This window comes from Arthrobacter sp. GW460-12-1-14-TSB2 (assembly GCF_059423525.1).
Map to the genome: position 1 here is coordinate 38791 of NZ_JBWKYC010000005.1, position 115343 is coordinate 154133.

General features: G+C 66.6%; 99 protein-coding genes and 1 pseudogene (1 of these 100 running past the window's edge). 61 read left to right on the plus strand and 39 right to left on the minus strand.

Going from position 1 to position 115343, the window contains the following annotated elements:
- Nucleotides 1-66: 66 nt before the first annotated feature.
- The 3 genes from AC07YR_RS08965 to AC07YR_RS08975 form a co-directional block, all read right to left on the minus strand.
- Complete coding sequence (locus AC07YR_RS08965; protein ID WP_436058563.1) at nt 67-1407, minus strand: ABC transporter substrate-binding protein; 1341 nt, start codon at nt 1405-1407, stop codon at nt 67-69.
- Nucleotides 1408-1470: 63 nt separating this feature from the next.
- A complete protein-coding gene (locus tag AC07YR_RS08970; RefSeq protein WP_055804993.1) occupies nt 1471-2400 on the minus strand; it encodes a carbohydrate ABC transporter permease in 930 nt (309 codons plus the stop codon).
- 12 nt (nt 2401-2412) lie between these two features.
- Nucleotides 2413-3369 carry a carbohydrate ABC transporter permease gene (locus tag AC07YR_RS08975; RefSeq protein ID WP_494733836.1) on the minus strand — a complete coding sequence of 319 codons (957 nt, stop codon included), beginning with the start codon at nt 3367-3369 and terminating at the stop codon, nt 2413-2415.
- A 215-nt stretch (nt 3370-3584) separates the two neighbouring features.
- Here AC07YR_RS08975 and AC07YR_RS08980 point away from each other — a divergent pair, with 215 nt between their 5' ends.
- Together AC07YR_RS08980 and AC07YR_RS08985 are read left to right on the plus strand one after the other, a co-directional pair.
- Complete coding sequence (locus AC07YR_RS08980) at nt 3585-4787, plus strand: Gfo/Idh/MocA family protein (RefSeq protein ID WP_494733750.1); 1203 nt, start codon at nt 3585-3587, stop codon at nt 4785-4787.
- A gap of 14 nt (nt 4788-4801) precedes the next feature.
- Nucleotides 4802-5821, plus strand: a complete 1020-nt coding sequence (locus tag AC07YR_RS08985) for a LacI family DNA-binding transcriptional regulator (protein WP_494733751.1) — start codon at nt 4802-4804, stop codon at nt 5819-5821.
- Between the two features lie 18 nt (nt 5822-5839).
- Here the strand turns inward: AC07YR_RS08985 and AC07YR_RS08990 are convergent, their stop codons facing one another.
- The 5 genes from AC07YR_RS08990 to acs form a co-directional block, all read right to left on the minus strand.
- A complete protein-coding gene (locus tag AC07YR_RS08990; RefSeq protein WP_494733752.1) occupies nt 5840-6631 on the minus strand; it encodes a DeoR/GlpR family DNA-binding transcription regulator in 792 nt (263 codons plus the stop codon).
- Nucleotides 6632-6689: 58 nt separating this feature from the next.
- Nucleotides 6690-7604, minus strand: a complete 915-nt coding sequence (locus AC07YR_RS08995) for a carbohydrate ABC transporter permease (protein ID WP_436058559.1) — start codon at nt 7602-7604, stop codon at nt 6690-6692.
- Nucleotides 7601-8578: a carbohydrate ABC transporter permease gene (locus AC07YR_RS09000; protein ID WP_055804983.1), complete on the minus strand. Its 978-nt coding sequence runs from the start codon at nt 8576-8578 to the stop codon at nt 7601-7603. The genes AC07YR_RS08995 and AC07YR_RS09000 overlap by 4 nt, the downstream gene beginning before the upstream one ends.
- Nucleotides 8579-8593: 15 nt before the next feature.
- Entirely contained in the window at nt 8594-9904 is a 1311-nt protein-coding gene (locus AC07YR_RS09005) for an ABC transporter substrate-binding protein (RefSeq protein WP_436058558.1), read from the minus strand.
- 221 nt (nt 9905-10125) lie between these two features.
- On the minus strand, nt 10126-12246 hold the full coding sequence (gene acs, locus AC07YR_RS09010; RefSeq protein ID WP_494733837.1) for an acetate--CoA ligase: 2121 nt from the start codon (nt 12244-12246) through the stop codon (nt 10126-10128).
- Between the two features lie 491 nt (nt 12247-12737).
- Between acs and AC07YR_RS09015 the strand changes: the two genes are divergently transcribed.
- Genes AC07YR_RS09015 through AC07YR_RS09025 form a run of 3 tightly spaced genes read left to right on the plus strand, consistent with a single transcriptional unit; the run spans nt 12738 to nt 15799 of the window.
- The gene (locus AC07YR_RS09015) at nt 12738-14282 is read left to right on the plus strand and encodes a hypothetical protein (protein ID WP_494733753.1); all 1545 of its coding nucleotides are present in this window, start codon (nt 12738-12740) and stop codon (nt 14280-14282) included.
- 9 nt (nt 14283-14291) lie between these two features.
- Nucleotides 14292-15125: an endonuclease III gene (gene nth, locus AC07YR_RS09020; RefSeq protein WP_494733754.1), complete on the plus strand. Its 834-nt coding sequence runs from the start codon at nt 14292-14294 to the stop codon at nt 15123-15125.
- Entirely contained in the window at nt 15122-15799 is a 678-nt protein-coding gene (locus AC07YR_RS09025) for an NUDIX hydrolase (RefSeq protein ID WP_494733755.1), read from the plus strand. The genes nth and AC07YR_RS09025 overlap by 4 nt, the downstream gene beginning before the upstream one ends.
- A 67-nt stretch (nt 15800-15866) precedes the next feature.
- Here the strand turns inward: AC07YR_RS09025 and AC07YR_RS09030 are convergent, their stop codons facing one another.
- Both AC07YR_RS09030 and AC07YR_RS09035 read right to left on the minus strand, forming a co-directional pair.
- A complete protein-coding gene (locus AC07YR_RS09030) occupies nt 15867-16067 on the minus strand; it encodes a YegP family protein (protein ID WP_494733756.1) in 201 nt (66 codons plus the stop codon).
- A 161-nt stretch (nt 16068-16228) separates the two neighbouring features.
- A complete protein-coding gene (locus AC07YR_RS09035; protein WP_494733757.1) occupies nt 16229-17935 on the minus strand; it encodes a bifunctional 3'-5' exonuclease/DNA polymerase in 1707 nt (568 codons plus the stop codon).
- Between the two features lie 536 nt (nt 17936-18471).
- Between AC07YR_RS09035 and ssd the strand changes: the two genes are divergently transcribed.
- The 7 genes from ssd to AC07YR_RS09070 all read left to right on the plus strand — a co-directional run bounded on the left by ssd (nt 18472) and on the right by AC07YR_RS09070 (nt 23572).
- Complete coding sequence (gene ssd, locus AC07YR_RS09040; RefSeq protein ID WP_055805139.1) at nt 18472-19491, plus strand: septum site-determining protein Ssd; 1020 nt, start codon at nt 18472-18474, stop codon at nt 19489-19491.
- Nucleotides 19488-20768, plus strand: coding sequence for a TadA family conjugal transfer-associated ATPase (locus AC07YR_RS09045; RefSeq protein ID WP_494733758.1), 1281 nt, complete (start codon nt 19488-19490; stop codon nt 20766-20768). Before ssd ends, AC07YR_RS09045 begins: the two co-directional genes overlap by 4 nt.
- Nucleotides 20765-21598 carry a type II secretion system F family protein gene (locus AC07YR_RS09050; RefSeq protein WP_494733759.1) on the plus strand — a complete coding sequence of 278 codons (834 nt, stop codon included), beginning with the start codon at nt 20765-20767 and terminating at the stop codon, nt 21596-21598. The genes AC07YR_RS09045 and AC07YR_RS09050 overlap by 4 nt, the downstream gene beginning before the upstream one ends.
- Nucleotides 21595-22212: a type II secretion system F family protein gene (locus tag AC07YR_RS09055; RefSeq protein WP_494733760.1), complete on the plus strand. Its 618-nt coding sequence runs from the start codon at nt 21595-21597 to the stop codon at nt 22210-22212. The genes AC07YR_RS09050 and AC07YR_RS09055 overlap by 4 nt, the downstream gene beginning before the upstream one ends.
- Before the next feature lie 165 nt (nt 22213-22377).
- On the plus strand, nt 22378-22671 hold the full coding sequence (locus tag AC07YR_RS09060) for a DUF4244 domain-containing protein (protein ID WP_055804956.1): 294 nt from the start codon (nt 22378-22380) through the stop codon (nt 22669-22671).
- Nucleotides 22668-23150 carry a TadE family type IV pilus minor pilin gene (locus AC07YR_RS09065; RefSeq protein WP_494733761.1) on the plus strand — a complete coding sequence of 161 codons (483 nt, stop codon included), beginning with the start codon at nt 22668-22670 and terminating at the stop codon, nt 23148-23150. Before AC07YR_RS09060 ends, AC07YR_RS09065 begins: the two co-directional genes overlap by 4 nt.
- Nucleotides 23151-23209: 59 nt before the next feature.
- Complete coding sequence (locus AC07YR_RS09070; RefSeq protein ID WP_494733838.1) at nt 23210-23572, plus strand: Rv3654c family TadE-like protein; 363 nt, start codon at nt 23210-23212, stop codon at nt 23570-23572.
- 7 nt (nt 23573-23579) lie between these two features.
- On the opposite strand, the gene AC07YR_RS09075 is transcribed toward AC07YR_RS09070, so the two are convergent.
- Nucleotides 23580-26006 (minus strand): DEAD/DEAH box helicase, encoded by a 2427-nt coding sequence (locus tag AC07YR_RS09075; protein ID WP_436058550.1) that lies wholly within the window; start codon nt 26004-26006, stop codon nt 23580-23582.
- A gap of 115 nt (nt 26007-26121) precedes the next feature.
- The gene (locus AC07YR_RS09080; RefSeq protein WP_494733762.1) at nt 26122-26814 is read right to left on the minus strand and encodes a GNAT family N-acetyltransferase; all 693 of its coding nucleotides are present in this window, start codon (nt 26812-26814) and stop codon (nt 26122-26124) included.
- Between the two features lie 144 nt (nt 26815-26958).
- On the opposite strand from AC07YR_RS09080, the gene trhO reads away from it, so the two are divergent.
- Nucleotides 26959-27852, plus strand: a complete 894-nt coding sequence (trhO, locus tag AC07YR_RS09085; protein ID WP_494733763.1) for an oxygen-dependent tRNA uridine(34) hydroxylase TrhO — start codon at nt 26959-26961, stop codon at nt 27850-27852.
- 8 nt (nt 27853-27860) lie between these two features.
- Here trhO and AC07YR_RS09090 read toward each other — a convergent pair whose 3' ends face one another.
- The 5 genes from AC07YR_RS09090 to AC07YR_RS09110 all read right to left on the minus strand — a co-directional run bounded on the left by AC07YR_RS09090 (nt 27861) and on the right by AC07YR_RS09110 (nt 32206).
- Nucleotides 27861-28400 carry a DUF6023 family protein gene (locus AC07YR_RS09090; RefSeq protein ID WP_494733764.1) on the minus strand — a complete coding sequence of 180 codons (540 nt, stop codon included), beginning with the start codon at nt 28398-28400 and terminating at the stop codon, nt 27861-27863.
- A 72-nt stretch (nt 28401-28472) separates the two neighbouring features.
- A complete protein-coding gene (locus AC07YR_RS09095; RefSeq protein WP_494733765.1) occupies nt 28473-29072 on the minus strand; it encodes a hypothetical protein in 600 nt (199 codons plus the stop codon).
- A 44-nt stretch (nt 29073-29116) separates the two neighbouring features.
- Nucleotides 29117-29578, minus strand: a complete 462-nt coding sequence (locus AC07YR_RS09100) for a DUF6023 family protein (RefSeq protein ID WP_494733766.1) — start codon at nt 29576-29578, stop codon at nt 29117-29119.
- A gap of 71 nt (nt 29579-29649) precedes the next feature.
- Complete coding sequence (gene srmL, locus AC07YR_RS09105) at nt 29650-30807, minus strand: PheS-related mystery ligase SrmL (RefSeq protein ID WP_494733767.1); 1158 nt, start codon at nt 30805-30807, stop codon at nt 29650-29652.
- Nucleotides 30808-31039: 232 nt separating this feature from the next.
- A complete protein-coding gene (locus AC07YR_RS09110) occupies nt 31040-32206 on the minus strand; it encodes an NYN domain-containing protein (RefSeq protein ID WP_494733768.1) in 1167 nt (388 codons plus the stop codon).
- Between the two features lie 154 nt (nt 32207-32360).
- Here AC07YR_RS09110 and AC07YR_RS09115 point away from each other — a divergent pair, with 154 nt between their 5' ends.
- The gene (locus AC07YR_RS09115) at nt 32361-34037 is read left to right on the plus strand and encodes a DUF7059 domain-containing protein (RefSeq protein WP_494733839.1); all 1677 of its coding nucleotides are present in this window, start codon (nt 32361-32363) and stop codon (nt 34035-34037) included.
- Nucleotides 34038-34187: 150 nt separating this feature from the next.
- On the opposite strand, the pseudogene AC07YR_RS09120 reads toward AC07YR_RS09115, so the two are convergent.
- A pseudogene (locus AC07YR_RS09120) lies at nt 34188-35426 on the minus strand (MFS transporter); the annotation flags it as partial.
- Nucleotides 35427-35505: 79 nt separating this feature from the next.
- On the opposite strand from AC07YR_RS09120, the gene AC07YR_RS09125 reads away from it, so the two are divergent.
- The 8 genes from AC07YR_RS09125 to proC all read left to right on the plus strand — a co-directional run bounded on the left by AC07YR_RS09125 (nt 35506) and on the right by proC (nt 44721).
- Nucleotides 35506-36141: an ArsR/SmtB family transcription factor gene (locus tag AC07YR_RS09125; RefSeq protein WP_436058543.1), complete on the plus strand. Its 636-nt coding sequence runs from the start codon at nt 35506-35508 to the stop codon at nt 36139-36141.
- Between the two features lie 107 nt (nt 36142-36248).
- Entirely contained in the window at nt 36249-38978 is a 2730-nt protein-coding gene (gene topA, locus AC07YR_RS09130) for a type I DNA topoisomerase (RefSeq protein WP_055804920.1), read from the plus strand.
- Between the two features lie 124 nt (nt 38979-39102).
- Nucleotides 39103-39552 (plus strand): SseB family protein, encoded by a 450-nt coding sequence (locus tag AC07YR_RS09135; RefSeq protein WP_494733769.1) that lies wholly within the window; start codon nt 39103-39105, stop codon nt 39550-39552.
- 82 nt (nt 39553-39634) lie between these two features.
- Entirely contained in the window at nt 39635-40744 is a 1110-nt protein-coding gene (locus AC07YR_RS09140) for a Ppx/GppA phosphatase family protein (RefSeq protein ID WP_494733770.1), read from the plus strand.
- A 1-nt stretch (nt 40745) separates the two neighbouring features.
- Nucleotides 40746-41582 (plus strand): sugar phosphate isomerase/epimerase family protein, encoded by an 837-nt coding sequence (locus AC07YR_RS09145; RefSeq protein ID WP_055804912.1) that lies wholly within the window; start codon nt 40746-40748, stop codon nt 41580-41582.
- A gap of 121 nt (nt 41583-41703) precedes the next feature.
- A complete protein-coding gene (locus tag AC07YR_RS09150; RefSeq protein ID WP_494733771.1) occupies nt 41704-42045 on the plus strand; it encodes a YciI family protein in 342 nt (113 codons plus the stop codon).
- Nucleotides 42046-42140: 95 nt separating this feature from the next.
- Nucleotides 42141-43397, plus strand: a complete 1257-nt coding sequence (locus AC07YR_RS09155; protein WP_494733840.1) for an RNA polymerase sigma factor — start codon at nt 42141-42143, stop codon at nt 43395-43397.
- 490 nt (nt 43398-43887) lie between these two features.
- Nucleotides 43888-44721 carry a pyrroline-5-carboxylate reductase gene (gene proC / locus AC07YR_RS09160; RefSeq protein WP_436058537.1) on the plus strand — a complete coding sequence of 278 codons (834 nt, stop codon included), beginning with the start codon at nt 43888-43890 and terminating at the stop codon, nt 44719-44721.
- Between the two features lie 54 nt (nt 44722-44775).
- Here proC and AC07YR_RS09165 read toward each other — a convergent pair whose 3' ends face one another.
- A complete protein-coding gene (locus tag AC07YR_RS09165) occupies nt 44776-45462 on the minus strand; it encodes a potassium channel family protein (RefSeq protein ID WP_043437835.1) in 687 nt (228 codons plus the stop codon).
- Nucleotides 45455-46888, minus strand: a complete 1434-nt coding sequence (locus AC07YR_RS09170) for a TrkH family potassium uptake protein (protein ID WP_436058536.1) — start codon at nt 46886-46888, stop codon at nt 45455-45457. The genes AC07YR_RS09165 and AC07YR_RS09170 overlap by 8 nt, the downstream gene beginning before the upstream one ends.
- 104 nt (nt 46889-46992) lie before the next feature.
- Here AC07YR_RS09170 and AC07YR_RS09175 point away from each other — a divergent pair, with 104 nt between their 5' ends.
- Nucleotides 46993-48216, plus strand: coding sequence for an acetoin utilization protein AcuC (locus AC07YR_RS09175; RefSeq protein ID WP_494733772.1), 1224 nt, complete (start codon nt 46993-46995; stop codon nt 48214-48216).
- Nucleotides 48217-48232: 16 nt separating this feature from the next.
- Here AC07YR_RS09175 and AC07YR_RS09180 read toward each other — a convergent pair whose 3' ends face one another.
- Nucleotides 48233-48724 (minus strand): hypothetical protein, encoded by a 492-nt coding sequence (locus AC07YR_RS09180; RefSeq protein WP_436059359.1) that lies wholly within the window; start codon nt 48722-48724, stop codon nt 48233-48235.
- Between the two features lie 155 nt (nt 48725-48879).
- Here AC07YR_RS09180 and AC07YR_RS09185 point away from each other — a divergent pair, with 155 nt between their 5' ends.
- Nucleotides 48880-49440 (plus strand): ArsR/SmtB family transcription factor, encoded by a 561-nt coding sequence (locus AC07YR_RS09185; protein WP_436058534.1) that lies wholly within the window; start codon nt 48880-48882, stop codon nt 49438-49440.
- A 101-nt stretch (nt 49441-49541) separates the two neighbouring features.
- On the opposite strand, the gene AC07YR_RS09190 is transcribed toward AC07YR_RS09185, so the two are convergent.
- Complete coding sequence (locus tag AC07YR_RS09190; protein ID WP_436058533.1) at nt 49542-50918, minus strand: alpha-hydroxy acid oxidase; 1377 nt, start codon at nt 50916-50918, stop codon at nt 49542-49544.
- A gap of 93 nt (nt 50919-51011) precedes the next feature.
- Here AC07YR_RS09190 and AC07YR_RS09195 point away from each other — a divergent pair, with 93 nt between their 5' ends.
- Nucleotides 51012-51719, plus strand: a complete 708-nt coding sequence (locus AC07YR_RS09195; protein ID WP_494733773.1) for a FadR/GntR family transcriptional regulator — start codon at nt 51012-51014, stop codon at nt 51717-51719.
- Nucleotides 51720-51733: 14 nt separating this feature from the next.
- Here the strand turns inward: AC07YR_RS09195 and AC07YR_RS09200 are convergent, their stop codons facing one another.
- Complete coding sequence (locus AC07YR_RS09200; protein WP_494733774.1) at nt 51734-54232, minus strand: beta-glucosidase family protein; 2499 nt, start codon at nt 54230-54232, stop codon at nt 51734-51736.
- Nucleotides 54233-55570, minus strand: a complete 1338-nt coding sequence (locus tag AC07YR_RS09205; protein WP_235506077.1) for an MFS transporter — start codon at nt 55568-55570, stop codon at nt 54233-54235.
- A gap of 109 nt (nt 55571-55679) precedes the next feature.
- Here AC07YR_RS09205 and AC07YR_RS09210 point away from each other — a divergent pair, with 109 nt between their 5' ends.
- Nucleotides 55680-56270: a TetR/AcrR family transcriptional regulator gene (locus tag AC07YR_RS09210; RefSeq protein WP_055804879.1), complete on the plus strand. Its 591-nt coding sequence runs from the start codon at nt 55680-55682 to the stop codon at nt 56268-56270.
- Between the two features lie 79 nt (nt 56271-56349).
- Here AC07YR_RS09210 and AC07YR_RS09215 read toward each other — a convergent pair whose 3' ends face one another.
- Complete coding sequence (locus AC07YR_RS09215; RefSeq protein ID WP_494733775.1) at nt 56350-57378, minus strand: LacI family DNA-binding transcriptional regulator; 1029 nt, start codon at nt 57376-57378, stop codon at nt 56350-56352.
- Nucleotides 57379-57584: 206 nt separating this feature from the next.
- On the opposite strand from AC07YR_RS09215, the gene AC07YR_RS09220 reads away from it, so the two are divergent.
- The 6 genes from AC07YR_RS09220 to AC07YR_RS09245 all read left to right on the plus strand — a co-directional run bounded on the left by AC07YR_RS09220 (nt 57585) and on the right by AC07YR_RS09245 (nt 64116).
- On the plus strand, nt 57585-59054 hold the full coding sequence (locus tag AC07YR_RS09220; protein WP_494733776.1) for a Gfo/Idh/MocA family protein: 1470 nt from the start codon (nt 57585-57587) through the stop codon (nt 59052-59054).
- Nucleotides 59055-59084: 30 nt separating this feature from the next.
- Nucleotides 59085-60053 (plus strand): NAD-dependent epimerase/dehydratase family protein, encoded by a 969-nt coding sequence (locus tag AC07YR_RS09225; protein ID WP_436058527.1) that lies wholly within the window; start codon nt 59085-59087, stop codon nt 60051-60053.
- The gene (locus AC07YR_RS09230; protein WP_494733777.1) at nt 60050-60955 is read left to right on the plus strand and encodes a 5-dehydro-4-deoxyglucarate dehydratase; all 906 of its coding nucleotides are present in this window, start codon (nt 60050-60052) and stop codon (nt 60953-60955) included. Before AC07YR_RS09225 ends, AC07YR_RS09230 begins: the two co-directional genes overlap by 4 nt.
- Complete coding sequence (locus tag AC07YR_RS09235; RefSeq protein WP_494733778.1) at nt 60955-62097, plus strand: mandelate racemase/muconate lactonizing enzyme family protein; 1143 nt, start codon at nt 60955-60957, stop codon at nt 62095-62097. Before AC07YR_RS09230 ends, AC07YR_RS09235 begins: the two co-directional genes overlap by 1 nt.
- Nucleotides 62094-63563, plus strand: a complete 1470-nt coding sequence (locus AC07YR_RS09240) for an aldehyde dehydrogenase (NADP(+)) (protein ID WP_436058524.1) — start codon at nt 62094-62096, stop codon at nt 63561-63563. Before AC07YR_RS09235 ends, AC07YR_RS09240 begins: the two co-directional genes overlap by 4 nt.
- Nucleotides 63564-63777: 214 nt before the next feature.
- On the plus strand, nt 63778-64116 hold the full coding sequence (locus tag AC07YR_RS09245; RefSeq protein WP_494733779.1) for a hypothetical protein: 339 nt from the start codon (nt 63778-63780) through the stop codon (nt 64114-64116).
- Between the two features lie 10 nt (nt 64117-64126).
- On the opposite strand, the gene AC07YR_RS09250 is transcribed toward AC07YR_RS09245, so the two are convergent.
- The 4 genes from AC07YR_RS09250 to AC07YR_RS09265 all read right to left on the minus strand — a co-directional run bounded on the left by AC07YR_RS09250 (nt 64127) and on the right by AC07YR_RS09265 (nt 71237).
- Nucleotides 64127-66538 carry a SulP family inorganic anion transporter gene (locus AC07YR_RS09250; protein WP_436058522.1) on the minus strand — a complete coding sequence of 804 codons (2412 nt, stop codon included), beginning with the start codon at nt 66536-66538 and terminating at the stop codon, nt 64127-64129.
- A gap of 324 nt (nt 66539-66862) precedes the next feature.
- Nucleotides 66863-67999, minus strand: a complete 1137-nt coding sequence (locus tag AC07YR_RS09255) for a M24 family metallopeptidase (RefSeq protein ID WP_494733780.1) — start codon at nt 67997-67999, stop codon at nt 66863-66865.
- Complete coding sequence (locus tag AC07YR_RS09260; protein WP_494733781.1) at nt 67996-70071, minus strand: DUF6807 family protein; 2076 nt, start codon at nt 70069-70071, stop codon at nt 67996-67998. The genes AC07YR_RS09255 and AC07YR_RS09260 overlap by 4 nt, the downstream gene beginning before the upstream one ends.
- Nucleotides 70068-71237, minus strand: coding sequence for an acetylesterase (locus tag AC07YR_RS09265; protein WP_494733782.1), 1170 nt, complete (start codon nt 71235-71237; stop codon nt 70068-70070). The genes AC07YR_RS09260 and AC07YR_RS09265 overlap by 4 nt, the downstream gene beginning before the upstream one ends.
- Before the next feature lie 307 nt (nt 71238-71544).
- Here AC07YR_RS09265 and AC07YR_RS09270 point away from each other — a divergent pair, with 307 nt between their 5' ends.
- The 3 genes from AC07YR_RS09270 to AC07YR_RS09280 all read left to right on the plus strand — a co-directional run bounded on the left by AC07YR_RS09270 (nt 71545) and on the right by AC07YR_RS09280 (nt 75075).
- A complete protein-coding gene (locus AC07YR_RS09270) occupies nt 71545-72489 on the plus strand; it encodes a carbohydrate ABC transporter permease (RefSeq protein WP_028269956.1) in 945 nt (314 codons plus the stop codon).
- Nucleotides 72482-73435 carry a carbohydrate ABC transporter permease gene (locus tag AC07YR_RS09275; RefSeq protein ID WP_494733783.1) on the plus strand — a complete coding sequence of 318 codons (954 nt, stop codon included), beginning with the start codon at nt 72482-72484 and terminating at the stop codon, nt 73433-73435. Before AC07YR_RS09270 ends, AC07YR_RS09275 begins: the two co-directional genes overlap by 8 nt.
- A 281-nt stretch (nt 73436-73716) precedes the next feature.
- On the plus strand, nt 73717-75075 hold the full coding sequence (locus tag AC07YR_RS09280; RefSeq protein WP_436058517.1) for an ABC transporter substrate-binding protein: 1359 nt from the start codon (nt 73717-73719) through the stop codon (nt 75073-75075).
- A 78-nt stretch (nt 75076-75153) separates the two neighbouring features.
- Here the strand turns inward: AC07YR_RS09280 and AC07YR_RS09285 are convergent, their stop codons facing one another.
- Nucleotides 75154-77205, minus strand: a complete 2052-nt coding sequence (locus tag AC07YR_RS09285) for a beta-galactosidase (RefSeq protein ID WP_494733784.1) — start codon at nt 77203-77205, stop codon at nt 75154-75156.
- Nucleotides 77206-77386: 181 nt separating this feature from the next.
- Here AC07YR_RS09285 and AC07YR_RS09290 point away from each other — a divergent pair, with 181 nt between their 5' ends.
- The 6 genes from AC07YR_RS09290 (at nt 77387) to AC07YR_RS09315 (ending at nt 84026) form a co-directional block, all read left to right on the plus strand.
- On the plus strand, nt 77387-78670 hold the full coding sequence (locus tag AC07YR_RS09290) for an ABC transporter substrate-binding protein (protein ID WP_494733785.1): 1284 nt from the start codon (nt 77387-77389) through the stop codon (nt 78668-78670).
- A 29-nt stretch (nt 78671-78699) separates the two neighbouring features.
- A complete protein-coding gene (locus tag AC07YR_RS09295) occupies nt 78700-79653 on the plus strand; it encodes a carbohydrate ABC transporter permease (RefSeq protein ID WP_055804832.1) in 954 nt (317 codons plus the stop codon).
- Nucleotides 79650-80582, plus strand: coding sequence for a carbohydrate ABC transporter permease (locus tag AC07YR_RS09300; protein WP_494733786.1), 933 nt, complete (start codon nt 79650-79652; stop codon nt 80580-80582). The genes AC07YR_RS09295 and AC07YR_RS09300 overlap by 4 nt, the downstream gene beginning before the upstream one ends.
- Nucleotides 80583-80586: 4 nt before the next feature.
- The gene (locus AC07YR_RS09305; RefSeq protein WP_494733787.1) at nt 80587-81204 is read left to right on the plus strand and encodes a Poxvirus protein I5; all 618 of its coding nucleotides are present in this window, start codon (nt 80587-80589) and stop codon (nt 81202-81204) included.
- Nucleotides 81205-81252: 48 nt separating this feature from the next.
- Nucleotides 81253-82590: an MFS transporter gene (locus tag AC07YR_RS09310; RefSeq protein ID WP_494733788.1), complete on the plus strand. Its 1338-nt coding sequence runs from the start codon at nt 81253-81255 to the stop codon at nt 82588-82590.
- 146 nt (nt 82591-82736) lie between these two features.
- Nucleotides 82737-84026 carry an ABC transporter substrate-binding protein gene (locus AC07YR_RS09315; protein WP_494733789.1) on the plus strand — a complete coding sequence of 430 codons (1290 nt, stop codon included), beginning with the start codon at nt 82737-82739 and terminating at the stop codon, nt 84024-84026.
- Between the two features lie 9 nt (nt 84027-84035).
- On the opposite strand, the gene AC07YR_RS09320 is transcribed toward AC07YR_RS09315, so the two are convergent.
- On the minus strand, nt 84036-87353 hold the full coding sequence (locus AC07YR_RS09320; RefSeq protein WP_494733790.1) for a family 78 glycoside hydrolase catalytic domain: 3318 nt from the start codon (nt 87351-87353) through the stop codon (nt 84036-84038).
- On the minus strand, nt 87350-89410 hold the full coding sequence (locus AC07YR_RS09325; protein ID WP_494733791.1) for a DUF6807 family protein: 2061 nt from the start codon (nt 89408-89410) through the stop codon (nt 87350-87352). The genes AC07YR_RS09320 and AC07YR_RS09325 overlap by 4 nt, the downstream gene beginning before the upstream one ends.
- 259 nt (nt 89411-89669) lie before the next feature.
- Between AC07YR_RS09325 and AC07YR_RS09330 the strand changes: the two genes are divergently transcribed.
- The 6 genes from AC07YR_RS09330 to AC07YR_RS09355 all read left to right on the plus strand — a co-directional run bounded on the left by AC07YR_RS09330 (nt 89670) and on the right by AC07YR_RS09355 (nt 95437).
- Nucleotides 89670-90413, plus strand: coding sequence for a YesL family protein (locus AC07YR_RS09330; protein ID WP_494733792.1), 744 nt, complete (start codon nt 89670-89672; stop codon nt 90411-90413).
- A gap of 192 nt (nt 90414-90605) precedes the next feature.
- On the plus strand, nt 90606-92135 hold the full coding sequence (locus AC07YR_RS09335; protein ID WP_494733793.1) for an extracellular solute-binding protein: 1530 nt from the start codon (nt 90606-90608) through the stop codon (nt 92133-92135).
- On the plus strand, nt 92132-93106 hold the full coding sequence (locus AC07YR_RS09340; RefSeq protein WP_494733794.1) for an ABC transporter permease: 975 nt from the start codon (nt 92132-92134) through the stop codon (nt 93104-93106). The genes AC07YR_RS09335 and AC07YR_RS09340 overlap by 4 nt, the downstream gene beginning before the upstream one ends.
- Nucleotides 93106-93978: a carbohydrate ABC transporter permease gene (locus AC07YR_RS09345; protein ID WP_494733795.1), complete on the plus strand. Its 873-nt coding sequence runs from the start codon at nt 93106-93108 to the stop codon at nt 93976-93978. Before AC07YR_RS09340 ends, AC07YR_RS09345 begins: the two co-directional genes overlap by 1 nt.
- A gap of 37 nt (nt 93979-94015) precedes the next feature.
- Nucleotides 94016-94735, plus strand: coding sequence for a rhamnogalacturonan acetylesterase (locus AC07YR_RS09350; protein WP_494733796.1), 720 nt, complete (start codon nt 94016-94018; stop codon nt 94733-94735).
- Nucleotides 94736-95437, plus strand: coding sequence for a DUF1961 family protein (locus AC07YR_RS09355; RefSeq protein ID WP_494733797.1), 702 nt, complete (start codon nt 94736-94738; stop codon nt 95435-95437).
- Here AC07YR_RS09355 and AC07YR_RS09360 read toward each other — a convergent pair.
- The 3 genes from AC07YR_RS09360 to AC07YR_RS09370 form a co-directional block, all read right to left on the minus strand.
- Nucleotides 95434-96264, minus strand: a complete 831-nt coding sequence (locus AC07YR_RS09360) for an oxidoreductase (protein ID WP_494733798.1) — start codon at nt 96262-96264, stop codon at nt 95434-95436. The two genes, AC07YR_RS09355 and AC07YR_RS09360, sit on opposite strands and share 4 nt — an antisense overlap.
- A gap of 127 nt (nt 96265-96391) precedes the next feature.
- On the minus strand, nt 96392-97297 hold the full coding sequence (locus AC07YR_RS09365; protein WP_494733799.1) for an alpha/beta fold hydrolase: 906 nt from the start codon (nt 97295-97297) through the stop codon (nt 96392-96394).
- Nucleotides 97298-97482: 185 nt separating this feature from the next.
- Nucleotides 97483-98523, minus strand: coding sequence for a LacI family DNA-binding transcriptional regulator (locus tag AC07YR_RS09370; protein ID WP_494733800.1), 1041 nt, complete (start codon nt 98521-98523; stop codon nt 97483-97485).
- Nucleotides 98524-98748: 225 nt separating this feature from the next.
- Between AC07YR_RS09370 and AC07YR_RS09375 the strand changes: the two genes are divergently transcribed.
- The 8 genes from AC07YR_RS09375 (at nt 98749) to AC07YR_RS09410 (ending at nt 107178) form a co-directional block, all read left to right on the plus strand.
- Nucleotides 98749-99105 carry an L-rhamnose mutarotase gene (locus AC07YR_RS09375; protein ID WP_494733801.1) on the plus strand — a complete coding sequence of 119 codons (357 nt, stop codon included), beginning with the start codon at nt 98749-98751 and terminating at the stop codon, nt 99103-99105.
- A 78-nt stretch (nt 99106-99183) separates the two neighbouring features.
- Entirely contained in the window at nt 99184-100350 is a 1167-nt protein-coding gene (gene rhaI / locus AC07YR_RS09380; protein ID WP_494733802.1) for an L-rhamnose isomerase, read from the plus strand.
- A 4-nt stretch (nt 100351-100354) separates the two neighbouring features.
- Nucleotides 100355-102391, plus strand: coding sequence for a bifunctional aldolase/short-chain dehydrogenase (locus AC07YR_RS09385; protein WP_494733803.1), 2037 nt, complete (start codon nt 100355-100357; stop codon nt 102389-102391).
- Nucleotides 102388-103884 carry a rhamnulokinase gene (locus AC07YR_RS09390; protein ID WP_494733804.1) on the plus strand — a complete coding sequence of 499 codons (1497 nt, stop codon included), beginning with the start codon at nt 102388-102390 and terminating at the stop codon, nt 103882-103884. Before AC07YR_RS09385 ends, AC07YR_RS09390 begins: the two co-directional genes overlap by 4 nt.
- A gap of 148 nt (nt 103885-104032) precedes the next feature.
- Nucleotides 104033-105043, plus strand: coding sequence for an acetylxylan esterase (locus tag AC07YR_RS09395; protein WP_494733805.1), 1011 nt, complete (start codon nt 104033-104035; stop codon nt 105041-105043).
- Nucleotides 105044-105388: 345 nt separating this feature from the next.
- Nucleotides 105389-106513 carry a 3-deoxy-7-phosphoheptulonate synthase gene (locus AC07YR_RS09400; protein WP_494733806.1) on the plus strand — a complete coding sequence of 375 codons (1125 nt, stop codon included), beginning with the start codon at nt 105389-105391 and terminating at the stop codon, nt 106511-106513.
- Between the two features lie 168 nt (nt 106514-106681).
- Entirely contained in the window at nt 106682-106894 is a 213-nt protein-coding gene (locus tag AC07YR_RS09405; RefSeq protein ID WP_055804781.1) for a helix-turn-helix domain-containing protein, read from the plus strand.
- A gap of 185 nt (nt 106895-107079) precedes the next feature.
- Nucleotides 107080-107178, plus strand: a complete 99-nt coding sequence (locus AC07YR_RS09410; RefSeq protein WP_003792170.1) for a 30S ribosomal protein bS22 — start codon at nt 107080-107082, stop codon at nt 107176-107178.
- 122 nt (nt 107179-107300) lie between these two features.
- On the opposite strand, the gene AC07YR_RS09415 is transcribed toward AC07YR_RS09410, so the two are convergent.
- A complete protein-coding gene (locus AC07YR_RS09415) occupies nt 107301-108119 on the minus strand; it encodes an HAD family hydrolase (protein ID WP_055804779.1) in 819 nt (272 codons plus the stop codon).
- Between the two features lie 97 nt (nt 108120-108216).
- Between AC07YR_RS09415 and AC07YR_RS09420 the strand changes: the two genes are divergently transcribed.
- Complete coding sequence (locus AC07YR_RS09420) at nt 108217-108471, plus strand: glutaredoxin family protein (RefSeq protein ID WP_043483637.1); 255 nt, start codon at nt 108217-108219, stop codon at nt 108469-108471.
- Between the two features lie 78 nt (nt 108472-108549).
- Entirely contained in the window at nt 108550-109245 is a 696-nt protein-coding gene (locus AC07YR_RS09425) for a redox-sensing transcriptional repressor Rex (protein ID WP_055804776.1), read from the plus strand.
- 70 nt (nt 109246-109315) lie between these two features.
- On the opposite strand, the gene AC07YR_RS09430 is transcribed toward AC07YR_RS09425, so the two are convergent.
- The 3 genes from AC07YR_RS09430 to AC07YR_RS09440 all read right to left on the minus strand — a co-directional run bounded on the left by AC07YR_RS09430 (nt 109316) and on the right by AC07YR_RS09440 (nt 111943).
- The gene (locus tag AC07YR_RS09430) at nt 109316-110074 is read right to left on the minus strand and encodes a hypothetical protein (protein WP_494733807.1); all 759 of its coding nucleotides are present in this window, start codon (nt 110072-110074) and stop codon (nt 109316-109318) included.
- Between the two features lie 265 nt (nt 110075-110339).
- Entirely contained in the window at nt 110340-111164 is an 825-nt protein-coding gene (locus AC07YR_RS09435) for an MFS transporter (protein ID WP_436058494.1), read from the minus strand.
- Between the two features lie 230 nt (nt 111165-111394).
- On the minus strand, nt 111395-111943 hold the full coding sequence (locus AC07YR_RS09440; protein WP_055804769.1) for a YceI family protein: 549 nt from the start codon (nt 111941-111943) through the stop codon (nt 111395-111397).
- A gap of 221 nt (nt 111944-112164) precedes the next feature.
- On the opposite strand from AC07YR_RS09440, the gene AC07YR_RS09445 reads away from it, so the two are divergent.
- The 4 genes in view from AC07YR_RS09445 to resB are tightly spaced (at most 15 nt apart) and all read left to right on the plus strand, a layout consistent with a single transcriptional unit that may run on beyond the window.
- On the plus strand, nt 112165-112830 hold the full coding sequence (locus AC07YR_RS09445; protein WP_436058493.1) for a histidine phosphatase family protein: 666 nt from the start codon (nt 112165-112167) through the stop codon (nt 112828-112830).
- A 2-nt stretch (nt 112831-112832) separates the two neighbouring features.
- Entirely contained in the window at nt 112833-113480 is a 648-nt protein-coding gene (locus tag AC07YR_RS09450) for a TlpA family protein disulfide reductase (protein WP_494733808.1), read from the plus strand.
- 15 nt (nt 113481-113495) lie between these two features.
- Complete coding sequence (locus AC07YR_RS09455) at nt 113496-114251, plus strand: cytochrome c biogenesis CcdA family protein (RefSeq protein WP_494733809.1); 756 nt, start codon at nt 113496-113498, stop codon at nt 114249-114251.
- On the plus strand, nt 114251-115343 hold the 5' portion of the coding sequence (resB, locus tag AC07YR_RS09460; protein WP_494733810.1) for a cytochrome c biogenesis protein ResB. 698 nt of this gene lie beyond the right edge of the window; the window shows 1093 of its 1791 coding nt (coding positions 1-1093); it begins with the start codon at nt 114251-114253; its stop codon lies beyond the right edge, outside the window. Before AC07YR_RS09455 ends, resB begins: the two co-directional genes overlap by 1 nt.

A 115343-nucleotide genomic window follows, 5' to 3' on the forward strand; every position in this document is an offset into this window, starting at 1 on the left:
GGGTGGATGAAGCGGCGGCACCTGGGGCCGTGGCTGCGACCACTACGCAGCCACTACAGGTGAGGTCTACTTGAAGAGATCGTTCACCTGGTTGTTGGCTTCGGTCAAGGAGCTGGCAGGCTTCTTGCCGGAGAGCACGGCGTCCATTGCGGGCTTCATGATGCCGTCAACTTTGGCCGCTTTGTCCGCGATGGGGAAGAGGAACGTGGTGCCGTCCTCGACGTGGGTGGTAAAGGCCGAGACGTCGGTGCCCTTGGCCTTGAACGCTTCGGCTGCCTTTTCGGAGGAGCTGGTGATGGCGGGGAAGACGACGGCCTTGGAAGCCACAACGTCCTGGCAGGCGGTGGAGCCGAGGTATTCAACCCACTTGACGGATGCTGCCGGGTTCTTAGTGCCCGCCCAGACCGAGTCGGCCAGGCCGTTGAACATGCTGGCACGCTTGCCGTCGGGACCCTTGGGGGTGGGGGCGAACGCCGTCTCCACGCCCTTGTAGGTCTTGTACTGGCCGATCAGCCAGTCACCCGTGGTGTTGATGGCCGCCTTGCCGGCACCGAAGTTGTCCGCCAGGCTGGCGCCAACGGTGGTTTCCAGCTTGGGCATGTAGCCCTTCTCGATCAGGCCGGCCCACCACGCGATGGTCTCCTGGAATTTGGGATCATCGTAGTTGAACTTGGTCCCCCAGGGATTCTTGTCAGTGGCGGTCCAACCCGTGGTGGCGCTGAGGAAGCTCCATTCGGTCTGGCCCTGGCCGGAGCCGCTGCCTGCCAGGCCCAGGCCGTAGACGGCCACGTTGTTCTTGTCGAAGCCGGCCTCGTCGCCGCGCTTGCCGCTCTTGTCCACGGTGAGGTGGGCGATGGCCTTCTCGTAGCTGCCGCCGTCCTTCGGGTTCCAGTCGAGGTTGGCCATCTGCTCGGCGGTCAGGCCGGCCGAGTCGGCCATGGCCTTGTTGTAGAACAGGCCAACGGTGTCCCAGTCCTTGGGCAGGCCGTAGCGCTTGCCGTCCTGGCCGACCCACAGCTCCGGCAGGCCCTTGGTGTAGCTGTCCAGCTTGATGCCGTCCTTGGCCACGGCGTCATCGAGGGAGAGCAGCTGCTTCTTGGCGGCGTACTCAGGGTACTTCGAGAGGTGGTTCGTGAAGACGTCCGGGGCGGTGCCGGCGACGAAGCCGTTGGTCAGGGTGGTCCAGTAGTCATCCCACCCGCGCTGGGTGATTTTGACCTTGATGTCCGGGTTGGCCTTGGTGAAATCGTCAGCGCACTGCTGGTAGGCAGGAAGCTGGTTGGCGTCCCACAGCCAGTAGTTGATTTCGCCCTTGGCCTCGGTGGAGGCGGTGCTGCCTCCGCCGCAGGCGGAGAGGGACAGTGCGATTGCCGCGGCGGCAGCTGCGACGCCGATGGTTTTCTTCATGATGGACCTTTCGAGGGTGTTTCTGGAAACGAACGTGTTTCTGGGGAAAGTGAACTGGGGGTGTTACTTGATTCCGGAGAAGCCGATGGAGTTGACCACCTTCTTGCCGAAGGCAATGAACAGCAGGAGCACCGGGAGTGCGGCCACGAGCGTTGCGGCCATCAGGCCGGTCCAGTCGGGGGCGCCCTGCGGCGACTGGGACTTGAAGACGCCCAGGCCCACCGTGAGCACCCGGACGTTTTCGTCCTGGCCCACCAGGAGCGGCCAGAAGTATTCGTTCCACTGGCCGATGAAAGTGAGGAGGGCCAGTGTGGCCAGCGGCGCCGCTGCGTTGGGCAGGACGATCTGGAAGAAGATCCGTAGGTGCTTGGCGCCGTCGAGCATGGCGGCTTCTTCCACTTCCCGGGACATGCTGAGGAAGAACTGGCGCAGGAAGAAGATGGCGAACGGGGTCATGAACAGGAAGGGCAGCGTCATGCCGGCAAAGGTGTTGAGCAGGCCCAGGTTCTTGATCATCAGGAAGTTGGGCAGCGCTGTGAAGATCGGCGGGACCATCATGGTGGCCAGGAACAGACCGAATACGGCGTTCCGTCCGGGCCAGCGGAGCCGGGAGAACGCGTAGGCTGCCATGGCGCTGAAGAAGACCTGCCCTGCCGTGGTGACGCTGGCGAAGATGATCGAGTTCCGCAGGTAGAGCCAGAAGTTGATCGCAGCTCCCGAGCCTCCCTCGGCGATGGCCTCCTCGGGACTCTGCATTCCGAGGACCCGTTTGAAGGCCCCGAGGTTGAAGTCGGCGGGAAGGAGGTTGCCGGCGTTGGAGGCCAACGAGGCATTTGTGGACAGTGCCGTGCGGAGCATCCACAGGAAGGGTGCCACGGTGACGGCGACTGCGACGGCCACGAGGGCCCAGGCTCCGACGCGCCGCCAGTTGACGGGCTTCTTGTTGACGGGAACTTTGTTGACGGACTTGCGGGTGAGTGTGGAGGTGCTCATGGCTGGGGTTCCTTAGTCCAGATCCGATTCGTTGCCCTTGAGGAACTTCATTTGCACGAAGGCCACCAGGGCAAGAATGAGGAAGAGAATGACGGACAGGGCCGATGCGTAGCCGAAGTCCGATTCGCCAAAGGCCTTTTGGTAGATGTACATCTGGATGACGCGGGAGGCGTTGATGGGCCCACCGCCGGTGGTCACTGCCACGGTGTCGAACACCTGGAACGAACCGACGACGGTTACGACGAGCACCAGCACCAACACGGGACGCAGGAGCGGCATGGTGATGCTCCAGAAGGTCCGGGTGGGGGACGCCCCGTCCAGCGAAGCAACCTCGTAGACGTGGTTGGGAATCGACTGCAGCCCGGCGAAGAGCAGGAGGGCCGTGTAGCCCATGTGCCGCCAGACGTTGACGGCGGCGATGGTGGGGATGGCCCATTGCTCGCTGCCGAAGAAGGCGATGCGCGGCAGGCCCATCCAGTTGATGATTTCGTTGACGATGCCGATCTGGTAGTCGAGCATCCAGAACCACAGCAGGGCGACGATGACGTTGGCCACCAGGAAGGGAAGCAGCAACGCGCCGCGGATGAATGTGGACTTTGCCACCCGGTGCATCAGGAGGGCCAGTCCGAGGGCGATCACGGTCTGGAAGCCGATGTTCAGGCCGACGTACTGGACGGTAACCCCCATGGCGTTCCAGAACAGTTCATCGCCAAGCATGGCGGTGTAGTTCTTGATGCCGATCCACGTGGGGTCGCCCAGGATGCTGTACTCGGTGAAGCTGAGGTAGACGCCCCGGATGGTGGGCACCAGATAGAAGAGAACAAAGCCGATCATTGCCGGGAAGATGAAGAACAATGCCATCTTCAAGTCACCGAGCCGGCGGAAGCGGCCCTTACGGGCGGTCTTTCCTGCCTTGGGGAGTCCGGCCCGGGCTGCCGGGTCCTGTTGCTGCTTGGTAAGGGTGGTCATCATCGACCCTTTCCTGACTGTGATGTGGGTAACAACTGATGATGAATCTACACGAGTAGATTGGGAGTGGCAAGTATTTTTTCCTGCAAACAAAGAAAATTACGGCTGCGCTTGGTAATTCGTTGACTCGAGTAGATTCGGGTGGAAGACTTTGGCCCAGGCCCAACCTGGGCCTTCATGCCCGCAATCGCGGGCCAGCCAAGGGAAGGTAAACAATGGCGTTTTCAATAGGAGTCGTCGGTGTCGGACAGTTCGGCGGCCATTTCGCCCACCTCTTTAAGCTCCACCCGGGAGTCAGCGAGGTTTACGTCGTCGACGAACGGCCGGAACGCGCCGCGGCGGCGCAGGGGCGCTGGGGGCTCGACGGCACCAAGGCAAGCTTCGAGGAGCTGCTGGCGTCCGACGTCGACGCCGTCGCCATCTTCACGCAGCGCTGGACCCACGGTCCGCTGGTGGAGCAGGCCCTCCGCGCCGGCAAGCACGTCTACTCCGCAGTGCCGATGGCAGTTTCGGAAGAACAGATCGAGCGCATCATCGAGGCCGTGAAGGAAACCGGGCTGGTCTACGCCATGGGGGAGACCAGCTACTACAACCCCGCCACTGTCTACGCCCGCAACCAGCACGCCGCCGGCAAATTCGGCCGGATCTTCTACAGCGAAGGCGACTACGTCCACGACATGGACCTGGGCTTCTACGACGCCTACCAGTACAGCGGCGGAGACGCCTGGAAGTCGACGGCGAGCTACCCGCCCATGCTGTACCCCACCCACGCCATCGGCGGCGTCCTGGGCGCATTGCCGTCCCACGCGGTCAGCGTTAGCTGCATCGGCGTCAAGGACGACCGCAACGACGGCGTCTTCGACAAGGAAGTCAGCATGTTCGGCAACGACTTCTCGAACGCCACCGCGCTCTTTGAACTGAACGACGGCGGCGCGATGCGGACCAACGAGATGCGCCGGGTGGGGTACCCGTCGCACATCCGTGAATCCCGGTTCCGCTTCTTCGGCACCGAAGCCAGCTTCGAGCAGCTGGCCAAGGTCACGGTGTGGCAGGACAAGGAAAACGTCCACGACATCTCCGAACAGGTGGAAACCCGGCCCAGCATCCCGTTGGACGACCCCTCGCTGGCCGACGTCGCCCCGGAACTGCGCGACGCGTTCATCTCCGGCCTTGCCCCCGTGCATGACCGCAGCCGCCTGCCGGAGGAATTCCGCGGCGCACCGAACGGGCACGAGGGAAGCCACCAGTTCCTGGTGGACGACTTCGTGACCGCGGTCAATGAGGGAACGCTGCCGCCCGTCAATGCCTGGGTGGCCGCGCGGTTCACGCTTCCCGGAATCGTGGCGCATGCCTCGGCCCAGCAGAACGGCGAACGCTTGCCCATCCGCGATTTTGGCGACGCACCGCGGGACGCATAGCTAGCATGTACTCCATGACCATTCCCGCAACGCACCCGACCCGAGGTCCGGTAACCCGCAAGGATGTTGCCCGCTATGCGGGTGTGAGCACGGCGGTGGTCAGTTACGTTGTCAACGGCGGCCCAAAACGGGTGGCACCTGCCACGGAAGCGAAGGTCCAGGACGCGATCCGCGTCCTGGGCTACCGTCCCAACGCCGCCGCACGCGCGCTAAAACTCGGGTCCAGCGAGACCATCGGCCTGATCATTCCGGACAACAGCAACCCGTTCTTTTCGTTGCTGGCGCACGCGGTGGAAGACGCTGCCGGCGAGCTCGGCTACGCGTTGTTCCTGACCAACTCCGACGGCGACCTCGCTAAGGAACGCCGGCACATCCGGAACCTCGCCGCGCGCCAGGTGGACGGAGTGGTGCTCGCCAGTGTCCTGTCCGAACCGGACCTTGCGGACCTGGAAGCGGCGGAGATTTCATCGGTCCTGCTAAGCCACAGCGAGAGGCCCGCCGGCGTCACCAGCGTCGGCGTGGACCTCGCCGCAGGTGCCCGCACCGCCGTGGAACACCTGATCGGGCATGGCCACACCAACATCGGACTGGCCATGGGTACCACCACGGCCAATGAGGCCGATGACCGCGAACAAGGCTGGCTGCAGGCGCTTAAGGCCGCCGGCTTGCCTGAGGGCCCGATCGCGCGCAGCGCCTTCACCCGGGACGGAGGCTACGCCGCGGGAAAACGCCTGTTGGCGTCGGGGCACCGGCCCACCGCTGTTTTTGCGAGTTCGGACATGCAGGCAGTGGGCATCCTCCGTGCCCTGCACGAAGCGGGCCTCTCCGTTCCGGGCGACATCGCGCTGGCCGCCTTCGACGGCTCGGTGGAGGCTGAATATTCCTGGCCCCCGCTGACCACCGTGGAACAGCCGGTCCGCGCCATGGCGGACGCCGCAGTGCGCGCGCTGGTCGGTGCGGGCCGCGGCGAGCCGCCCCGCCACCACGTCTTTCCCACGAAGCTGCTGGTCAGGCAGTCCTGCGGCTGCCCGTAGAGTTTTCCGGCAACACCGCTAGCCGGCGTCGACGATCCGCAGCCGGCTGACGCTTTCCTGCAGGAACCGGCGCGCGTCCGCGCTGAGGCCGGCGTCGCTGATGACCTCATCGGCCTCCTCGAACCCCGCGATGGTGCTCATGCCCTGCGTGCCCCACTTGGTGTGGTCGGCCACCACCACCACCTTGCGCGAGGCCGCCACGAAGGCACGGTCGGTCTCGGCCTCCAGCATGTTCGGCGTGGTGAAGCCGGCATCGGGATCCATGCCGTGGACGCCCAGGAACAGCAGGTCCAGGTGCAGCTGCTTCAGCGCCGCCGTCGCAATCGGTCCAACCAGCGCGTCCGACGGCGTGCGTTCGCCGCCGATCAGGATCACCGTGGAACCGTACCGTCCGGCACCGGAGGATGAGCCGTGATGGAACACGTCGGCAATGCGGATGGAGTTGGTCACAACCGTGATCCGCGGTCCGTTGACAAGCTCCTTGGCCAGCGCCCACGTGGTGGTGCCGGCGCCCAGCCCCACCGCCATCCCTTCATGGACAAGCGACGCCGCTTCCAGGGCAATGGCCCGTTTCTCGGCTGTGAGTTGCGTGGATTTCTGCTCGAAGCCCGGTTCGTGCGTGCTGGCATCGCCGGGAAGCTTGGCGCCGCCGTGGATCCGCTCCACCCGGCCGCCTTCCTCGAGCAGCTCGATGTCCCGCCGAACGGTCATCAGCGACACACCAAGCTGCTGGGCCAGGTCCGAGACGCGGACCACCCTCTCGCGCTGGACGGCGTCCACGATTGCCTGGTGGCGTGCTGCGGGGAGCATGGAATTCCTTTCGGGCTGCGGGCGGGGGAGTGCTGCCCCCGTCAGGTTCCATCATGGTCTACCCCTTGGAAGAACCAAGAGTCAGCCCCGCAACAAACTGCCGCTGCAGGAGGAGGTAGATCACCAGCGTGGGGATGACCGTGATCACGGCGCCGGCCGCCAGCAGGTTGTAGTTGTTCAGGAACTGGCCCTGGAGGTTGTTGATGGCAGTGGTGATCGGGAGCCGGTTGCCGCTCTGGATGAACAGGAGCGGCCAGAAGTAGTCGTTGTAGATGAAGATGACCTGCAGGGTGCCGAGCGCAGCAAACGCCGGCCGGCACAGCGGCAGGATGATCTCGCGGTACTGCCGCCAGATGCCGGCGCCGTCCACCAACGCGGCTTCGGTCAGGTCGGCGGAGAGTGCCTTCATGTAGTTGGAGAGCACGAACGTGCAGAATCCCATTTGGAAGGCCGTGTTGACGGCGATGACGATGATGTATGTGTTCAGCATGTTGCCGGAATCGCTGAAGGAATAGGGCACTTCGAAGTGTTTGGCCATCTCGAACAACGGCGCGGCCAGGACCTGCGGCGGCAGCAGGTTGCCGGCGGTGAACATGATGAGCAGGGTGATGTTGAACTTCCAGCTCACCCGGCTCACGGCGAACGCCATCAGGGACGCCAGGAACAGGGTCACGAGCACGGCGGGAACCGTGATGATGACCGAGTTCCAGAAATAGGTGGCGAATCCGCCCTGCGTCCAGGCCTGGATGAAGTTGTCGAAATTGAATGCCCCGGCCAGGCTGAAATAGCCGTGCTCGTTGGTGGACGCCACCGGCCGGAGGGCAGTGAAGACGGACCAGCCCAACGGGATCAGCCACATGACGGCCATGACCGTCAGGAAAATGTGGGTCCCGTAGTGGCGCTTCGGCCGGCTGCCGGACCTGGGGGCGGGGGCGGTATCTTGTCCGCCGGCGCGGGCTGTGGTGGTGCTCATGCTTTGTTCTCCTTGCCGAACGTGCGGCTGAGGTAGAAGACGATGGGGACGAGGGAAATGACCAGCAACACCACCGCCAGGGCCGAGCCGACGCCGATCACCTGGCCTTCGCCCACGAGGTTCTGGATCACCAGGGCGCTGAGCATTTCCAGGCCGTTGGTGCCGCGGTTGATGACGTACACCACGTCAAAGGCCCGCAGCGACTCGATGATGGTGATGACCACGATCACGATGTTGATGGGGCGCATGGCCGGAAACACCACGCGGAAGAACGTCTGGTAGCCGTTGGCCCCGTCGATCGCGGCGGCCTCCTTGAGGCTGGGATCCACCCCCTTGAGCCCGGCCAGATACAGGAGCATGACGTAGCCGGCGTGCCGCCAGGTGGCCGCGATCATGGCTGCCCAGATATTCACCGAGGAGTCCCCGAACCAGTCCACGGCCTGCGGCGTCCCGGCCGTGCCCAGCAGGAAGTTCAGCAGCCCGTTATCGCGCTGGTAGAAGAGCTGCCAGATGATGCCGATGAGCGCCAGCGACAACATCACGGGGGCGAAGAAGATGCTCTGGTAGATCTTGCTGCCGCGGATGTTCTGGTCCAGCAGCACAGCCAGCAGCAGGCCCAGCGGCGTTGCGATGAGTGCCAGGAACAGGAGCCACAGCATGTTGTGCTGCACCGCCGGCCAGAACGGCGGGTAGTCCTGGGAGATGTACTGGTAGTTGTCCAGGCCGGCGGAGCGGATGTCGCCCAGGTCCAGGCCGTTCCACCGGGTGAAGCTCAGGCCCACCGACATCAGCATGGGCAGCCACACCAGGGTCAGTTCGATCAGGGTGGGGATGCCTACCATCAGGGACAGGACAAGCTTGTCCCGCCCGGACAGGCGGCGGACCCGCCCGCCCCTGGCCTTGCCGGTTCTCCCGGGAGCGCCTTCAGGCTCCCGGGATTCCGGCGGAATCAGTTCTCGTGCGGTGCTGCTCATGGAAGTCTTCCCTCGCTATTGGGCGGCGTACAGCGTCTTGGCCTGGGCTTCGAGGTTTTTGACGTCCATCTTGCCGTCCTTGATGAAGCTCTGCAGCGCAGGGATCATCACGTTGTTGGCCATCGCGGGAAGGGCATCCCGATCGAAGAACTGGCTGATGTATTTGGCGTTCGCGATGGTGTCCGCGCACGTCTTGTTGAGCGGCGTGAACTTGGACGTGTCCGTGCCCTTGGCCGTGGCAATGTTGGACGAATCCACCGCGGCGTACGCGTCCTGGGCCTCGGCAGAGCCCAGGAAGGCCATGAAGTCCCGGGCCGCCTTGTTTTCGCCGCCCTTCTTTGACAACAGGAGGCCGTCGATGGGGGCTTCGACGGCGTCGCGGCCTTCCATGGCGATCTCCGGGAAGGCGAAGAAGCCGATGTCCGCCAGGACGGCGGGATCAGTGAACTGCTGGGTCACGAAGGACCCGAGGAGGTACATGCCGGTCTTCTTGGCTTCCAGTGCCTTTGCCGCGTCCTGCCACGTCTGGCCCAGGGCTGCCGGGTCCTGGAACGGAAGGAGTTCGGCCCACGTGTCAAAAACGGCGCTGACCTTCTGCTGGTCCCAGGATTCCTTGTGGGCGCACAGATCCACGTGGAACTGGTAGCCGTTGAGCCGCATGTTGATGTAGTCGAAGGTGCCCATGGCCGGCCAGCCGTCCTTGTCGGCGAAGCCGATGGGGATGATGCCGTCAGCCTTCATCTTCGTGGCCAGGGCCTTGAGCGCGTCGAAAGTCTCCGGAACCTCGTAGCCCTTCTCCGCCCAGAGACTCTTCCGGTAGAAGAAACCCCACGGGTAGTTGTAGTTGGGGACGAAGTACATCTTGCCGTCAGGTCCGGTGGAAGCCTTCTTCAGCGCGTCGGAGTAGTTGGCGCCGATGCTCTCCCAGACGTCGTCGATGGGTGCCAGGAGTCCCTTGCCCGCGTAGTACTGCATGCGGTAACCGGCAAACCAGGTGAAGGTATCGTCCGGAGAGCCCTGCAGGTAGGAGTTGATCTTGTTCTGGAAATCGTTGTGCGGCACCACGTTGGTGGTGACTTTCTTGCCGGTCTTGGCGGTGAAGGCGTCCGTGACGGCCTGGTAGGCGCGCTTGGGAACATCATCCGAGGACCCGGAACCGAAGGTCAGGCCGGGCGAGTCGGAACCTGTGGCCGACGGACCGCTCCCGCCGGTACAGGCCGCGAGGAACGGAATCCCGGCCAGGCCTGCTGCGCCGACGCCGACGGTCTTGAGGATGGTCCGGCGGCTCGGAAAAGCGGTTGCCGACGCATCAAACTGTGCTGCCATGTTCTCTCCCTTGAAAAATAGCTGCATGTGAGACACCTCACATGCTCATGACTATAACGTCTCAAAAGGGAACAGGAAAGAACGGGAAAGAACATTTTGGCGGCAACCGTTATTTGAATCGTCACAAAGCACCGCGGCCCCGTTTTCCCCGCCGTGGCGAGGGAAAAGGGGGCCGGCTGGTGCCCGGAAAGCTTCCGGGGCTGTTACTTTCTGAGCGGCCGCTACTTTCGGAGCGAGTGGGCGATCTGCGCCATGACGGTGTTGTCGGCCAGTGTGGTGGCGTCGCCTACCTCGCGGCCTTCGGCGACGTCTTTGAGGAGGCGGCGCATGATTTTGCCGGAGCGGGTCTTGGGCAGTTCGGGCACCACCAGGATGGTCTTGGGCTTGGCGATCGGACCGATTTCCTTGCCCACGTGGTTGCGGAGTTCCTGGACGATCGCGTCGCCGGAGTCCACAGCATCTTCGCGGAGGATCACGAATGCGACGACGGCCTGTCCGGTGGTTTCGTCGGCGGCGCCCACGACTGCTGCCTCGGCAACGGCCGGGTGGCTGACCAGGGCGGATTCGATTTCCGCCGTGGAAAGGCGGTGGCCGGAGATGTTCATGACGTCATCCACGCGGCCCAGGAGCCAGACGTCGCCGTCGTCGTCCTTCTTGGCGCCGTCGCCCGCGAAGTACATGGTCTCGAAGCGAGACCAGTAAGTCTCCTTGAACCTTTCCGGGTCGCCCCAGATGCCGCGGAGCATGGCCGGCCACGGTTCGCGGATCACCAGGAAGCCGCCGTGTCCGTTCGGCACGGATTCGCCGAGCTCATCGACCACATCGACGGCGATGCCCGGCAACGGAACCTGGGCGGAGCCGGGCTTGGTGGCCGTGACGCCGGGCAGCGGGGCGATCATCTGGGCGCCGGTTTCGGTCTGCCACCAGGTGTCTACGATCGGTGCCGGGTTCTCCTTCTTCTCGCCGTTCTTGCCGGCGTTGGCGCCGATGACGTCGCGGTACCACATCCAGGCTTCGGGGTTGATGGGTTCGCCCACGGAGCCCAGGACGCGGATCGAGGAGAGATCGAACTTGGCCGGGATCTCCTTGCCCCACTTCATGAAGGTGCGGATGGCGGTGGGCGCGGTGTAGAGGATGGAGACCTTGTACTTCTCGATGATCTCCCACCAGCGGCCCTGGTGCGGGGAGTCCGGCGTGCCTTCGTACATTACCTGGGTGGCGCCGTTGATCAGCGGGGCGTAGGCGACGTAGGAGTGGCCGGTGATCCAGCCGACGTCGGCGGTGCACCAGTACACGTCGGTTTCCGGGTGCAGGTCGAAGACAGCCTTGTGGGTGTAGGCGCCCTGGGCAAGGTACCCGCCGGTGGTGTGCAGGATTCCCTTGGGCTTGCCGGTGGTGCCGGACGTGTAGAGGATAAACAGCGGGTGCTCGGAGTCATGGCCCACGGCCGTGTGGTCCGGGGAAGCAGTGCCAACCGTGTCGGCCCACCAGTGGTCCCGGCCCTCGTGCCAGTCCACGTCCTGGCCGTTGCGCTTGACGACGACGACGTTCTGCACGGTGTGCCCGCTGCCGTCCCCTTCGTGGGACAAGGCGTCGTCCACCGCGTGCTTCAGGGAGCTGGGCTTGCCGCGGCGGTAGGTGCCGTCGGCGGTGACGACGAGTTTGGCCCCGGCGTCGTCGATCCGGGAGCGCAGGGCCTCGGCGGAGAAGCCGCCGAACACCACCGAGTGGACGGCGCCGATCCGGGCGCAGGCCAGCAACGTGATGACGGCTTCGGGGATCATGGGCAGGTACACGGCCACGCGGTCGCCCTTGGCCACGCCGAGGGACTCGAACGCGTTCGCAGCCTTCTTCACCTCTTCGGTGAGCTGCGCATATGTGTAGGAGCGGGAATCGCCCGGTTCGCCTTCAAAGTAGATGGCCACCCGGTCCCCGAGCCCGTTCTCCACGTGCCGGTCCAGGGCGTTGTACGCGGCGTTGATTTCGCCGCCGACGAACCACTTCGCGAAAGGCGGGTTGGACCAGTCCAGGGTCTCGGTGAAGTCCTTGCTCCAGGTGAGCAGTTCGCGGGCCTGCTTCGCCCAAAAAGCCGGACGGCCGGCGTCGGCCTCAGCATAATCCGCAGCGGTGACCACCGCGTTGGCAGCGAACTCTTCTGACGGGGCGAACTTCCGGTTCTCCTGGGAGAGGTTTTCGAAGGCGTCGCCGTTCCCGCCCTGGGCTCCGTTGGCTGACGGGCTTGCGGCTACGGCGGAGACTGCAACGGCTCCGGCGGTGGACAAATTGGCCGGCACGTCGGTGTGTGCAGCGGTGGCCGTGGAGCTGGGTGTGTCCTGGGACATGGTGAACCTCATCATTCATCGATCTTTGCTGCGCGGGACGGGCCGCCACCGGGCCGCAGCCGGGCCGCATGCGCGGCATCGGGCATCGGCTGGTCGCGGCTGTACCGCAAAGAGCTGTTCCGAAATACACACTAACGCCTGCCCCGCACCAGACGTGTGCCTCGTCACATAGCGAACCGTGAGCGGTGTTTATTAAGCGCCGAATGGTTCCCGGGCGGCACGGGCCGTGCCCTCCCGTGCCGGAGCCGGAGCCTCCGCCGGCCTTCCCGGCCGCCCCGCGTTCACCCGGCAAACAGGCGGGTGTGCTAGGGAAATCCGCGGGTGTTTTGCCGGGCCCGCCTCCGGCCCGTCAGCTAGTGATCAGCCAACCACTTGGCTAGGCTGAGATGGAGTTGTGACATCCGATGGAGGCGACAGGACCGCTTGCGGTCCCGTTCCTGCCTGCCGTTAGGAGACGCTGTCCAGGGCGTCGCCGTGCTAAGGAGAACAGAATGAACCAGCAAAGCCATGGACAGCATAAGGCCGTCCATACGCATCCCGGTCAGGCGACCGGCCAAGCGACCGGCCCGGCGAATTCCGGTAAGCCGGCAGGCTCCGGCGAGCCAAAGTCTGCGGGAAGCAGGCTGACGGCCAAGAAGAACGAAACGGTGCTCGGCCCGTTTACCGTGCGGGACCTCACCGTCTTCACCTCAACGCTGATTCTGTTCGTCGCGTCGCTGATCCCGATGTTCGATTCCCGGTACAACCTGTGGAACCTGGGCAGCCTGTTCTTCCTGGGCCTGGGCATCATCCTGCCGCTGACCGTGACGGCCCTCTTCGTGGCGCGCCGGCTTAGCCCGGAGTCCAAGGTGAGGGTGGGATCGCTGTCAATTGACCAGTTCGCGTCCGTGGTGGCGTCGTTCTCCGCAGGGTTCTTCTTCCTGTCCGCCGCCGAAGCCTTCATTCCGGTGATGCTGGTGGGCCTGATCGGATCCGTCGGACTGTTTGCCGCCACGGTGCTGGCACGATTCATTCCCGTCCTTGCCGGTGACTTCCTGGACCGCGCGGAAGTTCCCGCACACGTTGTGGCCCGAGAGTCCGCCGCGCCGTTCCGCAAGCCCAGCGCCCCGAAGGAGCCCAAGGCCGCCAAGGAGCCGGGTTCCAGCACGCTGGCCGGCTGGTCGAAGCGACTGACCGCGGGTGCCGCGGGTGCAGCAGGCGGCGCAGCAGCAGGAAGCGCAACGGCCACCGGTGCGGCGAATGCCGACCGCCCGTACGCCGGAGCCGGCTCCGGTGAAGCCCCGCACGCAGCAACCTCATACGGAGAGACGCAGCATGCAGCAGCACAGCGGGGTAAGACGCGGAGCGCCGCGCCGCAGGCAGACTCAGTGCCGGCAGCGGCCGCCGCTGCCGTGTCTGGCAACGCAGCCGGCAACAACGCTGCTGCCGCTACTGCGGCAGCAGCAGTAGGTGCTGCGGCCGCCAGCCGCGGTACAGACGCTTCGCCCGCAACGCAGGCTGCCGACGTCGTTCCTTCCGCTGCAGAGCGGACGCAGGCCGCCGGCGTCGTTCCTTCTACTGCGGAGCGGACGCAGGCCGCCGCAGTTCCCGCGGCCGCAGGCCCCGAGTCAGCCACCGGTCCCGCCACGGGTGCTTGGCCCGCAACTTCGGCGCCCGCAGCCCCGGCGCCCGCTGCCTCGGAGCATGCAGCGTCGGCGCCCGCTGCCTCGGAGCATGCAGCGCCGGCTCCGGCAGCTTCGGCGCCAGCTGCGACGATGCTGAACCCGCAGGTGAAGTCGCAGGAGCCCATCGGCGCCACCGTAGACCCCTACAGCCGTCCGGAAGAACATGGCGAGCAGCCGGTCCACGAGGCGTTCTGGTTCGCCGTCGCCCAGCCCCGGACTGCAGTCGACGAGCGGACGGGCATGCCTGCGTTCGTGATCGAACCCGGCGGGTGGGTTCTGGCCCTGGAAGACCGCGGGCACGAATTTCTGGTGCAGCATACCGACGGCCGCGTCGGCGTGCTGCGGGACCTCAGCAACATCGAGCGCGGCTAGCCGGTCCTGATGGCCACCGTTTCCGGGACTCCGAATCCGGGCAGCATCACCCCCAGGGCGGCGGGCGAATCCCTGCTGGCGCTCAAGCGGCGCGCGCGCAGGATCAACCGGGCGCTCGAGGAGCTCTACCCTTACGCGCACGCCGAGCTGGATTTCCGCAGCCCCTTCGAGCTGCTGGTGGCCACGGTCCTGTCGGCCCAGACAACCGACGTCGTGGTCAACCAGGTCACGCCGCTCTTGTTCGAACGCTATCCGGACGCCCGGAGCATGGCAGAGGCGGACCCCGCCGAGCTTGAGGTGATCCTCAAGCCCACGGGGTTCTTCCGCGCGAAGGCGCGGAACGTCATGGCGCTCTGCAACCGGCTGGTGGACGAGTACGACGGCGAGGTGCCGCCCCGGCTGCAGGACCTGGTGACGCTGCCCGGAGTTGGCCGGAAAACCGCCAACGTGGTGCTGGGCAACGCTTTCGGCATTCCCGGAATCACCGTGGACACGCACTTTGGCCGGCTGGCCCGCCGGTTCGGCTGGACCGACTCGGATGATCCCGTGCGCGTCGAAGCCGACGTGGCCGAGCTGTTCGAGCCGAGGGACTGGACCATGCTGTCGCACCGGGTGGTCTTTCACGGGCGGCGCGTCTGCCATGCGCGCAAACCAGCCTGCGGTGCGTGCGCGGTGGCCACGTGGTGCCCCAGCTACGGAGCAGGGGAGACGGACCCGGTGAAAGCAGCCAAGCTGCTCAAATACGAGCTGGCCCCGGGGCAGGAAGCCCTTCTGGCCCAGCTCCTGGCGGAGACCCATCGGGCTGCCGAAATCCGGATGGAATCACAAAAGCGGGGGAAATGACTGCCCGCCAGGACCTCGTCGGCCTCATTGACGCCATCACCGCCGGGAACGGCCCGGAGCGCAATCCCTACTGGCGGAACCTGACCGTGGACGATTCCGTTGCCCGCAGGGCCGCCGTGCTGATGCTCTTCGGCGCCCTGGACAACGTGCCCGCCGTTTCCTCGAAACACCTGGCCCCGGCCGACCTTGATGTCCTGCTGCTGGAACGTGCCCACACCCTGGACGACCACCCCGGCCAGGTGGCGTTTCCGGGCGGCGGAATCGACCCGGGCGAAACACCCATTGAAGCTGCCCTCCGTGAAGCGGAGGAGGAGACCGGCCTCGATTCGGCCGGTGTGGAGGTTCTTGGCGCCATGCCGCAGCTGGCCTTGCCGCGCGGGAATTTCCTGGTGACGCCGGTGCTCGCCTGGTGGCACTCGCCGTCTCCGGTCCGGGTGGTGGACTACGGCGAATCGGCCCAGGTGTTCCGGATCCCGGTCCGCGACCTGCTGGACCCGGACAACAGGGTGATGGCAACCGTCAGCCGGGGCGGCCAGTCGTTCCTGAGCCCCGCCTTTGCAGTGAACAACGTAGTGGTCTGGGGTTTCACCGGGATGATCCTGAACGAATTGTTTGACCAGTTGGGCTGGGCCGTTCCGTGGGACCGGACCCGGCTGCACCAGATCGATATTTGACTTCCCGGACGGGTCTGCGGGCCGGACCGGCGTCCGCCTCAGGGCAGCCCGCCCCGTTGGGCCGGGTCTAACCGGTGGCCAGTTCCCGCCGGGCGCGGTTGACCACGAGTCCTGTGGCTGCGTTCTCGCGGACGGCATTGATGCCAGCGACCACGCCTTTGAGTGTCTTGAACCGCGGCGAAACCGCCACTACCGTGCCGTCGTCGGCTTTGAGCCGGAAGTAGAAAGCTTCTTCTTCAGCGTTGATGATTTCGAATGTGCCAGCCATTGTTTGGTGCCTCCCCAAATTTCCATGCGTCATTGCATCGGCCGGTTCTTTTTCGGTGCTGCACTGCCACTGCTGCAAACCGGCTAATTGAGCTTAACCGGGAGGTGAGACAGTTCACAAAGCTACCCGCGGGTACGTTACAGGCCGCGTCTTTCGGAGAGCTATTTGGCTTTGTCGTAGGAGTCCACAACGGCCACGCTCACCGGAAATTCCACCGGAATCCGGCCGAACAGCAGTTCCTTGGCCGCCGCGGCGGCCTCCTCGATGGCGCCAATGCAGGCATCCACTGAATCGTCAGGGCAGTGGACCATCACTTCGTCATGGAGGAAGAACACCAGTTCGCCGGCGGTGCCGCCGGCCGACCGCATTGCGCGGAGCCGCCGTCGTAATTCCGCCAGCCAGCAGGCTGCCCAGTCAGCGGCAGAGCCCTGGACCACGAAGTTGCGGGTGAACCGGCCGCGGGAGCGGGCGACTGCATCTGCGCGGCGCTGTTCCTCCGCCGTGGTGGACTGCTGGCTCTGCAGCCAGCGGTCCGACGGCGGCGGGCTGCTGCGGCCCAGCCTCGAGGTGACGGTTCCGCCCGCTTCGCCATCCCGGGCGGCCTGTTCCACGAAGCCGACGGCGCGCGGATAGGTGCGCGTCAGCTGCGGCATGAGCCGCCCGGATTCGCCCGTTGTGGCACCGTAGATGGCACCGAGCAGGGCCACCTTCGCCTTGGCGCGGTCACCGCCGAAACCCTGCGCAGCGATACCGGCATAGAGGTCCTTGTCCCGGGCTGCTTCGGCCATTTTGGAGTCCTGGGCCAGGGCAACCAGAACGCGCGGCTCAAGCTGGGAGGCGTCGGCCACGATGAGTTTGTGGCCGGGATCGGCGTGCACCGCGCCGCGGATCTGGCGCGGAATCTGCAGTGCACCGCCGCCGCGGGATGCCCACCGTCCGGAGACGACACCTCCCACCACATACTCGGGCTGGAAGCGGCCGTTGTTCACCCAGGCGTCCAGCCAGGCCCAGCCGTTGGCCGCATGCAGCCGGGACAGTTTCTTATAGGCAAGGAGCGGCTCGATGGCCGGATGGCTGGATTCCTTCAACTCCCATTGCCGGGTGGTCTTGACCTCGATGCCGTTCCGGTGCAGGGCGCGCATAAGGTCCTGCGGCGAATCCGGGTTCAGGCTGGGGGAATTCAGGAGCCTGCGGAGCTCGGTGTTCAACGCCTCGAGCTTGGCGGGCCGGTGGCCCAGCGGCGGGCGAGGGCCCAGATAGTCCGCCAGGATTTGCTCATGCAGTTCTTCCCGCCAGGGCACGCCGGTGTGCTGCATTTCCGCGGCGATCATGGCGCCGGCGGATTCCGCGGCGAGGAGCAGTTGCAGGCGCTGCCTTCGGTTAGCATCCGTGCCCGCCTGGCCCAGCGCTTCCTGCTGGGCTGCGAACTCGGTGCGCAGCTCTTCCGGCGAGTGCCTGGGCTGACGGCCGAGTCCGGAGTCTTCAAAGAGTGCCCCCTGGTGTGCCGGCTGGGGCGGCGGCTGGAGGGTGCGGGGCGGCTGCTGCGAGTCGTCGTCCTGCGTGAGCTTTTCGGCGTTGCGGGCGTAGTCCGTGTGGGCGGTGAACTCCGAATGGGCCAGGATGGCGCCGCAGAGCGTGAGGTCATGGCAGCGCTCCAGCTCAACCCCTGCCGCCAGTAGCGCCGGGTACCACTCCTGCGTCCGGTGCCAGATCCAGCGCGGGCGCCGCTTTTCGAGTTGACGTACGACGCCGGCCAGCTCACCGGCGCTGATCAGGCGCGGTTCGGGGCTGCCCGGGGCGGGGGAGCCGTCCGGTGTGAGCTCCTGGAGGGCTGCGCCGTCAGCGTGGGCGGACAGCAGCAGATACATAGCCTCAATTCTGCCTTGTGGAGCGGCATGGTCTGCGCCGCAGTTTCGGCGATCGCTGACAGCGTGCACTCCGGGTGCTTGTCCTGTGGGCTCACTACCCCTCCACAGGTGCTCGGTGCAGGGGGTTGTCCACATGGCTTGCCGTGGGGCTGTCCGGCGGCGCGGCTGCCCGGCACAGTGGCAGGATGAGCAGGCAGCATCTTCAGGAACCCACACCGGAGTTCACGCCGGAATTCACCGGTCCCGGCCACGTGACGGCCGCCGTCCCCGGTACGCAGGAGCCAACCGGCCGGCAGGCGAGGAATCGGCAAGCGCGGAGCCGGCAAGCGCGGAGTCAGCAAGCGCGGGGGCGGCAGCAGTTGGGGCGGCAGCAGTTGGGGCGGCAGCCTGACGGAGGCAGGCCGCCTGATCCGGCCGGCCTGGCCGGTCCGGCGGCCCGCGGTGTACCCGCGGCAGCTGCCTCGGGCAGGGGCGCGTCAGCGGGGGAGCGGGCTCCCGGCGCATGGCTTCCCGCCGAGTCCGCGGAAACGCTCCTGGTGACCGGCTTCGACTTTTTGCGCGGCGAGGTTGAGCGGATCGTAGCGGCTGCCGGCGGCCAGCTTCGCGTCGCCGCCGACGCCACCGAGGCGGCACCGTTCTGGGACACCGCGGCCGTGGTCCTCGTGGGCAGTGATATCCGCGAACTGCCGCCCCGCCGCCGCGCACCCGCTGTACTCGTCGGGCTCAGCGGCGAAGGCGACAGCCTCTGGCACCTCGCCGCGGTCCTGGGAGCCGAACGGGTGGCCGTGCTGCCGGACGCTGCCGCGTGGCTGGCAGAATACCTCAGCCGCTCGCGGTCGCCGGAAGCCGGCGGACTGGTCCTGGGGGTGACCGGGGGGTGCGGCGGAGCCGGTGCCACCACCGCTGCGATCTGGATCGCCCAGGCCGCGGCGGAGTGGGGAGCCCGGGTCCTGTTGATCGACGGCGATCCGTGGGGCGGTGGCCTGGAGCTTGCCTTGGCCGCGGAGGAAATACCGGGCCTTCGATGGACCGATCTTTCGGAAGCGAGCGGGAGCATCGATCCTGAACAGTTGTCCGACGCTCTTCCTGTGGCGGGCGGGTTCTCTTTCCTGTCCTGGCCGGGCAGCCGCGAACGCCAGCCCGGCGTGGAAGCCGCCACCGTGGGCGGCGTCCTCGACGCTGCGCGGCGGGGCTACGAACTGGTCCTGGTGGACATCGGCCGCGGAACGGAACCGTTGCGGACTTTCGCTTGGGACTGCGACCGCATTTTGGTAGTGGCGCCCGCGCAGCTGAAAGCCGCCGTTTCATCCGCCAGGCTGCTGCAGGAGCTTCCGCCGGTGGACACGGCCCTGGTGATCCGGGGCAAAGCGGGGGCCGTCCTCGACGGGCCGCTGATCGCCGAATCCGTGGGGCTGCCCCTGCAGGGACTCGTCCCGGAAGTGAAGGGCACGGCCAATGCCACGGAGCTTGGCCGCCTGCTGGAGATGGGCCGGCGGCGCACAGTGCGCCGGTTCGCCGCCTCGGTTTTGGATCTGCTGGGCGGCGGGTTGCCATGACCACGCCGTCGCAGTCGCCTGGGCTGCCCCGCTTTCCCGGTCCGGCCGGAGGCTTAAGGCGGCGGCAGAGCAGCGCCCTGGACGCCGGGTTGCTCGAATCGGTGAGGGAATCAGTGATGGCCGATTCCGGCCCGGTGACCCCGTCCCGCGTGGCCGCGGCGGTTCAGGCCACGGGCAGACTCCTGGGTACGGCCGGATCGCTGGCCGCCGTCGAGCGGATCAGTGCTGAGCTCAACGGTTTGGGGCCGCTGCAGGTATTGACGAGGGACCCGGCCGTGACCGACATTTTCGTCAACGCCCCGGACTCTGTCTGGCTGGACCGCGGAAACGGGCTGGAGCAGGCGCCGGTGTCGTTTTCCTCTGAAAATGAGGTCCGTTCCCTGGCGGCCCGCCTCGTGGCTGCGGGCGGGCGGCGCCTTGACGACGGGTCCCCTTGCGTGGACGTCAGGCTGGAGGCCGGATACCGCATCCACGCGGTCCTGCCGCCCATTTCGACCGCCGGGACACTCTTGAGCGTCCGAATACGCCGCCACGAGGTGTTCACGCTGGACGAACTCCGGGAGGGCGGCATGTTCGGTGCCCTGGTCCAGGACGTGCTGGAACGCATGGTTTCCCGGCGCCTGAGTTTCCTGGTCAGCGGTGCCACGGGATCAGGTAAAACCACCCTGCTTTCCACGCTCCTGGGGCTGAGCCATCCCGGCGAACGGCTGGTCCTGATCGAAGACGCCGCCGAACTTAATCCCGTCCATCCCCACGTGGTGTCGCTTGAATCGAGGCACGGAAACCTCGAAGGCGGCGGTGCAGTGGATCTGGCCGAACTGGTCCGGCAGGCTCTCCGGATGAGGCCCGACCGCCTGGTGGTAGGGGAATGCCGCGGGGCAGAGGTTCGCGAACTGCTGACAGCCATGAACACCGGACACACCGGCGGCGGCGGAACCATCCACGCCAACACAGCGGCGGCCGTGCCTGCCCGGCTCACGGCGCTCGGCGCCCTCGCCGGGATGGGCCAGGACGCCATGCGGCTGCAGGTTGCCAGTGCCCTGGACGTCGTCGTGCACGTCGAACGGTCCCGCGGCCTCCGTCACGTGGCGTGCATCGGTGTCGTTGAAGACGGCGCCCACGGACTGGAAGTCTCAGTGGCTGTTTCCGTGCGTGGTGGAACCATCAGCCCGGGTCCGTCGTGGCCGGGGCTGGCCCGGAGGCTGGACATTGACGAATCCCTGACCGGTGGCTGCGATGCGGTGCCGACGAAACCCGGGTCCGGGGCATACGGATGATGATTCTGTTGATCGCCGTGCTGGCATTGGCTGCGTGGCTGGTGGCCCGGCCTCCCGGCGGCCGATCAGGAAGAATCCGCACGGCGCTGCGTACCGGGCACCCCGAGTCGCGGGGCCGGACCGGCGGCCCAAGTGCCCGTAATGGCAGGGGGAGTGGCGCCTCGCGCGATACGGCAAAGGCCCGGCTCTCCGTCTTGCCCGGAAAGCCCCGTCAACGATCCCGCTGCGTGCCCCTGACGGTTGTGGTCCAACAGTTGGCAGCACTGCTCAAAGGCGGCCGAACACCGTCGCGGCTGTGGGACGAACTCTGGATGGTCTATGCCGCGGAGGAGCGTCCCGGGGCCGGACCGGACGACGTTCAGGGACTCTCTCCTGCGTCCTTGTCGATGGTGTCCGTGGCAAGGGCGGCCGCGATGCGGGGTTCCCCCGTGGCCGAGGCCATCCGGTCGGCGTCCGCTGTGGCCTTCCCCGGTAGCCAGAGCCGCGAACGACGAATCTGGGGTGAGCTCGCCGCGTGCTTCGACATTGCCGCAGCGAGCGGATGCCCGCTGGCGGACGTACTGACCCGCCTGGCGGCGCAGCTTGAAGTGGAGGACGACGCAGAAGCAGCCCGCCAGACCGCCTTGGCCGGGCCGAAAGCCACCGTTACCCTCCTGACCTGGCTTCCCGTCCTGGGTCTTGGGCTGGGCGTCGCCCTGGGTGTGGATCCGCTGTCCATCCTGCTCGGCACGCCGTTAGGGATTGCTGCGCTCGCTGCCGGCGTGGTGCTGACAGTGGCTGGCCGGATCTGGTCGGCCAGGCTTGTCCGCTCGGCCATTGGAACATCATGACGGCGGCATGGCTGCCGTCTGTGGCCGTGGCATTGATGCTGGCCGCCGCCGCGGCACTGGCTTTGACCGGGCGCGCCAGCACCCACAGGAGGCTCCTCCGGCAGCGCCAGGGGCGTCCCGGCGTCGGAATTAACGGCCAGGGTGGAACCACAACCGGGGCCACTCGGCCGGCCGGCGAGGGCCTGCGCGACACAGCAATGATGCTGGAGCTGATCGGAGCAATGCTGGACGCCGGGTCGGGGATCGGGCGTGCCTTGGAGCTCGTCGCGGACTCAGCCTCACCTGAGTATCACCGGTCGCTGCGGCCCGTGGTGTCCGCGCTGGCCATTGGTGCCGACTGGGAGACAGCGTGGCGCAGTTCCGAGGTCCGGACCCCTGAGCTGCTGGTCCTGCGGCAGGCCCTGGGTTTTGCGGCCCTGACGGGGGCGCCGTCGTCGGCCATTCTTTATGCTCAGGCCGCAAGGCTGCGGCGGGAGCGCTTCAGGGCAGCGGAAAAGCGCGCGGCCGCGCTCGGCGTGCGGCTGGTGGTCCCGCTCGGCCTCTGTTCGCTGCCCGCCTTTATCTGCCTTGGCGTGGTTCCGGTGTTGCTCGCGATGCTGCCGTCGGGAAGCTGACCCTTGCAGCCGGGCCTGGGGCGTCACGGCGCCCAAGTGTTCCTCCACAGCCGCGACTTTCCGGGCTTATCCACTTAGCCGGGCTTCCCCCTATCTCCGTCCGGCCCCAGCCGGGAGAGTCGAGTCAGCCGGCACATCAGCCGGAAACCAATGAGAGGAAATACCATGTCAATCACTTCCAACCACCGTCCCCAAGCTCAGCCTGAGCCCTCCGAAGCCGCTGGCCAGGCCGACGCGGAGGTGCACGAGATCTACCCCGGCGCCAGGGACGCGGCGCCCGTTACGGCCCCGGCCCGCGGCCGGCTCATGGGATCCGAGGTGGGAATGGCCACCGCGGAATACGCCATCGCCACACTGGCTGCCGTAGGTTTTGCGGGAATCCTGGTGTTCATCCTCCGAAGCGATGAAGTGCGGGGCTTCCTGTTGAACCTGATCCGGACGGCGCTGGCGTTGCCATGATGCCGGGCTTGCGCCGGCGTGCGCCAGCGATGAAGGCCTTCCGGGGTTCGGGGAAGGACCGCGGTGCGGTCACTGCCGAATTTGCGGTGGCACTGCCGGCCGTCCTCCTTCTCCTGGCACTGCTGCTTGCCGGGTCGGCGGCGGGGATTACCCAGCTTCGGCTGGAGGAGGCAGCCAGGGCAGGCGCGAGGGCCCTGGCGCGCGGGGAGGACGCGGGCGCGGTCGAGGGAATCGTGCGGCAGCTCGCCGGAACCTCGGCGTCATCATCGGTCGTGGCGGACGGTGAATGGCTCAGTGTCACGGTGTCCGGCAGGGTCTCCGGCCCCGTCGGGTCGATCGTGCCATGGACGTTGTCTGCCCGGGCGTTGGCACGCGGAGAAACGGCCGAGTCCGCACGCCTGCGTCCGCAGGAGGCGTGGCCCGTACGGGCGCCGACCGCACAGGGGAGGCTTCAGGATCTGGAAGCTGAGGCCTCGTGAGCGCGCCGGAAATTTCGCCGCGTGGAAACGTGGAAGCCGGGCTTCCGGACCCGCCGACTGTGGAAGATGGCCATCCGGGCCAGGCTCATGAGCGCGGGTCCGGGACGGTTCTTGCCGCAGGGCTCGGGATGGTGGTGATGTTGGCCATGGCGCTGATGCTGCTCCTGGCCCAGTCAGCCGTGATGGCGTCCAGGGCTGCAGCAGCCGCGGACCTCGCAGCGCTGGCGGCCGCGGACGCACTGCGCGGGATCAGCCAGGGTGTGCCGTGCACCGTTGCGGCCGACGTCGCAGGCCGGCACGGGGCGAAAATCACCAGCTGCACGGAAGGGGGAAGCAACACAGTGGAGGTCCGGACGGAGCCCCTGACCCGAAGCATGTTCGGCGCGGCCACCGGGCATGCCCGGGCAGGCCCGCCGCCATAGGCCGGTCTCAGAAGCGGGCCGCGCGCTCTTCCGCCCCTGCGGTATGCGGCCGGGGAGCTCCCGCTTGCCCGGCAGCCTGCCCGGCGGGCTGCTCGGTGGCGTCCTTAAGGAGGACGTCGATCAAGGTGATCGCCGCGGCCTTGTCCAGCGGGTTGTTCTTGTTGCCGCATTTGGGCGACTGCACACAGGACGGGCAGCCGGCGTCGCACTCGCAGGCCGCTATGGCGTCACGGGTCGCGGAAAGCCACACCTTGGCCTTGTCGAAGCCGCGTTCGGCAAAGCCTGCGCCGCCGGGGTGCCCGTCATACACGAAGATGGTGGGCACTCCGGTGTCGGCGTGAATGGCAGTGGACACCCCGCCGATGTCCCAGCGGTCGCTGGAAGCGACGAGCGGGAGCAGCCCGATGGCAGCATGTTCGGCGGCGTGCAGTGCGCCGGGGAACTGGGCTTCGATCAGCCCCGCCCCCGTCAGCGAACGGTTGTCCACCACAAACCAGACAGCCTTGGTGAACAGGTCCCGGGCGCCCAGCTCAAGCGGTTCCTCGCCCAGAATCTCATTCGAAATCAGTGCCTTGCGCTGGAAGGAGACCACCTGTGTTGTTACCTTCACATCGCCGAAGTGCACGGCGACGTCGCCCCACTGAGCTGTCCGCTGCGTCTCCAGGACCTCGATCTGGGTCACGTCGCGGGCCGTGGTGTAGTAGTCCGGGTTGGCGCGGCGCACCATCACGCAGTGGTCTCCCTCGTTCAGGTCCTCCACGACGTAGCTGTCGCCCTGATGCACGTACACGGCACCCGTGTGGGCCTGGTAATGCGTTTGCGGGGAGTCCATCGTGCCGAGCAGGGAACCTGTCTCGGCGTCGACGATGCTCACCGGACCGCCGCCGTCGGCCCGCAGATTCACCATGGCCGCCGCGCTCTGCGGATGCGTCCAGAACCAGCCTGCCGGCCGCTTCCGCAGGTAACCCTGGGACACCAGCTGGTCCAGCAGTTTCTCCGACGTGGGGCCGAACAGGTCAAGTTCTGCATAACCCAGCGGCAGTTCAGCTGCGGCGGCGCACAGGTGCGGCCCCAGCACGTACGGATTGGAGGGATCGAATACCGTCGCTTCAACCGAAACATCAAAGATGGCTTCGGGGTGGTTCACCAGGTAGGTGTCCAGGGGATCGTCGCTGGCCACAAAAGCGGCGATGGCGTCCTGGCCGGCCCGCCCCGCCCGGCCGATCTGCTGGAACAGGGAAGCCCTGGTGCCGGGCCAGCCGGCGACCAGGACGGCGTCGAGCCCGGAGATGTCGATGCCGAGTTCGAGCGCCGATGTACTGGAGACACCCAGGAGTTCCCCGGACCTCAGGGCCCTCTCCAGCGCCCGCCGTTCCTCCGGGAGGTAGCCGGAACGGTAGGCGGCAACGCGCTGGGGGAGGCTGGGATCCACCTCATCCAGGAGCCGCTTGGTGATTGCCGAGATGGTCTCCGCCCCGCGCCGGGACTTGATGAACGCAATCGTCCGGATGCGGGAGGACACCAGGTTGGCCAGCAGCTCGGCGGTTTCCGCCACGGCCGTCCGGCGTTCCTTCGCACCGTTCTCGCCGCGCAGCTCCGTCAGGGCCGGCTCCCAGAAGGCTACGGTGGTTGAGCCGTGCGGTGAGGAATCCTCGGACACAGCCCGGACGGGTGCCCCGATGAGCCGGCCGAAGGACGTTCCCGGCTCGGATGCCGTTGCCGAGGCCGCGATGAACACCGGGCCGGGCTGGGAGGCGCCGGCGCTGTAATAGGCACAGATTCGCCTCAGTCGTCGCATCAGGTTGGCCACATGGGAACCGAAGACACCCCGGTAGCTGTGGGCCTCGTCCACAATGACGTACTTGAGCCGACGGAAGAAGCTGGCCCACCAGGCATGGTTGGGCAGGATGCCGAAGTGCAGCATGTCGGGGTTGGCCAGAATTACGTTCGCGTGGTCCCGGATCCAGCGCCGCGACGCGGGGTCGGTGTCGCCGTCGTACGTTTCCGCCCTGACGGTCGGGAGCCTGAGAGAGCGGATGGCAGCGAGCTGGTCGGCGGCCAGTGCCTTGGTGGGGGAGAGGTATAAGGCGACGGCGCCGTCGTCGTGGATCTTTCCAGGTTCGGCAAGTACCCGCAGCTCCGAGCGGTGGATCGCGTCCAGCGCAGGCAGCTGATAGGCAAGCGATTTGCCGGACGCTGTGCCGGTGGCGATCACCACATGTTCCCCGCCGTGGGCAAGGTTTGCCGCCTGGATCTGGTGACGGTACGGCTCGTGGATACCCAGCGTGCCGTAGGCCTTGACGAGGTCGGGGTGGGCCCATTCCGGCCACGGTTCGTTCACCGCCTGCCGGGCGGGAATGGTGCGGACATGACGCAGCTGTTCCGGGTCCGGGCCACGGCCCAGCAGGGGAATCAGGGAGTCATGGGGGTTCACTTCAGTATTGTTTCATCCGGGCTCAAATCGCCCGGCACGAACAGCCGGAATTACGCCCGCCGCAAGGAGCCGGCTGGGACGACGAGCATCAACAAGCCTGCCGGCCCAGGCAGCGTCAGCCGACGGACAGGTCGGAGCCTTCGTCCGAGGCGGACAGCATCAGCACATGGCACAAGGTGGTCCAGCCCAGGTGCGAGTAAAGCTTCTGCCCGTCAAGGGAAGCCAGCAACAGGCCATTTTCCACGTCGTGCTCGAAGGCCTGCGCCGCCAGCGCCTTCATGATGAAACTTCCCAGCCCGCGCCGCTGGTAGGCCGGTTCCGTGACGATCTTGTCGAAGACGGCGGTGTGACCCACCACAAAAACGCGTCCGCTGGCGGCAACGGCTTCGCCGGCGCGCACCACGGCGTGGTGGACGTTGTCCTTCTTTGATGTGGTCAGCTTCAAGTCATCGTCGGAAAGCCAAGGATCTTCGGAGTCCTGGGTTTCCATGTCCACGATCATCATCGTCTGGGATGCAGAGGTGACGTTCAGCCCGTGTTGCTGCCCCAAATAGGTGTATCGAGCGACGTCGTTGGTCAGTATGGTGAGGATCCTGGCCGGAGCTTCGGCGGTCTTGGCGGCGAGCTCGGCGAATTCGGTGTCAGAGGGATCGTGGGCGAAGTACTCCCACTCCTTGGTGGTGTCCGCGCGCAGCGCGGCCGGGAAGCGGCCTTCCGTTCGCGTCTCGTAGCCTCGGCAACCGGCCCATCCGGTCACCCAGATTTCCACGAGGCGGGTGATGTCTTCAACCATGGCGTCTGGGCTCATGTGATGAGAGTATTCCAGCCCTGCCGCAAGCAACAGGGGGTATGGGCCGGGAAGCGGGCTTGCTTACTGAATTGTGACCGGAGCCGCCGGTAGAGGCAAAGGCCCCGTTTCAGCCGCTTTCAGTCAGCAAGTACCCTTAAACACGTGGCTTTAAACCGAATTGTGCTCTTTTACGGCTTTACTCCGATCGCGGACCCCGACGCCGTGCGCCTGTGGCAGCGCGCCCTCTGCGAAAAGCTGGGCCTGACCGGCCGCATCCTCATCTCCAAGGACGGCATCAACGCCACCGTGGGCGGCGAGCTGAACGCTGTCAAACAGTACGTGAAAACAACGCGCGAATACAAGGGCTTCCACGGCATCGACGTCAAATGGTCGGACGGTGGAGCGGCCGACTTCCCCCGCCTCAGCGTCAAGGTGCGGGATGAGATCGTGTCTTTCGGTGCCCCCGGCGAACTCAAGGTGGACGCCGACGGCGTGGTGGGTGGAGGCACGCATCTCAAGCCCGAGGAACTCCACCAGCTGGTGGACGCCAAGAAGGAAAGCGGCGAGGACGTGGTGTTCTTCGACGGCCGCAACGCGTTTGAAGCCCAGATCGGCAAGTTCAAGGACGCGATAGTTCCGGATGTGGCCACCACGCACGACTTCATCAAGGAACTCGAGTCCGGCAAGTACGACTCCCTCAAGGACAAACCTGTGGTCACCTACTGCACCGGCGGAATCCGCTGCGAGGTGCTCTCCAGCCTCATGGTGAACCGAGGCTTCAAGGAGGTCTACCAGCTCGACGGCGGCATTGTCCGCTACGGCGAAACCTTCAAGGACCAGGGCCTCTGGGAAGGGTCGCTCTACGTCTTCGACAAGCGCATGCACCTCGAATTCAGCGAGGACGCCAAAACGATCGGCGAGTGCGTTCGCTGTTCGGGCCCCACCAGCAAATTCGAGAACTGCTCCAACCCGAGCTGCCGCACCCTCACGCTGTACTGCGCGGAGTGCGCCTCCAGCCCGGAGACCCTCCGCTGCCCGGAAGGCTGCGCTGCCTAGTCCGGTGTTCAGAGCCGGCTGATCCGGTAGGCGAAGTTCGCTGCCGACTGTGCTGCCACTTCCACACTGAGCACGGCGTCATTCGCCACATGGATCACGTTCACCCTTGACGTTCCGCACCGCAGGCTTAGGTCCACGAGCGCGAGCTCCCCGTTGCGTACCGTGAACGACACCCGGCGGGGGCTCTTGCAGGCCAGCGTCAGCGAGTATGTCCCGCTTGGCAGGTGCCCGGTGCTTTCCTGGCGCGTGGTGCCCGCTTTGAGCAGCCCGAAGCCCGTATGGAAAACCTGCCCGGCCGTCTCCGGGAGGACCTGTTCCACCCATTGATCAAGTTCCGCGCCGGTCACCGGCAGGTTCCGGCGGGGGTCCTGCGGGAGTGCCGCATCCGTAAACGGCGGCGCCGTTGCGGTCGGCAGAGGCCCGCGGCCGTCGTCGTACACGTACTCGCAGCCGCCCAGCGCCGCTCCTGCGGCCACGACACCGGAAAGCACGACGGCGGCTGCCGCGGCCGTCCGCCGTGGCACCAGGGGTGCCTGCACGGTGTGCATACTCTGACTCTAGGCCCGCAGACAGGCCCGAACCAGAGGCGGCCGGATGCGGCCAACCGAGCCACGCGAACGTCAGAGCACGGGGTCGCCAGGCATGGGGTCGAAGATGCGTACAGCGCCCACTGCGGCTTTGTGGAGGCCGGCTTCGTCCGGACTCACGAGGTGGACGGTGACCGGCCCGGTTCCCAGCTCCACCCGCCATTTGACCAGCGTTCCGCACGGCACATCGTTGCTTTGCGAGCTGCTGACTGCTCCGCGTGAGGTGACCATCAGCTTCGCCTTGGCCGGGCCTACGCAGATGGCCGTGAGCGTATGTGTCCCCGCCTGTGTCAGGACGACGCTGAATGTGAGTCCGCCGCCTGCGCTGCTGTGCCCGCCGATACTCCCTGCGCCGCCGCTCGCCCCCGCGGGCAGGTCCGCCAGCTTCATTCCGACGGCGGCCATGTTTCGTTCCAGTTCAGCCTCGAGTGCGGGATCCATGCTAGCGAGCGGAACCGGTGGCGCGGCAACCGTGGCTGCCGGGCGGCCGGTCGGTCGGGACTGATCAGGATCGCCGTCGTCCGCGTACTGGTCCGTGCCGTATTCGCAACCGCCTAGCACCGCGGCGAGCAGGGCCAGAATAGGCACAACCACGGCAACGCTGACCATCCGCTTCCCCCAAAGAGCTGACATGCCCCTGAGCATACGCACCATCGCTGACGGTGCAAGTCACACAGCTAGCCCGCCGCCGCCAGATGGTAGGCGTAGATAAGCGGAGCGTCCACGCTGGAGGTACTGATCTGCACGGGCCCGGTGGCGGGGACAGTGACTTTGGCGCGCTCGCGGCTGCCGTTGCAGGCGGCCCCGGCTTCGGCGAGCTTCGTTCCTCCGGTACTGACCGTGAAGAAGGCCTTGCCCCCGCCGTCGCACGTCATCGTCAGCGTGTAGACCCCGGCCGGAACGTCGGCTGCGTCCTTGACCAGCGGCTGGCGGTTCAGGATCCTGCCGGCATCCTCCAGCACGGTTCCGCCGGCGGTTGGCAGGGCCGTGGCCTTCCAGGCCGGGACGTCCGCATTCTCGATGGACACGGCTGAGGAGCAGGCCGAAGCGGCCACCACGAGGCAGGCGCCGAGAGCCGCCATGCCGACGACGCGCCTCAGCGCAGACAGCCGCCAGGGCCCCATTGAACGTGAAAACATACCTCCAACTTACCTGTTGAAAAGGGCAGGTCCGGACCCCTGCCGGGGCCCTGACCCGCCCCGGGGAAAGCCTAGCCGGCGATCAACTCCTGCACCGTTCCCTGGTGCAGCGCAACGTACACCCGGTCCCGCAGCCGGTTCGCCTGCTCATCGGTCAGCGTCCGGTCGAGCGGCTGGAGCACCAGCCGGAGCAGGACATTGACGTCGCCCGGCCCCATGCGGAGGCGGTCGACGGCGGCCGGCGGCAACTCCGCCGTCGGTGTCACCGCTTTGATCTCCAAGGTGGCAAGGACATCCGCCTCCTTTCCAAGGGCGGACCGTGCGAGGTCGCCCAGCAGCTCGACGTCGGCCTCGGCCGGGCCCGTGAGCACCAGCGAGAGATCCCGGCGGACTGCCGGCATGAGTGAAACCGGACGGTAGGGCGCCAGGTCCAGCAGTTGCGCCTGGATCTCCGGATTTTCCGAGCGGAGCAGCCGGATGTCGTCCATGCCCTTTCGCAGCATGAGGGCCCTGTCCAGCCCCATGCCGAGGGCCAGGCCGGCCCACCTCCTGGGATCCAGCCCCGCGCTGCGCAGCACGGGCGCAGCCACCAGGCCGCACTCGGCGAGTTCCAGCCATCCGCTGCGGCCGTCCGGCAGGGTGACCAATACGTCCAGCTGCCGGCCAGCCGCCGTATAGCTGTGCGTGGCCGGGGTAGCCCGCCACTGCACGCCGGGGTGCTCAGCCGCCGGAAGAACGGCTTCAACAACTGCCGCCATCATCGCTTGCAGATCAGCCGGCCCCAGCAGGCCGCGCGCCTTGATGCGCCACAGATCAACCTGGTGCGGCGCACCCACATGCGTGCGGTCAATGGCGTCCCGGCGGTAGACCAGCCCGGGCAGCACATGCAGCCGGTCGTAGCGGCCCTGCTCGCCGCGGAGTGAGTCGAGGAGTGCCGGGATGCCCGCTGACGTGTGGCTCCGCAGCATCACGGTGGGGCTGACATGGCGCGAATACCGGGAGTCCCGGGTCACGTCCCCGGGCGCATAGCCCAGCCTGTCGTAGTTGTCCGCGGTGGCCACCAGCGGATTGAGCCGGTGGGTTTCGGTCGGGATATCCCAACACCGTTGCAGCGCGGTGACCACGTCCGCCAGCAGCCGCTGCATGGCGTGCGCTCCGGCGCCGGGGTCAGTCAGGTCGCGCAGGGCGAGTGCGGCATTGAGTTCTGTCAGGGAGAGATAGTTCTTCATGGGAGTCCTTTGGGGCAGCTTTGGGAAGGGAGGAATCACCCTCGGCCGCTGCACCGGACGGACCCCGGCGGCCGCAGATTATGCGCGCAACAAGAAGCCCGTGCGGCCGGGAAGCGGCCGAGGGCTGATAAATCGTTGCTGCAGATGCATAGGACCATGGTGCCCCGGAACAAGCCCGGGCCGCAACCAACTCATGCGCGGCCCGTCTCTGCGGGGCGTTGCCGTGGCGCTGTTACACCAGCTCGTCGAGGCGGCGCCAGAACGCAGCCCTGATGGCCTTCCGGATGTCCTGGAGGTCCGTCTTCGCTTCGCCGATCTTCGCGGCACAGTCCTTGATCAGGACCCGGTCAATCGTCGGCGGGAGCAGCGGACGCTCTGCGAGGAGTTCGTTGAGTTCCCGCTGGCTGACGCTGCCGTGCCAGTTGTCCGCCAGGCTGACTGCCACCGCCTCGGCGCTCTCCACCAGGTCGAACCACGGGCTCTGGGCAGCGGGGGCACCTGTTGCGGTGGAATACACCGGTTCGCGGCGCACCATACCGGCTGGCGGGACCGGCCGCAGGTCCTGCGGTGCCCGCCGTGGGCCCGGCGTCGGCACGGGCCGGCTGGGTGAGCCTGCCGGGCTGGCAGCAGCGGACACCGAGTCATCGGCGGACTCGGCGCCAGCGGGAGCGCAGGCAGCCTCGGGACCGGAGGGTGCGGCAGCGCCTGCTCCCGACTCCGCGGGACTGAAGGCCTGTAAAACACCGGGCCCCGGAACAGGCCTCGTGCCGGGAGCATGGCCCGCGCCGTTGCTCGAAACGCTCACGTCGGAGGGCGCAGCGGCCTGGACGGCAGCCTCCGCCACCGGCGCCGACTTCGCAAAGCAACGGTCCAAGAGTGACTGCGGCAGTGTGGCGATGTCGTCGACCTGCAGCGCCAGATGCTCGGCCACCGCTGTGACGCCGAGCCGGTGGCCCTGGTTCTCAATCCCCAGCAGCACCACTTTCATGCCGAGGTCCTGCGCTGCTTCCACCGCTTCGGCAAGGTCGTCGTCGCCGGACAACAGGTAGGCGACGTCGGCCGAACGGTTCCGCGCAACTCCCACGAGGTCCAGGCCGAGCTTGAGGTCCACGCCCTTCTGCTCGCCGTTGTAGGACATCCGCCCCAGCCGGACCTTGACTCCGGGCAGCAGGCCGATCCGCTTGTGTTCGTCGCTGAACACGCCATCCTTGGCGGCGTCATACCAGTACATCCTCAGCAGATCCCGGCTGTCGCGTTCGCTGACAAATTCCTGGATGCCGTCCACAAGGTTCTTGTACTGGACCGAAAATGCCGAGCGGAGGGAGTTCCCGGTGACCCGCAGCCCGCCCGTGGCCAGGAGGAAACCTGCGTCAACGAAGATCACACTTTTGCGGCTCATGCTCAGAAGCATAGGTGGTGCTGCTGACAATCCCGCCGTAGGCGGGACTATCCCGGTGAATCGGGCCGGGCGAACGAAGGCGAGCGTGCACCGGCGGACGAAGCCCAGCGGGCACGCCCCGGAACCCTAGACTTGCACCGTGACTGAAACAGCTATGCACTTCACGGCCGGCGACACCTCCGACGCCCCACGCAGCGACCTCCCGGAGCTGCTGTCCGCCCTCTCGGCGGACCTGCGGGCCATCGGATACACCGTGGACGGAGTCGCCGGGCTGCTCGGCGAATCCGCCTATTCCGCGCTCGGCCGCGACCAGCTCATCCCGTCGCTGATTGCCACCGCCGCCGCGCAAGGCGACCCTGGCGCAGCGGCGCTCGCCGCCGTCGTACGCCTGTGGCTCCTGGCCGTGCCACAGCACGCTGAAGTGCTCGACGCCGCCCTCCCGGGGATCCGCACGGACGGTCTCCTCGCGTTGGGGCTCGTCGAACCGTTCTCGGGGGAGGTCGGCACGGATCCTGCGTGGCGAACCGTCAGGGCGAAGGCCGATCTCCGGCCGTACGGCTGGCACGGCAACGCCGCGACAGGCGCCGACGAGGCAGACCCGGACGATAGGGGTACGGACAGTAGCGGCGGAGCCGACTTGTGGGTGGCCAGCGACCTCGCGGCGCATCAGCAGCCCGGCGTCCTGCGCCACGACCATGTGCTGGGGATCGGGCAGGCCTCCACCACGCTGGTGCAGACCACCATCCGCCGCCAGGTTTCCAAGGCCCTCGATCTGGGCACCGGCTGCGGGATCCAGACCTTCCATCTCCTGCACCACGCGGACCACGTGACAGCCACGGACATCTCTGCGCGGGCCCTTGCCTTCACCCGGTTCAACCTCCTGCTGAACGCCGAAGCCTTGCATATCGACCCGGCTAAGCCGGAGGACCGGGTGAGCCTGCGGCTGGGTTCGCTGCTGGAACCCGTGGCCGGCGAAACCTTTGACCTGGTGGTGTCCAATCCGCCGTTCGTGATCACGCCCCGGAGCCAGGGGGAGGCCGCCGCAGACCAGTTCACCTACCGCGACGGCGGGCTGCCCGGGGACGACATCGTCGCGTCGCTGGTCCGGCAACTGCCGTCCGTCCTGGCTCCGGCCGGAACAGCCCAGCTCTTGGGCAACTGGGAGGTCACCGCGGGGACCGCCTGGTACGAGCGGCCGCAAAGCTGGGCCGGACCGGACGTGGACGCCTGGTTCATCCAGCGCGAGCTCGTGGGGCCGGAACAGTACGCCGAAACGTGGCTGCGGGACGCTTCGGAATCCCGCGACCGGCAGCACTACCAGGACGCCTACGCCGCCTACCTGGACGACTTTGCCTCACGCAACGTGGCCGGGATCGGCTTCGGCATGATCTTCCTTCGGCGCCCCGCGCCGGGCGCCCGGCCGGTCATCAGCCGCTTCGAGGAAATCACTTATCCCGTCGAGCAGCCCATTGGCCCGTGCCTGGGCGCAGCGGTGGAGCGGGCCGACTGGGTGGCCGCGCACAATCTTGCCGCCACCCACCTGCTGGTGGCGGAGGACGTCACGGAGGAGCGCCACCAGCGGCCCGGTGCGGAACATCCCGGCGTGATCCTGTTGCGCCAGGGCTCCGGGCTTCGGCGCACCAACCTGCTGAGTACTGAGCTTGCCGGCTTCGTGTCAGCGTGCGACGGTGATCTGTCCGTCGGGCAGATCACCGGTGCCCTTGAAGCGCTGCTGGGCGGGGGCGACGGGTTCGACGGCGAAACGTTCCGGAACGGGCTCCTCGCCGAAGTCCGGAACCTGGTCCTCGACGGGTTCCTCCTGCCGGCCTGAACCGGACACGGCGGGCGCTTCCTCCGGGCCGTCCTGACCTGCCGGATCTGCGATGACGCCGGTCTGCCCGGCCCCGGCTTGGCCCGCTGCGGCGTGTCCGGCTTCGGCTTGTCCGGCCGGAGCCAGGTCGTCTGAACCGAAGCGCCACAGAACAGTTATGGCGATGGTCAACGACACCAGCGCGCCGATTCCGCCGACCAGCAGGAAGGCGGCCCGGACCGGCAGCAGGACGCCGAGGAGTCCCCCGAACGCCAACGCCACAACGGTGATGGCCCGGGTCAGGCCGCCGATCATGGACATCGCCTGGCCGCGGCCTTCCTCCGGCATCCGCAGGATCACGATCGCTCCGAAGCAGGCATTGAGGACACCGCAGAAGACCCCCATCCCGGTGTACGCGACGAACATCATCTCCACGGTGGGCACCAGCCCAATGACGGCGAGTACCGCGGACGTCAGCGCCATGGACCCCAAGAGGATGCGGAGCCGGACCGGGGCTGTTTTGATCCGGCCGGCGAGAACGGCCCCGGCGGCCATTCCCAGGGCAAAGGCGGCCACGAGCAGGCCGTATTGCGTTTCGGAAGCGCCCATCTCGCCCCGGACGAGGAACACCTCAAGGACGTTGGTTGCTTCCCCCACGGCAATGAAAAATAGTGCGCCGAGCACCAGTGCCCAAACCAGGCTGTCCCGCCGGATAAGCCCGAGCCCGTTCATTAGAGCGGGCAGCTTCCGCCCGGCACGGTCGGCGGACGTGCCCCTCCGGGTCCGGATCAGGAACGCGCCCACTCCCATCAGGACGTATAGGGCACTGGCCACGGAAAATACGAGCAGTGAACCGCCCCACCCGCTGAGCACTCCGCCTGCCGCAGGCCCTGCCATTCCAGCGATCATGATCGTTGCCTGCATGGTGCCCACGGCACTGGGTGTTCGATCTTCCCCGACAATCCGGGGCAACAGGGCCTGAAACGTCGGGCCGGCCACGGCCTGGCAGGCGTTCAGAAGGAATGTGAGGGCGAAGAGCACGGGAATGTAGTTTTCCAGATAGTGCATGCTCAGCCCCATGCCTGCAACCGCTGCGGCACTTCCTGCGGAAGCCGCCGTCGCGAGTGTCCGGGAATCCCTGGTGTCAGCGAGCCGTCCTGCCCACGGAGCAAGGACCACCAGCGGAAGGGCCGAACACAGCAGGTAGGTGGCTACGAGCCAGGAGCCCGCGAGCGGGACGGTGCCGGCCACGGTGACTGCCTGCAGATGCAGCATCACGCTGACCACAACGGCACCCATGCCGGCGGCAGCCATGAACCGGGCGCTGCTTGCCAGCAGGAAGTCCCGGTTTCGCCAAAGCGCTGGATTTACTTGTATTAAGGCAGGCGATCTCCCGGCCGTGTCCCCCATGTCCGCGAAACTACCCCCCGCCGCAAGGGAATGTCAAGCGTTTCTTTCAGAGTTGCCGGATCGCCGATAGAATGGAGGCGTGAATGCAGAAACTCCAGAAACGGAGCCGGCCGCACTAGAGGGTGCCAGGCGCAGGGCACGGCCGGAAAAGAAAGTGGAGATCACCGACCCCAAGGCCATCCGCGCGCTTGCCCACGCGGCACGGCTGGAAGTGATCTCGGAGCTGTATTCCACTCAGGTCAGCCGGACGGCCACGGAGCTTGCCGCGCAGACCGGCCTGACGCCGAGCGCCATGAGCTACCATCTGCGGGCCCTGCAGAAATGGGGAATCGTGGAGCCGGCCGCCACTGCCGGCGACGCACGGGAACGCCGGTGGCGGGCTGCCGGAACGGACTTCACCATCAATTCAGGCGGGGGAGTGGCCAGCCCCGAGTTTGCCGTCCTGGACCTGGAGCTGGACGCCTTCCGGCGCAGGGTCGATGCCTACGCCAAGGTCCGTGACGAACGCCGGAAAATCAGCGAATCCACGGAGGCGCCCGGTGTCGTGGTGCTCTCCACGCACCTGTTGTACCTGACAGCCGCGCAGCGCTCGGAGCTCACCGCGAAGGTGTTCGGGCTGCTTAAGGAATACGAGCTTGAGGACCCGGACCAGGTCCCCGAGGGCGCCGAGAGAATGGCGACAATGTGGTCCATGATTCCTGACGACCGCAAGTGATGCCCGGCACCCGTTTTCCACATGAATGCGCATCATCCTTCAAAATATGGTGAACTAGGCGAGTATGGGCTCATCTGCCCGAGCCAACCTTTTTCTGTAGGAGCACCGTGCCAAGCAAGGCCAAAACCGGCAAAAAACTCGTGATCGTGGAGTCTCCGGCCAAGAGCAAGACCATCGCCAAGTACCTGGGCGAGGGCTTCATCGTGGAGGCCTCCATCGGTCACATCCGTGATCTGCCGCAGCCTTCGGAGCTCCCCGCCGAACTCAAGAAGACCTCCATTGGCAAGTTCGCCGTCGACATCGAAAACGACTTCAAGCCGTACTACGTGGTGTCCGCGGACAAGAAGAAGAAGGTGTCTGAGCTCAAAGCAGCGCTCAAGGACGCCGACGAACTTTACCTCGCAACCGATGGGGACCGCGAGGGCGAGGCCATCGCGTGGCACCTGCTGGAAGTGCTCAAGCCCAAAGTGCCGGTGTACCGGATGACGTTCGGCGAAATCACCAAGGAAGCCATCCAGCGCGCCATGGGCAATCTGCGCGACGTCGACCAGGACCTCGTGGATGCGCAGGAAACACGCCGCGTGCTGGACCGCCTGTACGGCTACGAAATTTCCCCGGTGCTGTGGCGCAAGGTGGCCCGCGGCCTGTCAGCCGGCCGCGTCCAGTCCGTGGTCACCCGCATGGTGGTGGACCGTGAACGGGAACGCATGGCGTTCAAGGCAGCGTCCTACTGGGACCTCACGGGCCAGTTCGGCGCCGGCTCCGGTTCCTTCAAAGCAAAGCTGGCGGCCGTTGACGGCGCCAAGGTGGCCAGCGGCCGTGATTTTAACGACGACGGCGAACTCACCTCCCGCAACGTCGCGCACCTGAACGAGGAACTCGCCACGTCCCTCGCGGCGGGCCTGCAGACCGCCGAATTCCGTGTCCGCTCCGTCGACACCAAGCCGTACACCCGCCGTCCGGCCGCTCCCTTCACCACCTCCACGCTGCAGCAGGAAGCCGGGCGCAAGCTGCGGTTCTCCTCCAAGAGCACGATGCAGGTGGCCCAGCGCCTCTACGAAAACGGCTACATCACCTATATGCGTACGGACTCGTCCGCGCTGAGTGACGAAGCTGTGACGGCCGCCCGGCGCCAGGCTTCCGAACTCTACGGCCCGGAGTACGTGCCGCAGTCGCCCCGGGTCTACACCGGCAAGGCAGCCAACGCGCAGGAAGCCCACGAGGCTATCCGCCCCGCCGGTGACTCCTTCCGCACCCCGGCGCAGGTGGCCAAGCAGCTTTCGGGTGACGAATTCCGGCTCTACGAGCTCATCTGGAAGCGCACCGTCGCCTCCCAGATGGGCGACGCCAAGGGCTCCACGGCCACCATCCGCCTCGGCGCGGTGGCAGCGGACGGCCGGGATGCCGAGTTCTCCGCCTCCGGCACGGTCATCACGTTCCCCGGCTTCCTGGCAGCCTACGAGGAAGGCAAGGACGAAAGCCGCGGCGACGACGATTCCGAGGAAGCCCGCCGCCTGCCCAACGTGGCCAAGGATGATGCACTCACCGCCTCGGACATCGTTGCCGTTGGCCACGAGACCTCGCCGCCGCCGCGCTACACGGAAGCCTCCCTGACGGCAGAGCTGGAAAAGAAAGGCATCGGACGCCCGTCCACCTATGCCTCCACCATTTCCACCATCCAGGACCGCGGCTACGTGCGGAAGCAGGGCTCCGCGCTGGTCCCGAGCTGGATCGCCTTCTCCGTGATCCGGTTGCTCGAACAGCATTTCCATGACTACGTGGACTACGAGTTCACCGCGGACATGGAAGGCGACCTGGACAAGATCGCCAACGGCCAGGCCGTGGGCGCCGCCTGGCTCAAGCACTTCTACTACGGCGAAGACTCCGACCCCGGTCTGCTGAGCATCGTGAACAACCTGGGCGAAATCGACGCCAAGGAAATCAACTCCGTGCCGATCGCCGAGGGCATCACCCTTCGCGTGGGCAAGTTCGGCCCGTACCTGGAAAGCTCAATCCCCACGGTCGACCCAAAGACCGGCGAGGTGGTCGAGTCTGCCCGTGCCAACGTCCCCGAGGACCTGGCTCCGGATGAGCTGACGGCCGCCAAAGCCAAGGAATTGATGGAGACGGCCGCGCCGGAGGAACGTGTCCTGGGCGATGACCCGCACACCGGTCACACCGTGGTGGCCAAGAACGGCCGCTATGGCGCGTACGTTACGGAAGTCATTCCGGAAATGACGGACGAGCAACTGGCCAACCAGCCGGTGGAGTACTACAAGAACGGCAAGCCCAAGCCGCCGAAGAAGCCCGTCAAGGCCAAGCCGCGCACCGGTTCGCTGTTCGCCTCGATGAGCGTGGACACGGTCAGCCTGGAAGAGGCCCTGCAGCTCATGAGCCTGCCGCGCGTACTCGGCGAGGACGCCGAAGGCAACGTCATCACCGTGCAGAACGGCCGCTTCGGCCCGTACCTGAAGAAGGGCACGGACTCGCGGTCCATCGGCTCCGAAGAGGAAATCTTCACCATCACGCTGGAACAGGCGCTGGAGATCTACTCCCAGCCCAAGCAGAGGGGCGCCCGCGCCGCCGTGCCGCCGCTCGCCGAGTTCGGCCCGGACCCGGTGTCCGAGAAGAACATCGTGGTCAAGGAAGGCCGCTTCGGCCCGTACATCACCGATGGCATCACCAACATCACCGTTCCGCGTTCCACCTCGCTGGAGGAATTGACGCGCGAGCAGGCTGTGGAACTCCTGGCAGAGAAGCGCGCCAAGGGCCCGGCCAAGCGTCCCGCCGCCGCACGCAAGGCCCCGGCCAAGAAGAAGGCCGTCGCCAAGAAGTAGAGTGGCCCCGTGCTCGCTGAATTCGCCGGAAGCGTGCGAAATCGCCGGAATTTTCCGGCGATTTCGCAGCTGTCCGGCGAATTCGCGTTTGCGCCCCGCCCGGGAAACGTGGTCGAGTAGAGACATGACTGAACAGCCTGCACCCGCGGAAATCCAGCCCCTGAACGACCTTGAAGAGAAGCTCGCCACAGGTGACCACCCGGATGCCAACCCGGTGGACGTCATCCTGTCGTTCCTCAACAACGAGGTCTACATCATCAGCTCCGATGCGCTTGAAGGCGAAGACGCGCAGGTGGAACCACTGGTGCTGTCCAACGCCGAGGGAAAGCCCGTACTTGCCGTTTTCTCGCACCCGAGCCGGGTGGACCAGCAGTTCCTCGACGCGGCCCCCAACGTTCTTGGCACCCAGGGAGCCGCCATCATCGGCAACCTCGGCGATGAGCTCGGTATGGTGATCAATCCGGGCAGCGCCTTCGGCTTTGAAATCGACCCCGAGGGCGTCGCCAACATCCGCCGCGACTTCAAGCGGGCCGACCAGCCTTCAACGGAGTCCGCCGAAGCAGCAGCCGAGTAGCAGCCGCTTCTAATCCCGACGCAGACAGGCAAGCCGCCGACGCAGTTGCGCCGGCGGCTTGCTATCGGTGAATAATGGCAGAATGCGTCTTGGCGTCCTCGACATAGGATCAAACACCGTCCACCTGCTCCTGGTTGATGCGCATCCCGGTGCTCGACCGGTGCCCTTTGCCTCGCACAAACGCCCGCTGTCGCTCGTGCAGTTCCTCGACGCCGAGGGAAACATCAACGACGCCGGCCAGCACGAACTCATCGAATTCGTGCTGGAAGCGTGGGAGTTCGCTGCCAAGCACAAAGCCCAGGACCTGCTGGCATTCTGTACCTCGGCCATCCGCGAAGCCACCAACGGGCCGGGCGTGCTGGCCAGGGTCAAGCACGAAACCACCGTGACGCTCCAGGAACTCACCGGCAGCGAAGAAGCGTCCATGACGTTCTTTGCCGTCCGGCGCTGGTACGGCTGGGGCGCCGGACCCATCCTGAACCTCGACATCGGTGGCGGCTCCTTCGAAATGGCAATGGGCCAGGATGAGCTGCCGGAACTGGCCACGTCCGTGCCGCTGGGAGCGAGCCGCCTCACCCGCGACTGGCTGCACGAGGACCCGCCCACGGCGAAAAGCGTCAAGGAGCTCCGGCGCTACATCCGGGCCACCCTGAAACCCGCTGTAAAAAGCTTCAATGAGCTGGGCAGGGCCAACGTCGTGGCCGGGACATCCAAAACCTTCCGTTCCCTAGCGCGCATAGCCGGTGCGGCCCCGAGCGTCGCCGGACCGTACGTCAAGCGCGAACTGGGCGCCACGGACCTCGGCATCTGGGCACAGCGGATATCGGCCATGAAGACCGAGGACAGGCTGCACCTCCCCGGTGTGTCCGAAGCCCGCGCCAACCAGCTCTTGGCGGGAGCACTCGTGGCCGAGGCCGCCCTGGAACTCTTCGAATTCAAGAAGGTGAAGATCTGCCCGTGGGCGCTGCGTGAAGGACTGATCCTCCGCAGGCTGGACCAGCTGATTTTCGAGGGTCCCCTGGAACCCGCATCCCCCGTAGCGCTGCCGCCGGTAGCGGCAGCCCCGGGCCCGGCTGCCGCAACCGCCCCCATAACCGCCCTCGCCCCAATAACCGCCCCGGCCCCCGCCACTGTAGCCGCCGCGGCTGCCGCAGGGGCCCCGGCCGGCGCGGCCGGCGGTAGGGCCGACTGAGATGAGCGCCGGCGTCGAACGTTCCCCTGACGAAAAGCGTGTGATCCCGGTGGCGCTGTCCAGCGCGTCCGTCTACCCGCTCAGCGTGCACGACGCCTTCGCCGTGGCGCAGGACCTCGGCTTTGACGGCGTTGAAGTGATGGTCACCAACAACACGACCAGCCAAAGCCCGCACTCCCTCCTGGAGCTCAGCCACCGCTACCGGCAGCCGATCGTCTCCATCCATGCGCCCACGCTGCTGCTGACCCAGAAAGTCTGGGGTTCGGCGTGGAACAAGATCGAAATGTCCTGCCGGATGGCCCGCGAGGTGGGCTGCGGCACCGTGGTGGTTCATCCGCCGTTCCGCTGGCAAAACAACTACGCGGAGAATTTCCCGGCCGGCATCCGGCAGCTCGCCGACATGTACCAAGTACGGATCGCCGTCGAAAACATGTACCCGTGGCGCGTGCGCGGGCGGGAGACGGTCGCCTACCTGCCGCACTGGGACCCGTTGGGGCAGGATTACGACGACGTCACCTGGGACTTCTCGCACGCCGCCACCGCGGGGGCCAACAGCGTTGAGGCGATCAAAGCCCTCGGCAGCAAGCTCAGGCATATCCACCTCACGGACGGGTCCGGCTCCGGGCGGGACGAGCACCTCATTCCCGGGCGCGGCAACCAGGGCTGCGCCGAAGCGCTGCAGCACCTGGCAAGTAACGGATTCGACGGCGTGGTGGTGGCGGAAATCTCCACCCGACGGGCGAAGTTCGCGGGGGAGCGCGAAGAGTGGCTGAACGAAACCCTGACGTTCGCACGCCAGCATCTCAGCCACCCGCTGGTCGCTGCGCGGGAGGCCTAGCCGCACTTTCCACAGGTTTTCTCAAAAAGGAAGCGGGATGTGTCGATACGGGCGGCGGCCGTTCGTGTAGAGGGTGAGACGCCGGCACCAGGCCGGCCGGATCCGCAAGGAGGAAAACCAAATGTCACAGTACCTGCTCAGCATCTACCAGCCCGACGGTCCCGTGCCGGACGCGGAGATCCTGGAGCCCATCATGCGCGAGCTGGGGACCCTCAACGAGGAGATGAATGCGGCCGGCGCCTGGGTGTTCGCTGCCGGCCTGTATCCGGCGGACACCGCCACAGTCCTGCGACCGCAGGGGGACGACGTGCTCATCACCGACGGCCCCTTCACGGAAGGCAAGGAGCACCTGGGCGGCTTCACCGTCGTTGACGTGGACGACCTCGACGCTGCACTCGGCTGGGCCCGCAGGCTGGCAAAGATCGTGACCCTGCCGGTCGAAGTCCGCCCTTTCCAGCATTAGGCGTTCGGACGCTTCCGATGACGGGACACGATTCCGGGACCGGTGCGGGGGGTCCCGGTCCGGGGGATCCCGGCCTCGCGGATCCCGCCGTCGCGATGGCACGGATCTTCCGCCGGGAGTACGGCCGCGCCGTGGCAGTCCTGGTCCGGGTATTCGGCAACATTGACATCGCCGAGGACGCCGTCCAGGACGCGTTCACCGCGGCCGTGCAGCACTGGCCGTCCGCGGGCATCCCGCCCAGCCCGGCCGGGTGGATCATCACTACTGCCCGCAACAGGGCCATTGACCGGCTCCGGCGTGACGCCGCCCGCGACGACAAATACGCCCAGGCGGCGCTGCTTCACGCCCGGGGCGGGGGCGCCTCGGCAGCGGCGCCCGAAGACCTGCTGCTGGATGAACTGGGAGGGGAGGCCGGAGTGAACGACGACACGCTGCGGCTGATCTTCACCTGCTGCCACCCCGCCCTCGGAACGCCGGCACGCGTGGCATTGACGCTTCGCCTCTTGGGCGGGCTAAGCACCGCGGAGATTGCCCGCGCCTTCATGGTGCCGGAAACGACCATGGCCCAGCGGCTGGTCCGGGCCAAGGCCAAAATCCGTGACGCCCGGATTCCCTACCGCGTTCCCCGCGGCGCGGAACTGCCGGAGCGGCTGACGGCCGTGCTCGCCGTCGTCTACCTCATCTTCAACGAGGGTTACAGCGCCAGCTCCGGCGAGGCACTGGTCCGGGACGAGCTTTGCGCGGAGGCCGTCAGGCTGGCCCGGGTCCTGGTTTCACTGATGCCGGACGAACCCGAAGCACAGGGGCTGCTGGCGCTACTGCTGCTGATTGGATCGCGGCGCGCAGCCAGAATGACGCCCGACGGCGGCACAGTACTGTTGGCGGACCAGGACCGGGCGCTGTGGGATCAGGACCTGATCCTCGAAGGCCAGGCCATTGTGCGCCGGTGCCTCCGCCTGAACCGGCCGGGACCGTACCAGCTGCAGGCCGCCATCAACGCGGTCCACAGCGACTCCGCGTCGGCCGGTGCGACGGACTGGGACCAGATCCTGCGGCTGTACGATCAGCTGCTGCAGGCGTCGCCCGGTCCGGTGGTGGCCCTCAACCGGGCGGTGGCTGTTGCCGAAGTGCACGGCCCCGCCGCGGCCCTCGAGCTGGTTGATGGGCTGGACCTTGGAGGCTACGGCGTATTCCACTCGGTGCGTGCGGACCTCCTCCGGAGCCTGGGCACCTACTCCGAAGCCAGGCAGGAATACCAGAAGGCGCTTGCCCTGGCCGGAAACGCGGCGGAGCGCCGGTTCCTTGGCGGCCGGCTGCTTGAACTACCCGCGGCTGACCTGCCGTTGTCCTGAACGCGTCCGTTCCGGGCGCAAAGCACCGGTAAACGACAAAAGCCCCGGTTAAGAGAGAAAGCGCCGGACGGTCCTGCCGAAGGAATTGGGGGAACCCTTCCGCAGCCGCCCGGCGCCGCGCCGGTTCCGAAGAACCGGCTGTCATCACTCGCACCTGTGAGGCACTTTCCAAGCTAGCGACCCAGTTTGGGTGTTTCAGGAATTTTCCCTGTGCGTTGGCTGGCAATATGCACCGGCAGGGCCTGAGGGCCGGGCCGGGAGTCAGGACTTAAAAGAGAAGCACCGGCGGCCCTTGCAGGAAAATGGGGGAAACCTGCTGCAGACCACCGGTGCCAGGCAAACATCCCCATGCTTGCCTCATCACTCGCACCCTCAATGAGGTAATAACTACGTTATGGGTCCACTTTGTGAAGAAGCTGCGGCCATCATGTGAGCGAGCTGTGAATAGGGCCGGATGCGACAAAGCGCGGCGAACTGCCATGATGGACCAATGAGCAACCGAATCGCATTCCTTGGCTGTGGATCCATGAACGAGGCCGTCATGAGCGGCATGCTGGAGGCCGGAACGGATCCCGCGGATGTCGTGGCCACCGTCCGGCGCGCAGAGCGTGCCGCCGAACTTGCCCAGCGGCACCCCGGCATTACGGCCATAGCCGGCGAAGAGGAGCCGGAGAACAACATGCAGGCGGCCACCGGCTCCGACGTCGTAATCCTTGGCGTCAAGCCTGTGGGAATTGCCGACCTCGCGAGGGAAATCAGCGGTGCGTTGTCCCCGAAAACCATCGTGATCAGTGTGGCAGCCGCGGTGTCCATCGCGCAGCTCGAAGCTGCGCTGCCGGCCGGCCAGCCCGTGATCCGCACCATGCCGAACACGCCTGCCAAACTCGGGCGCGGTGTCGTGTCCGTCTCGCCCGGAACCAACTGCTCGGCCGAACAGCTGCAACTGGCCAAGGACATCCTCAAAGGTGCCGGGACCGTCGTGGAGGTGCCCGAAGAGCAGGTGGATGCACTGTCCGCCATCAGCGGTTCGGGGCCGGCCTACGTGTTCTACCTGGCCGAGGCGATGGCGGCGGCCGGCGTCGAACTGGGGCTGGATCCGGAGCTCTCACTCCTGCTGGCACGGGAAACGGTTGCGGGAGGCGGCCTGATGCTGGCTGAGCCCGGCGCGGATCCCACCGCACTGCGGAAGGCCGTGACCAGCCCGAACGGCACCACCGAGCGCGCCATTGCCACGTTCGACGAGCGCGGCCTGCCATCGATCATCGCCGACGGCGCCCGCGCCGCGGCCGCCCGGGCAGCCGAAATCACCCAGCAACTCGGTTAGCCGCCTCGGCCGGGGCCGCCGCACAAACCCTGCACCGGTTACGGGCGGGACCGCTTACGGGCGGGCGGCGAACCGTTCCAGCAGGTCCACGTGGCCGGACACGATCAGCATGTCCCGCGATGACACTTTGGTCTCCGGGCGGGCGTATGTGAAGTCCTCGCCCGGGGTCTTCACGCCCACAATGGTCACGCCGTACTTGGAACGGACCTTGGATTCCTCGAGGGTAAACCCGACAGTCTCCCGCGGCGGATACATCTTCACGATCGCGTAGTCGTCGTCGAACTCGATGAAGTCCAGCATCCGTCCGGACACCAGGTGCGCGGCACGGACGCCGGCGTCGGCCTCCGGGTAGATCACGTGGTTGGCGCCGATCCGGGTCAGGATCTTGCCATGGGACGGGGTGATCGCCTTGACCCAGAGGTGCTGGATCCCGAGGTCCACAAGGTTCACGGTGATCAGCACCGAGGACTCGATGGAGGTGCCCACCCCCACCACGGCGGAGCTGAACTCCTGCGCGCCGAGCTGCCGCAGGGCGTCGATGTTGGTGGCGTCGGCCTCGACGACGTGCGTGAGCACGGGGGCCCATTTCTGCACCAGGTTGCGGTCGCGTTCGATCGCCAGGACCTCGCGTCCCTGTTTGACCAGCTGTTCGGCGGTGGATGAGCCGAAGCGGCCCAGTCCAATCACCAGCACGGGGGCGTTGTGGGCGGGGCGATTTACGGCGCCTGAGGAATCAGCCAATGATGGGCCTCTCTTCCGGGTAGTGGTACAGCTGGCTGCGCTGGCGCAGGGCCAGCGCAGCGGCGAGGGTCACGGTGCCCACGCGTCCGGCAAACATCAGCGCGGACAGGACATAAACGCCCGACGGCGGCAGCTCGGCACTGAGGTTCGTGCTGAGGCCCACGGTGGCGAAGGCTGAGATGGTTTCGAAGAGCACCCGGTCCAGGGACGCCCCGCTGATGTGCAGCAGCATGAAGGCTGAGACGGAGACAAGCGTCGCGCCAGCGACGATCACCGAGATGGCCACCCGCATGGTTCCCTGCGGGATGGTGCGGCCGTAAACCTTCACGTCGGCGTCGCCGCGGGCCTCGGCCACGATGGCCAGGAACATGACGGCGATGGTGGTCACCTTGATGCCGCCGGCCGTTGAGGCCGAACCGCCGCCGGCGAACATCAGGGCATCGGTGAGGAGCATGGTGGTGGATTCCATGTGGTTCTGGTCCACCAGGTTGAAGCCGCCGGACCGGGTCATCACGGAGGCGAACAGCGAGTGGGTGATTTTGTCGCCGATGTCCATGGAACCGATGGTCCGCATGTTCTCCCACTCCATGAGCCCCCACAGCACCGTTCCGGCCGCCAGGAGGATGAACGACACCTGGATGGTCAGCTTGGTGTGCAGGTTCCATTTCTTCCAGTTCAGCCCGTTCTGCTGCAGCACCATCACCACGGGAAAACCCAGGCTGCCCAGGAAGACGCCGAGCATCAGCGGGACCAGGATCCAGAGATCGGTCTCGTACGGGACGATGCCATCCGAGTGCGGCGTGAAACCGGCGTTGTTGAAGGCTGAGATCGCATAGAAGACGCCATGCCACACCGACTGGCCGAAGCTCTCTCCCAGCGCCAGGAAGCGGGGGACCAGGGCAACGGCGAGGGCAGCCTCAATGACCACGGAGGTGGTGATGACGATCCGCAGCAGGGTGCCCACTTCGCCAAGGCGGCCGGCGTTGTTCATGGCTTCCTGGGCAATCAGCTTGCCTCGGACGCCTAGCTTCTTGCTGACCATCAGCGCCAGCAGCGAGGCCAGCGTCAGCGTGCCCAGGCCGCCGACGAAAATGCCGATCAGGATGACCAGCTGGCCAAAGAAGGACCAGTGCACCGCGGTGGAAACGACGGTCAGGCCGGTGACGCAGACCGCGGACACCGCGGTGAAGAGAGCCTGGTGCAGGGGAGTGAAATCGCCGGAGGCGGAGGACGCCGGCAGGGACAGAAGCCCTGTGAACAAGATGATGACGACACCGAACGCGGTCAGCGCCAGCCGTGCCGGCGACGTGTTGGCGATGTTGTCGATAAAGTCGCGGATACCCGTGAAAATCCACAGGCCCTCACGCTCCGGCATGCCGGGATGCCAGTTAGCCGGGCTCTGGGACCTCGGCTGGCTTTGCGTCATGTGCGGCTTTTCCTCGGTTGAATCGGCTTCCTTCAGTAGTAAACCACTATATTCCGCGCGATGACCGGGAAATCCGGGTGCCCGGCTCAGGTAGCCTGTCCTTGATGACATTCCTGCCCGGACTCACGCAGCCCGCACTGCCAACGATGGTGGTGTGGGACATGGCCATGACTGCCTACAACTTCGGCCACGGGCACCCGATGGCCCCCGAACGCATGGAGCTGACCGCCCGCCTGGCCCGCAGCCTGGGCCTGCTGGACCTGGGACACGTCACCGTGGCCGCCCCGGACGTGGCCGGCGACGACGAACTGTGCACCGTCCACAGTCCCGAATTCGTGGCTGCGGTCCGCCGCGTCAGCTCAAACCCGGAGGTCCCCGACCTTGAACGGGGCCTCGGGACGGAAGACGACCCCGCGTTTCCCGGCATGCACGAGGCCAGCGCGCGGCTTGCCGGCGGCTCACTGCTGGCTGCCCGTGCCATCCTGGACGGCAGCGCAGTCAGGGCCGTCAATTTCGGCGGCGGCATGCATCACGCCTCCCGTGAACGCGCCAGCGGTTTTTGCATCTATAACGATGCGGCCCTGGCGATCCAGAAACTGCTCGACGGCGGTGTGCAGCGCGTCGCATATATCGACGTCGACGCACACCACGGCGACGGGACACAGAGCATCTTCTGGGATGACCCCCGGGTCCTCACCATTTCACTGCACGAGACCGGCCTGACCCTGTTCCCCGGGACGGGCTTCGCGAACGAGATCGGCGGCCCCAACGCGGAAGGCAGCGCGGTGAACGTGGCCCTGCCAGCCGGCACCGGCGACGCCGGCTGGCTCCGGGCATTCCACGCGGTGGTGCCGCAACTGATCGGTGTCTTCGAGCCCGAGGTGATTGTGAGCCAGCACGGCTGCGACTCGCACCGGCTGGATCCACTGACGCACCTCAACATCAGCGTGGACGGCCAGCGTGAAGCGGCCACCGCCGTCGGGAATCTCGCTGCCCGCTACTGCGACAACCGGTGGATTGCCACCGGCGGGGGCGGCTACAACGTGATCACCGTGGTGCCGCGGTCCTGGAGCCACCTGATTGCCATCGCGGCCGGCCGTCCGGTGCCGCTCCGCACCCCCGTCCCGGCCGACTGGCGGCAGTACGTCCAGGAGAAGTACGGGGCCGTTTACGGCGTGCCGGCGCCCGAATTCATGGGCGACGACGTGGACGTGTGGTGGCGTTCGTGGGAGGTGGGCTTCGATCCCAACGACGAAGTGGACCGCACCGTGATGGCCACGCGCAAGGAAGTGTTCCCGCTGTACGGACTGGATCCCTGGTTCGACTAGCGCTGGCCTGTCTAGGCTAGGAAATCGGCTTCTCGGTCTGGAACACCACCCCGGCGGCCCCGATGAGCCAGCCCAGCAAGGACAGCGCGAAGGCGCCGATCAAGTCGGTGGACGCTGTTCCCTTCACCAGCCAGAGCAGCAACACCAGCAGCCCCACGGCCAGGTACACCACCACTGCGGCCACGATCCGGCCGGACAGGCGGGCAGTGACCTCGGCCGGGTTGAAGGAGACGGCATCCGCGTCGCCCGGCGCAAGGTCGCGGCGGACCTCTTCGTCGCGGCGCACCTCGGCGATGGTGAATCCGAGGGCCGACGCCGTCAGCGAGCTCAGCGAGGTGGCCAGCACGCCCGCCGCGGTGACCAGGGCACCGTTCAGTGGCGGCGCAACCGTCCTGCCGTCCGGCACCCAGAACCCGACGCGCAGCAGCACGGAGCCCCAGACCGCCACGAACAGGCCCAAAAACACGAACGCGATGATGTTGAACAGCTGCTGGCGGAGGAAATCCATTGCCACCCACCCCTCATGTTTGAGCGGCTGCAGCCGGACAGCCCCGGGCAGCCGTGAGTCCGTTCTAGCACCGGCGCCGGTACAGGGCAATGGCGGTCGTGCGCGGGACGAAATAGTGGATGCCATCCGGCGTATATGTCGCTAGGGTGGATCACATGGTGACAGACGACGTATTTGCCGTCATTGCTGAGGCAACCCGGCGTGACATTCTGGTCTCCCTCCGCTCGGGGGACAAAGCAGTGGGGGAACTGGTAGAGGAACTGGACGCCAGCCAGCCCACCATTTCCAAGCATTTGAAGGTACTCCGCGAGGCCGACCTCGTCAGCATGCGCGCCCAGGGCCAGAAGCGTTACTACGCGCTGAACCCCAAGCCCCTTGCCGGCGTCGCCGATTGGCTGGGGACGTTCGACGTCGGGCCGCGCGCCGCCGCCGTCGTCAGCTCCCCGGCCGCCCAGATCCTGGAGGTAAAGACGGAGCAGACCGCGGAAACCGCGGCGCCGGCGCCGGTGCCGGCTGCTGCTGGCACCGCCCGACCGGCCGCTGCGGCGGTGTCCGCGGCCTCGGAAGGCGGCCAGCTGAGCCCGGCCGTTGCGATCCCCGTGGCCACGGCCGGGGATGACACCGTCCCGCAGCAGATCGGCCGCACCGTGGGCCGGGCCGCCACGAAGGCCGCCGACCTCATCGCGAACCTGCCCAAGTTCGGCCGCAAGAAGTAGCCCGGCCCCACCCAACTGACTAGCAGTTAACGCTGTGAAAACGCGTTTTGGGAGCGTTAACTGCCAGTCAGTTGGGTGGGTTTCCGAAAACGGGACCCGGCCTACTTGCCGAGGATCCGCACGTGGTCCGGGGTCAGCTCGGAGAGCTTGCTGACGCCCAGCAGTGCCATGGTGCGGGTCATGTCCTTTTCCAGGATCTGGATGGCACGGTCCACGCCGGCCCGGCCGCCGGCCATGAGGCCGTACAGGTAGGCGCGGCCGATCAGCGTGAAGTCGGCGCCCAGTGCAAGCGCGGCAATTATGTCCGCGCCGCTCATGATGCCGGTGTCCAGGATGATTGCGGCGTCCGAGTTGTCCCTGGTGAACGCTTCCTTGACGTCCGGCAGCAGGTGGAACGGGATGGGCGCACGGTCCAGCTGGCGGCCGCCGTGATTGGAGAGCACGACGCCGTCGGCTCCGTGGTCCACCACCTTGCGGGCGTCCTCGACGGTCTGGATGCCCTTCACCACCAGCTTGCCCTTCCAGGTTTCGCGCAGCCAGTCCAGGTCCTCGAACGTCAGGGTGGGATCGAACATGGAGTTGATCAGGTCGGCCACCGTGCCGGTGTAGCGGGAGAGCGACGCGAAGGTCAGCGGCTCGTGGGTGAGGAAGTTGAACCACCAGGCCGGGCGGTAGGACGCATCCAGCACGGTCTTCAGCGTCAGCGCCGGCGGAATGGTCATGCCGTTGCGGACGTCGCGGAGGCGGGCGCCGGCGACGGCGGTATCCACGGTGACCATCAGGGTGTCGTTTCCTGCCTTGGCGGCGCGCTCGATGAGTTCGAGGGAGCGGTCGCGGTCCGTCCACAGGTACAGCTGGAACCAGTTCCGGCCGTTCGGCGCGGCCTCGGCAACGTCCTCGATGGACGCGGTGCCCATGGTGGAGAGCGTGTAGGGGATCCCGGCGGCCTCGGCGGCCTGGGACCCGGCGTATTCGCCTTCGGACTGCATCATCCGGGTGAAGCCCGTGGGCGCGATACCGACGGGCAGGCGCGACGGCTTGCCCAGGATGTCGGTGCTCAGGTCGATACTGGAGACATTCCGGAGGATGCCCGGCCGGAATTCAATGTCCAGGAAGGCCTCACGGGCACGGCGCAGGGTGATCTCGGCTTCGGCTGCGCCGTCGGTGTAGTCGAAGGGAGCCTGCGGGGTGCGGCGCTTGGCCATGTCCCGCAGTTCCCAGATGGTGCTGGCGCGCTGCAGCTTCGCGGCGCGGCTGAACTCCGGCTTCTTGAACTGCATCAGCGGCGCGAGGTCCGAGTATTTAGGCACGCGGCGCTTGAGGGCTGCCGGGACCGCGGCTGAGGCCTTGGCTACTGCGCCGTTCAATGCGCCGGACAGGGAGGTGCCCGCTGGCGCGGCGGCGCCAGCGGCCGGCGCATCCGATGTTTCGGGGGCCGGGGTGGTCTCGGGGTTGTTGGGCTGGATGGTGTGCGTCATTGCTGCCTCCGGGGCATCGGGCTGTGGTGGTGGCTCTGTGGTCTAACCACACTCTAAAGGATGTGGTCCAACCACATCAAGTACCATTGGCCCATGCGTACTCATCAATTGGTCCTGCAATGGATCGAGAACCAGCTTTCCAGCGGCGAACTGGCCCTGGGCGGCCGGCTGCCGGCGGAGCGGACGCTGGCCGAACAGCTGCAGGTCTCGCGCACCTCCGTCCGTGAAGCCATCCGCATTCTGGAAGCCATGGGGGTAGTCCGGGCAGGCGTGGGATCCGGTCCCGACGCCGGCACCGTGGTCATCGCGGACCCGACGGCGGCGCTCGGCTCGGCGCTGCGCCTCCATGTGGCCACCTCGCACCTGCCGGTCGCGGACATTGTGCAGACCCGCGTCCTGCTTGAGTCCTGGGCTGTTGCCCGGGCCCGTAGGGACTCTCCGGCCCTGGCGGAAGCCGCCTCACTGCTCGAAAAGATGGACGCCTGCCCGGACACCGATGAGTTCCTGGCCCTTGACGTCCGTTTCCACCTTGCCCTCGCTGAGGCCGCGGGCAACGCCGTGGTCAGCGCCATGATGGGCTCCCTCCGGGAAGCGATCCAAAGCTATGCCGGCAAACTCACAGCGAACCTTCCCGATTGGGACGCCACCGCCGCACGGCTCCGCGCCGAACACCGCGACATCCTCGCCGCCATTAACAACCACGACGGCGGCAGGGCGGCCGGGCTCGTGGCGGCCCATATCGAGGGGTATTACAAAGAAGCCGGGCTGGGCCCGAAGGATTCGGATCCAGCCCGGCTTTAGCCATGAGCGATGGCTTAGCGCAGTTCGATCTCCAGCGTCTGGAAGTCATCGGCAGAGTGCCGTCCCACCAGCAGGCGGAACGTGCCCCGCTCGAACTGCCAGCCGCCGTCGTAATGCCCGAAGGCCTTTGCCGGAATACGGACCTCAACGCTGTCCGTTCCCGCCGGCGCCAGGTGCGTTCCGGCGTAGCCGGCGAGCCAGCGGACCGGTCGCTCCACGGCAGACTCTGCACGGTCGAGGTACACCTGCACCACTTCGCGGCCGGTGCGTGTGCCGGTGTTCCGGACCGGGACGTGCAGCACAACGTCCTGGCCGGCGCTCACGTACTGGGGCGCGTGGGCGGTGCCCAGCTCAAAGGTGGTGTAGCCCAGGCCGAAGCCGAACGGCAGCGCCGGAGCGGCGCCACCCGCGGCTTCCTGCTTGAGCCACGCCCGGTATCCGATGTGGATCCCCTCGGAGTAGACCACCTTGCCGTCCACCGGCGTGGTGTTGAGGACGGGGACATCCGCCAGCGCGGCCGGCCAGGTGGTGGGCAGGCGGCCGCCCGGCTCCTCCGCACCCAGCAGGATGTCGGCGATGGCCGTGCCGAATTCCTGGCCGCCAAACCAGCCCAGCAGCACGGCGCCCACCTTGTCCAGCCACGGCATGAGCACGGGCGAACCGGAGTTCACCACCACCACCGTGCGCGGGTTCACGGCGGCCACGGCTTCCACCAGCTGGTTCTGCAGGCCGGGGAGGTCCAGGTCCTTGCGGTCGAAACCTTCGGATTCGATGGCCGCGTTGGTGCCAACCACCACAACGGCGACGTCGGCTGCCCGTGCGGCTTCCACGGCGGCGTCGATCTCCGACTGCGGGTCCGCCACCACGGTTTCCTCACCGAGCAGGATGGCGGTGAAGGGGATGACCTGCTGCGCGGGCAGCTGGTATTCGGCCTCGATCCGGACGCTCTGGCCGGCGGCTGTTTCGATGGCATGGACGGTCTTGGGCGGATCGAACAGGGCGGCGCCGAGGACGTCGGTGTCGTCTTCGAGCTCGCTGTTGAACACCTCGGCTCCGTCAAGCACGAGCCGGATCTGGCCCACGGTGCCGACGCCCAGGTGGTGGACGCCCGCCGTTTCGGCAGTCCAGTCGGCCTCCATCCGGATGGAGGCGGCGCCGTCGGGAATTCCGATGCCGAACCAGATCAGGTGCGAGGCGAGGCGGTCTTCGCCGGAGATCTCGGTGCCGTCAGGGGCAAGGAACGTCACGCGGATTCCGGGCACTCCGGACACGGGGTTGCGGAGCGAGGTGCGGGGGAAGGCCTGGAGGCCCTCGGCCACCTTGGCGCCGCGGACATAGCTGACCTTGACGTCGTCGGGCAGTGCCTTGCGGAGGCCCTGCAGGGGCGAGACGTTGTACTTGGGCATCACGGTGGCGCTGCCGCCGCCCTGCGTGCGTGCTTCTTCGGCGTTGTGGCCGATGACCGCCACGCTGCCGAGCTTCGTGGCGTCGAGCGGAAGGATTCCGCCTTCGTTGCGGACCAGCACTGCGCCGCGGACAGCCACTTCACGGGCGACGGCGGCGCCGTTCAGCTGGGCGGGGAGCTCGGTCACCGCAGGCGCGAATCCTTCGAGTGAGCCGACGCGCGCCGCCAGCCGCAGGATCCGGGTGACCTTTTCCACGATGGCGTCGCGGCTGACACGGCCGTCCTTGACGGCGGCCAGCAGCTTGGGGCCCCAGTGGCCCACGGGTCCCGGCATTTCCAGGTCCTGGTGGGCGTTGGCCGCATCCACCGAGCGGACTCCGGTCCAGTCCGAGACCACGACGCCGTTGAAACCCCATTCCGTGGACAGCGGGGTTTCGAGCAGCTTGTTTTCACTCGCCGTGGTGCCGTTGATGGAGTTGTAGGAGCTCATCACCAGCCATGCGCGGGCTTCTGTGATGGCGTCTTCGAAGGCCGCCAGGTAGAGCTCGCGCAGCGGACGTTCGTCAACTACCGAGTCGGCGGTGAAGCGGTCCGTCTCGGCCTCGTTGGCCAGGTAATGCTTGGGGGTGGCGCCTACACCCATGGACTGCACGCCGGCAACATACCCGGCGGCCATGGTTGCGGTCAGCCGCGGATCCTCGCTCATGCATTCGAAGTGCCGGCCGCCCAGCGGGGAGCGGTGCAGGTTGATGGTGGGTCCGAGGACGGCGTGCACGCCCTTGCGGCGCGCCTCCTGGCCGAGGACCTGGCCGTAGCGGCGCGCCGTTTCGACGCTCCAGGTGGCGGACAAAGCGGACGACGACGGCAGGGAGACGGAGTCGTGGCGCTCGTCGAAGTCTTCACCGCGGACGCCGGCGGGGCCGTCCGACATCACCACGCGGCTCAGGCCGATTTCCGGAATGGCGTGGGTGGACCAGACGTCCGCGCCGGTCAGTAGCTGTACCTGCTGTTCGAGGGTGAGGCTTTGGGCGAGTTCGCGGATCCGGGCCTCGGCGTCCGGGGAATCCGACGCCGGGGCGAGCACGGCCGGTGAAAGTGCGGGGTTCATTTACTTGACTCCTTTGATGCGGATGACGAGGACGGCGCCGATGATGCCGATGGCCGCACCGCCGAGGAACAGTGCGGGGTAGCCGCCGAAGGCAATGACAGGGAAGGCGACGGCGGGCACAAGGGACTGGGGGAGTGCCTGGGCGATGTTGAAGACACCGAAGGTCTTGGCGTTGTCGCCCTGGCTGCCGGGCAGGAGGTCGGTGATGAGGGCGACGTCCACGGCACTGAAGCAACCAAGGCCCAGTCCTGCGATCGCCTGGCCCACTAGGACCTGGCCGGTGGTGCTGCTGGTGGCAATGACAATCAGGCCCACCATCATGATCAGGGCGGAGATGATCACCATGCCTTTGCGCTTGCCGATGCGGTCGCTGATCCAGCCGCCGGCGAGGCTCGTGGCGACCGTGCCGGCGGAACTGACCAGGGTGGCCTGGAACACCAGGCTGGTGACCTGGGTTTCAGCCACGTGCAGGTGGTCCGTGAAGAAGTACGGCAGGTAGAGCAGGCCGGCGCAGTAGCCGATGTAGACCATGAACTTGGTGAGCCACGCCCAGCCCAGTCCTGGGTAGGTGCGGGGGTTGAAGTAGAACGAGCCCAGGATCTCCTTGAGGTTCAGCGGGGCGGGCTTTTCCGTCAGCACGCGGTCCTTGAAGGTGAATGCGAAAGCAATGGCCACTGCGGTGCCGACGATTCCGGGCACCACGGCCATCTGCAGCGCGTTATCGAACATTTGCGCGAAGAAGGCGGCGGCGACCAGGCCGATCGGAAGGGTCATGCCGATCAGGCCGGAGAGGCGCCCGCGTTCAGCCGGGGCTGCCTGGTCCGGAAGCGTGGCGACGAGTGCTGCGAGGGCGGCGTTGAAGCCGAGCTGGGCGATGACCCAGGCAACCAGCACGCCGGCAACACCCGTGGCTGAACCCAGCAGGAACAAGGAAGCGAGCCCCAGGAGGGAGCCGCCGACGATCCAGGGTTTGCGCATGCCGAACCGTGACGTGGTGCGGTCGCTCAGCCTGCCGAAGAACGGGTTGGCGAGCAGGGCAACCAGGGCGCCGACGCCGGCCACGAGGCTCAGTGCCCCGGCGCGGGTGTCCGGCGTGGTGATTTCCGAGACCTTGATGGCCAGGACTACCAGGGCCGGTGCCAGCACCGCCATCCAGAGCCCCGCGCTGGCGATGGGCATGCCGATGACGTAGGCGCGCGGGGCCTTGGTCTGTGCCGCTGCGGGCGCCGCGCCAGAGGCGGTGGTGCTCGAAGCGGCGGTGCTTGTTGAAGTACTGCTGATGGGTGTTCCGCCGGCCGGAGAAGCCTCGGAATCCTGGGGAATGGTCTTGACGGCCACATTGCCTCCTGACGAAAAGTGACCCTCCGTTGGGTCCTGAGAACGATGGTAGCGACAAAAACCAAGTGTGACTAGATTTTCAACGAAAAAAGTGAAATACACTGACTCAATGTCTACGTCGAAGCCACGCGGCCAGTACGCAAAGGGAGCGGAACGCCGCGAACAGATCATCCAGACGGCCACCGATGTTTTTGCCACCGAAGGCTTCGAAGGGACGGCGCTCAAGCGCGTAGCGGAGCTGGTGGGGGTCAAGGAGGCTACCCTGTTCCACTACTTCCGGGGCAAGCAGGAGCTGCTGACGGCGGTGCTGGCGGAGCGGGACCGGCGGAGCCTGGCCATCAGCGACCACGAGGAGGTGGGCTTGCGGCTGATGGCGCCGATCGCTGAGCGCAACCGCAAGGAGCCGGGACTCACCACGCTCTATGCCGTGGCTTCGGCGACGGCGAATGATCCGGGGCATGACTCGCACCCCTATTTCCAGGAACGCTATGCCCAGGTGGTGGCGGAGCTGGCCGAGGATATCGGCCGGCGCCAGGCCGCCGGTGAAGTGCGCGCGGACGTGTCCGCCACGATGCTGGCCCGGCTGGTGGTGGCAGCCTTCGACGGCCTCCAGCTGCAGTGGCTCTACGACAAGAGCGTGGACATGGCGGACGGCCTGACGCAGCTCGTCGACGTGCTGCTGGCACCGCCCGGAGCCTAGGTGCCCCCGCTGGCACCGCCCGGGCCGGCGCCTAGGCAAGCGGGTTAGGCGGAACTCGCCCGAGTCGGGGCTGGGCGGTTTAGGCGGTCCCGGGTGCGGCTCCCGAGCTGCTGCGGACCTCGAGCTTTGGCTCGAACACCGTGGGCCCCCCGGCGGCTTCGTCGGAGGATATGTTGCGGATCAGGTCCCGCATCCGGTGCCACGCCTGCTGGCCAAGCTCGGTGATGGGAACCGCCGCCGTCGTAAGCGTTGGGGTGGTGTAGCGGGCAAACGGAATGTCGTCGAAGCCGGTGACGGACATGTCTTCAGGGACCCGGATGCCGCGCTCGTGGAGTCCGCTCAGCAGACCCATGGCCACGAGGTCGTTGAAGGCCAGGATGCCCGTGGCGCCGCTTGCCAGGACGGCATCCACTGACTGGTGCCCCGCCTCAAAGGTGGAGCCGCCGTCGAGCATTTGCAGTTCAATCCCCGGGTGGGCCGCCGTGAACTTTGCCAGGCCCGCGAGGCGCAGGCCGTTCGACGCGCTTCGGGCCGGGCCGGCCAGGAAGGCGAGCCGGGTATGGCCCAGGCCCACGAGGTGCTCGGCCAGTTCCTGGATGCCCTGGCCGTAGTCCACCATGAGGCTCGGCGTATGGGTGTCCACCGTGGTGCGGTTGATCAGCACCATGGGCTGGAGCGACGGCGCCAGCTCTTCCAGTTCGGCGTCGGCCATGCGCGGTGCGCACAAGACCAGGCCGTCGCAGCGTCGGCGCGCCTCGCCGGCGAGGATGGCTTCCTCGCTGGACACTTCGGAGGAATCAGCGATCAGGACGCGGTAGCCATCCTGTGCGGCCGCCATGCTGAGGCCGCGGAGGATGGCCTGGAACGTGGGGTTGGAGAGGTCCGGCACCACGATCCCGATGGTGTCTGTCTTGCCCAGCGCCAGGCTGCGGCCCACCGGGTTTGGCTGGTAGTTCAGCTCGGTTGCGGCCGCCCGGACCCGCTCGGCGATGGTGGGGTCAACCGTGAAGTTGCCGTTCATGACACGCGACACGGTGGCGTGCGAAACGCCGGCCTTGAGGGCGACGTCGGCAATGCCGATTCGCCGGGTGGTGGCTCTCCTGCCCAATGCTGCCCCTTTCCGGGCTTCTCCGACTCCTGCCGGTTTTGTCTTCCCGTTCAGGCCTCCCCGTTCGGGGGATGGTTGACGGGACCGCCAGAGTCTTGATACAAAGCTTATAACGCTCCGAGAAAACGCTTTCTCATAATTCTCACCGCACCACTACCGGCCGTCAAGCGGCCAGCGTTCCTGCCTTCCGAAAGGGTTACACCGCAATGGGCAACACCGCCAACACCGTCACTCCGGGCAGCACCGTCGCAGCCGACGACACCACAGCCAGCGACACAACAGCCGACGCAGCCGCCGGCTACGGCTCCGCCAGCCCTGTCCGCAAAGCCCGCATCGCGCTGATCGGCACGGGCGGCCGGTCCGAAATGTACATCCGTGCCATCCTCGGCAAGCACTCGGACACCGCCGAACTGGTGGCCTTCTCCGACGTGAACCCCGGCCGCGTGGAGTTCTACCAGAAGCTCATCCAGGAACTCGGCGCTCCCGGTCCCGTCGCGGCTTTCGATCCCGCCGATCTGACCGCTTTCATCCGGGACAACGGCATTGACCGCGTCGTGGTGACCACGCCGGACTACACCCACGCCGACTACATCGTGGAAGGCCTCGAGGCCGGTGCCGACGTCGTCGTCGAAAAGCCCCTGACCATCGACGCCGAGGGCTGCCGCCGGATCACCAGGGCCGTGGAAGAGACTGGCCGCAACGTGGTGGTCACCTTCAACTACCGGTACTCGCCACGCAACAGCGCCCTGAAGGAAATCATCCAGAGCGGCGTGATCGGCAAGGTCACGTCCATCGACTTCAGCTGGGTCCTGGACACCGTGCACGGCGCGGACTATTTCCGCCGCTGGCACCGCGAAAAGAAGAACTCCGGGGGACTGCTGATCCACAAAGCCTCCCACCACTTCGATCTGGTCAACTGGTGGATCGACGACGTTCCCGAGCGCGTTTTCGCCTCGGGCGGACTGAAGTTTTACGGCGACAAGAACGCCGCCGAGCGCGGCCTGGGGCCCCGTCCGGAGCGTGGAACGCCCGACGCCGGCGGGCAGGCTTCCGCCAAGAAGGACCCCTTTGCGCTGGACCTGCGCGAAGACGAACGCCTCAAGGCACTGTTCCTGGACAACGAGCACTACGACGGCTACCGCCGCGACCAGGACGTCTTCACCGGCGGCATCACCATCGAAGACAACCTTGCCCTCGTCGTGGAGTACCAGGGCGGCCCGCGCCTGAGCTACTCCCTGAACGCACACAGCCCGTGGGAAGGCTACCGCGTGTCGGTCAACGGCACCGAGGGCCGGGCCGAACTCGAAGTGGTGGAACGCGCAGCAGTTGTGCACAGCACCGACAAGAAGACCGTGGTGGACCCCTCCGCGACGCCGGTCGAAGAGGACGACGCGGTCCGCCGCAACGGCGAACGACTCGTGGTCCAGCGGCACTGGGAGGCGGCCTATGAAGTGCCGATCGTCAACGGTGAAGGAGGCCACGGCGGCGGCGACGAACTCCTGCTCTCCGACCTCTTCAACGGCCCCGGCGAGGACCCGCTGGGCCGCCCATCCGGCTACCTCGACGGCCTCCGCTCCGTGTCCGTAGGCATTGCCGGCAATGCCTCCCTGGAATCCGGGCTGCCGGTCCGCACCGCGGACCTGGACCTCGGAGCCGACCTTCGCCGCGGCGCCTAGCCCGCGGCCTGAAATCCTAAAGGAACCACCATGAGCAGGATTTTTGTTACCGGCGGCTCCGGCCGGCTGGGGCGCAGCGTTGTTGCCGGCCTCGCCGCCGCAGGCCACCACGTCATCTCCGTGGACCGTGACGCCGTCCCCGCGGCCCAGCTGCCCGACGGCGTTGAGCAGCACACAGCCGACCTTCTGGCGCCGGGGGAGGCAGTGCGCCTCCTGCGCGAAACAGCGCCCGACGCCGTCGTCCACCTTGCGGCGATCGCCGTACCGTTCAGCGCGCCGGAAGACGTCATCTTCAGCACCAACACGAGGCTGGCATACGCCGTCGTGAGCGCGGCGACCGAACTGCGCATCGGCAAGATCGTCACGGCGAGCAGCCCCACCGTGCTGGGGTACGGTTCGCCGGCCGGCTGGCTGCCGGAGGGCTTCCCGGTGGATGAGCGCACCACCCCAAAACCCTGGAACGCCTACGCGCTGTCCAAGCTCATTGCCGAACAGACAGTGCAGATGTTCGCCGCTGCCCAGGGAGACGCCATCCGCTACGCGGCCTTCCGGCCCTGCTATGTGATCTCGCCCGAGGAATGGGAGGGGGCGCCCACCCAGCAGGGCCACACCGTTGCCGAGCGCCTCGCAGACCCCGCACTGTCCGCACCGGCGCTCTTCAATTACGTGGATGCGCGGGACGTGGCGGACTTCCTGGACCTGCTGCTGGCCAAGATGGACACCATCCCCAACGGCCAGACCTTCTTCGTGGGAGCCGCCGACGCGCTGGCCACCACACCGCTTGCCGAATTGATGCCGCAGTTCCTGCCCGGCAGTTCGGAGCTTGCGGGCGGACTCACCGGCACCAGCCCGGCCTTTTCGATCGACAAGGCCCGCGAGCTGCTCGGCTGGGAACCCAGGCGAAGCTGGCGGAGCGAGCTGAAGACTGACACCAACCTCAACGACGAGACCCCTGCCGTGCTGGTCGCGGCAGGCACAGGATCAAAGGAGACCCGATGAAATTCGACGGCGTACTGTTCTTTCCCGTCACGCCCTTCACACCGGAAGGGACCGTGGACGTGGACATCCTCAAGGAGCACATCACGTCCCGCCTGCCGCATGGACCGGGCGGCGTGTTTCCGGCCTGCGGCACCGGCGAGTTCCATGCGCTGAGCATTGACGAGGTGCGCACCGTGGTGACCGCCGCCGTCGAAGCCGTTGCGGGACAGGTGCCGGTGGTGGCCGGTGCCGGCGGGCCGCTGGGACACGCCCTCGCCGCCGCCCGCGTGGCCGAGGAAGCCGGGGCGGACGCCCTGCTGGTCCTCCCGCCGTACCTCGTGACCGGCCCCACCGAGGGCCTGGTGGCGTACATCGAGGCGGTGGCCGCGTCCAGCAGCCTGCCGGTGATCGTCTACCACCGCGGCAACGCCAAGTACACGGCCGCCGCCATGACCCGCCTGGCCGCCAACCCCAAGGTGATCGGCTTCAAGGACGGGCTGGGCGACGTTGGCCTTGCCCAGGAAATCGTCAGTGCCATCAACGCCACCGGCCGCGAGGACTTCCTGCTCTTCAATGGCCTGCTCACCGCGGAACTGACCCAGGGCGCCTACCGCGGCCTCGGCATCCCGCTGTACTCCTCGGCTGCGTTCGCCATGGCGCCGGAAATCGCCAAGGCCTACTACGATGCCTACATCTCCGGCGACGAGGACCGCCGGCACGCGTTGCTGGAGGGCTTCTACGCTCCGCTGGTCCGCCTCCGCGACCAGACCCCGGGTTTCGGTGTCTCCCTGATCAAGGCCGGGCTGCGCCTGGGCGGCCTGCCGGTCGGTCCGGTCCGCGCCCCGCTAGTTGATCCCACCGAGGACCAGCTCGTCCAGCTCAAGTCCATCCTGGCCAAGGGCTACGAGCTGGCCGGCCGCTAATGGGCTCGCCAGTTGCCGAAGCGCCAGTTGCCGAAGCGGTCCGGACCGCACCGCTCATTACGGGACTGTCCAGCCGCCTCCTGACGGTTCCGCTCCTGCGGAGCTGGGGTGCGGAGGCACCGGAAAACCATGTGATCGTCACCGAACTCCAAACGGACGACGGCGGCACTGGCCACGGCTTCTCCTGGACGCCCACCATCGGCCCGCAGGCGGTCAAAGCCCTCCTCGACTTCGACGTCGCGCCCTTCATCAAGGGGCTCGACGCGAATCCCGAAGGAGTGTGGGACCGGCTGTGGCAGCGGCTGCACGAAGCCGGCGGCGGGGGACTGACCACCATCGCCATGGCCGGTGTTGACCTTGCCTTGTGGGACCTGCAGGCACGCCGCGCCGGAACCTCTGTGACCGGGCTGCTGGGCCAGCGCCAGGATTCCGTGGAGGTGTACGGCTCCGGCGTGAACCTGCACTATTCACTCGGGGAGCTCGTGGCCCAGGTGGAACGCTGGGTGGCGGCCGGGCACAACGCCGTCAAGATCAAGGTGGGAAAGCCGGACATCCGGGAGGACGCCGAACGCGTGGCCGCCGTCCGCAAGGTCCTGGGCCCGGACCGCAAGCTCATGATCGACGCCAATCAGCGCTGGGACCTGCCCGCCACCTTCCGGGCCCTGGACGTGCTGGGGGAGTTCGGCCTCGAATGGCTGGAAGAACCGCTCCGCGCCGACGACCTCTGGGCCTACCGCAGGCTGCGCAAACACTCGCCCGTGCCCATCGCGCTGGGCGAGAACCTGCACACCATCTACCGCTTCCGCGACTTCATCGAGGCGGGAGCGGTGGACATCATCCAGCCCAACATCATCCGGGTCGGCGGTATCACCCCCTTCCGGCGCATCGTGGAACTCGCCCGCACGCACAGCATCAGGGTCATGCCGCACCTGCTGCCGGAGCTCTCCGGCCAGCTCGCGTTGACCATGGCCGAGCCCACGCTGGTGGAGGACGTCGAGGACGCCTCCTTCGAGCAGCTCGGCGTGCTGGACGCGCCCTCGCCCGTGCACGTCAGCAACAGCCGGCTCACGCTCGCCGGCCGGCCAGGGCTGGGGTTCGCCTTCTCGGACCTCTCCGACCATCAGGACAGGAACTCATTGTGACAACAGCAACCCTCGACCTCACCGCCCTGACGGCTGCCGCCACCCGGGCGGCCAAAGCGGCCGCGGCAGCGTCCGACGTCGAACGGGCCCGTTGGCTGAATGCCGTCGCCGACGCTCTGGACGCCAACGTAACGGAACTGGTGGCCATTGCCGATGCGGAAACCCGGCTGGGTACCGCACGGCTCACCGGGGAAGTGGCCCGCACCACCGGGCAGCTGCGGCTCTTCGCCGCGGTGATCACCGAAGGGTCCTACCTTGAAGCGGTGATCGACCATGCCGACCCTTCGGCCACGCCGCCCAAACCGGACCTGCGGCGGCTGTTGAAGCCGATCGGGCCGGTGGCCGTCTTCTCGGCGTCGAACTTCCCGTTCGCGTTCTCGGTGGCGGGCGGTGACACGGCGTCTGCGCTCGCCGTCGGCTGTTCCGTGATTGTGAAGGCGCACTCCGGCCACCTCAGGCTGTCCGAGCGGACAGCGGAAATCGTCACGGAGGCGCTGGCCGCAGCCGGTGCCCCGGACGGCTTCTTCGCGCTGATTAGCGGCCGGGAAGCCGGCACCGCGCTGGTGCAGGATCCGGCGATCAAGGCTGTGGGCTTCACCGGCTCCATTCCGGGCGGCCGGGCACTGTTTGACCTGGCCGTTTCCCGGCCCGAGCCCATTCCGTTTTACGGCGAACTGGGCAGCCTGAACCCGGTGGTCATCACCGCGGCAGCACTGCAGGAACGTGCCAGTGAACTGGCCGCAGGCCTCGCAGGGTCCTTCACCCTCGGCGCCGGGCAGTTCTGCACCAAGCCTGGGCTTGTGTTCATCCCGGCCGGCACCGACTTCCCGGCGCTGCTGGCGGAAGCTTCCACGGACAAGGGGGCGGCGCCCATGCTGACGGAGCGCATCGCCGAGGCCTACCCGGACGGGCTGCAGAGCGTCGCTTCCTTGACCGATGCAACAGGTGCGGCCGCGGTCGAGGTGGTCGTCGGGTCAGTCGACCAGGACGCTGCTGCAAACGGTGCCGCGCCGGTGGTCTTCCTGACTTCCGCGGCCAACGTGCGGGAGCGCCCGGAGGAACTGCTGGAGGAGTGCTTCGGACCCACCACGCTGCTGATCGAGTATTCGGGCCAGGACGAGTTGACCGAAGCGCTCGCCCTGGTGCCCGGCAGCCTGACCGCCACCGTCCACGCGCAGCCGGGCGAGGATGTGTCCGGCCTGGTGGAGCAGCTGTCCGGCCTCGCCGGCCGTGTGCTGTTTGACGGCTGGCCCACCGGCGTCGCCGTGAACTGGGCGCAGCAGCACGGCGGGCCCTACCCGGCCACCACCTCGCTGTTCACCTCGGTGGGCTCGACGGCGGTGCGCCGCTTCCAGCGTCCCGTTGCCTACCAGGATGCTCCCGAAGCGGTGCTCCATCCTGCCCTGCGTGAAGCCAACCCGCTGGGCATTCCGCGCCGTGTGGACGGTGTGCTGGTGCTTCCCTAGCTTCACGGGTCAGTTCACGGGCAGGCGACACAGGAAGATCACCGCCCGGAAACGTAGCCGCAATCTTGTTGGGGGAAGCTGATCCCAGGAGTATCGCCAGGGGAGGCACACAGTGGAAGCAAGCGGAAACTCAACCATCCGGACGTGTTCGGATTTGGCAGTCGGGGAAGAAATTGAGGCCTGGCACAAGGGCCGGTTGTTCCACCGGGGGAGCGTGACGGAGACAATTCCTTCCACGGACCTTTTCTGGATCGTGGATTCGCGAACGGGGGCGCGAAAGCTGCTGGACGTGGAGGCCTTGGAAATTGTCAGGGTCGAAAGGACGGTTCCTGTTGAGGAAGCCCGGGCTGAGCCTGTGACGGCTAAACCGACCAGGCCTGAACCCGCCAAGCCTGCGGCCGCGAGGTCTGAACCCGCCAAGCCTGCGGCCGCGAGGCGCGGATCTGCCCGCGTGGACTCTGCCCGAGTGGACAAGGTGGCCAGCGCGGAGCGGCTCGCCGCTCCGCGCGCGGCCCGGCGGGAACCGCACGTCGTGTGGTTCTCCAACGCCTGAGCAGGCCCGCTCAGCGGCTGCTTGCGGCGGGGTCCAGATGGTCGATGCCCTCGGGCGTGATCTGCAGGACCCTGGCCGTGGAGATGTCGTAGAACAGCCCGGCGACATGGATGCGTCCTGACGCAAGCGGTTCCTGCAGACCGGGGTGGCGCTGGAGCCTGTCGAGCTGGACCGCAACATTCACCATGGCCAGCTGGTCTACGGCACCGTAACCCGCCTCGGCTGCAGCTGCCTGTACGGGGTGCCCGTCGCGGAAAGCCGTCAGGCTTGGCCGGGCGTGGTCGAGCCAGACGTCGATGGCGCCTCGATCGCCCGCGCCTCGATCGCCAGCGCCCTCCGGATCAACCGTGCCCTCCGGGTCCGCCCACAGGGCGGTCATGGCACCGCAGCCTGAATGCCCGCAGACCACAATCGACTCCACGGAGAGTTCGTTGACGGCAAACTCCAGGGCTGCCTCGATGGAGGCGTCCCGGCCGTCGTCGCCCACCACATTGCCCACGTTCCGCACGGTGAAGAGATCACCCGGGCCGCTGCTGGTGATCAGGTTCGGCACGAGGCGCGAATCCGAGCAGGCCACGAACAGGGTGCCCGGATCCTGGTACGAGGACAGCTCCTGCACATGGGGACGCACCAGATGGGCGTTCCGGCGGTGGTAGTTGTCCACGCCGTCCAGCACCGAACGCAGCGGCCCCGGAACGTCAGGCCCTGAAACGTGTGCTCCAGCAACGTCCTGCCCTGCCTCGTCCTGCCCTGCCGCGTCCTGCTCCGCCGCGTCCTGTCCGGCAGCGGCGGGCCCGATGAGCCGCCGCTGCCAGCTGCGCCACGGGGCGAACCCGCTTCTCAGGGCGGAACGCGAACTGCCGCGGCTCGGCGGGCCCGCCTGGGCATCGTGCAGCGTGGCGGTGCCGCTTTCCTCGATGACTACCGTGCCGCCGTTGCCCACGTGGCGGCTGCGCCAGGCCTCAAGGGTGTCGTGCACGGGATGGTCGAGGAAGTCCACCTCCAGCTCGACCGTGACGTGGGTGCCGGCCGGAACAGACGCCAGGACAGTGCTCAGGCGCGGCAGCGAGAGGAAACTGCAGGACCCGTCGATCACCACCCGCCAGCGGTTGCCGTCGCCGGCGCCGGTCCGTTCCGCATGGATGCTGGCCCGCGCCACGCGCCAGAGAACCAGGGCGACGGCAAGGACCAATCCGGTCAACACGCCCACCAGGAGGTTGATGAACACGACGCTGAACAGGGTGACCCCGTAGACGGTGAGGTCACCGGTCCGCCGTGCTGTCCGGATGTCGGCCGCCCGGACCAGGCGGGAACCGATCACAATCAACAGGCCTGCGAGGACGGCCTGGGGAATCAGCTGGATGAGTCCTGCCAGCAGCAGCGAGAAGACCAGCACCCAGACGCCGTGGAGTATGGCCGACTTCCGCGTCCGGGCCCCGGCCTCGAGGTTGGTGGCGCTCCGCACGATCACTCCGGTGACGGGCAGCCCTCCCAGCATTCCGGAGGTCACGTTGGCGGCGCCCTGCCCCAGGAGTTCGCGGTTGAAGTCCGTGCGCGGTCCGTGGTGCATCTTGTCCACTGCCACGGCGGAGAGCAGGGATTCAACGCTGCCAATCAGTGCCACGGTCACGACGCCAATGACCACGGCGGTCCAGTTCCCGCCGGGCATCTCGGGCAGGGACAACGCGGCCAGCAGGGAACCGTCGAAAGTGATCCGGTCCACGTTGAAGGGCAGGGAGAGGGCGGTGGCCGCGATGACGGCGACCAGGGGACCCGGAACCCGGCGTACTGCCGCGGGAAGGTGTTTCCAGCCGAGCAGCAGGGCAATGACCACCGCGCCGAGGACTGCCGCAGCGAGGTCGGCGGCGAAAATGCTGCCAGGCATGGCCATGATGTTGTCCCACGCCTCGCTGGCGGACTCTGCGCCGAGCATCACGTGCAGCTGCTGCAGCACGATGGTGATGCCGATGCCGGCGAGCATGGCGTGGACCACCACCGGCGCGATGGCAAGCGCAACGCGGCCCACCCGTGCCAGGCCCAGCAGCGCCTGGAGCACGCCGGCCGCCGCGGTGATGGCGCAGGTGGCCGGCCAGCCGAATTGTTCGATCAGGCCGGCCACGATGACTGTCAGTCCGGCGGCGGGTCCGCTGACCTGCAGCGGTGAACCGCCCAGGCTTCCGGCGACGATCCCGCCGACGGCGGCTGCGATCAGGCCGGCCATGACCGGGGCGCCTGAGGCGGCCGCGATGCCCAGGGACAGCGGGACGGCCACGAGGAACACCACAAGGGATGCCGGCAGGTCCCAGCGGAGTCCGTCGGTCAGGAACGGGCGCCGGTTTGTCGGGCCCCGCTTGGCCGCCTTGTCCTCGGTCGGTGGTTTTGTCGGGGCGGGCGGGTCCGTCTTGGCGGGTGCTGATGGCATTGCAGTCCTTCGCTGGTGCGTCGCGGTCCCGTGCCACGCTATTGACGCTCCAGTCCGGCCCGCAAGGGAACCGATCGTGAGAAAGAACACGCCAAAAAACCCGCTGCCGGCCACGTAACGGAGGCTCAACAACCCCGCTGCCGCGGATCGTGCAGCCGCACGTTTCAGCGCTGCCGGGAGTCGCCGGGCCCCACCGAATCGCACTCGGTTTTCAAGTCAAATCCAATCGATGGGCCATTTAATCGCCGTCCGGCGCAGAAAAATCTCTGTGGTTTTCTCCCGATACCGCTTACCGGTCTATACCGGTGACTCCATGTTGCGTGCTTACGGCTCCAGCGTGAGAGGCCGCCGGACGCCGTTCACGACGGCGGCGGGCCAGCGCGGATCCACGCTGAGGACGGCGATCCCGGCCCCGGTGAGCTGCACCGTGTCCTCGATCTTCACTTCCGGACCGGACGGATTCCACGTGAAGGTCTGGTTGAGAACCACCGCGTCGTCGGTTGCGGGAGTCGCCCGGGGGTCGCGGCCTGCATATCCGGCCGGACCGCCCTGGTGGTGCAGGGTCCACTGGTCCGCGCCGAAGCCGTGCCGGACGTAGGCTTCCCGAATTTCCGCGAAGATGCCGTCAAGGCGTGCCCCGGGAACGGTGGCGTCAAAGATGTCCGCTTCCACCGCGGCAATCCGGGCTTCGGCATCGAGTTCGGCCGGCGTGCCGGCGTCGAACCGGACCCAGCGGGTCACGTTGGCCACCAGCCCGTTGCGCCGCGCGCACACCACCGCCATGGCCCGCCGCCCGATCGGTGCATGGGTGGGCAGCGGATGCCGGAACCCGCTGCGGCCGGCGCCGTTGCACAGGAGCACCAGCGGCTCGGCCCCCATCGCCACGATCCGTGCGGCCAGGGCGGAAGCCACGGCGAACTCGGTGGTTTCCGGGGTGACCCCGGCGAGGACGTCGGTCATGGCAGCAGCCACGTCGGCGCAGAGCCGGGCGTACCGGGCGCTTTCGCCGGGCAGGAACTGTTGGCGTGCCGTCCTCAGCTCGGCGGTGACGTCGGCCTCCGACAGCGGCTTCCCTCCCGGAGCCAGCATGGAAGCGGCGACGTGCAGCTGCCCGTGCCAGGGCACCGTGTGGAGGGCGACGCCGTCGGGCAGTTCCTCCGCCGAGATCCGGGCGGCCTCGTTGTTGAAGGTGACCAGATGGTCGCCGTCGCGGTCAACCAGCATGGCCGCGACGGGGTCGCCGGCGAGGCTGATGTGGACCCGGCTCCCGTCCAGGTACCAGGTCAGCGCCGTATTGGTGGTGAGCAGGAGTGAGTCCCGGCCCGAAGCGTCCAGGATGTCCAGGAGGCGCTGCCGTTTGACGGCCCGGTCGGCCGGGTTTCCCGGGGCCGCGGCGTTGACGGGTTTCGACGACTGCTGCGACTGCTGCGTCTGCTGCGTTTGCTGTGTAACGGTGTTCATGCGGTTTCCCCCAAGGTATTGATGAGCTGTTCGATATCGCTGGTGGACAGGAGCCCGTCGGCCACCAGCACGGTGACGGTCCGGTGGAGCGGGTTGGCGTGGCTGGCCACTGCCGGCTGCTCCCATGCCAGGGAGAGGCCGACGCCGGGATACCCCGCCACGCGGACAAACCAGGGGTCGCCGGGCTGCTCGGGCTCCAGCCGCGGCAGGAAGACCAGCGTGGCGGGACCGCCGTCGGGCTCTCCCTTCCGGAAGGCGCCTGACCACGCCAGCCACGGCGCCGCGGCGGAGGGGACCGCGCCGTGGAGGGATTCTTCCCCTTCCGCGGACGCTGTCCACACCCTTGACCCGTCGACGGCGGGAAGTCGCCAGAAGAAGCCCCCGTAGCCGCCCTGCGGCCGGCCGTTCGAGCCCGGACTGCCCAACGAGACCGGGTTCGGTCCGTTCGGCGTCAGCGTGAAGTCCAGCGTGAGCCGCCACGTGGAGGTGCCGACGGCGGCCCAGCTCCACGTCCGCTGTTCGCTCAGGAGGGGAGTGCCGTCCGGCCGGAGCCAACTCAGGGTTTCGGTCCGCGCATTCTCGTCAAGGTCAGCCGCGACTGTGACGATGCGGCCGTGGTCGTGACGCCAGACGTAGGCGCCGGCGTCGCGGGTATAGGTGCGGCCGCCCCAGAAATTCACGCCGTCCACGTCCTGGATGGCAACCCCCGCGCCAAGGTGCCACACATGGTCTTCGGGTAGATGGTCCGTCACTACGGTGCCCGCCACGGTGCTGATCGGGTGGAGGTACGGGCGGGGCGATGATGTGGGTGCTATCCGGCCGCCGTCGTTTCCGCGGGCCACTGCGCGGCCGTTCACCGTGAATGCGGGCTGATCACCGGGCAGCTCCCGGGCCCACGGTGCGGCGAGTTCGGCGAAAGTTGCCTGTGCCGCAGCGGCCCGGCGCACCAGCTGGCGGATTCCGCGGACCACCGGACGGGCGTCGTCGCCCTCGCCTTCCCACGTGACGTGCCCAGCGCCGATGGCACGGGGAGGCTCCGCCGTCCGGATGGCTTCCAGCACCGTCATGAAGGCGCCGTTCCGGGCCAGTGGGCTCAGCAGCTGGTGCGCACTGGCAGGGGACCGGCGGGCCGCCAGCAGGTTCTCCAGCAGATCGGTGCGGCCGAATGTTTCGGTGCGCTCGCCGTCGGCCGTTGTAACGGTCAGCCGGTCCTCGGTGTAGAAGAAATCGGCCCTGCCCAGGGTGCCGTGGACGGTGACGACCGGCGCGGTCTGTTCGTCGGCACAGAGGGTCAGCGCGCAGAGGAGAAGGCCGCCGCGGGCCGTGCGGACCCGGATCACCGAGGTGTCGTCGCTTTCGGTTGCGTGGGCACGGTAGAGGTCCGTCTCCACGGACAGGACATCGTCCGCCCATTCCGCGCCGGCGATCTTCAGCCCGGTGGCCACGGCATGCGCCAGTGCATTGGTGGCTACGCCGTCCACCACGTCCGTACCGTCCAGGCTGCGTTTGCCGGCCCAGCGTGAGCGTTTGAAATAGCCCTTGGTGCGCACCCACGTGCCGACGGCGCCTACTCCGCGGACCTCGCCGATTTCACCCGAGGCCACGAGCCGGTCCAGGGCCGGCAGGGCGTGGGAGCCGAGGCTTTGGAAGCCTACCTGGACCATTCGGCCGGCTCGCCGGGCCGCGGCGAGCACTTCATCGAACTGGGCCAGGGACGCCATGGGCGGCTTTTCCACGTAGACATCGGCACCGGCGGCGATCGCCGCCAGGGCAAGCGGCGCGTGGGTCTGGATGGGCGTGGCCAGAATTACGACGTCGGGCGCCGGCCCGGCTGCCAGCAGTTCCTCCAGCGACGCGAACGTGGCCACGCCGTCAGGAAGCGTGCCCTCGGCCGGCGGGCGGGGGTCCGCCACCGACACGAGCTGCACGAAGTTGAGCGCGCTGAGGCGGGCCAGATTGTCCAGGTGGCGGGCCCCGTAGCCGTGCGCGCCCACAAGGGCGACCCGCGGCACAGGGGCAGTGGCCTGCCGGCGTTGGCCGGTGGTGGCAGAACTGAAAGTATCGGCTGTCATGAGAGTCCGTTCTGGCGGGCTGTGGTGAGGGGAACCGGGGAAAGCTGCTGCAAGAGGAAGCCGGCGGCTTCCTCCTGCATGTCCGTGGTGAAGGCGTGTCCGCCCGGCCAGAAGCTGCCGGTGTAGCGGCCGGTGGGCCGGGCGCCCAGGACGGCGTCGGCGTCGCGCATTCCGTGCTCGGGGAACAGATCGTCGGCCAGCGCGTACTGCACCAGGAAGCTGTCCGCGGTGGAGCGTGACGCCAGTTCGGGATAATCGCCCAGCCGGGACAGGCCAGGGGTCTGGAGGAGCCAGGAATGGGCGTCCAGGTAGGCCGGGACCAGCGAGCGGTAGGTGGTCATCATGCAGGTGACGACGAAGCTTCGGACGAGCGGGCTGAGTGCGGCCAGCACGAGTGACCTGCCGCCGCCGCCGGAGAATCCGATGCTGCCCAGCCGGCCGGCGTCCACGCCCGGGAGGCCGGCAAGGACGTGCAGCGCAGCGAGGTCGTCGTGCGCCACCATCCCGGCGAAGCTCGTGCCCAGGAGTCCCGCCGCTTTCGCCACCGTGTCCTCATGGGCCGCCGCGGCGGCGTCGTACAGCTCCGTTTCGGAAGGCACGACGCCGGCCTCCCGCCAGAGCGACTTGCGGCCCTCCACGACGGCGGTAGTCCGCCGCGGGGGCGTGCCGAGGTTGAAGCGGCGGCTGCCCCACGAGAAGGTGTCGTGGGCCAGGACGGCGAAGCCCTGCATTGCGAGCCAGGTGGCAAAAGGGCGGCCGCCGTAAAGGCATTGTTGAAGGTCAGCGACCTGTGGATCCGCCAGGCGCCGATCAACCAGGCGGCCCGCGCCGACGGACTTGATGCCGGCGTGGCAGTGGAGCGCCAGGATTCCGGGCAAAGGCCCTGTTGCGCCGGCCGGACGCAGGAACCAGGCGCGGGTGCGGGGACCGAAGCCCAACTGCCAGCTGACCCGCGAAGTAGTGACGCCGTCGTGCGTTGCTTCCGACTCGATCACCGCCGCGCTCAGTGCGGCGGACTGCGGCGCCGCAGGAACACCGAGGGCGTCCGCCAGTTCCTGCCCCGCGGAAGTCTCCGCAATGTGCCGCGGATGGGTGCGCAGATAGGACGGCCAGTCCTCGTAGCCGCCGATGGCGCTGGGCCGCGGCGCGGTGCCGGGTGCAAACATCGTTGTCCTGCCTTTCGCTGTGCTCTGATCCGGAGGTGGCCGAAAGCCAGAAAACGCTTTCTCAAAAATTAGCAAAAGGCTGTACAGCGGTCAAGAAAGCGTTTACTTTGGTACAAAGCCGCTGTTGGCCCGGTCACTCCGGAAGCCACGCAGACGGGTAGTGTCGGAACGGTCCGCGCGGCCCGGGACGGCGAAAAGCACTTCACACCAGCCCGCCGTGGAAGGCCACGATGACCAAAGGAGACCACATGGCCGCACAGCATCACCCCGGGACGCCGGCAGGCGTCCGTCCACCGAGGGGGAGGCAATGAGCGCTATCAGCGAACTGTCCTCCATCAGCCGGCGCAAAGGGCCGGCCACGCCCGAGGAAAAACGCGCGAACCGCCGCGACAACAAGGCTGCCTACATCTTCCTGCTGCCGTGGCTGATCGGCCTCGTGGCCATCACTGTCGGCCCCATGATCATGTCCCTCTACCTTTCCTTTACGGACTACAACCTGCTGCAGCCGCCGGAATGGGTGGGGCTGGACAACTTCACCCGCATGCTTGGTGATGCGCGGCTCCACAATTCACTTCGCGTAACATTCACCTACGTCCTGGTCGGGGTTCCGCTCCAGCTGGCCGTTGCGCTGCTGATCGCACTGGTGCTGGATAAGGGACTGCGGGGACTGCCGTTCTACCGGTCCATTTTCTACTTGCCGTCCCTGCTCGGCGGCTCGGTGGCCGTAGCCATCCTCTGGAAGCAGATCTTCGGAACCTCCGGCCTGGTGAACCAGGTGCTGGCCATGTTCGGAATCACCGGGCCGGGCTGGATCTCGGACCCGTCCACCTCCCTTGGATCCATCATCTTGCTCCACGTGTGGACCTTCGGCAGCCCCATGATCATCTTCCTCGCCGGCCTCCGCCAGATTCCCAACATGTACTACGAGGCGGCCGAGGTTGACGGAGCCACCACGCTGCAGAAGTTCTGGCGGATCACGTTGCCCATGCTGAGCCCGATCATCTTCTTCAACCTGGTCCTGCAGATCATCGGCTCGTTCCAGTCCTTCACCCAGGCCTTCATCGTCTCGGGCGGCAACGGCGGACCGTCCGACTCCACCATGTTCTTCACGCTTTACCTCTACCAGAAGGGATTCGGCCAGTTCGACATGGGGTACGCCTCGGCGATGGCGTGGTTCCTGCTGGTAATCATCGGCGCTTTCACGGCCATCAACTTCATCGCTTCAAAGTATTGGGTGTTCTACGATGACTGAACTACAGACCAAGCCGGCTCCGGAGAAAGTGCCGTCAGCCGCAGAGAAAACGAAGGGCAAAGGCTCCAAGGGCGGCAGCCGGAAACGCGAATCCCGCGGATCCCTGGCCTTCAGCCGCAGCGCGCGCATCAAGGCCCTGGCCAAACATGCCGTCCTGATCCTCACCGGCGGCATCATGATCTACCCGCTGCTGTGGATGGTTGTCTCGTCGCTGCGGCCCAATGACCTGATCTTCCGCGAACCGGGCCTCTGGCTGAACAGCCTGGAGATGGGCAATTACGTCGACGGCTGGTCCGCGCTGACCCATCCCTTCGGCCACTACATGCTCAACTCGGCGGTGGTGGTGATCGGCTCCATCCTGGGAAACCTGATCTCCTGCTCCATGGCCGCCTACGCCTTCGCCAGGCTGCAGTTCAGCGGCAAGAAGCTGTTCTTCGGCGTCATGCTGCTGACCATCATGCTGCCGTTCCACGTGATCATCGTTCCGCAGTACATCCTGTTCTCGCAGATCGGCTGGGTCAACACCTTCTGGCCGCTGATTGTGCCCAAGCTCCTGGCCACGGACGCATTCTTCGTGTTCCTCATGGTGCAGTTCATCCGGGGCATTCCCAAGGAGCTGGACGAGGCTGCCCGCATCGACGGCGCCGGCCACCCGCGCATCTTCCTGCGGGTCATCCTGCCACTGATGGTTCCGGCGCTGGCCACCACCACCATCTTCACGTTCATTTGGACCTGGAACGACTTCTTCGGCGCGCTGATCTACCTGACCGATCCCGAGATGTTCACCGTGCCGGTTGCCCTGCGTGCCTTCGTGGACTCGCAGTCGGCCACCAGCTGGGGCTCGCTCTTCGCAATGTCCATCGTGTCCCTGCTGCCGGTGTTCCTGGTGTTCCTGTTCGGCCAGCGCTTCCTGATCAAGGGAATCGCGACGACGGGCATCAAGTAGGCCTGCCCGTGCACCAGCCGTGCTCTGTGCGTGGCCTTCCGGGCTGCTTGCGGTAGCTCCTGGCAGTTAGCTTTGCAGCAGTTCCCGGGGTGGGCGGATGTTCGTTGTCCGTCCACCCCGGCGCGTTAGGTGGCAGTTCAAATTGGCCCGCCGAAACACCTTGTATTACAAGTGTCTTGCTTGTATTCTCAGTTATGAGAAAGCGTTTTCTCACAGACTTTCCAGACCAATCAGTACCGAACCCCATCCGCTTTCAAGATCAAAGAAGATCGGAGACTCAAGTGCCGCTATTTTCCCGCCCCGCCTCAGCCGCCCGTCGTGGTGCAGCAGAGGCAACATCCGCCCCAGCCGGACGGAGGCTGCGCCGAACCGGCGCGGTCGCCGCAGCTGCCGCCGTCGTCCTGGCCCTCAGTGCCTGTGGCGGGGGAGCGGCGCCGCAGAGCGCCGATGGCAAAGTCGAACTCCGGTTCTCCTGGTGGGGAGGGGACAAGCGGGCGCAGCTGACGCAGGCCGCGATTGCCGCCTTCGAAGCCGAGAACCCGAACATCAAGATCAAGCCGGAGTTCGGCGACTGGAGCGGCTACTGGGACAAGCTCGCCACCCAGGTGGCGGCCAACGACGCCCCGGACATCATCCAGATGGACGAAAAATACATCACGGAGTACTCCAGCCGCGGCGCCCTCCTGGATCTGTCCAAGTACGACATTGACACCTCGAAGCTTGACGAAGCCGCCCTCAACGCCGGCAAGAATGAGGACGGCCTGACGGGCATTCCCGCGGGCATCAACGCAGCCACCATCCTGGCCAACCCTGCCGTGTTCAAGGCTGCCGGCGTTGAGTTGCCGGACGACAGCACCTGGACGTGGCAAGACTTCGAGCGCATTTCCGCCGAGGTCACCGCGAAGTCGCCGAAGGGCACCTACGGCGCCGCAGCCTACGGCACCGACGAAGCGTCGCTCGGCGTCTGGCTCCGGCAGAACGGAAAGTCGCTGTACACCAGCGACGGGAAGCTGGGCTTCGAGCCGGGCGACATCGCCGAGTGGTGGGCGTTCCTGAAGGAACTCAGCGAGAAGAAGGCTGTGCCCTCGGCATCCGAGGTGGTTGAGGCCGAAGCGGCGCCGCTGGACCAGAGTGGCCTGGCGACGGGCAAGAACGGGCTCGCCTTCTGGTGGTCCAACCAGCTGCCGGCCCTGGAGAAGGCTGCAGGCGGTGAGCTGCAGATCCTGCGGTTCCCGTCCAAGACCGGCACGTCCGCCGACGCCAAGCTTTGGTACAAGGCCTCCCAGTTCTGGTCCGCGTCGTCACGCACCAAGCACCCGGAAGAAACCGCCAAGTTCATCAACTTCCTGGCCAACAACACCAAAGCCGGCGAAACGCTCCTGGCCGACCGCGGCGTTTACCCCAACTCCGAAGTCCGGGCGGCAATCGCGGCCAAGCTGACCCCCGCCGACATCAAGGTGGTCAAGTTCATCGACCAGATCAAGGACGAGCTCGGTGAAGCCCCGGCCCCGCCGCCGAAGGGAGCCGGCGCCATCGCGGAGATCGTCAAGCGCTACACCTCGGAGGTTCTCTTCAACCGGCTGTCAACTGAGGAAGCCGGCAAGAAGGCTGTTGACGAAATGAAGTCGGCCATCAGCTAGCAGTTTCTGCCGAAAGTGCCCCCATCCGATCCTTGCGAATCGGGTGGGGGCACTTCTGCATGCCGTCTCGGTGCGGGGCTAGTCCTCCGCGACCACCTCCTCCGCGACCACCGCCACGCCGCCGGCAGGAACCGATCCCGTGAACCGTTCACCGGACAGCAAATCGGCCCCGGCCACCTCCACCCTGGCGTCCGCACGCGAATGGTTGATGGCGAACACGAAGCTGGTGCCGTCAGCATTGCGGCGCCGCGTCAACTCGACGCCCTGGTCCGCTTGGGCCACAGCGGAAACTCCGGACTCGGCGAGCAGACGGTCCACCAGCGCTTCGATGCCGTCCGGGTCCGGGAAAGTGGCCAGGTACCACGCTGATCCGGAACCCGCCGAGCGCCGTGTAAGTGCTGGAACGCCGTCGAGCGGGTACTCGGTGAACGTCGCGAGGACCTCTGTGCCGGCGTCACCGGCAGCCCCGCCCGCCGCGTGGACATGCTCGCTCCATACCGTCCCCACGCCGCCGTCGCTGAGCTTGACGGTGGACCCGGCCAGCAGCGGATGGAATTCCTCCACCCGGACACCCAGCAGGTCACGGAACGCGCCCGGGTACCCGCCGAGCCGGACGTGGTCCTGCTCGTCAACGATCCCGCTGAAGTAGCTGACCAGGACCGTGGCACCGCCTTCGGCAGCCAGCGCAATGTTGGCGCCGGCGGCGTCGGTGACGTTGTACAGGGTGCACACGAGCACCAGATCGTAACCATCGAGCGACGCGGAAGGGTGCACAAAATCCGTCGAAATCCCGCGCAGGAACAGGGACCGGTGGAAGGCGCGCATCAGGTCCAGGTACTTCACATCAATGCTGGGTTTGGAGTCAATTTCGCTGGCCCACCAGGCCTCGTAATCGAACACGATGGCCACCCGCGATTCCACGCGGGATCCGCGCACCGACGCCAGCTTCTGCAGTGCGGAGCCGAGCCCCACCACCTCCCGGAACACCCGGGTGTCCCGTCCGCCGTGGGGGACCATGGCGGAGTGGAACTTCTCCGAGCCGGCGAAGCTCTGCCGCCACTGGAAGAACATCACGGCGTCCGCGCCGCGGGCCACATGCGCCAGGGAATTGCGCAGCATTTCGCCTGGCATCTTGGGCTGGTTGCGCGGCTGCCAGTTCACTGCCGATGTCGAATGTTCCATCAGGATCCACGGGTCACCGCCCGCAACGCCGCGGGTGAGGTCTGCGCTGAACGCGAGTTCGATCTGCCGCTCAGGATCGGCGGCCACGAGGTAGTGGTCGTTGGCAATCACGTCCAGGTCCCCGGCCCAGTCGAAGTAGTCCATGGACCTCGTGGCGCTGGACACCATGAGGTTTGTGGTGGCGGGCACCTCCGGCGTCACGTCCCGCAGTACCCCCAGCAGGGTGCGGTAGTAGTCCATCAGGGCCCAGGAACTAAAGCGCTGGAAGTCCAGTTGCTGGCCGGGGTTGAGGGTGGACGGTGCCACGCCGGGCGGCAGGATCTCCTCGAACGAGGCGTAATGCTGGGACCAGAATGCCGTTCCCCATGAGGCGTTGAGCGCGTCAATGGTCCCGTAGCGCTGTTCAAGCCAGCGGCGGAAGGCGGCGGCGTCCTCCTCACCGTAAAACTCCGAAACATGGCAGCCGAGTTCGTTGTCCACATGCCACAGCGCCAGCGCCGGGTGGTCCTTGTAGCGTTCCGCCAGCACCCGGGTGATGCCGGTTGCGTACCGCCGGAAAGCGGCCGACGACGGCGTGTAGTGCCGCCGTGAGCCGGGACCCAGCACGGTGCCGTCAGCCGTGACCGGGAGGATTTCCGGGTGCTTGCGCACCAGCCAGGCCGGCGGAGCGGCCGTGGCGGTTGCGAGGGCCACCTTGATGCCGGCCGCGGCCAGGTTGTCCAGGACGTCGTCCAGCCAGCCGAAGTCATATTCGCCTTCGGAGGGCTCCAGTAGTGCCCAGGAGAAGATGCCGACGCTGAGGAAGGTGACTCCGGCTTCCTGCATCAGTTCCAGGTCCTCCAACCGGGTGCTGACCGGCCACTGCTCAGGGTTATAGTCGCCTCCGAAGGCAATGCCTTCGAGGCTGTTCCACACCGGTGGCGGAGTGGATTCTTGCTGGGATGACATGGGACTCCTTCGTCGATGCTGGTGCACGATCATGGCATGAAAGCAGATGTTTGGAAAACGCTTGCCCAAATGTGGGAATGAGGATATTGTATCGTTTCAGAAAGCGTGTAAGCCAGATCACTACTCTCGTTGTAGAGAATCACAGGGAATCGCGCTTACACAACCGAGCAAGGAGGCTCTTATGATCAACAGACGGAATTTCCTCACCACCGTGGCACTGGGCACCGCATCTGCCGCTGTCCTGGCGGCCTGCGGACAGCCCGCTCCGGCGCAGACTGGTTCCGCGTCGAACCCGGTCACCATCAACTACACCTGGTGGGGCAACGACGACCGCGCGGAGCGCACCCGCAAGGCGATTGCACTGTTCGAGTCGAAGAACCCGGACATCAAGGTCAACGGAAACTTCACCGACTTCGCCGGGTACTGGCAGAAGCGGGCCACCGAGGCCGCCGGCGGCGGCCTGCCGGACGTGATGCAGTGGGACCTTTCCTACCTGCGGGACTACGGCCAGCGCAACCAGCTCCTGGACCTCGGGACCGTCAAGATCAACACGGACGCCTTCGATAAGTCGCTGCTGCCCTCCGGCCAGATCCGCGGCAAGACCTACGGCATTCCCACCAGCACCAACGCCTTCGCCGTCTACTACGATCCGGCCAAGCTCGCGTCCCTGGGTATCGCGGAACCGGACGGCACCTGGACCTACGAGGAGTACAACGCCTTCCTGGCCGAGGTCGGGGCAAAAAGCAACGGCGCTCTCTTCGGCGGCACGGACTACACGGGCATCTGGTGGATGTTCAACATCTGGCTGCGCCAGAACAACATCGAAGCCTTCACCGAGGACGGCAAGCTCGGCTTCAGCAAGGACGACCTCAAGAAGTGGTGGAACCAGACAGCGGCTCTCCGCGGCACTCCTGCCATCGTTTCCGAGGAACGCGTCACCCAGCTCGCCCCGAAGTCGCCGTTCGGCTCCAACGTCTCCGCCACCGAATCCACCTGGGACAACTTCATGGCCGCCTACCTTGGAGACAGCGGCGCCAAGGAACTCAAGCTTGTCCCGGTTCCCTCCGATGACAAGGACAACCTGGGCCTCTTCCTCAAGCCCTCGATGCTGATGGTTGCCAGTGCCAAGACCAAGTACAAGGACGCCGCCGCGCGGTTCATCGACTTTATGGTCAACGACCCCGAGGTCGGCCAGATCTTCAAGACCTCCCGCGGCGTCCCGGCGTCGAAGACCCAGCGCGACGGAACCACCTTCGAGGGCACGGACAAGCTCGTTGTCGACTACGAGAAGTCCATCGAAAAGTACCTCAAGGACGCCCCTGAGCCGCCCATCGTCGGTTTCGGCACGCTGGAAACCTCCTTCAAGCGCATCAGCTCCGACCTGAACTTCGGCAAGGTGACCGTCGATGGTGCAGCCGATGCCTGGTTCAAGGAAGCCGAAGACCTCATCAAGCAGAATTCCTGATCCAGGCATTCGCAACTGACGGAATAGACATGACTCAAAGCCCAACCCTGAACAGGCGTTCGACGTCGTCCACGCCGCCGCTGCCGCGCAAATCGCGGCAGCGGGGTGCGGATGCCCGCGCCGGCTACACCTTCCTGCTGCCCTGGCTGCTGGGATTCATCGCCCTCACTGTCGGGCCCATGATTTCCTCGCTCTACCTCTCCTTCACCAACTACAACCTCTTCGACCCGCCCAAGTGGATCGGGCTGGACAACTACACCACCCTGTTCCAGGACGAACGGTTCCTGCAGTCCGTGGGCGTAACCCTGTCCTACGTCGTCTTCGGCACCCCGCTCAAGCTCGCGGCCGCACTCGCTGTCGCCATGCTCCTGAACAGCAAGCGCAAGGGACAGGGCTTCTACCGGTCAGCGTTCTACGCCCCGTCCCTGATCGGCGCTTCCGTTTCCATCGCGATCGTGTGGAAGGCGATGTTCGGCGATTCCGGACCGGTGGACCAGGGCCTGTCCTTCTTCGGCATCAACCTCGGCGGCTGGGTGGGCAACCCCTCCATGACCATGCCGATGATGATCCTGCTGACCGTCTGGCAGTTCGGCGCCCCGATGGTCATCTTCCTGGCCGGCCTCAAGCAGATCCCGGCAGACCTCTACGAAGCGGCGTCCATGGACGGAGCGGGTCCGGTCCGGAAGTTCTTCAACATCACCTGGCCCATGCTTTCCCCGGTGATCTTCTTCAACCTGCTGATGGAGACCATCCACGCTTTCCAGATCTTCGCCTCGGCCTACATCATCTCCAACGGTGAAGGCGGCCCGGCCGGCTCCACCCTCTTCTACACCCTCTACCTCTACCTGCGCGGTTTCAGCGACTTCCGGATGGGCTACGCCTCGGCGATGGCCTGGCTCCTGGTGATCGTCGTCGGCATCATCACGCTGATCTTCTTCAAAACCTCCAAATCCTGGGTCCACTACAGCGGTGATGCAAAATGACAACCATGGCAACCCCCACACAGCCGAAACCCATCAAGCCGGCAGCACAAGCCCCGGCGCCCGTGTACAACCCGAAGTCCGAGTCCGCGGGTGGCAAGCGCGCCAAGAGCGTCATCTTCCACATCCTCGCCCTCACCCTGACCGGTGTGGTGCTCTACCCCGCACTGTGGATGATCGCCTCCTCGTTCAAGCCGAACTCCGAGATCGGTGGCGCGAACACGTCGCTGTGGTCGGAAAACTTCAGCTTCGATAACTTCGTCACCGCCATGGACGGGATCGGCGGGGTCTCCACCCTGCAATTCTTTACCAACTCCCTGGTCCTGGCCATCGGCGCGGTGGTGGGAACCATCCTCTCGGCCAGCGTCTCGGCCTACGCGTTCGCGCGGATCAAGTTCCCGGGCCGCAGCGTGCTCTTCGGCATGATGATCGCCACCCTGCTCCTGCCGTTCCACGTCGTGATCATCCCGCAGTACATCGTGTTCCAGCAGCTGGGCCTCGTGGACACCTACATCCCGCTGCTGATCGGCAAGTTCCTCGCCGCCGACGCGTTCTTCGTCTTCCTCATGGTCCAGTTCATGCGGAACCTCCCGGCCGAACTCGATGAAGCGGCACGCATCGACGGCGCAGGCCACGTCCGGATCTTCACCTCCATCATGCTGCCCCTGATGAAACCGGCCCTGATCTCAACGTCGATCTTCTCCTTCATCTGGAGCTGGAACGACTTCCTGGGCCCGCTCCTCTACCTGAACACCCCGGAGAAGTACCCGCTGCCACTGGCCCTGCGCCTCTTCGTGGACCAGACCCAGAGCTCGGACTACGGAGCCATGATCGCCATGTCCGTCCTCGCCCTGCTGCCGGTGCTGATCTTCTTCCTCGTCTTCCAGCGCTACATCGTCGAAGGCGTCTCCACCCAGGGCCTTAAGGGCTGACGGCGTGGACAGCACCACACCCGCGTCCGGCCGCGAGGAACCGATCCCGGTCAACCGCTTCGCACTGTTTTCCGAGACCCTGCTGGCCGGAGTACTGGTGCTGGTGCTGTCCATTCCGCTGGTCACCATCCCGGCCGCCTACGCCGCGGGCATCGCCCACCTCGAACGGCACCTCTCCGGAAGGGATGACTCGCTCCGTTCCCTCTGGGGCACGTTCCGCTCGGCCCTGCCGGGCAGCTGGAAGCTGGGAATCACGACGGCGGCAGCCGCCGTCGTGATTGTCCTGAACCTCCTGCTCGCAATAGTCGGGCAGCTGCCGGGGAGTTCGGTGGTCCTGCCGGCCACGGTCATCCTGGCGGCCGCAGGAGCCATCCTGCTGCTGCGCACTGCCGCAGCGTGGTCAGACTTTGCGGGCGGCCCGGCGCCAGGCCGGGGCTGGCCGTCCGCCCTTGATGCCGCCAAAGCACTCTCGCTGCGGGACTGGAGCGGCTCCCTCCTGCTGGCCGCCGCCCTCTTTGCCGCGGTGGTGTTCGTCTGGATGCTGGCCGCCCTGTTTGTCGTGGTGCCGGGCACCCTTATCCTGGCCTCGGCCGCAGTCAAGATGCGCTCGGCGCGCGCATAGCACTATTTCGTCCCAGCAGGTCCACTTCACAACCGAGTTGAGCCAGACGTGACTTCCGAGCGCCACCCGTCCGAAGAGTCCCTCCAAGCCCCCGAACAGGCCTCTGCGCAAGCCCCCGAACAGGCCTCTGCGCAAGCCCCCGCGCCAGGCTCAGAACGGCCGCCGCGCTGGTACCACCCGCTGGCGCAGCGCAACTACCGCCTGTTCGTCGCCATTCAGCTCGCCGGCAGCACCGGCGTCTGGATGCAGCGCCTTGCCCAGGACTGGCTGGTGCTCCAGCTGACCGGAAGCCCCGCGGCCGTGGGCGTGGCGGTGGCGCTCCAGTTCCTGCCCATGCTGGTGGTGGGCCCCCTCAGCGGCGTCCTGGTCGACCTCTTCCCGAAGCGCCGCATCCTGCTGATCTGCCAGTCCGTCACCGCCGTCCTGGCCCTGGCCCTCGCCGTGCTGGATGCCGGCGGCGGGATCACCGTTTGGGCCGTCTATGCCTGCTGTGTGGCTTTGGGCATTACGTCCGCCGTTGATGGCCCTGCCCGTCAGGTGTTCGTCAACGAGGTGGTGGGGGATGCCGCGCTGCGTCCCGCGATCGGCCTGAACAACGCGATAGGCCAGCTCGGCGCGATGGTGGGCCCCGCCCTCGGCGGCCTGCTGATCGCCAAGGCGGGTTCGGCTGCCGCGTTCGCCGCGAACGCGCTGGTGTGCCTGGCGGTACTGGGCATGATCACTGCCACCCGTACCTCCCAGCTCCACCCCAGCGAGCCGCCCCTTCGCGGGCGCGGGCAGGTTCTGGCCGGCTTCCGCTACGTGCGCCACCGGCACTCCCTCCTGCTGGTGATGCTGCTGGCCGGACTCCTGGGCGCGTTCGGCATGAACGGACCCGTGGTGCTTGCGGCGTTCGCCAACGACGTCTGGCACAGCGGCGCCGCAGGCTTTGGCATGTTCAATACTTTCAGCGCCGGCGGTGCCCTGGCCGGCGCGTTGCTGGCGGCGCGGCTCCGCACCCTGGGGCGCCGCGGAATAGTGGTGAGCGCGGGGCTGTTCGGGCTGACCCAGATGGTGGCTGCCCTGATGCCGACGCAGGAGCTGTTTGTGGCCATGCTGGTGCTGGTGGGGGTGATGACGCTGCTCTTCCTGACCAGCGCGGCAACCACCGTCCAGCTGGAGGCCGGCGCGGACGTCCGGGGCCGCGTCCTTGCCCTGTACTTGCCGCTGCTGCTGGGCGGACACGCCCTCGGCGGGCTGCTGGCCGGTTGGCTGACGGAAGAGTTCGGCGTCAGGACCGGCCTGGTGGTGACCGGCGCCCTCGGGATGCTGTCCGCTGCAGTCATCGGGATGCTGCTGTGGCTCAATGCCCGACGGCGGTCCGGCGCCGGGTTTTTGTCCAGCTAACGCGGAGCTAACCATCCGCCGACGTCCCTTGAGCCGGACAGAAACTCGGCAGCGCATCCTTATTGACTGTGACCGGGAGCACATTTAGGGTAGATGAGAAAGCGCTTTCTCGCTCGTCCCACTCCACCCGTCGAAGAGGACATCGAATGATTTTTCGCGCCCTGAAATCCCGGACTCCCAAGATCGCGGCAGTGGCAGCCGCCCTCGCGCTGACCCTTTCCGGCTGCGGAGGTGGTGCCCAGTCCGATGCCGGCGGCCCCGTGACGCTGCGCTTCACCTGGTGGGGATCGGATGTCCGGCACAAAATGACCCAGAAGCTGATTGACGCGTTCGAGGCCGAGAACCCCAACATCAAGGTTGAAGGCGAATACGGGGACTGGTCCGGCTATTGGGACAAGCTGGCCACCCAGGTGGCTTCTCAGCAGGCTCCGGACGTCATCCAGATGGACCTCCAGTACCTGGGTGAATACGCCAAGCGCGGGGCGTTGCTGGACTTGAAGGAGGTGGACCTGTCCAAATTCGACAAGGCTGCGGCCGACGCGGGGAAGACACCGGACGGCCAGTTTGCCGTGACGGCGGGAATGAATGCACTGGTGGTGCTGGCCAACCCCTCGCTGGTCTCTGCCAGCGGCGTGCCGCTGCCGGACGACCAGTCCTGGACCTGGCGGGACTACGAGAAGACGGCTGCCGACATCACAGCCAAAGGCAAGACGGGCACTTTCGGGTCCGGGCCCATCACAGGAGACGCCTCATTCAACCTCTGGCTGCGGCAGCACGGAAAGTCCCTCTTCACCCCGGACGGGAAGCTGGGGTTCGAGGAGGCTGACGCCACGTCCTACTTCGAGTTCCAAGCCGGACTTCGCGACGCCAAGTCGGTACCGCCCGCGTCCGTCATGACTGAGGAGGCCAGCGCATCGCTGGACCAGACAGGCCTGGCTACCAACAAGTTCGCCATGGGCTGGCTGTGGTCCAACCAGCTGGGTGCCCTGACCAAGGCCTCCGGCCAGCCCCTGGAGATCAAGCGGCCGCCGAGCACGGCCGGCGACGCGAAGTCGGCACAGCAGTACTACAAAGCGTCCCAGCTCTGGTCGGCGAGCTCGCGCACCAAGCACCCGAAAGAGGCGCAACAGTTCATCGATTTCCTGGCGAACAGCGTTGAGGCGGGCGAGATTGCGCTGGCTGACCGCGGCATTCCCGGCAACTCTGAGGTGCGCGACGCCATTCAGTCGAAGCTAAGCCCGGCGGACGCCGCCACGGCTTCCTTCATCAACGATATTGCGGATGAAGTGGGCGACGCCCCCGTTGTCCCGCCGGCAGGGTCCAGCCCGGCCTCGGAAATCCTCACCCGCTTCGTCACCGAGGTCCACTTCGGCCGGCTGAGCCCGGAGGAAGCCGCGAAGAAGTCGATCGAGGAGATCAAGAGCGGACTCAGCTAGCGGGCAGGGCTAAAATCTGGCTGTTCCGGCTGGCTGTTCCGGCCGGAACAGCCAGGTCCCCGGATCGATCCGGAACGTGACGGGATCAGTTCCCGTGCAGGGCCCGACGACGGCGGCATCCGGCGTCGGGCCCTCCACCGCGTAACGGCCGGCCGGCAGCACAACGGCGGTGCGGACTCCGGCAGGCACCGTACAGCTCAGTTCCATTCCGGCGGCCCCGCGGCGCCAGCTGGCCGAAACCATTCCCCGCTGGAGCGGGACGCTCCCGCGGGCATGCTGCAGCCGGCAGGACGGCGGCTGGATGCAGACCTCAGTTCCGCCGTCTGCCACCCGGACGCCGAGCACGTGGCTAAGGATTTCCCGGATCACGGAAGCGGACCACGCGTGCGACTGGCTGTAATCCGTGGCCTCGTCCAGCTCCCAGGCTTCCCACGTGAAACTGGCGCCGGATTCCAGCAGCCGGGCCCAGCCGGGCTGCCCGGGGTTCGTCAGCAGGTCCAGCACCTCGTCCACCATCCCCGCCGCGAGCAGCGCCCGCACCAGCCGGTGCACAGTCATGGGACCCTGCCGCATTCCCATCCCGGCCAGCCGCCGGCCGTCCCGCTCCACCCAGATCTCCGGGGTGATGCCCAGCGACATCGGGAAGGACGTGGCGTGCTGGGAGGCATGGCCGCTTGGCGTGCCGTTGGCGTGCAGTCCGTCCACCATCGCGCCGTCCACGCGCAGGCGGATGTTGATGGCGGCGGACAGCTCGTCCGAGTGCGCGCGGTACTCAGCGGCCTCCCGGCGTCGACCGGTCAGTTCGCACAACCCGGCCACTGCATCCAGGACGGAGACAGCCTGGGCGTTAACCGTGGTTTTCGCGGCGCATTCCATGTCGTAGCCGAACCGCCCGGGCGCCGGCCAATCCACGATTCCGTGGAGGTAGGGGCCCGAGCCGCCGCCGAGGCAGGTAACGAGCCCCGCCGTCGGGCCTTCTGCCGGGATGTGGCGCAGGACGTAACCGGCGGTGGCGCGCAGGGCCGGCAGCAGCTCTTCCACCAGCGCGGTGTCGCCGCTGTTCCGGTGGTAGTCCTCCACCCATTCGGGCATCATCAGGGAGAAGTCAGGGATGTCGCGCTTGCCGTCGCCGTTGGGATACACAGCGTTGTAGCGGCCGTGCTCGCCGCCGTCGGACCAGTACCGCCCGGCCGATGCCGCAAACTCGCGCAAGGCCTGGGCCGTCAGGTTCCGTTCGCCGAAGAGCGCCATGGTGGCGTAGGAGATGTTGACGGCGTCGCCGAGGAACTGGCCCTTTTCGCGGGTGGGGGTATCCACGAACTGTTCCTGCACGCCGTACAGCGCGGAGTCCCGCAGCAGCGTGAACACGGCGTCAAGGGCCGGATCGGAACTGCTGAAGCTGCCCTCCCACTGACCGCTTCCGGGATGTTCGGAATGTACGACGACGCCGCTCACCGCGGCGATTTCCCCCGCCGGAATCCCGGGTACTTCGAGGTACCGGAACCCCAGATGCACGGCGGCTTCATAGCGCTGCGGCCCGGAAACCTGGGTGTAGGGGAAGGACATATCGGTGTTCTGGCTGGCGGACTTGCCGCGGTCAACCCGGCCGTCCGGACCCAGGGTGTAGCCGGCGCGGATCATCACGGTGCGGCCGGCCAGGCCGTCGGCGAAGTCCACCGTTGGCCGAGCGGGGAGTACGCGGCCGAAGTCCGCCACGACTGTACCGTCGTGCGCGGTCAGCAGCCTGGCCGCGCGGACGGGTGTCCGGGCCAGGAACGTGCGCCGGGGGAGTACGGCGGGAAAGTCGGTGACCGGGTGCCTGCCGAGCGACGTGGCTGGTTCCCAGACGGCCGGGGCGGTGGCGTGAGCGCCCGGGGCAGTGGCGTCCAGATGCTCCACCGGGTCGCCTTCATCGTTCCGGTAACCGGACTGCCGGTACGGACCTTCAGCCACCTGCCAGCCGGGACCTGTGCCGAACACCTCGCGGCGGCCGTCGTCATAGTCGACGTGGAGCTGGGCCAGGAACCCGGGAACTCCGGCAGCCCTGCCCTGACCCGGCCCGTACCAGTGCACCCGGGCTGAAAGGACCACATTGCGGACCCCGGTCTGCAGCAGGGCGGTGACGTCGGCGGCATCGTAATAGCCCTCACCCGGGTAGCCGAAGGACGACGTCTCCAGGACTGCCCTGCCGGAGAATGCCGTGCCGATGCTGAACACGGCCTGGTGGCTGGCGGCGGCGAACAGCCTGGCGCGCACCACCTTGCCGGAAAGCGGTACGTCCGCTCGGGCCAGCGTCCACTCGTCGGGCTGGCGGTGGGTTGTGGTGCGGGTCCACTCGGCGAGGCATGCACTTACGGGGTCAGCTCCGGCATCGAACCGGTGGTTAACAAGAAACTGGCCGGCCGGGCTGCCGGTGCAGCAGTTGAGCTCCGCCCCGGCACCGTCCGTGACCACGATCGAGCCGTATTCGGCCTGGCTCCGCGGGCCCTGGTGCAGGGCAAGGCTTCCCCGGAACCCGGCGGGGACGGGCTCGTCGACGCTGAGTAAGTGCGCGCCGTCGAGCGTCACCGTGATGGTGCGTCCGTCATCGGTGACTGTCAGGTCCTGCCATGTGCCGGGGACCAGGTCCTTGCCGGGCAGCCGTTCCTGGCTGATGTTCACGTCGCGTTCCTGGTGGGCGCTGGCCAGGATCCCGGTCGCGGGCACTGAAGCGGAGGGGATCTCCCACGGGGCCGCGCGCCGGAGAACCACGGTCCCGGCGGAATTCAGTTCCAGCAGCAGGCCGGTACCGGGGCCGGTGGTGCGCAGGAGCAGGCCCGCCCATCCCATCACCGGCCTCAGGCGCGCCTCCAGCCGGAGCTGGCGGACGGGCGTGCAGGGGAGCGGGAGGTAGGGCGAACCGGCAACCCGCAAGGCGCCGTCGAGCACTTCCAGTGGAGCGCGGCCGCCGGGCGCCCGGCGGATCCATTCGGCATTCCAGTCCGGAGTGTCGAGGCCCGTGCTGAAACCCTGCGGCGCGGACCAGGGCCCGGGGACGCCTGCGGCGTCGTGGACACGGACGGCCCAGCGGTAGTCGGCGTCCGGCGCGAGGTCCGGACCGCCGTAGGGAACGTAGTGCTGCTCGCCGGAGGCCACGGTGCCCGAGTCCCACAGCAGCGTACCGGCCGCGTCGGTGAGCCGGAGCTGGTAGGCGCCTTGATAGCAGGAGGCCGGATCGTTGCCTTTCCCGGCCTCGAGCGCCCAGCCGAAGTGAGGGCGCCTCGCTGCCGTCAGGCAGGTTTCAAGCCCGTCGGTGAGAAGGCCGACGGCGGCAAGAAGGCCCGTCACCTGTCAGCAGCCAATGCGGCAGCCTCGGCGGGGGTCAGCACGCCGTCGGCGATCCACACCGTGAAGGAGCGCCGGACGGATTCTCCCGCGCTGAGGATTACCGGACGGTCCCAGGCAAGGGCCGAACCCGCCCCCGGGTAGCCGTGCAGCCGGACGAACCAGGGATCGGGGGCCTCGGCCCGCGCGGCAAACACCAGGCTCGCCGCGCCCTCCGGGAACTCCGCGGTCCAGGCCAGCCAGGGCGAGACGGAGCCGTGGACGGCCGCCTCACCTTGCCGGTCCGCCGTGAAGACGTCCGCCGCGGAGCACGCGGGCAACCGCCAGAAGAACCCGCCGTAGCCGCTGCCCGCGGCACCGTTGGACCCGGGACCGCCCAGCGACGCATCGACGACGGCGGTCAGTTCAGTTGCCAGGTCCAGCCGCCAGGTGCGGTGGTCCACTCTGCCGGCGCGGGTGGTGCGGCGCTCGCGGAGGAGTTCGCTGCCGTCCGGTGCCTGCCAGCTCAGGTCCTGGTGGAGGGAGTCGCCGCCCGGTGATGGCGGTTCTGACCTTGCCGCGAGCAGCACAATCCGGCCGTGGTCCGGGCGTTCCTCGTACCGCCCGGCAGCGCGGGTGTAGGTCTTGCCGCCCCAGAAATTGATGCCGTTCACATCCTGCAGTGCGATGCCGGCGCCCAGGTGCCACGGGTGGTCCGCGGGCAGGTGGTCGGTGACAGTGACGCCGCCGAGCGACCGCACCGGATGCAGGTACGGGCGGGGCGAGAGACGGGCCGCGAGGGCGGAACCGGTTCGGGCAGTAACGAGCGGCACTGTGGAAAGTGACAATGTGTCCGCACCGTCGGCGGAAGGCCGCGCCCAGGGCAGGCCGAGTTCACTGAAGGTGGCGTGCGCCGCCGTCGCGCGTTCCAGCGCATCTTCGACGCCCGTGATCACGGCGTGGGCGGAGTCGCCCTGGCCTACCCAGTCGAGGTACCGGTCCGGGACCAGGGCAGGGGCCTCGGCGGTGCGGATAGCCTCCAGTACGCGCATGAATGCTCCGCTGTCCGCGAGGGAACTGATCAACTGCCCGCCCGTCGGCAGGTCCCGCAGGCGGCGGTGCCGCAAGTGCTCCAGCAGGTTCTCGGTGAGGTCGTCCCGGCCAAACACCTCGTGGCGCTCGCCGGCGGCGGTGCTGACGGTCACGCGGTCTTCGGTGTAGTGGAACACTGCCGTGCCTTCGCTGCCCTGCAGGGTGACGTACGGTTCCACGGACTCCGTGGCGCAGAGGGTCAGTGCGCAGGTGATCGGAAGGCCGGACGCGGTGCGGACCCGGATGACGGAGGTGTCGTCCGACTCGATGTCATTGGCGCGGTAGAGGTCCGTTTCCACCGAGGAGAGATCGTCCGCGGTCCGCGCGCCGGCTATCCGCAAGGCAGTGGCGATGGCGTGCGCCAGGGGGTTGGTAGCCACGCCGTCAACGACGTCGACACCGTCGAGGCTGCGCTTGCCCGCCCAGCGCGACCGCTTGTAGTACGCGCGGTCGCGCACCCAGCGGCCGGTGGCGGAGATTCCCAGGAGGGTGCCGATTTCCCCGGCCGCGAGCAGGTCTTCGATGGCCTGCAGGGCCTGCGAGCCCAGGCTCTGGAAGCCGATCTGGACACTCCGTCCGGCGGCTGCGGCGGCGTCCTGTAGCCGGGTGAAATCGGCCAGCGATGCTACCGGGGGTTTCTCCAGGTATACGTCGGCGTGGGGAAGGGCGGTGAGAGCCAGGGGTGCGTGCGTCTGGATGGGAGTGGCCACAATGACGAGGTCCAGCGCAGGGGTTGCTGCAAGGAGTTCGTCCAGGGTGCCGAACACCGCGGTCCCGGGAGGGAGCGCGCCGGCGGCCGGGGGATTCGGGTCGGCGACAGCCACGAGGGTGACGGCTCCGCCTTGCTGGAGCCTTTCAAGGTTGCGGAGGTGGTGGGTGCCGAAGCCGTGAACGCCGACGAGTGCCACCCTGGCCGAGGCGGAGGTGGTTTTGCGTTCTTCGGTGGGCATTTTGCGTTCTTCCGGGACGGGCTCGGACAGGGTGCCCATGGCTCTCCTCTTCTGTTCCCGGTATTTCCCTTTCCCAGGGCCGGGTCTGACGTCGGTGTCGATGCGGAATTCGCCGGGCGCAGGCCCGTGCCCGTCGCTTTCAGAGTAGGCCGTGGGTCCCACTCCAGCTGTTGGTAAGCGCTTTCCAACTTGTTGTCGCCACCAGTCTAACCCGGCACCGGTGAATATGTAACGATTCAAATTGTGCCTTGACCGCCGCTTCAAAAGCGTCTAGATTTTCGAGAAACCGCTTACTGACGTGACGTGGACCACTGTGGCCCCCGTTTCTGCAACGATGGAGATCCGAAGGGGGCTGGCTGTGCTGGCTGGAAGTTTTAATGCCAAGGCGTACTCATTTTTCGATACCCTGCTGTGGATTGCCTGCTTGAATCTGCTGTGGATGGTGTTCTCGCTCGCCGGGCTGGGCGTCCTCGGGGTAGGGCCTGCCACGGCAGCGGCGCAGATCCTGGTGCGCCGCAGGGTCAGGGGCGAGGCTGCTCCGCTGCTCCGCTCATTCGCCGGGGAGTTTGGACGCAACTTCGGCCGTGCCAATGGCCTGATGCTGCCGGTCCTGTTGGCCGGTGCGGCGCTGGCGCTGAACTGGAATTACTTCTCCCGCTCCGGTGACCTCCTGTCGCAGTTGATGGCGGCGGGTGCTTTCCTGGCCGCAATCTTCCTGGCGGCCGTCGCCTGCCACCTCTTTCCCATGTTTGCCCGCTACGAGCTGCCGCTTCCGCAGTACCTCCTGATGTCATCGCGGTTTGCCCTCCGGCACCTGGCAGGCACGGCAATCCTGCTGTTCGTGACTGCCGTCGCGCTATTCGCCAGCCAGGCCGTGCCGGGTCTCATTCCGTTCTTCAGTGTCGGAGCGTGGCTCTACGTGACCGGCTGGCTGTGCGACCGGTTTTTCACTGCGAACGACGAATCCGTCGCCGGCAATGTTGACGAGGCTGCCGCGGCCGCCAGGTTCCCGGCTGCAATGGCTGGAGCTCCCCTTGGCTGAGCCATCCGACGCCCGCATGAGCCGCCGGATCTGCCGCGTGGAGTCCTCCGCCTTTAGCGTTACTAACTTTTTCGGGCAACCAAATGAAACGTATCAAAAGTTGCCCCGGACTTCCCGAACACCCATCTGACTCCAGAATCAGCCCCAAAAACTGACCCAACCGACCCCGAAGAAGTGGAAAAGGAAAACATCATGACCCGTAGAAAAATCAGCCTGGCGGCCGCCGTCGTGACCGCCACCGCCTTGACCCTCACGGCTTGCAGCGGAGGTGAAGCGCCGGCTGCGGATTCCTCGAAGATCACCATCATGGCGCCGTTCCTGGAGGCGCAGCCGCCGTCCGCCGACGGCGCCGTGCAGCAGAAGCTGGAGGAGCTCACCGGCAAGGACGTGAGCATCACCTGGACGCCGAACGCGTCCTACGAAGACAAGATGAACATCACGCTCGCCTCCTCCGAGATCCCGCAGGTCATGGTGGTCCAGGGCAAGTCCCCGGGCTTCGTCAAGAACGCCGAGGCCGGGGCCTTCTGGGACCTCACGGACAAGCTGGAGGAGTACCCCAACCTGAAGACCACCTTCCCGGAGGTCGAGAAGAACGCCAGCGTCAACGGCAAGGTCTACGGCGTCTTCCGTGCCCGCAACCCCATCCGATCGGCCGTCATGTTCCGCCAGGACTGGCTGGACAAGCTCGGATTGAAGGCTCCCGAAACCACGGAGGACCTGTACAAGGTGGCCAAAGCGTTCACCGAACAGGACCCGGACGGCAACGGCCAGAACGACACGTGGGGCATCACCGTTCCCAAGTTTGGGGCATTGGGCACCAACAGTCCGTACGACATGATTGAAACCTGGTACGGCGCGGGCAACCGGTGGACCGAAAGGGACGGAAAACTGATCCCGAGCTTCGAGACCGAGGAGTTCCTGGAAGCCAACCGCTTCGTCAAGAAGATGGTGGACGAGAAGCTCATCAACCCGGACTTTGCCACCTTTGACGGCACCAAGTGGAACGAACCGTTCTTCAACGGCAAGGGCGGCATCATCGTCGACGTCGACTCCCGCGTCAGCGTCCTGATCAACCTGTTCAAGCAGGCCAACCCGAACGACTTCCAGAACAAGGTGGGCTTCGTCGGAGGGCTCCAAGGCCCGGACGGCGAACTGCATACGCATCCCACCGACGGCTACTCCGGCTTCCTGGCCGTGCCCAAGACCAGCGTCCGCACCGAGGCTGAACTGAAGAACGTTCTGCAGTTCCTCGACAAGATGAACTCCAAGGAAGTGGCCGCGCTCCTCAACAACGGCATCGAAGGCGTCAACTTCACTGTCGAGGACGGCAAGGCAGCCACCATCAAACCCGAAACCCCCGAAGGCAAGACCGTGGCCACGGACATCAAGAGCTACGCGCAGCTGGGCACCAACGTCACGGGCAACAACTTCTACCCCGTCAAGCAGGCCTCGGCCTACGAGCAGGAAGTCTTCGACAAGCGGGTCGAGGTCATGGCGGAGGACCTGAAGAGCGCCGTCTACAACCCGGCCGCGGCGTTCGTTTCGCCCACCTACGTTGCCAAGGGCGCGCAGCTGGACAACATCGTGGCTGACGCCCGGATCAAGTACCTGGCCGGCCAGACTGACGAACAGGGCCTGAAAGATGCCATCAAGCTGTGGAAGACCAGCGGCGGCGACAAGGTCCAGGAAGAGATCAACAAGCTCTGGCAGGAGAGCAAGTGACAACGTCCACCGTGGACGTCAAAGCCCCGGAGCAGGCGCCGCCACCAGCGCCTGCCCCGGGGCAGCGACGCCGCTTCGCCGTCCACTTCGCGCATTACAAGTGGCTGTACCTGCTCCTGTTGCCTGGCGTCATCTACTTTGCGGTGTTCCGGTACGCCCCGATGTACGGGGTGTCCATCGCGTTCAAGGACTACGTCCCGTTCCTGGGCGTCAACGCCAGCCCCTGGGTGGGCTTCCAGCACTTCCAGGATTTCTTCTCCAACCCGGACTTCGGCCGCCTGCTGGGCAACACGCTGATCCTGGCATTCCTGAACCTGGGCATCGCGTTCCCGCTGACCATCGTGCTGGCCCTGCTGCTGAACGAGGTCCGCCTCTCCATCCTCAAGCGCACGGTCCAGACCCTGGTGTACATCCCGCACTTCCTGTCCTGGACCATCGTTGCGTCGCTGAGCTTCCTGCTGTTCGCCCTGGACTTCGGGCCGCTGTTCCTGTTCATCAACTCAGTGCTTGGCACGGACATCGACTTCCTGTCCGACCCCGCCTGGTTCCGGCCGCTCATTGTGCTCCAGGAGATCTGGAAGAACACCGGCTGGGGGACCATCATCTTCCTGGCAGCCCTGGCAACCGTGGACCAGGACCAGTATGAGGCCGCGATCATCGACGGCGCCGGCAGGTTCCGCAGGGTCTGGCACATCACCCTGCCCGGGATCCGATCCACCATCATCGTGATGCTCATCCTGGCGATCGGGCAGATGCTAAACACCGGCTTCGAGCAGATCTACCTCATGACCAACGCCCTCAACCGCGACGTGGCCGACGTCTTCGACACCTACGTGTACTTCGTGGGCATCACCCAGGGCGCGTACTCCTATTCCACCGCGGTGGGCCTGTTCAAGTCCCTGGTGGGCATCGTGCTGATCTTCGGCACCAACGCCCTGGCCAAGCGGTTCAACCAGAGCGGACTGTTCTAATGAAGATTCACAACACCACCGGCGGCCGGATCTTCGACGCCGCCAACTACGTCTTCCTGGCCCTGATCGGCGTCCTGACACTGCTGCCGTTCGTCTACGTGTTCGCCGGCTCCTTTGCCACCGAAGCGGAAATCACCCGCCGGGCCTTCTTCGTCTGGCCGGAGCAGTTCAGCCTGGGAGCCTATGAGTACATCTTCTCCACGCCCGCGTTCATCCGGGCGCTTGTCACCACCGTGCTGGTCACGGCAGCGGGCACCGTGGTCCAGCTCATCCTCACGGTCACCATGGCCTACCCGCTGGCCAAGCGGAACCTCCGCGGCCGCCAGCTGATCCTGTCCCTGGTGGTCTTCGCCATGGTGTTCTCCGGCGGCATGATCCCCACCTTCCTGCTGATCAAGGACCTCGGCCTGCTCAACAGCTACTGGGCGCTGATCCTGCCGGCAGCCATCAACCCGTTCAGCCTGATCATCATCAAGAACTTTTTCCAGGAACTCCCCGCCGAGCTGGAAGAGTCCGCCAAGATGGACGGCGCCACGGAAATCGGAATCCTCTGGCGGATCCTGCTGCCGCTGTCCAAACCCGTGCTGGCCACGTTCGCGCTCTTCTACGCCGTGGGCATCTGGAACGACTTCATGTCGCCCCTGCTGTACCTGTCCGACAACTCCAAATGGACCCTGCAGATGTACCTGCGCCAGGTCACCGCCTCGTCCGACCTCCTGGGCGCCGGCAACGTGGACCCGAACTACATCCCGCCCGAACAGGGCATCAAATTCGCAGTGATCGTGGTGGCCACCCTGCCCATCCTGATCTTCTACCCCTTCCTACAGAAACACTTCGCCAAAGGCATGCTCATCGGCTCCGTCAAGGGCTGAGCGAGCACCTCCAGGACGCCCCAACAGAAAGAACAGCATGAAAATACTGCTCGCCGGTGATTCCACTGTGGCCAACTGTCCCACCCACGAGTACCCCATGAGCGGCTGGGGCGCGCAGCTGCCCCGGTACGTCCACCCCTGGGCTGCCGTGCACAACTTCGCGAAAGGCGGTGCCAGCACGGAGTCCTTCGTTGAAGAGGGGCTCTGGGGCCAGCTCCTGGACACAGCGGAGGAGGGCAGCCTGGTGCTCATCCAGTTCGGCCACAACGACCAGAAACGCCCCCATCTGGCCGCGAGGACGGGGTACGCGGCAAACCTGCGCCGGATGGTGGCGGAGGTGCAGGCGCTCGGGGCGGTGCCGGTGCTCTGCACGTCGGTGGAGCGCCGGCACTTCCTGGCGGACGGCACCCTGGAAGACAGCCTGGAGGACTATCCCGAAGTGGTCCGTGAGATCGCGCTCGAACTGCACCTCGCCGTCGTCGACCTCAACGCCTGGACCCGCGCGCTCTACCCGGGGCTGGGCGTCGAGGAATCGAAGTCGCTGTTCTGCCATTTCGGTCCCGGCGGGCACGCCCACTGGGCTGACGGACTGGCCGACAACACGCACTTCTCCGAGTACGGTGCCTCCCTGGTCGCCGGCGAAGTGGCCGGCCAGCTCGGGGTCCTCGGCTTCGGACCGGATGCCCTGCCGGGCTCGCAAACGAGCACGACGGCGGGACTCACGACGGCGGGACTCACGACGGCGGGACGGGGCTGAGTGGGCGCGCCGCGGCTCACGACGGGCCCGGTCAGGACGGACCCGGCCAGTACGGAACTGCTTTACGGCAACCCGCTTGCCGGTCCGGCGGACGTGTCCGGCTGGGTGGCCGAGGGGCCGCTCCGGCAGGGCAGCACGGGGAGTGCCCTGGAGCTTTCCGGCGCACTGGACGATCAAGAGTTCGGGGACCACGCGCACTGGACCTTCTGGTGTCCGGTGGAGTTCCCGGACGGCATCCGGATCAGCTGGGAGTTCCTGCCCCTGGCGGAGCCGGGGCTGGCCATGCTGTTCTTTTCGGCGACGGGTCACGGCGGGCAGGACCTGTTTTCGGCTGGACTCGCCCGGCGCACGGGCTTCTACCCGCAATACCACTCGGGTGACATCGATGCCCTCCATGTGTCCTACTTCCGGCACAAGTACGAGTCCGAGCGGGCCTTCCGGACCTGCAACCTGCGGAAAAGTGCCGGCTTCGAATTGGTGGCCCAGGGCGCGGACCCGCTGCCGCCGGCGGAGGACGCCCGGGATTTCTACCGCATGGAACTGTTGAAGGATGGCCCGCGCGTGGCGTTCTCCATCAACGGGCTGCCCCTCTTCGAATGGACCGATTCCTCGGACAAGGTGCTGGGCGGGGGCTATCTCGGGTTCCGGCAGATGGCGCCGCTACGTGCCGCCTACCGGAACCTCACGGTGGAGAAGCTCTAGCCTTCGATGCTCGTGTTGATGCTGAGATCCCGCCATTCGTCCAGTTCCGCGCGCTCTGCCTGGGCGACGGCGCCAAAGGCGTTGAACGCGTCCTGGCCGAGAACCAGGAGGGACGGCGGGGTCGCGCTTTCGGCGATCGCCATGATGGCCTCGGCGGCCTTCGCCGGGTCGCCGGGCTGGGTGCCGTGGACCGTGTCGTTCTCCTTGCGTCGCTTCCCGGCCGTCTCCGCATAGTCCGCGATGGCCGTCGCGGACTGGGTGAGGGAGCGGCCGGCGAAGTCAGTCCGGAACGCGCCGGGCTCGATGACGGTGACGTTGATGCCGAGCGGCTGCAGTTCCTTGTGGAGCGAACCGGACAGGCCCTCCAGGGCCGCCTTGGTGGCCGAATAGTATCCGGAGCCGGCCGGCTTGATCCGCGCTCCGATGGAGGAGATGTTCAGGATGTGCCCGGCCCTTTTGGCCCGCATGTCCGGGAGGACTGCCTTGATCATGTCGACGGCGCCGAAAACGTTGGTGTCGAACAATTCCCGGATGTCGGCGTCGTCCGCTTCCTCAACGGCGGCGCGGTAGCCGTAGCCGGCATTGTTGACCAGCACGTCGACGCCGCCGAACCGCGTCCGTGCCTGCTGCACCACTGAGCTGATCTGCGCTGTGTCGGTGACGTCAAGGGGGAGGGCCAGGGCTGTGTCGGGGTAAGCAGCCGCGATGTCCTGCAGCGTGGAGGCGTTGCGCGCGGTGACGACCGCGTTGTGGCCGCGGGCGAGCACGGACTGGGCGAGGGCGCGGCCGAGTCCGGTGGAGCATCCTGTGATGAGCCAGGTAGCCATGGGTGTTCCCTTTCGTTGTTTATGCCCATACAACAGGAAGTGGATCCCCGGCGGGAGGGCCTCTTGATACGGGTACTGGTAGCCCCTCCCGAACTGATGATCCGGCGCACGATTGGACCGCGGATGGTCAGGGAACGGTGCCGGCCGGTTTCAGGAATTCGGCTATTTTCGTCGCCATGGCCTTGGACTGCGTCCAGTGCAGGTAGTGGTTCCCGTCGAGGATGACCAGCTCGTGGCGCGCCACATTCTGCAGCTGGCGTTCGTGGGAGCCCAGCCATTCCGGCTGCTGGTCGATCGTTTCCCGGGACAGGAACTCAAGGACGGGAACGTGGCCTGGGTAGCTGAGCGTTCGGAGCTTCGCCGCGTTCTCGGCCACCCGGTTCGTTTCGTCGGTCAGCGCCCCGTTGCCGTAGTTCCAGCTGGCCAGCATGCGCATCTGCTCGCGTTCTTCCGGCGTGTAGTTGTCGCCTGCCGGGTCTGCCAGGCCCAACGCCGCGGCCCAGCGGACCAGGCCGGTGGTCGAAGGAAGCCGTTCCCAGAAGTTGCCTGCGGCCGGCGCATCGGTGTGGGCGGGATCTTGTTCGGAGGCCATGCCGGCGGGCACCGAGGGGTCGATGCCGATAACGGCAGACACTTCCGCAGGGTACTTGTTGGCGTAGTACAGGGTGGTAAAGCCTGCTATCGAATGCCCGGCAAGGATGTACGGGCGGTCGACGGCGAGAGTGGACAGCACGGTATGAAGTTCCTCGCTCATGTTCTCGATGGTCCGGGGCCGGGCGGTCATGTCGCTGTAGCCGTAGCCGAAACCCTCCACCGCCACCACCCGGAAACCTGTCAGTTCCCGCACCAGCGGAGCGAAGTCCAGCACCGGGGCGGGCGTGCCCAGCCCGCTGAGCAGCACGATCGTCGGACCGGTTTCCCCGGAACGGGAGACATTGATGGTGCCCTGGTCGATCCGGACTTTCTCCCCGTACGCCACGGCATTCGAGCGTTCAGTCCCTTCCAGGACGAGATTCGCCGCTGTGGAGGCCACCAGCAAACCCATGATCGTCAACACCGCCGCGACGGCGATCCGGAATGCCCGCCGTCGTCGATTTCCGTGGGGCAGCGTCCGGCCCGGCGCTGAACGGGTGCGGCGGAAAAAGGAGCGCAACGGCATAGTTCAAGATACCCCCAAGGGGTATCGTAGACAAGGGTCTGAGCGTCCTCCCGGCGCGCCTAGTCCGGGGTGGTGGCACCCGCCGTGCTTTGCCGCACCACCAGTTCAGGAGTGAAGATCACGGCACGGTGGTGGGGTCGGTCCGAGGCGGATCCCATGGCGTCCACTTCCTCGGCCAGCAGCTCGATGGCGGTCCGGCCGAGTGCGTCCGTGGGCTGGCGGATGGACGAGAGCGGCACCACGGCGGACACGGCGAAGTCGATGTCGTCGTAGCCGATCAGGGCGATGTCTTCCGGAATCCGCAGCGTGTGGAGCATGGTGAGTGACTGCATCACGCCGAGGGCGAGCAGGTCATTGGCGCAGAACACTCCGTCCGGAAGTTCGCCGGCGCTGCGGCGGACCAGTTGGTCGCCCACGCCGCGGCCCGCCAGGACCGTTTGCCCGGCGGAATCCAACACTTCCAAGGAAGCGTCCGGAACCTCGGCGACGGCGCGTTGCGCCCCCTGGAGGCGGTCCGCCACCTGGCGTATCGACGTCGGGCCTCCCACGAAAGCCAGCCGACGGCGGCCGATGTCCAGCAGGTGCCGCGCCGCAAGGTAGCCGCCGGCGTCGTCGTCAACGGAAACGGAACTGTACCTGGACTCGTCGGCCAGCCGGTCCACCAGGACGGTGGGCACGCCGCGTTCGCGCAACTGGTCGAGGCGGTCGGTGACATCGCCCACCGGCGAGATGAGCAGGCCCTGGACCCGCTGTTCCTGGAAGAGGTCGATGTAGTTCGACTCGCGGCTCGCATCATGCCCGCTGTCTCCGAGCAGGACGGCGCTTCCCTGCAGGGCGGCGGCATCCTCGGCGGCGCGGACCACGGAAGTGAAGAACGGGTTGCCGACGTCGAGCACGATCAGGCCGATGGTGCGGCTGTGCCCGGCCCGGAGCTGGCGGGCAGCGTCGTTGCGGACGAACCCGAGCTCGTCGATGGCCTGCAGAACCCGGTCCTTGGTCCGCTGTGACACCCGGTCCGGGTAGTTCAGGACATTGGAAACCGTGCCCACCGCTACGCGGGCATGGTTCGCAACATCCTTGATGCTGGCTGACCGTGACATGTTTCTCCAAGCTCTCTCGTGCGGGGCCGCGTGTGCAAACGCCCGGATCACACCCCTCGCGCCAATTGTCCTTGCCCGGTGCGGGTTCCCTTGCGAGCGAAACGGCATTCCCGGATAAACGGTTTTCATCCACTGACAATTGCTTGACACCTACTCGACTTCAAGAGTACTTTGAATCGTAACAATGAAACGATTCAAAGAATCCGAAATTCAGGAGAGTCGCAGATGAGGGTGTGTTTCCGCTCCTCCGTCCAACCGGGACTGATCGATGAGTACAGGCGCAGGCACGCGGCCGTCTGGCCGGAGATGCTGAGCGCGCTCAAGGATGCGGGCTGGCACAACTACTCGCTGTTCCTGGGCGCGGACGGGCTGCTGGTGGGCTACGTGGAATGCGACGACTTCGACGCCGTGAGGGCGCGGATGGCGCTCACGGAAGTCAACGCCCGCTGGCAGGCGGAGATGGCCTCTCTTTTTGACAATCCGGACACCACGGATCAAGCCCCCGACGAAGGGTTCCTGGTCCTCGAAGAAGTCTTCAATCTTGACGATCAGCTTGCGGCGGCGGAGGCCACAGCACGCTGAGTCACCCAGGCTCCAGCAGCGGGGCCGCAGCACCACCACCCCCATACCGCAGCAACACAAGAGACCGGAATAACCAACATGAATGACGTAGCAACGGCGCTGGGCAGGCTGGAAGAGCTTGCCATCGAAGTACCCTCCTGGGCCTATGGCAACTCGGGCACCCGCTTCAAGGTGTTCGGCACGCCGGGCACCCCGCGGACCGTGCAGGAGAAGATCGCCGACGCCGCGAAGGTGCACGAACTGACGGGCCTGGCTCCCACCGTTGCCCTGCACATTCCGTGGGACAAGGTGGATGACTACGCCGCCCTGCGCGAGTACGCGGCGGGCCTGGGCGTGGGGCTGGGCACCATTAACTCGAACACGTTCCAGGACGACGAGTACAAGTTCGGTTCCCTGACCTCCTCGAACGATTCAGTGCGCCGCCGGGCCATCGACCACCACCTCGAGTGCCTGGAGATCATGCACGCCACGGGCTCGAGCGATTTGAAGATCTGGCTGGCGGACGGCACCAACTACCCGGGCCAGGACGACATGCGCGGCCGGCAGGACCGCCTCGCCGAATCCCTGCAGGAGATCTACGCCGCCCTGGGCGATAACCAGCGCCTGGTGCTGGAGTACAAGTTCTTCGAGCCGGCTTTTTACCACACCGACGTTCCGGACTGGGGCACGTCCTACGCCCAGACCCTCGCTTTGGGCGAGAAGGCGTTCGTCTGCCTGGACACCGGCCACCACGCGCCGGGCACCAACATTGAGTTCATCGTCATGCAGCTGCTGCGCCTGGGCAGGCTCGGTTCCTTCGACTTCAACTCCCGCTTCTACGCCGATGATGACCTGATCGTCGGTGCGGCGGACCCGTTCCAGCTGTTCCGCATCATGCACGAGGTGATCCGCGGCGGCGGGTTCGGGAAGGACTCCGGTGTGGCCCTGATGCTGGATCAGTGCCACAACCTGGAAGAGAAGATCCCGGGCCAGATCCGCTCCGTCCTCAACGTCCAGGAAATGACCGCGCGGGCGCTGCTGATCGACACCGCCGCCCTGGGCGAAGCCCAGCGCGCCGGCGATGTCCTGGCCGCGAATGCCGTGTTCAACGATGCCTTCTCCACAGACGTCCGGCCCATCCTGGCCGACTGGCGCGAGTCCCGCGGCCTGCCCGCGGACCCGCTGGCGGCCTTCAAGGCCAGCGGCTACCAGAAACAGATCAACGAAGACCGCGTGGGCGGTCACCAGGCCGGATGGGGCGCATAAGAGCATGACTAACAAGACTGTTGAAGACCTGATTGCCCGTTCCAACCGCTTGGGCGCGGACAAGCGGAACACCAACTTCGCCGGCGGCAACACCTCGGCGAAGGGCACCGAGAAGGACCCGGTCACGGGCGAGGACGTCCAGCTGCTCTGGGTCAAGGGCTCCGGCGGGGACCTCGGCACCCTGAAAGCCGAAAACCTGGCAGTGCTCCGCCTGGACCGGCTGAACGCACTGAAGAATGTCTACCCCGGGGTGGACCGCGAAGACGAAATGGTGGCCGCTTTTGATTACTGCCTGCACGGCAAGGGCGGCGCTGCGCCGTCGATCGACACCGCGATGCACGGCCTGGTGGATGTGGCGCACGTGGACCACCTGCACCCGGACTCGGGCATCGCCATTGCCACCGCGGTGGACGGGGAGGCACTGACCACCAAGATCTTCGGTGACAAGGTGGTGTGGGTGCCGTGGCGCCGCCCCGGTTTCCAGCTTGGCCTGGACATCGCCGCGATCAAGGACGCCAACCCGCAGGCCGTCGGCACCATCCTGGGCGGCCACGGCATCACCGCCTGGGGCGCCACCAGCGGGGAAGCGGAAGCCAACTCGCTCTGGATCATCGACCAGGCCGAAAACTACATCGCCGAAAACGGCCGCCCGCAGCCGTTCGGCGCGAAGCTTCCCGGCTACGCCGCACTCCCCGAAGCAGAACGCCGGGCCAAGGCCGCCGCGCTGGCACCGGTGATCCGCGGGCTGGCGTCCACGGACAAACCGCAGCTGGGGCACTTCAGTGATGACGCCGTCGTGCTTGAGTTCCTGGAAGCCGCCGAACACCCGCGGCTCGGTGCCCTGGGCACATCCTGCCCTGACCACTTCCTGCGCACCAAGGTCAAGCCGCTGATCCTGGACCTGCCCGCCGACGCCTCGGTGGAGGACTCCATCGCCCGGCTGCATGAGCTGCACGCCGACTACCGCGAGGACTACCAGGCCTACTACGACCGGCACGCGACCCCGGATTCACCGGCGCTGCGCGGCGCGGACCCGGCCATCGTGCTGGTCCCGGGCGTGGGCATGTTTTCCTTCGGTGCGAACAAGCAGACCGCCCGCGTTGCCGGTGAGTTCTACCTCAACGCGATCAACGTGATGCGCGGCGCCGAGGCGGTCTCCACGTACGCCCCGATCGAGGAATCCGAGAAGTTCCGGATCGAGTACTGGTCGCTGGAGGAAGCCAAGCTGGCGCGCCTGCCCAAGCCGAAGTCGCACGCGACCCGCATCGCGCTGGTGACGGGTGCGGCCTCGGGCATCGGCAAGGCGATCGCCACCCGCCTCGCGGCTGAAGGCGCCTGCGTGGTGATTGCCGACCTGAATCTGGCGAACGCGCAGGCTGTCGCCGCCGAGCTCGGCGGCCCGGACGTCGCCATCGGCGTGCAGGCCGACGTCACCGACGAAGCCCAGATCGCCGCGGCCATCCAGGAAGCGGTGCTGGCCTTCGGCGGGCTGGACCTGGTGGTCAACAACGCCGGGCTGTCCATCTCCAAGCCGCTGCTGGAAACCACCGAGAAGGACTGGGACCTCCAGCACAACGTCATGGCCAAGGGTTCGTTCCTGGTGGCCAAGGCCGCGGCGAAGGTCATGATCGACCAGGACATGGGCGGGGACATCATCTACATCTCCTCGAAGAACTCCGTGTTCGCCGGCCCGAACAACATCGCCTACTCCGCCACCAAGGCCGACCAGGCCCACCAGGTCCGGCTGCTCGCGGCCGAACTGGGCGAATACGGCATCCGCGTCAACGGCATCAACCCCGACGGTGTGGTCCGCGGCTCCGGGATCTTCGCCGGCGGCTGGGGCGCAAAGCGCGCCGCGGTCTACGGCGTGGATGAGCAGGAACTGGGCAAGTACTACGCCCAGCGGACCCTGCTCAAGCGCGAGGTCCTGCCCGAGCACGTGGCCAACGCCGCCGCGGTCCTGACGAGTGCCGAACTGTCCCACACCACCGGCCTCCACATCCCCGTGGACGCCGGCGTCGCCGCCGCCTTCCTGCGATGAGTAACGTGCCATCAAGCGATATCGGCGGCGGTTTGTTCGCCGGCGGTGCCTTTGTCGCTATCGACATTGGCGCCTCCTCCGGCCGGGTCATCCTCGGCCGTGTTTCCGGCCGTGCCGGTTCGGATAGCGCCGGTTCTGAAGGCAAAGCGACGTTGGAAACGGTGCACCGTTTCCCGAACGGTGTGGTGGAGTCCGACGGCGGCCTGCGCTGGAATTTCGACGCCCTGTTCGCCGAGGTGCTGACCGGGCTCGCTGCCGCGGCCAGTGTCGCCGGGGAGCGCGGTGAAACGATCAGCAGCATCGGGATCGACACCTGGGCGGTGGACTACGGCCTGGTGAATGCGGCCGGGGACCTCATCGCCCAGCCCTTCAGCTACCGGGATGACCGGTCCCGTGCCGCCGTCGCCCGGGTCCACCAAAAACTGGACCCGGCCCGTCTCTACGCCACCACCGGCCTGCAGTTCCTGCAGTTCAACACCATCTACCAGCTGGCCACCGAGAAGGACCTGGACGGGCTGCAGGCCCTGCTCATCCCGGACCTGATCGCGTTCCTGCTCACCGGGCAGCGGCGTACGGAATCAACGAATGCCTCCACCACGGGCCTGTTTGACGCCGTCGCGGGGGAGTGGGCCACCGAGTTCCTGGCAGCCCTGGGCTTGCCCAAGAAGCTGTTCCCGCCGCTGATCCAGCCCGGCGAAACGGTCGGAACCCTGCTGCCCGGCATCGCCGCCCGCACCGGGCTGGCCGAGGCCACGAAAGTGGTGGCCGTCGGATCGCACGACACCGCGTCCGCCGTCGCCGCCGTCCCGGCCGAACATGGGAACTTCGCCTACATCTCGTCGGGAACATGGTCGCTCGTCGGGGTCGAGCTGAAGAAGCCCGTGCTCAGCGATGCGAGCCGGCAGGCGAACTTCACCAACGAACGCGGCGTGGACGGCACCATCCGGTACCTCCGCAACGTCGGTGGGCTCTGGCTGCTCAGCGAATGCCAGCGCACCTGGGCTCAGCAGGGTTACACGGCGACGCTGGATGAGCTGCTCACGGCCGCCGCCGCGCTGCCGTTCGGTGGACCCCAGGTCAACGCCGACGACCCCTACTTCATCGCCCCGGACAACATGCCTGAACGGATCCGCGCGGCCGTCCGCAACACCGGCGCGGTCCTCACCGACAACCCCGCCGCGATCACCCGCTGCATCCTGGACAGCCTCGCCGCGGGTTACGCCCGGACCATCGCCGACGCCGAACGCCTCGCCGATGTGCCCGTCGATGTTGTGCACATCGTGGGCGGCGGCTCCCAGAACCGGCTCCTGTGCCAGCTCACGGCCGACGCCACCGGAAAGCGCGTCATCGCCGGACCGGTCGAGGCCACCGCCCTCGGCAACGTGCTGGTCCAGGCCCGGGCGGCAGGCGTGGTGTCGGGAGGGCTTGGCGAGCTGCGGGCCCTGGTGCGCGGCTCGCAGGCGTTGGAAAGCTACCAGGCGGCGCTGGTCTGAGTGGTGGGGTAGCGCGTCCAAAAACGTCATCTGCAGTCGCGCTGGTACACGGTCCTCAACGTGGCGTCGTGACGGTTGAACCTGCCTTGCGCGCCTGAGAAGATACAACATCCTACCTATCGGCCCGCTTCACAGAACCGGAATACCCATGCCCCTCTTCGACCTACCGCTTGAGCAGCTCCGAAACTACACGTCCGGCGTCACCGCTCCGGCGGACCTTGATGCCTTCTGGGACCGCACTATCAGCGAGGCTCGGGAGTACCCGCTGGACGCCGTCTTCGAACCGGTGGACAACTACCTGACGGTGATTGATACCTTCGATGTCACGTTTGCGGGCTTCGGCGGTTCCCCGGTGAAAGGCTGGCTGCACCTGCCGGCGAACCGGCCGGCGGACGAGCCGCTTCCCGTCGTTGTGCAGTACGTGGGCTATTCCGGTGGGCGCGGGCTGTCCAACCAGGACACCAAGTGGGCGCAGGCCGGCTACGCGCACTTCATCATGGACACCCGCGGGCAGGGTTACGGCGGACTCCTGGGGCACACCGCCGACCCGCACCCCTCTGCCGGCGACGTGGCGCACGCAGGACTGATGACCCGCGGCGCCGGAAGCCGCGAGGACTACTACTACCGCCGCGTCTATGTGGATGCCTTCCGCGCGGTGGAGGCGGCGCAGGCGCATCCCGCCGTCGACGCCTCCAGGGTAGTGGTTGCCGGCGTCAGCCAGGGCGGCGGCATCACCGTTGCCGTGGCCGGGCTTGCGGCCGGAAGGCTCGACGGCGTGATCGCCGCGCTGCCGGACGTGCCGTTCCTGCAGGACTTCCCCCGCGCCATCGACATCACCCCGCGCGGGCCCTATCCGGAAATCGCGGCATTCCTCGCGCGCCACCGCGACCGTTATGAGTCGATCCTCGCCGTGCTGAACTACTTCGACGGCGTCAACCTGGGCCGGGCGGCCACGGCGCCGGCGCTTTTCTCGGCCGCGCAGGCGGACGACATCTGCCCGCCGTCGACCGTTTTTGCCAGCTTCAACGCCTACGGCGCGGGCGCTGGCAGCGGGGCGCCGGCCAAGGACATCGAGGTGTACCGGTTCAACAACCATGAGGGCGGCCAGGAACACCAGTGGAACCGCCAGCTCGAGTACCTGCGCAAGCTGCTCAGGTAATGCCTACGCCTCCCAACTGACTCGCACTTAACGCTCCGAAAACGCGATTTCGGAGCGTTAAGTGCGAGTCAGTTGGGAGGGCGGTGAGCCGGGGGAGGGCGTCGGTGGAGTTTTGTGACGCCTCCGGGTTTGCGGCGCATGGTTTCCGCGGTTATGGTCTTGGCTATGACTAACCGTTGGTATGCGTATTTTTCGTTGGCTCTGGAGGGGCCCGCGTCTAACTGACACGCATCCAACTTTCCTTCAGAGCCAACAGGGCAGAGATCATTCTCTGCCCTTCGCCATTTCTCCGGCGGGTTCTGATCTGGGCCCGCTCCGCACCTTCCGGAACAGGACCCCGCACCCATGAGCACCGCAGCAGCCACCGAAACACAGCCTTCCAAGTCCACCTCAAACCTGCGCGTCAGCGAATTCCAGGCACTGCCGTCACCCCAGGACATGATCGCGGAACTGCCGCTTGACGCCCGGGTGGCAGACGTCGTCGAACGCGGCAGGGACGAAGTCCGGGCCATCATGGACGGCGTGGACGACCGCCTGCTGGTGATCGTGGGCCCCTGCTCCATCCACGACCCCAAGGCCGGCCTGGAATACGCCCGCAGGCTGGTGAGCCAGGCCGAGAAGCACAAGGAAGACCTGCTGATCGTGATGCGGACGTACTTCGAGAAGCCCCGCACCACGGTGGGCTGGAAGGGCCTCATCAACGATCCCCACCTGGACGGCAGCCACGACATCGCCACCGGCCTGCGGGCAGCCCGCCGATTCCTGCAGCAGGTCACGTCGCTTGGACTTCCCACGGCCACGGAATTCCTGGAACCCATCAGCCCGCAGTACATGGCCGACCTCGTGTCCTGGGGCGCCATCGGTGCACGCACCACGGAAAGCCAGATCCACCGCCAGCTGGCGTCCGGGCTGTCCATGCCCATCGGGTTCAAGAACGGGACCGACGGCGACCTCCAGGTGGCAGTGGATGCCTGCAGTGCCGCAGCGGCCTCCCAGGCGTTCCTCGGGATCGACGGCGACGGCCGGGCCGCGCTGGTGGCCACGGCCGGCAACCCGGACACGCACGTGATCCTCCGCGGCGGACGCAAGGGACCCAACTACTCCGCGGCCGACGTCGAAGCCGCCTCCGCCAAGCTGGCGGCCAAGCAGCTCAACCCCAGGCTCATTGTGGACGCCAGCCACGCCAACAGTGGCAAGAGCCACCACCGCCAGGCCGAGGTGGCCCTTGAAATCGGCGCGCAACTGGAAGACGGCGGAGCGGCAGCCGCGGCGATTGCCGGCGTCATGCTGGAGAGCTTCCTGGTGGGCGGGGCGCAGGACCTCGACGTGGCCGAGCACGCCGCCGGTACGGACGAACTGGTCTACGGCCAGAGCGTGACGGATGCCTGCATGGAATGGGATGTCACGGCGTCGGTACTGGGCCAGCTGGCGTCGTCAGCCCGCAAGCGCCGGGGCGCCTGCCAGGGCTGAAAGTCCCTAGTGGTTCAGCGAAAGTGGTTACTGAAAATGACTTTCACAATGGCACCATCAGCCACTAGAGTAACTAGCACAGGGTAGGTTGATGGCTCAGCATCGGCACACCGCAATGGGGTTTCAATGGGGTTGCCTTTATCAGCTGTTAACAAAGGAATAAGGGAAATGTCCGCAGAGTCAAACTTCTCGAACGCTCAGTTCCTGACTGTGGCCGAAGTGGCCGAGCTCATGCGCGTTTCCAAAATGACCGTGTACCGCCTTGTCCATTCCGGAGAGATGCCGGCCGTCCGGTTCGGCCGCTCCTTCCGGGTACCCGAGTCCGCCGTCGAACAGTACGTCAAAGGTGCTGTTGTGGAAGGCCAGACGGACACCGCCTAACCTCCGCAGCGGCCGCAACCAAGGTGTGCGGTCAGACGGGCGGTCAGTGGGAGCGCCGGATAAGCGGTACCCTGTTAGGGAACGTTTTTCGTTATTGTAAGAATCTGTTTGTTGTTTAGTCTGTTGCCTAGTCCACGGACCTCTTCCATCAGACAGGTACTCCATCTAGTTTGTAAGGAACTTTCGTGGGTTCAGTTATTAAGAAGCGTCGCAAGCGTATGGCCAAGAAGAAGCACCGCAAGTTGCTTCGTAAGACCCGCCACCAGCGCCGTAACAAGAAGTAGAGATACTTCCTACAGCGTGAGATGCCCGTTGCCTTTGGCAGCGGGCATTTTTCTTTGGGCCGGACAGGTCCCGGCCGCAGTGCTGCGCCGGACGCGTCCGGGCAGGCCGCCGCGGCGGAGTCCTAAACCGTGGGGCCGCGGAAGCGGGTGAAGCCCCGCCACAGGCCGTAGGCGGCGCCGCCGACAGTGGCGGCCTTCAGCCCAAGCGTGGCCGCGCGGCGTCCGGAGCGGAAGTCGTACACCGGCCAGTTGTTGTCCCGGGCGTGGCGGCGGAGCCGGGCGTCGGGATTGATCGCCACGGGATGGCCCACCATGCTCAGCAGCGGAATGTCATTGTGTGAGTCGCTGTATGCCCAGCAGCGCTTGAGGTCCAGGTCCTCGGCGTCTGCGATGCCCTGGACAGCCACAGCCTTGGCCTGGCCGTGCAGGATGTCGCCCACCAGCCGGCCGGTATACGCCCCGTCCTTGACTTCGCCGACGGTGCCCAGGGCCCCGGTCAGGCCCAGCCGGGTGGAAATCACGGTGGCCACCTCGATGGGGGTCGCCGTCACCAGCCACACCATGCGCCCCACCCGGAGGTGCTGCTGGGCCAGTGCCTTGGTGCCGGGCCAGATCCTGGACTCGATCATTTCGTCGAAGACTTCTTCGCCAAGGGCTTTGATGTCCTCCACGGTGATGCCGGCCGCCAGCGTCAGGGCCGAGTCCCGGACCGCGTGGACGTCATCCATGTTCTCGCCGCGGAGAATGAACTTGAACTGCTTCCAGGCCATGCCTGCTGCCTGCGGCAGGGTGAACGCGCCGCGCTGATGCATTTTTCTGGCCACGTGAAAGAGGCTGGCGCCCTTCATGAGGGTGTTGTCGACGTCGAAGAAGGCGGCCTCGCCGTGCTGCAGCGCACCGGCCGGCTGCCGGATTACGGCGACGTACTTCTCCTCGGGCATGACTTGAGTCTAGTCAATGGTCGAGTCCACGCCGTCGAGTCCACGCTGTCGCGGGCTTGCCGTCGCAGCCGGGTGGCGGCCGGGCTACGGTTAAGGCATGGCAAAACCCGACGTCGTCCTGATCACCAAAGCTGACTGCCACCTCTGCGAGGCGGCGCGCGACGCCGTCGGACGGGTCACAGCGGCACTGGGACTCGAGTGGACGGAACAACTGGTGGACAACCAGCCGGAGCTGCGCGAGCGTTACGCCGAAGAGATCCCCGTTGTCCTGGTGGACGGCATCCAGCGGGACTTCTGGAAGATCGACGAAACCCGGCTGGAGCGGATCCTACGCCAGGCTGTGGCCAAATAGGCGCAGCGACTTCTGCTTTGTTGGCAGTGCGGAGGGGGCTCTAGAGTGGACTCACAACGCGACGCAATGGAGCAGATAGTGACTTCGCTGGATTCATCCCCCGAGGCTGTCCATGGGGATAGCGGAACTGCGGCCAAGCAGATTCCGCCCGCAGCCGTGGCCCGGCTGACCATCTATTTGCGCGCCCTCACCACAATGCTGGCCGAAGGCGTCGAACGCGTCTCGTCCGAGTCCCTCGCTGAAGCCTCCGGCGTCAGCTCGTCCACCCTCCGCAAAGACCTCTCGCACGTCGGGTCCTACGGCACCCGGGGCGTCGGCTACGAAGTGCAGTACCTCAGCCGCAACATCTCGGCCGCACTCGGGCTCACCCGGGACTGGAAAGTGGCAATCGTGGGCGCCGGTAACCTCGGCAAGGCCCTGGCACGGTACGGCGGTTTCGAATCGCGGGGCTTCGACGTGGTGGCGATTTTTGACGCCGACCAGATGGTGGTGGGCAACGAGGTGGGCTGGCTGCGCGTCAGCGACGTTGCGGACCTGGAGCCTGTCCTCCAGCGGACCGGTGCCAACATGGTGGTGCTCGCCCTGCCGGCCGCCGTGGCCCAGGGCGTGTGCGACCGCGTCATCGCGGCCGGCGTGCGAAGCATCCTCAGTTTTGCGCCCGTGATGCTCCAGGTGCCGCCGGGCGTGAACCTGCGCAAGGTGGACATGGCCACCGAGCTGCAGATCCTGGCCTACCACGCCCAGCGGATCCAGAACCCCGACGACGGCGAGTAATCCCCGCCGCCGGGTCTGCCGCCGTGGAATAGTCCCGCCGTCGGGTAATCCCGCCCTGGGAGTGCCGCCGCTAGCGGCCGTAGGGGTAGCCCGGCTGCCCGTAGGGGCCGGCATACGGCTGGTACTTCCGGAAATACGGCGCTGACCCGGGGAGGTACAGGAGTACGATCGCCGCGACGCCGGCCAGGATGGACGGCGTTCCGAGTCCCATCTGCAGAACGCCCAGCAGCGAGAACGCCGCGAAGATGGTGCCCAGGACACGGGCCCAGTTGCGGCCCTTCCGGATGTTGAACGCCACCAGCGCGTACAGCAGCACGCCGACGGCGGCAATCAGCACCACCATTCCCACAATGACGCCCTTCACGGCCTCGAAATCCACGTCGGCTCCGCTGGTGGCCAGCCTGGCATCGAACTGGCTCCGCATCGCGGGGTCGTCGATGGAACCTATTGACAGGAACACGGAGCCCACCCAGAGCGCGCACGCGACGATGAGCAGCCAGAACGAGAGGTTGACCAGCGGGGGAGCGGCGGTGCCCGAGTTTCCCTGCTGCGGCAGTTCCGAGGGGTAGGCGAAGTACTGGGGCTTCCCGGACTGCTGCGGCTGCGCATATTGAGCCTGCCCGTACTGCGCCTGCCCGAACTGCGCCTGCCCGAACTGCTGCGGGGGCTGGCCGTATTGCGGCGCGGGCTGGCTGTATGGGGGCGCCTGCGCATACTGCGGCGCCTGCGCAAAGGCGGACGGATCCTGCCCGTACTGCGGTGCCTGCTGGCCGTAGGAACCGCCGCTTGGATCGCTGGGATACGACGGCGGGACGGGCGGAGTGCTCATTAGTGATCCTTTGCGAGTCGGTTACTCAGTAATCGGCACCGGGATCAGCCACCTCACCTGCCCCCAGCGTGATTTTGGTAACACGGTACCGCGCGGAAGGGCATTCTGGGCATAGTTTGCGGCTCAATTTCCGCTCAAGAGGTTGCCGGCCAAACGCAGAGGGCGCGGACTCCGGAGGCTCGCGACTGATGCCGCGGGTGCCGTCCAGAGTCCACGCCCTCCGGGTGTGGAACAGTGGTGCTTCGGTGTGGTGCTTCGGTGTGAGTTAGCGGCCGTAGGGGTTGCCCGGCTGGGCGTACGGACCGCCGAACGGCTGCTGCTTCTGGAAGTACGGGGCCGATGCCGGGAGGTAGAGCATCACGATGGCTGCGATCCCGAGCAGTACGGCGATGGTGCCGATGCTGAGCGGAAGCAGGCTGAAGATCGAGAGGGCGGCAAAGACGGTGCCCAGGATGCGTGCCCAGTTCTTGCCCTTGCGCACGTTGAAGGCAACCAGTGCGTAGAGCCCGGCGCCGATCAGGCCCATCACAACCATGGTTCCGATGACAACGCCCTTGATCGATTCAAAATCGATGTCTGCACCGCCTGCCCGCATCTGTTCCTCGAACGTGCTCCGCATGGCGGGATCATCCAGCGCGGGAATGGCGACCAGAAGGGAGATGAGCCAGAGGGCGCCGGCAGCAATGATCATCCAGAAGGCATTGTTGACCATCTTCGGAACCCCGCCGGCTCCGGGACCCTGCGGCTGTTCGGACGGGTACTGGGCATAGGGGGACTGGCCGTACTGCTGCGGCGCCTGGCCGTAGGGCTGCTGGCCGTACTGGGGAGCAGCGGGAGGCTGCTGGCCGTACTGGGGTGCGTTCTGCCCGTACTGGGGAGCAGCGGGAGGCTGCTGCCCGTACTGCGGCGCGTTCTGCCCGTACTGGGGAGCGGCCGGCGGCGTGTTTTGGCCATACTGCGGCGTGGCCGGGGGCTGCTGGCCGTACTGGGGGGCGGCAGGTGACTGCGGCGCGTTCTGCCCGTACTGGGGAGCGTCGGGGCCAGGCTTGCCGTTCTCGGGTTCGTTCGGGGTGGCTGGAGGCGTGCTCATAGTTGGTCCTTCGCGGGTCGACTACTGACAAAACGGGTACCGGGATCAGTGACGGTTCCCCTGCCCCCAGCATGGTTTGGTTCCACCGTACCCCGCAGCGGTGGCCCGATGGATCATTCCGCAGAGGTATTCTCGCCGGTCAGGTTCAGCAGCCGGATTAAGCACAGCACCCCGCTCCGTCGCGGGGACGGAGCGGGGTGCTGTGGGGTGCAGAACTATAAGGCGAAGAACTAGGCCGCCGGAGCGATGAACGCGAGCTCGAGGTTGATGGCAACCTTGTCGCTGACCAGCACGCCGCCCGCTTCGAGGACGGCGTTCCAGGTCAGGCCGAAGTCCTTGCGGCTGATGGTGGTTTCGGCGGTGAGGCCGGCGCGGGTGTTGCCGAACGGATCGACAGCCACACCATGGAGCTCGGTCTCGAGCGCCACCGGGCGGGTGACGCCCTTGATGGTGAGATCGCCCTGGAGCTCGTAGGCGTCGCCCTTGGGAACGATCGCGTTGGAGACGAAGGAGATTTCCGGGAACGCCTCGACGTCGAAGAAATCTTCGCCGCGGACGTGGCCGTCGCGGTTGGCGTCGCCCGAGTCAAAGCTGGCGGTCTGAATGGTTGCGTTGACCTTGGAGTCGGCAACGTTCTGGGCGAGGTCCAGCGTGGCCACGGCATCGGTGAACTGGCCGCGGACCTTGCTGATGCCTGCGTGGCGCACCGTGAAGCCGATTTCGCTGTGCGAGTTGTCGAGGGTCCAGGTGCCGGTGGTGATGTTGGCGGGCAGTGCCATGGTGTTGCTCCTTGTGATCTGTGGTGGAAGTTCTCTTGCGGAAGGACATCTGATCGCCAGCCGAAACTTCTTTGCTTGAAGTCTCAACTAACTGCTTCACCCAGTATAAACATGCATATGCATCTTTTATTCCAACTCCGGGGAACATTTCTCCAAACTTCTCAGTTCTACTTCCTGTAGAAGATTTCAGATCACCCGACATCTTTGAGAAACTGGTAAACATGCCCCAAGCCACTGTTCATCTCCTTCGCCATGGCGAGGTCCACAATCCGGACGGAATCCTCTACGGACGGCTGCCGGAATTCCACCTCTCCGAACTCGGGCAGCAGATGGCCAAGACGCTCGCTGTGCACTTCAGCGACCGCGTTGCCGGCGGGGCGAACATTGTGCATCTCGTGGCCTCGCCGCTGACCCGCGCCCAGGAAACGGCCCTCCCCATCTCCGAAGCGCTGAACCTCGAAATCCACACCGAAGCGCGCATCATCGAGGCCGGCAACCACTTCGAAGGGCTCCGGGTCAACAAGGCCGAGCTCCTCAAGCCCAGGCACTGGCCACATCTGCGCAACCCGTTCACCCCGTCCTGGGGCGAGCCGTACAAAGCCCAGGCTGCACGCGTCATCGCCGCAGTCCAGGATGCACGCCTCCGGGCCATTGAGCTGGGCGGCGACCAGGCGGAAGCCATCCTGGTCAGCCACCAGCTCCCCATCTGGTCCACCCGCCTGAGCGCCGAGGGCAAGCCCCTCTGGCACGATCCGCGCAAGCGCGAATGCACCCTCACGTCCATCACGTCTTTGGTGTTCGACGACGACGGCACCCTCCTGCGCGTGGAATACAGCGAGCCTGCCGCCGCACTCCTGCCCGGCGCCTCGAACACCCCGGGGGCCTGAGCGTGGCCGGATTCAAGTTCAACAAGGCAGCCAGCGCACACGAAGCGACCAACGCCGCCTCCCGCCGCAGTGTCCTGGCCGCCGGCGGCCTGGGGCTGGCCGCGCTCACCCTGGGGCTTTCCGCATGCGCCCAGGAGGATGCCCTGGCCAAGCAGGCCAAGGCCGGGGACAACAAGAACTACGTGGCCGGTGACGGATCCGTGACCGAGTTCGCTGCTGCCGACCGCAAATCCGCCGTCAGCATCAAGGGGACGCTCTTCGACGGCACCACCGTGGAGCCGGCGGACTTCGTCGGAAAAGTCACCGTGCTCAACTTCTGGTTCGCAGCCTGTGCGCCGTGCCGCGTCGAAGCGCCCTCCCTCGAAGCCCTCCACCAGGAGTTCAAGCCCCAGGGAGTGCAGTTCTACGGCGTCAATCTCCGCGATGAAAAGGCCGCAGCCGAGGCGTTCGACAAGACGTTCAACCTGACCTACCCCAGCTTCCACGACAAGGACGGCGGCGTGCTCCTGGCCGTGTCCGGACTGGTTCCTCCTGGTGCCGTGCCCACAACGCTGGTGCTCGACAAGCAGGGCCGGGTGGCCTCCCGTGTGCTCGGGGAAATCCAAAAGGGCACGCTTAAGGCCCTGATCGCCGCCGCCGTGGCAGAGTAACGGCGGCGCTCCCAAGTGAACAGCCCCTTCGCCGAAGCCATCCTGAACGGTTCCCTGCTGCTTGCCATCCCGGTGGCACTACTCGCGGGATTCGTGTCCTTCCTCTCACCGTGCGTCCTGCCCCTGGTGCCGGGATACCTGGGCTATGTGACCGGACTGACCGGCGTGGACCTGGAGAAGCAGAAGCGCGGCCGCATGCTGGCCGGAATCGGCCTGTTCGTGCTCGGCTTCTCGGTGATATTCGTCCTGCTCGGCGGAGCCTTCGGCCAGCTGGGCTCGATGATCAGCGGCGGCCAGAATGCCTGGATCACCCAGGTGCTGGGCGTTCTGGTGATCATCATGGGCGTCGTGTTCATGGGCGGTTTCAGCTGGCTGCAGCGCGACGCCAAAATCCACGCTAGGCCGCCGGCCGGACTGTGGGGCGCGCCGTTGCTGGGGATCACCTTCGGCCTCGGATGGGCGCCGTGCATTGGGCCCACGTACTCCGCTGTCCAGCTCCTGAGCATGTCCGGAGGGTCCTCGGCCGCCAAGGGCGCGTTCCTGGCCTTCGTCTACAGCCTCGGGCTGGGCATCCCGTTCCTGCTGATTGCCCTGGCCGTGCGCCGGGGTGTGGGCGTGATGTCCTTCTTCCGCAAGCACCGGCTCGCCATCCAGCGGATCGGCGGGGGAATCCTGGTGGTCCTCGGCCTGCTGATGGCCAGCGGGGTATGGGGAGCCTGGGTGTCCGGGCTGCAGTACTGGTTCCAAACCGATGTGAAATTGCCGATCTGATGAGCGAGCGAGTGAACGAAAAGAAGAAGCCTGCACCCGCAGACAACGCTGCAGCGAACCCCGTGGCGAAGGCCAAGGCCGAAGCCGCCATGCCGGCGCTGGGGGTCAAGGGCATGCTGCGCTGGGCCTGGACCCAGCTGACCAGCATGCGCACCGCGTTGTTCCTGCTCCTGCTGCTGGCCGTTGCAGCCGTGCCCGGATCGCTGTTCCCACAGCGCCCTGCGAACCCCTCAATCGTCACCCAGTACATTGCGGACCACCCGGACTACGGCAAGATCCTTGACTCCCTCCAGCTCTACGACGTGTACTCCTCCGCGTGGTTCTCCGCCATCTACATCCTGCTGTTCATCTCGCTGATCGGCTGCGTGGTTCCCCGCGCGATCGCCCACTACAGGGCCATGCGCTCCCAGCCTCCGCGCACCCCGGCCAGGCTCTCCCGCCTGCCCGAGTACGGCACGCTGGTGATCCCCGCGGATGCCGGGATCCCGGCGTCGGACGCTATTGCGGACGCTGCCGCGAAGCTGAAGAAACGCGGTTACCGCGTTGATGTCAGGGACGACGACGGCGAGCGGCCCTCTTTGGGGGCCGAGCGCGGCTTCCTGAAGGAAGTGGGCAACCTCGTGTTCCACACGTCGCTGATCGGCGTGCTGGTCTCCGTGGCGGCCGGTGGCCTGTTCGGGTACAGCGGGCAGCGGATCCTGGTGGAGGGCGACACGTTCGTGAACACCTTGGTGGGCTACGACCAGTTCACCCCGGGCACCAACTTCCAGAGCAGCCAGCTCCAGCCCTACTCCATCCAGCTGGACAAGTTCCAGATCACCTTCGACCGTGAATCGAAGGGCAAGTTCGGCCAGCCCATCGACTTCAAGGCGGACGTGACCACCCGGGAAACCCCGGATGCGCCGGCCGAGAAGCAGGTGCTGAAGGTCAACGATCCCGTCAGCCTGGGTGGCACCAGCATCTACCTCACCGGCAACGGTTACGCCCCCGTGGTGACCATCCGCGACGGCGCCGGCAACGTCGCCATGCAGGGCCCGGTGGTGGCGAAGCTGCAGGGCGACAACTACTACTCCTCCGTGGTGATCAAGGTCC

Excerpts from the sequence above, each read along its gene's own strand:
- AC07YR_RS08965 (WP_436058563.1), bottom strand. The coding sequence starts at position 1,407 with ATGAAGAAAACCATCGGCGTCGCAGCTGCCGCCGCGGCAATCGCACTG.
- AC07YR_RS08970 (WP_055804993.1), bottom strand. The coding sequence starts at position 2,400 with ATGAGCACCTCCACACTCACCCGCAAGTCCGTCAACAAAGTTCCCGTC.
- AC07YR_RS08975 (WP_494733836.1), bottom strand. The coding sequence starts at position 3,369 with ATGACCACCCTTACCAAGCAGCAACAGGACCCGGCAGCCCGGGCCGGA.
- AC07YR_RS08980 (WP_494733750.1), top strand. The coding sequence starts at position 3,585 with ATGGCGTTTTCAATAGGAGTCGTCGGTGTCGGACAGTTCGGCGGCCAT.
- AC07YR_RS08985 (WP_494733751.1), top strand. The coding sequence starts at position 4,802 with ATGACCATTCCCGCAACGCACCCGACCCGAGGTCCGGTAACCCGCAAG.
- AC07YR_RS08990 (WP_494733752.1), bottom strand. The coding sequence starts at position 6,631 with ATGCTCCCCGCAGCACGCCACCAGGCAATCGTGGACGCCGTCCAGCGC.
- AC07YR_RS08995 (WP_436058559.1), bottom strand. The coding sequence starts at position 7,604 with ATGAGCACCACCACAGCCCGCGCCGGCGGACAAGATACCGCCCCCGCC.
- AC07YR_RS09000 (WP_055804983.1), bottom strand. The coding sequence starts at position 8,578 with ATGAGCAGCACCGCACGAGAACTGATTCCGCCGGAATCCCGGGAGCCT.
- AC07YR_RS09005 (WP_436058558.1), bottom strand. The coding sequence starts at position 9,904 with ATGGCAGCACAGTTTGATGCGTCGGCAACCGCTTTTCCGAGCCGCCGG.
- acs (WP_494733837.1), bottom strand. The coding sequence starts at position 12,246 with ATGTCCCAGGACACACCCAGCTCCACGGCCACCGCTGCACACACCGAC.
- AC07YR_RS09015 (WP_494733753.1), top strand. The coding sequence starts at position 12,738 with ATGAACCAGCAAAGCCATGGACAGCATAAGGCCGTCCATACGCATCCC.
- nth (WP_494733754.1), top strand. The coding sequence starts at position 14,292 with ATGGCCACCGTTTCCGGGACTCCGAATCCGGGCAGCATCACCCCCAGG.
- AC07YR_RS09025 (WP_494733755.1), top strand. The coding sequence starts at position 15,122 with ATGACTGCCCGCCAGGACCTCGTCGGCCTCATTGACGCCATCACCGCC.
- AC07YR_RS09030 (WP_494733756.1), bottom strand. The coding sequence starts at position 16,067 with ATGGCTGGCACATTCGAAATCATCAACGCTGAAGAAGAAGCTTTCTAC.
- AC07YR_RS09035 (WP_494733757.1), bottom strand. The coding sequence starts at position 17,935 with ATGTATCTGCTGCTGTCCGCCCACGCTGACGGCGCAGCCCTCCAGGAG.
- AC07YR_RS09045 (WP_494733758.1), top strand. The coding sequence starts at position 19,488 with ATGACCACGCCGTCGCAGTCGCCTGGGCTGCCCCGCTTTCCCGGTCCG.
- AC07YR_RS09050 (WP_494733759.1), top strand. The coding sequence starts at position 20,765 with ATGATGATTCTGTTGATCGCCGTGCTGGCATTGGCTGCGTGGCTGGTG.
- AC07YR_RS09055 (WP_494733760.1), top strand. The coding sequence starts at position 21,595 with ATGACGGCGGCATGGCTGCCGTCTGTGGCCGTGGCATTGATGCTGGCC.
- AC07YR_RS09060 (WP_055804956.1), top strand. The coding sequence starts at position 22,378 with ATGTCAATCACTTCCAACCACCGTCCCCAAGCTCAGCCTGAGCCCTCC.
- AC07YR_RS09065 (WP_494733761.1), top strand. The coding sequence starts at position 22,668 with ATGATGCCGGGCTTGCGCCGGCGTGCGCCAGCGATGAAGGCCTTCCGG.
- AC07YR_RS09080 (WP_494733762.1), bottom strand. The coding sequence starts at position 26,814 with ATGAGCCCAGACGCCATGGTTGAAGACATCACCCGCCTCGTGGAAATC.
- AC07YR_RS09090 (WP_494733764.1), bottom strand. The coding sequence starts at position 28,400 with ATGCACACCGTGCAGGCACCCCTGGTGCCACGGCGGACGGCCGCGGCA.
- AC07YR_RS09095 (WP_494733765.1), bottom strand. The coding sequence starts at position 29,072 with ATGTCAGCTCTTTGGGGGAAGCGGATGGTCAGCGTTGCCGTGGTTGTG.
- AC07YR_RS09100 (WP_494733766.1), bottom strand. The coding sequence starts at position 29,578 with ATGTTTTCACGTTCAATGGGGCCCTGGCGGCTGTCTGCGCTGAGGCGC.
- srmL (WP_494733767.1), bottom strand. The coding sequence starts at position 30,807 with ATGAAGAACTATCTCTCCCTGACAGAACTCAATGCCGCACTCGCCCTG.
- AC07YR_RS09110 (WP_494733768.1), bottom strand. The coding sequence starts at position 32,206 with ATGAGCCGCAAAAGTGTGATCTTCGTTGACGCAGGTTTCCTCCTGGCC.
- AC07YR_RS09115 (WP_494733839.1), top strand. The coding sequence starts at position 32,361 with ATGCACTTCACGGCCGGCGACACCTCCGACGCCCCACGCAGCGACCTC.
- AC07YR_RS09135 (WP_494733769.1), top strand. The coding sequence starts at position 39,103 with ATGACTGAACAGCCTGCACCCGCGGAAATCCAGCCCCTGAACGACCTT.
- AC07YR_RS09140 (WP_494733770.1), top strand. The coding sequence starts at position 39,635 with ATGCGTCTTGGCGTCCTCGACATAGGATCAAACACCGTCCACCTGCTC.
- AC07YR_RS09145 (WP_055804912.1), top strand. The coding sequence starts at position 40,746 with ATGAGCGCCGGCGTCGAACGTTCCCCTGACGAAAAGCGTGTGATCCCG.
- AC07YR_RS09150 (WP_494733771.1), top strand. The coding sequence starts at position 41,704 with ATGTCACAGTACCTGCTCAGCATCTACCAGCCCGACGGTCCCGTGCCG.
- AC07YR_RS09155 (WP_494733840.1), top strand. The coding sequence starts at position 42,141 with ATGGCACGGATCTTCCGCCGGGAGTACGGCCGCGCCGTGGCAGTCCTG.
- proC (WP_436058537.1), top strand. The coding sequence starts at position 43,888 with ATGAGCAACCGAATCGCATTCCTTGGCTGTGGATCCATGAACGAGGCC.
- AC07YR_RS09170 (WP_436058536.1), bottom strand. The coding sequence starts at position 46,888 with ATGACGCAAAGCCAGCCGAGGTCCCAGAGCCCGGCTAACTGGCATCCC.
- AC07YR_RS09175 (WP_494733772.1), top strand. The coding sequence starts at position 46,993 with ATGACATTCCTGCCCGGACTCACGCAGCCCGCACTGCCAACGATGGTG.
- AC07YR_RS09180 (WP_436059359.1), bottom strand. The coding sequence starts at position 48,724 with ATGGATTTCCTCCGCCAGCAGCTGTTCAACATCATCGCGTTCGTGTTT.
- AC07YR_RS09185 (WP_436058534.1), top strand. The coding sequence starts at position 48,880 with ATGGTGACAGACGACGTATTTGCCGTCATTGCTGAGGCAACCCGGCGT.
- AC07YR_RS09190 (WP_436058533.1), bottom strand. The coding sequence starts at position 50,918 with ATGACGCACACCATCCAGCCCAACAACCCCGAGACCACCCCGGCCCCC.
- AC07YR_RS09195 (WP_494733773.1), top strand. The coding sequence starts at position 51,012 with ATGCGTACTCATCAATTGGTCCTGCAATGGATCGAGAACCAGCTTTCC.
- AC07YR_RS09200 (WP_494733774.1), bottom strand. The coding sequence starts at position 54,232 with ATGAACCCCGCACTTTCACCGGCCGTGCTCGCCCCGGCGTCGGATTCC.
- AC07YR_RS09210 (WP_055804879.1), top strand. The coding sequence starts at position 55,680 with ATGTCTACGTCGAAGCCACGCGGCCAGTACGCAAAGGGAGCGGAACGC.
- AC07YR_RS09220 (WP_494733776.1), top strand. The coding sequence starts at position 57,585 with ATGGGCAACACCGCCAACACCGTCACTCCGGGCAGCACCGTCGCAGCC.
- AC07YR_RS09225 (WP_436058527.1), top strand. The coding sequence starts at position 59,085 with ATGAGCAGGATTTTTGTTACCGGCGGCTCCGGCCGGCTGGGGCGCAGC.
- AC07YR_RS09230 (WP_494733777.1), top strand. The coding sequence starts at position 60,050 with ATGAAATTCGACGGCGTACTGTTCTTTCCCGTCACGCCCTTCACACCG.
- AC07YR_RS09235 (WP_494733778.1), top strand. The coding sequence starts at position 60,955 with ATGGGCTCGCCAGTTGCCGAAGCGCCAGTTGCCGAAGCGGTCCGGACC.
- AC07YR_RS09250 (WP_436058522.1), bottom strand. The coding sequence starts at position 66,538 with ATGCCATCAGCACCCGCCAAGACGGACCCGCCCGCCCCGACAAAACCA.
- AC07YR_RS09255 (WP_494733780.1), bottom strand. The coding sequence starts at position 67,999 with ATGAACACCGTTACACAGCAAACGCAGCAGACGCAGCAGTCGCAGCAG.
- AC07YR_RS09260 (WP_494733781.1), bottom strand. The coding sequence starts at position 70,071 with ATGACAGCCGATACTTTCAGTTCTGCCACCACCGGCCAACGCCGGCAG.
- AC07YR_RS09265 (WP_494733782.1), bottom strand. The coding sequence starts at position 71,237 with ATGTTTGCACCCGGCACCGCGCCGCGGCCCAGCGCCATCGGCGGCTAC.
- AC07YR_RS09270 (WP_028269956.1), top strand. The coding sequence starts at position 71,545 with ATGAGCGCTATCAGCGAACTGTCCTCCATCAGCCGGCGCAAAGGGCCG.
- AC07YR_RS09275 (WP_494733783.1), top strand. The coding sequence starts at position 72,482 with ATGACTGAACTACAGACCAAGCCGGCTCCGGAGAAAGTGCCGTCAGCC.
- AC07YR_RS09285 (WP_494733784.1), bottom strand. The coding sequence starts at position 77,205 with ATGTCATCCCAGCAAGAATCCACTCCGCCACCGGTGTGGAACAGCCTC.
- AC07YR_RS09290 (WP_494733785.1), top strand. The coding sequence starts at position 77,387 with ATGATCAACAGACGGAATTTCCTCACCACCGTGGCACTGGGCACCGCA.
- AC07YR_RS09295 (WP_055804832.1), top strand. The coding sequence starts at position 78,700 with ATGACTCAAAGCCCAACCCTGAACAGGCGTTCGACGTCGTCCACGCCG.
- AC07YR_RS09300 (WP_494733786.1), top strand. The coding sequence starts at position 79,650 with ATGACAACCATGGCAACCCCCACACAGCCGAAACCCATCAAGCCGGCA.
- AC07YR_RS09315 (WP_494733789.1), top strand. The coding sequence starts at position 82,737 with ATGATTTTTCGCGCCCTGAAATCCCGGACTCCCAAGATCGCGGCAGTG.
- AC07YR_RS09325 (WP_494733791.1), bottom strand. The coding sequence starts at position 89,410 with ATGGGCACCCTGTCCGAGCCCGTCCCGGAAGAACGCAAAATGCCCACC.
- AC07YR_RS09335 (WP_494733793.1), top strand. The coding sequence starts at position 90,606 with ATGACCCGTAGAAAAATCAGCCTGGCGGCCGCCGTCGTGACCGCCACC.
- AC07YR_RS09345 (WP_494733795.1), top strand. The coding sequence starts at position 93,106 with ATGAAGATTCACAACACCACCGGCGGCCGGATCTTCGACGCCGCCAAC.
- AC07YR_RS09350 (WP_494733796.1), top strand. The coding sequence starts at position 94,016 with ATGAAAATACTGCTCGCCGGTGATTCCACTGTGGCCAACTGTCCCACC.
- AC07YR_RS09360 (WP_494733798.1), bottom strand. The coding sequence starts at position 96,264 with ATGGCTACCTGGCTCATCACAGGATGCTCCACCGGACTCGGCCGCGCC.
- AC07YR_RS09370 (WP_494733800.1), bottom strand. The coding sequence starts at position 98,523 with ATGTCACGGTCAGCCAGCATCAAGGATGTTGCGAACCATGCCCGCGTA.
- AC07YR_RS09375 (WP_494733801.1), top strand. The coding sequence starts at position 98,749 with ATGAGGGTGTGTTTCCGCTCCTCCGTCCAACCGGGACTGATCGATGAG.
- rhaI (WP_494733802.1), top strand. The coding sequence starts at position 99,184 with ATGAATGACGTAGCAACGGCGCTGGGCAGGCTGGAAGAGCTTGCCATC.
- AC07YR_RS09385 (WP_494733803.1), top strand. The coding sequence starts at position 100,355 with ATGACTAACAAGACTGTTGAAGACCTGATTGCCCGTTCCAACCGCTTG.
- AC07YR_RS09390 (WP_494733804.1), top strand. The coding sequence starts at position 102,388 with ATGAGTAACGTGCCATCAAGCGATATCGGCGGCGGTTTGTTCGCCGGC.
- AC07YR_RS09395 (WP_494733805.1), top strand. The coding sequence starts at position 104,033 with ATGCCCCTCTTCGACCTACCGCTTGAGCAGCTCCGAAACTACACGTCC.
- AC07YR_RS09400 (WP_494733806.1), top strand. The coding sequence starts at position 105,389 with ATGAGCACCGCAGCAGCCACCGAAACACAGCCTTCCAAGTCCACCTCA.
- AC07YR_RS09405 (WP_055804781.1), top strand. The coding sequence starts at position 106,682 with ATGTCCGCAGAGTCAAACTTCTCGAACGCTCAGTTCCTGACTGTGGCC.
- AC07YR_RS09415 (WP_055804779.1), bottom strand. The coding sequence starts at position 108,119 with ATGCCCGAGGAGAAGTACGTCGCCGTAATCCGGCAGCCGGCCGGTGCG.
- AC07YR_RS09420 (WP_043483637.1), top strand. The coding sequence starts at position 108,217 with ATGGCAAAACCCGACGTCGTCCTGATCACCAAAGCTGACTGCCACCTC.
- AC07YR_RS09430 (WP_494733807.1), bottom strand. The coding sequence starts at position 110,074 with ATGAGCACTCCGCCCGTCCCGCCGTCGTATCCCAGCGATCCAAGCGGC.
- AC07YR_RS09435 (WP_436058494.1), bottom strand. The coding sequence starts at position 111,164 with ATGAGCACGCCTCCAGCCACCCCGAACGAACCCGAGAACGGCAAGCCT.
- AC07YR_RS09440 (WP_055804769.1), bottom strand. The coding sequence starts at position 111,943 with ATGGCACTGCCCGCCAACATCACCACCGGCACCTGGACCCTCGACAAC.
- AC07YR_RS09445 (WP_436058493.1), top strand. The coding sequence starts at position 112,165 with ATGCCCCAAGCCACTGTTCATCTCCTTCGCCATGGCGAGGTCCACAAT.